97 protein-coding genes, 1 tRNA gene and 3 pseudogenes (2 of these 101 running past the window's edge) are annotated in these 115,343 nt (G+C 73.0%); 41 read left to right on the top strand and 60 right to left on the bottom strand.

Features of this window, described 5'->3' with window-relative positions:
- Both B124_RS07505 and B124_RS07510 read left to right on the top strand, forming a co-directional pair.
- Positions 1-301, top strand: partial view of a hypothetical protein gene (locus B124_RS07505; protein ID WP_496501885.1) — the 3' portion only. Its footprint begins 71 nt before the window's first position; the window shows 301 of its 372 coding nt (coding positions 72-372); its start codon lies beyond the left edge, outside the window; it ends in the stop codon at positions 299-301.
- 170 nt (positions 302-471) lie between these two features.
- The gene (locus B124_RS07510; RefSeq protein WP_496501886.1) at positions 472-1,797 is read left to right on the top strand and encodes an RNA-guided endonuclease InsQ/TnpB family protein; all 1,326 of its coding nucleotides are present in this window, start codon (positions 472-474) and stop codon (positions 1,795-1,797) included.
- A gap of 97 nt (positions 1,798-1,894) precedes the next feature.
- Here the strand turns inward: B124_RS07510 and B124_RS07515 are convergent, their stop codons facing one another.
- The 12 genes from B124_RS07515 to B124_RS07570 form a co-directional block, all read right to left on the bottom strand.
- Positions 1,895-2,707 (bottom strand): EI24 domain-containing protein, encoded by an 813-nt coding sequence (locus B124_RS07515; protein ID WP_496501887.1) that lies wholly within the window; start codon positions 2,705-2,707, stop codon positions 1,895-1,897.
- Between the two features lie 139 nt (positions 2,708-2,846).
- Positions 2,847-3,842, bottom strand: a complete 996-nt coding sequence (gene dapD, locus B124_RS07520; protein ID WP_496501888.1) for a 2,3,4,5-tetrahydropyridine-2,6-dicarboxylate N-succinyltransferase — start codon at positions 3,840-3,842, stop codon at positions 2,847-2,849.
- A gap of 210 nt (positions 3,843-4,052) precedes the next feature.
- The gene (locus B124_RS07525) at positions 4,053-5,048 is read right to left on the bottom strand and encodes a CU044_5270 family protein (RefSeq protein WP_496501889.1); all 996 of its coding nucleotides are present in this window, start codon (positions 5,046-5,048) and stop codon (positions 4,053-4,055) included.
- Positions 5,041-5,652, bottom strand: coding sequence for an RNA polymerase sigma factor (locus tag B124_RS07530; protein ID WP_496501890.1), 612 nt, complete (start codon positions 5,650-5,652; stop codon positions 5,041-5,043). Before B124_RS07530 ends, B124_RS07525 begins: the two co-directional genes overlap by 8 nt.
- Positions 5,653-5,833: 181 nt before the next feature.
- Positions 5,834-6,184, bottom strand: coding sequence for a metal-sulfur cluster assembly factor (locus B124_RS07535; protein WP_496501891.1), 351 nt, complete (start codon positions 6,182-6,184; stop codon positions 5,834-5,836).
- Positions 6,181-6,642: a Fe-S cluster assembly sulfur transfer protein SufU gene (gene sufU / locus B124_RS07540; protein ID WP_496501892.1), complete on the bottom strand. Its 462-nt coding sequence runs from the start codon at positions 6,640-6,642 to the stop codon at positions 6,181-6,183. The genes B124_RS07535 and sufU overlap by 4 nt, the downstream gene beginning before the upstream one ends.
- A 16-nt stretch (positions 6,643-6,658) precedes the next feature.
- On the bottom strand, positions 6,659-7,915 hold the full coding sequence (locus B124_RS07545; RefSeq protein ID WP_496501893.1) for a cysteine desulfurase: 1,257 nt from the start codon (positions 7,913-7,915) through the stop codon (positions 6,659-6,661).
- Positions 7,912-8,703: a Fe-S cluster assembly ATPase SufC gene (sufC, locus tag B124_RS07550; protein ID WP_496501894.1), complete on the bottom strand. Its 792-nt coding sequence runs from the start codon at positions 8,701-8,703 to the stop codon at positions 7,912-7,914. Before sufC ends, B124_RS07545 begins: the two co-directional genes overlap by 4 nt.
- A gap of 7 nt (positions 8,704-8,710) precedes the next feature.
- On the bottom strand, positions 8,711-9,058 hold the full coding sequence (locus B124_RS07555; RefSeq protein WP_496501895.1) for a non-heme iron oxygenase ferredoxin subunit: 348 nt from the start codon (positions 9,056-9,058) through the stop codon (positions 8,711-8,713).
- Positions 9,055-10,236 carry a Fe-S cluster assembly protein SufD gene (sufD, locus tag B124_RS07560; RefSeq protein ID WP_496502038.1) on the bottom strand — a complete coding sequence of 394 codons (1,182 nt, stop codon included), beginning with the start codon at positions 10,234-10,236 and terminating at the stop codon, positions 9,055-9,057. The genes B124_RS07555 and sufD overlap by 4 nt, the downstream gene beginning before the upstream one ends.
- Before the next feature lie 74 nt (positions 10,237-10,310).
- A complete protein-coding gene (gene sufB, locus B124_RS07565; protein ID WP_496501896.1) occupies positions 10,311-11,756 on the bottom strand; it encodes a Fe-S cluster assembly protein SufB in 1,446 nt (481 codons plus the stop codon).
- Entirely contained in the window at positions 11,753-12,514 is a 762-nt protein-coding gene (locus B124_RS07570) for a helix-turn-helix transcriptional regulator (RefSeq protein WP_496502039.1), read from the bottom strand. The genes sufB and B124_RS07570 overlap by 4 nt, the downstream gene beginning before the upstream one ends.
- A 180-nt stretch (positions 12,515-12,694) precedes the next feature.
- Here B124_RS07570 and B124_RS07575 point away from each other — a divergent pair, with 180 nt between their 5' ends.
- From B124_RS07575 to B124_RS07585, 3 genes are all read left to right on the top strand, one after another.
- Positions 12,695-13,630, top strand: a complete 936-nt coding sequence (locus B124_RS07575) for an ABC transporter ATP-binding protein (protein WP_496501897.1) — start codon at positions 12,695-12,697, stop codon at positions 13,628-13,630.
- A gap of 222 nt (positions 13,631-13,852) precedes the next feature.
- Positions 13,853-14,578, top strand: a complete 726-nt coding sequence (locus B124_RS07580) for an ABC transporter permease (protein WP_496502040.1) — start codon at positions 13,853-13,855, stop codon at positions 14,576-14,578.
- A 90-nt stretch (positions 14,579-14,668) separates the two neighbouring features.
- The gene (locus B124_RS07585) at positions 14,669-15,652 is read left to right on the top strand and encodes a COX15/CtaA family protein (protein WP_496501898.1); all 984 of its coding nucleotides are present in this window, start codon (positions 14,669-14,671) and stop codon (positions 15,650-15,652) included.
- Between the two features lie 233 nt (positions 15,653-15,885).
- Here B124_RS07585 and B124_RS07590 read toward each other — a convergent pair.
- Positions 15,886-16,191, bottom strand: a pseudogene (locus B124_RS07590) (hypothetical protein); the annotation flags it as partial.
- Between the two features lie 24 nt (positions 16,192-16,215).
- Positions 16,216-17,157, bottom strand: coding sequence for a heme o synthase (locus tag B124_RS07595; protein ID WP_496501899.1), 942 nt, complete (start codon positions 17,155-17,157; stop codon positions 16,216-16,218).
- 264 nt (positions 17,158-17,421) lie between these two features.
- Between B124_RS07595 and tkt the strand changes: the two genes are divergently transcribed.
- The 5 genes from tkt to pgl are packed head-to-tail and all read left to right on the top strand — an operon-like array spanning position 17,422 to position 24,168.
- Positions 17,422-19,521, top strand: coding sequence for a transketolase (gene tkt / locus B124_RS07600; RefSeq protein ID WP_496501900.1), 2,100 nt, complete (start codon positions 17,422-17,424; stop codon positions 19,519-19,521).
- Between the two features lie 47 nt (positions 19,522-19,568).
- A complete protein-coding gene (gene tal / locus B124_RS07605; RefSeq protein ID WP_496501901.1) occupies positions 19,569-20,687 on the top strand; it encodes a transaldolase in 1,119 nt (372 codons plus the stop codon).
- A 6-nt stretch (positions 20,688-20,693) separates the two neighbouring features.
- Positions 20,694-22,223 (top strand): glucose-6-phosphate dehydrogenase, encoded by a 1,530-nt coding sequence (zwf, locus tag B124_RS07610; RefSeq protein WP_496501902.1) that lies wholly within the window; start codon positions 20,694-20,696, stop codon positions 22,221-22,223.
- Entirely contained in the window at positions 22,220-23,374 is a 1,155-nt protein-coding gene (gene opcA / locus B124_RS07615) for a glucose-6-phosphate dehydrogenase assembly protein OpcA (protein ID WP_496501903.1), read from the top strand. Before zwf ends, opcA begins: the two co-directional genes overlap by 4 nt.
- Positions 23,375-23,385: 11 nt before the next feature.
- Positions 23,386-24,168, top strand: coding sequence for a 6-phosphogluconolactonase (gene pgl / locus B124_RS07620; RefSeq protein WP_496501904.1), 783 nt, complete (start codon positions 23,386-23,388; stop codon positions 24,166-24,168).
- Between the two features lie 180 nt (positions 24,169-24,348).
- Here the strand turns inward: pgl and B124_RS07625 are convergent, their stop codons facing one another.
- On the bottom strand, positions 24,349-25,551 hold the full coding sequence (locus B124_RS07625) for a BadF/BadG/BcrA/BcrD ATPase family protein (protein ID WP_496501905.1): 1,203 nt from the start codon (positions 25,549-25,551) through the stop codon (positions 24,349-24,351).
- Between the two features lie 110 nt (positions 25,552-25,661).
- Here B124_RS07625 and B124_RS07630 point away from each other — a divergent pair, with 110 nt between their 5' ends.
- Positions 25,662-26,423 (top strand): sugar isomerase domain-containing protein, encoded by a 762-nt coding sequence (locus tag B124_RS07630; RefSeq protein ID WP_496501906.1) that lies wholly within the window; start codon positions 25,662-25,664, stop codon positions 26,421-26,423.
- A gap of 128 nt (positions 26,424-26,551) precedes the next feature.
- Here B124_RS07630 and pgi read toward each other — a convergent pair whose 3' ends face one another.
- The 13 genes and pseudogenes from pgi to B124_RS07695 form a co-directional block, all read right to left on the bottom strand.
- Complete coding sequence (pgi, locus tag B124_RS07635; RefSeq protein WP_496501907.1) at positions 26,552-28,204, bottom strand: glucose-6-phosphate isomerase; 1,653 nt, start codon at positions 28,202-28,204, stop codon at positions 26,552-26,554.
- Positions 28,205-28,214: 10 nt separating this feature from the next.
- Complete coding sequence (locus B124_RS07640) at positions 28,215-29,441, bottom strand: MFS transporter (RefSeq protein ID WP_496501908.1); 1,227 nt, start codon at positions 29,439-29,441, stop codon at positions 28,215-28,217.
- A gap of 322 nt (positions 29,442-29,763) precedes the next feature.
- On the bottom strand, positions 29,764-30,099 hold the full coding sequence (locus B124_RS07645; protein ID WP_496501909.1) for an RNA polymerase-binding protein RbpA: 336 nt from the start codon (positions 30,097-30,099) through the stop codon (positions 29,764-29,766).
- A 92-nt stretch (positions 30,100-30,191) separates the two neighbouring features.
- On the bottom strand, positions 30,192-30,422 hold the full coding sequence (gene secG, locus B124_RS07650) for a preprotein translocase subunit SecG (RefSeq protein ID WP_037720488.1): 231 nt from the start codon (positions 30,420-30,422) through the stop codon (positions 30,192-30,194).
- 151 nt (positions 30,423-30,573) lie between these two features.
- A complete protein-coding gene (gene tpiA / locus B124_RS07655; RefSeq protein WP_496501910.1) occupies positions 30,574-31,359 on the bottom strand; it encodes a triose-phosphate isomerase in 786 nt (261 codons plus the stop codon).
- A gap of 9 nt (positions 31,360-31,368) precedes the next feature.
- Positions 31,369-32,589 carry a phosphoglycerate kinase gene (locus tag B124_RS07660; RefSeq protein WP_496501911.1) on the bottom strand — a complete coding sequence of 407 codons (1,221 nt, stop codon included), beginning with the start codon at positions 32,587-32,589 and terminating at the stop codon, positions 31,369-31,371.
- A 447-nt stretch (positions 32,590-33,036) separates the two neighbouring features.
- Positions 33,037-34,041, bottom strand: coding sequence for a type I glyceraldehyde-3-phosphate dehydrogenase (gap, locus tag B124_RS07665; RefSeq protein ID WP_496501912.1), 1,005 nt, complete (start codon positions 34,039-34,041; stop codon positions 33,037-33,039).
- Positions 34,042-34,347: 306 nt separating this feature from the next.
- Entirely contained in the window at positions 34,348-35,325 is a 978-nt protein-coding gene (gene whiA / locus B124_RS07670) for a DNA-binding protein WhiA (RefSeq protein ID WP_347575601.1), read from the bottom strand.
- Complete coding sequence (locus B124_RS07675; protein ID WP_496501913.1) at positions 35,316-36,350, bottom strand: gluconeogenesis factor YvcK family protein; 1,035 nt, start codon at positions 36,348-36,350, stop codon at positions 35,316-35,318. Before B124_RS07675 ends, whiA begins: the two co-directional genes overlap by 10 nt.
- Positions 36,347-37,303 (bottom strand): RNase adapter RapZ, encoded by a 957-nt coding sequence (rapZ, locus tag B124_RS07680; protein ID WP_496501914.1) that lies wholly within the window; start codon positions 37,301-37,303, stop codon positions 36,347-36,349. The genes B124_RS07675 and rapZ overlap by 4 nt, the downstream gene beginning before the upstream one ends.
- A gap of 18 nt (positions 37,304-37,321) precedes the next feature.
- Complete coding sequence (gene uvrC, locus B124_RS07685) at positions 37,322-39,331, bottom strand: excinuclease ABC subunit UvrC (protein WP_496501915.1); 2,010 nt, start codon at positions 39,329-39,331, stop codon at positions 37,322-37,324.
- A gap of 151 nt (positions 39,332-39,482) precedes the next feature.
- A complete protein-coding gene (locus B124_RS07690) occupies positions 39,483-39,995 on the bottom strand; it encodes a hypothetical protein (protein WP_496501916.1) in 513 nt (170 codons plus the stop codon).
- A gap of 302 nt (positions 39,996-40,297) precedes the next feature.
- A pseudogene (locus tag B124_RS07695) lies at positions 40,298-44,543 on the bottom strand (DUF6531 domain-containing protein); the annotation flags it as partial.
- A gap of 123 nt (positions 44,544-44,666) precedes the next feature.
- On the opposite strand from B124_RS07695, the gene B124_RS07700 reads away from it, so the two are divergent.
- Both B124_RS07700 and B124_RS07705 read left to right on the top strand, forming a co-directional pair.
- The gene (locus tag B124_RS07700) at positions 44,667-45,326 is read left to right on the top strand and encodes a hypothetical protein (protein ID WP_496501917.1); all 660 of its coding nucleotides are present in this window, start codon (positions 44,667-44,669) and stop codon (positions 45,324-45,326) included.
- Between the two features lie 115 nt (positions 45,327-45,441).
- Complete coding sequence (locus tag B124_RS07705; protein ID WP_496501918.1) at positions 45,442-46,386, top strand: carbohydrate kinase family protein; 945 nt, start codon at positions 45,442-45,444, stop codon at positions 46,384-46,386.
- A 51-nt stretch (positions 46,387-46,437) separates the two neighbouring features.
- Here B124_RS07705 and B124_RS07710 read toward each other — a convergent pair whose 3' ends face one another.
- Positions 46,438-49,701 carry a phosphodiester glycosidase family protein gene (locus B124_RS07710; protein ID WP_496502041.1) on the bottom strand — a complete coding sequence of 1,088 codons (3,264 nt, stop codon included), beginning with the start codon at positions 49,699-49,701 and terminating at the stop codon, positions 46,438-46,440.
- Positions 49,702-50,280: 579 nt separating this feature from the next.
- On the bottom strand, positions 50,281-53,283 hold the full coding sequence (gene uvrA, locus B124_RS07715) for an excinuclease ABC subunit UvrA (RefSeq protein ID WP_496501919.1): 3,003 nt from the start codon (positions 53,281-53,283) through the stop codon (positions 50,281-50,283).
- Between the two features lie 224 nt (positions 53,284-53,507).
- On the opposite strand from uvrA, the gene B124_RS07720 reads away from it, so the two are divergent.
- From B124_RS07720 to B124_RS07745, 6 genes are all read left to right on the top strand, one after another.
- Positions 53,508-54,188: a maleylpyruvate isomerase family mycothiol-dependent enzyme gene (locus B124_RS07720; protein ID WP_496502042.1), complete on the top strand. Its 681-nt coding sequence runs from the start codon at positions 53,508-53,510 to the stop codon at positions 54,186-54,188.
- A 12-nt stretch (positions 54,189-54,200) separates the two neighbouring features.
- The gene (locus tag B124_RS07725) at positions 54,201-54,857 is read left to right on the top strand and encodes an MBL fold metallo-hydrolase (RefSeq protein WP_496501920.1); all 657 of its coding nucleotides are present in this window, start codon (positions 54,201-54,203) and stop codon (positions 54,855-54,857) included.
- 218 nt (positions 54,858-55,075) lie between these two features.
- Positions 55,076-55,921 carry a PaaX family transcriptional regulator gene (locus B124_RS07730; protein WP_496501921.1) on the top strand — a complete coding sequence of 282 codons (846 nt, stop codon included), beginning with the start codon at positions 55,076-55,078 and terminating at the stop codon, positions 55,919-55,921.
- A gap of 66 nt (positions 55,922-55,987) precedes the next feature.
- Entirely contained in the window at positions 55,988-56,926 is a 939-nt protein-coding gene (locus tag B124_RS07735; RefSeq protein WP_496501922.1) for an extracellular catalytic domain type 1 short-chain-length polyhydroxyalkanoate depolymerase, read from the top strand.
- A 207-nt stretch (positions 56,927-57,133) separates the two neighbouring features.
- Positions 57,134-58,003: a helix-turn-helix domain-containing protein gene (locus tag B124_RS07740; RefSeq protein ID WP_496501923.1), complete on the top strand. Its 870-nt coding sequence runs from the start codon at positions 57,134-57,136 to the stop codon at positions 58,001-58,003.
- Complete coding sequence (locus B124_RS07745; protein WP_496501924.1) at positions 58,000-58,281, top strand: DUF397 domain-containing protein; 282 nt, start codon at positions 58,000-58,002, stop codon at positions 58,279-58,281. Before B124_RS07740 ends, B124_RS07745 begins: the two co-directional genes overlap by 4 nt.
- A 29-nt stretch (positions 58,282-58,310) precedes the next feature.
- On the opposite strand, the gene B124_RS07750 is transcribed toward B124_RS07745, so the two are convergent.
- Positions 58,311-59,201, bottom strand: coding sequence for a LysR family transcriptional regulator (locus B124_RS07750; RefSeq protein ID WP_496501925.1), 891 nt, complete (start codon positions 59,199-59,201; stop codon positions 58,311-58,313).
- Between the two features lie 109 nt (positions 59,202-59,310).
- On the opposite strand from B124_RS07750, the gene B124_RS07755 reads away from it, so the two are divergent.
- Positions 59,311-60,315, top strand: a complete 1,005-nt coding sequence (locus tag B124_RS07755) for an NADP-dependent oxidoreductase (protein ID WP_496501926.1) — start codon at positions 59,311-59,313, stop codon at positions 60,313-60,315.
- A 36-nt stretch (positions 60,316-60,351) separates the two neighbouring features.
- Here B124_RS07755 and B124_RS07760 read toward each other — a convergent pair whose 3' ends face one another.
- The 4 genes from B124_RS07760 to uvrB all read right to left on the bottom strand — a co-directional run bounded on the left by B124_RS07760 (position 60,352) and on the right by uvrB (position 66,585).
- Positions 60,352-61,350, bottom strand: coding sequence for a TerC family protein (locus B124_RS07760; protein ID WP_496501927.1), 999 nt, complete (start codon positions 61,348-61,350; stop codon positions 60,352-60,354).
- Positions 61,351-61,525: 175 nt separating this feature from the next.
- Positions 61,526-63,595, bottom strand: a complete 2,070-nt coding sequence (locus B124_RS07765; RefSeq protein WP_496501928.1) for a TerD family protein — start codon at positions 63,593-63,595, stop codon at positions 61,526-61,528.
- 71 nt (positions 63,596-63,666) lie between these two features.
- Positions 63,667-64,245: a TerD family protein gene (locus B124_RS07770; RefSeq protein ID WP_496501929.1), complete on the bottom strand. Its 579-nt coding sequence runs from the start codon at positions 64,243-64,245 to the stop codon at positions 63,667-63,669.
- A gap of 192 nt (positions 64,246-64,437) precedes the next feature.
- Positions 64,438-66,585 (bottom strand): excinuclease ABC subunit UvrB, encoded by a 2,148-nt coding sequence (gene uvrB, locus B124_RS07775; protein WP_496501930.1) that lies wholly within the window; start codon positions 66,583-66,585, stop codon positions 64,438-64,440.
- Between the two features lie 299 nt (positions 66,586-66,884).
- Here uvrB and B124_RS07780 point away from each other — a divergent pair, with 299 nt between their 5' ends.
- Positions 66,885-67,799 (top strand): glycerophosphodiester phosphodiesterase, encoded by a 915-nt coding sequence (locus tag B124_RS07780; protein WP_496501931.1) that lies wholly within the window; start codon positions 66,885-66,887, stop codon positions 67,797-67,799.
- A 32-nt stretch (positions 67,800-67,831) separates the two neighbouring features.
- On the opposite strand, the gene B124_RS07785 is transcribed toward B124_RS07780, so the two are convergent.
- The gene (locus B124_RS07785) at positions 67,832-68,689 is read right to left on the bottom strand and encodes an MHYT domain-containing protein (protein WP_496501932.1); all 858 of its coding nucleotides are present in this window, start codon (positions 68,687-68,689) and stop codon (positions 67,832-67,834) included.
- A 226-nt stretch (positions 68,690-68,915) separates the two neighbouring features.
- Between B124_RS07785 and B124_RS07790 the strand changes: the two genes are divergently transcribed.
- Both B124_RS07790 and B124_RS07795 read left to right on the top strand, forming a co-directional pair.
- Positions 68,916-69,443 (top strand): methylated-DNA--[protein]-cysteine S-methyltransferase, encoded by a 528-nt coding sequence (locus B124_RS07790; RefSeq protein ID WP_496501933.1) that lies wholly within the window; start codon positions 68,916-68,918, stop codon positions 69,441-69,443.
- 93 nt (positions 69,444-69,536) lie between these two features.
- The gene (locus tag B124_RS07795) at positions 69,537-70,079 is read left to right on the top strand and encodes a DUF1697 domain-containing protein (RefSeq protein WP_496501934.1); all 543 of its coding nucleotides are present in this window, start codon (positions 69,537-69,539) and stop codon (positions 70,077-70,079) included.
- Between the two features lie 34 nt (positions 70,080-70,113).
- Here B124_RS07795 and B124_RS07800 read toward each other — a convergent pair whose 3' ends face one another.
- A complete protein-coding gene (locus B124_RS07800; RefSeq protein WP_496501935.1) occupies positions 70,114-70,689 on the bottom strand; it encodes an HAD domain-containing protein in 576 nt (191 codons plus the stop codon).
- 127 nt (positions 70,690-70,816) lie between these two features.
- Between B124_RS07800 and B124_RS07805 the strand changes: the two genes are divergently transcribed.
- From B124_RS07805 to B124_RS07815, 3 genes are all read left to right on the top strand, one after another.
- The gene (locus B124_RS07805) at positions 70,817-71,299 is read left to right on the top strand and encodes a hypothetical protein (protein ID WP_496501936.1); all 483 of its coding nucleotides are present in this window, start codon (positions 70,817-70,819) and stop codon (positions 71,297-71,299) included.
- 40 nt (positions 71,300-71,339) lie between these two features.
- Positions 71,340-72,239 (top strand): pseudouridine-5'-phosphate glycosidase, encoded by a 900-nt coding sequence (locus B124_RS07810; RefSeq protein WP_496501937.1) that lies wholly within the window; start codon positions 71,340-71,342, stop codon positions 72,237-72,239.
- 134 nt (positions 72,240-72,373) lie between these two features.
- Entirely contained in the window at positions 72,374-73,261 is an 888-nt protein-coding gene (locus tag B124_RS07815; protein WP_496501938.1) for a carbohydrate kinase family protein, read from the top strand.
- Positions 73,262-73,304: 43 nt separating this feature from the next.
- On the opposite strand, the gene B124_RS07820 is transcribed toward B124_RS07815, so the two are convergent.
- The gene (locus tag B124_RS07820; protein ID WP_496501939.1) at positions 73,305-74,135 is read right to left on the bottom strand and encodes a hypothetical protein; all 831 of its coding nucleotides are present in this window, start codon (positions 74,133-74,135) and stop codon (positions 73,305-73,307) included.
- Between the two features lie 99 nt (positions 74,136-74,234).
- On the bottom strand, positions 74,235-74,519 hold the full coding sequence (locus tag B124_RS07825) for a helix-turn-helix domain-containing protein (protein WP_496501940.1): 285 nt from the start codon (positions 74,517-74,519) through the stop codon (positions 74,235-74,237).
- Positions 74,520-74,571: 52 nt separating this feature from the next.
- Here B124_RS07825 and map point away from each other — a divergent pair, with 52 nt between their 5' ends.
- On the top strand, positions 74,572-75,339 hold the full coding sequence (map, locus tag B124_RS07830) for a type I methionyl aminopeptidase (protein ID WP_496501941.1): 768 nt from the start codon (positions 74,572-74,574) through the stop codon (positions 75,337-75,339).
- 66 nt (positions 75,340-75,405) lie between these two features.
- On the opposite strand, the gene B124_RS07835 is transcribed toward map, so the two are convergent.
- Positions 75,406-75,864 carry a type II toxin-antitoxin system PemK/MazF family toxin gene (locus B124_RS07835; RefSeq protein ID WP_496501942.1) on the bottom strand — a complete coding sequence of 153 codons (459 nt, stop codon included), beginning with the start codon at positions 75,862-75,864 and terminating at the stop codon, positions 75,406-75,408.
- Positions 75,865-76,033: 169 nt separating this feature from the next.
- Here B124_RS07835 and B124_RS07840 point away from each other — a divergent pair, with 169 nt between their 5' ends.
- Both B124_RS07840 and B124_RS07845 read left to right on the top strand, forming a co-directional pair.
- On the top strand, positions 76,034-76,354 hold the full coding sequence (locus B124_RS07840) for a hypothetical protein (RefSeq protein WP_496501943.1): 321 nt from the start codon (positions 76,034-76,036) through the stop codon (positions 76,352-76,354).
- Between the two features lie 76 nt (positions 76,355-76,430).
- Positions 76,431-76,730 (top strand): DUF6343 family protein, encoded by a 300-nt coding sequence (locus B124_RS07845; protein WP_496501944.1) that lies wholly within the window; start codon positions 76,431-76,433, stop codon positions 76,728-76,730.
- A gap of 106 nt (positions 76,731-76,836) precedes the next feature.
- On the opposite strand, the gene B124_RS07850 is transcribed toward B124_RS07845, so the two are convergent.
- A complete protein-coding gene (locus B124_RS07850; protein ID WP_496501945.1) occupies positions 76,837-77,478 on the bottom strand; it encodes a nucleoside/nucleotide kinase family protein in 642 nt (213 codons plus the stop codon).
- A gap of 420 nt (positions 77,479-77,898) precedes the next feature.
- On the opposite strand from B124_RS07850, the gene B124_RS07855 reads away from it, so the two are divergent.
- Entirely contained in the window at positions 77,899-79,668 is a 1,770-nt protein-coding gene (locus B124_RS07855; RefSeq protein WP_496501946.1) for a hypothetical protein, read from the top strand.
- 289 nt (positions 79,669-79,957) lie between these two features.
- On the opposite strand, the gene B124_RS07860 is transcribed toward B124_RS07855, so the two are convergent.
- From B124_RS07860 to B124_RS07880, 5 genes and pseudogenes are all read right to left on the bottom strand, one after another.
- The gene (locus B124_RS07860; protein ID WP_496501947.1) at positions 79,958-80,824 is read right to left on the bottom strand and encodes a sugar phosphate isomerase/epimerase family protein; all 867 of its coding nucleotides are present in this window, start codon (positions 80,822-80,824) and stop codon (positions 79,958-79,960) included.
- Positions 80,825-81,103: 279 nt separating this feature from the next.
- Positions 81,104-81,232 (bottom strand): annotated as a pseudogene (locus B124_RS07865) (nitroreductase family protein); the annotation flags it as partial.
- Between the two features lie 22 nt (positions 81,233-81,254).
- The gene (locus B124_RS07870) at positions 81,255-81,620 is read right to left on the bottom strand and encodes a tetratricopeptide repeat protein (protein WP_027771297.1); all 366 of its coding nucleotides are present in this window, start codon (positions 81,618-81,620) and stop codon (positions 81,255-81,257) included.
- A 110-nt stretch (positions 81,621-81,730) separates the two neighbouring features.
- Positions 81,731-82,351 carry a dephospho-CoA kinase gene (gene coaE / locus B124_RS07875; protein WP_496501948.1) on the bottom strand — a complete coding sequence of 207 codons (621 nt, stop codon included), beginning with the start codon at positions 82,349-82,351 and terminating at the stop codon, positions 81,731-81,733.
- A gap of 38 nt (positions 82,352-82,389) precedes the next feature.
- Positions 82,390-83,310, bottom strand: a complete 921-nt coding sequence (locus B124_RS07880; RefSeq protein ID WP_496501949.1) for a PAC2 family protein — start codon at positions 83,308-83,310, stop codon at positions 82,390-82,392.
- 313 nt (positions 83,311-83,623) lie between these two features.
- Here B124_RS07880 and B124_RS07885 point away from each other — a divergent pair, with 313 nt between their 5' ends.
- Positions 83,624-84,859 carry a type 1 periplasmic-binding domain-containing protein gene (locus tag B124_RS07885; protein ID WP_496501950.1) on the top strand — a complete coding sequence of 412 codons (1,236 nt, stop codon included), beginning with the start codon at positions 83,624-83,626 and terminating at the stop codon, positions 84,857-84,859.
- Positions 84,860-84,950: 91 nt separating this feature from the next.
- On the opposite strand, the gene B124_RS07890 is transcribed toward B124_RS07885, so the two are convergent.
- The 4 genes from B124_RS07890 to rpsA form a co-directional block, all read right to left on the bottom strand.
- Positions 84,951-87,224, bottom strand: a complete 2,274-nt coding sequence (locus tag B124_RS07890) for an MMPL family transporter (protein WP_496501951.1) — start codon at positions 87,222-87,224, stop codon at positions 84,951-84,953.
- Between the two features lie 264 nt (positions 87,225-87,488).
- Entirely contained in the window at positions 87,489-88,157 is a 669-nt protein-coding gene (locus tag B124_RS07895) for a response regulator (RefSeq protein WP_496501952.1), read from the bottom strand.
- Entirely contained in the window at positions 88,154-89,329 is a 1,176-nt protein-coding gene (locus B124_RS07900; RefSeq protein WP_496501953.1) for a sensor histidine kinase, read from the bottom strand. The genes B124_RS07895 and B124_RS07900 overlap by 4 nt, the downstream gene beginning before the upstream one ends.
- A gap of 175 nt (positions 89,330-89,504) precedes the next feature.
- On the bottom strand, positions 89,505-90,998 hold the full coding sequence (gene rpsA, locus B124_RS07905) for a 30S ribosomal protein S1 (protein ID WP_496501954.1): 1,494 nt from the start codon (positions 90,996-90,998) through the stop codon (positions 89,505-89,507).
- A gap of 340 nt (positions 90,999-91,338) precedes the next feature.
- On the opposite strand from rpsA, the gene B124_RS07910 reads away from it, so the two are divergent.
- Positions 91,339-92,205 (top strand): class I SAM-dependent methyltransferase, encoded by an 867-nt coding sequence (locus tag B124_RS07910; RefSeq protein ID WP_496501955.1) that lies wholly within the window; start codon positions 91,339-91,341, stop codon positions 92,203-92,205.
- A gap of 69 nt (positions 92,206-92,274) precedes the next feature.
- Positions 92,275-94,848, top strand: coding sequence for an ATP-dependent helicase HrpB (hrpB, locus tag B124_RS07915; RefSeq protein ID WP_496501956.1), 2,574 nt, complete (start codon positions 92,275-92,277; stop codon positions 94,846-94,848).
- Between the two features lie 32 nt (positions 94,849-94,880).
- Here the strand turns inward: hrpB and B124_RS07920 are convergent, their stop codons facing one another.
- The 3 genes from B124_RS07920 to B124_RS07930 form a co-directional block, all read right to left on the bottom strand.
- Complete coding sequence (locus B124_RS07920) at positions 94,881-96,296, bottom strand: lytic transglycosylase domain-containing protein (RefSeq protein ID WP_496502043.1); 1,416 nt, start codon at positions 96,294-96,296, stop codon at positions 94,881-94,883.
- A gap of 395 nt (positions 96,297-96,691) precedes the next feature.
- Positions 96,692-97,471, bottom strand: coding sequence for a transcriptional regulator (locus tag B124_RS07925; RefSeq protein WP_496501957.1), 780 nt, complete (start codon positions 97,469-97,471; stop codon positions 96,692-96,694).
- Positions 97,472-97,547: 76 nt separating this feature from the next.
- Positions 97,548-97,620: transfer RNA gene (locus B124_RS07930), tRNA-Leu, on the bottom strand.
- An 89-nt stretch (positions 97,621-97,709) separates the two neighbouring features.
- Between B124_RS07930 and B124_RS07935 the strand changes: the two genes are divergently transcribed.
- Positions 97,710-98,384: an ANTAR domain-containing response regulator gene (locus B124_RS07935; protein WP_496501958.1), complete on the top strand. Its 675-nt coding sequence runs from the start codon at positions 97,710-97,712 to the stop codon at positions 98,382-98,384.
- 118 nt (positions 98,385-98,502) lie between these two features.
- Here the strand turns inward: B124_RS07935 and B124_RS07940 are convergent, their stop codons facing one another.
- Together B124_RS07940 and B124_RS07945 are read right to left on the bottom strand one after the other, a co-directional pair.
- A complete protein-coding gene (locus tag B124_RS07940; protein WP_496501959.1) occupies positions 98,503-99,570 on the bottom strand; it encodes an IS110 family RNA-guided transposase in 1,068 nt (355 codons plus the stop codon).
- Between the two features lie 246 nt (positions 99,571-99,816).
- The gene (locus tag B124_RS07945) at positions 99,817-101,754 is read right to left on the bottom strand and encodes a right-handed parallel beta-helix repeat-containing protein (RefSeq protein ID WP_496502044.1); all 1,938 of its coding nucleotides are present in this window, start codon (positions 101,752-101,754) and stop codon (positions 99,817-99,819) included.
- Positions 101,755-101,987: 233 nt separating this feature from the next.
- Between B124_RS07945 and yaaA the strand changes: the two genes are divergently transcribed.
- Both yaaA and eda read left to right on the top strand, forming a co-directional pair.
- Positions 101,988-102,785 carry a peroxide stress protein YaaA gene (gene yaaA, locus B124_RS07950; protein ID WP_496501960.1) on the top strand — a complete coding sequence of 266 codons (798 nt, stop codon included), beginning with the start codon at positions 101,988-101,990 and terminating at the stop codon, positions 102,783-102,785.
- A 228-nt stretch (positions 102,786-103,013) separates the two neighbouring features.
- Complete coding sequence (gene eda, locus B124_RS07955; RefSeq protein ID WP_496501961.1) at positions 103,014-103,736, top strand: bifunctional 4-hydroxy-2-oxoglutarate aldolase/2-dehydro-3-deoxy-phosphogluconate aldolase; 723 nt, start codon at positions 103,014-103,016, stop codon at positions 103,734-103,736.
- On the opposite strand, the gene B124_RS07960 is transcribed toward eda, so the two are convergent.
- The 3 genes from B124_RS07960 to B124_RS07970 are packed head-to-tail and all read right to left on the bottom strand — an operon-like array spanning position 103,681 to position 106,564.
- On the bottom strand, positions 103,681-104,889 hold the full coding sequence (locus tag B124_RS07960; RefSeq protein ID WP_496501962.1) for a bifunctional RNase H/acid phosphatase: 1,209 nt from the start codon (positions 104,887-104,889) through the stop codon (positions 103,681-103,683). The two genes, eda and B124_RS07960, sit on opposite strands and share 56 nt — an antisense overlap.
- A complete protein-coding gene (locus B124_RS07965) occupies positions 104,889-105,632 on the bottom strand; it encodes a zinc ribbon domain-containing protein (RefSeq protein ID WP_496501963.1) in 744 nt (247 codons plus the stop codon). The genes B124_RS07960 and B124_RS07965 overlap by 1 nt, the downstream gene beginning before the upstream one ends.
- On the bottom strand, positions 105,629-106,564 hold the full coding sequence (locus B124_RS07970; RefSeq protein ID WP_496501964.1) for a Nif3-like dinuclear metal center hexameric protein: 936 nt from the start codon (positions 106,562-106,564) through the stop codon (positions 105,629-105,631). Before B124_RS07970 ends, B124_RS07965 begins: the two co-directional genes overlap by 4 nt.
- 599 nt (positions 106,565-107,163) lie before the next feature.
- Between B124_RS07970 and B124_RS07975 the strand changes: the two genes are divergently transcribed.
- Positions 107,164-108,390 (top strand): hypothetical protein, encoded by a 1,227-nt coding sequence (locus B124_RS07975; RefSeq protein WP_496502045.1) that lies wholly within the window; start codon positions 107,164-107,166, stop codon positions 108,388-108,390.
- A gap of 95 nt (positions 108,391-108,485) precedes the next feature.
- Here the strand turns inward: B124_RS07975 and B124_RS07980 are convergent, their stop codons facing one another.
- Positions 108,486-109,367, bottom strand: coding sequence for a MaoC/PaaZ C-terminal domain-containing protein (locus B124_RS07980; protein WP_496501965.1), 882 nt, complete (start codon positions 109,365-109,367; stop codon positions 108,486-108,488).
- 412 nt (positions 109,368-109,779) lie between these two features.
- Here B124_RS07980 and B124_RS07985 point away from each other — a divergent pair, with 412 nt between their 5' ends.
- The gene (locus B124_RS07985; RefSeq protein WP_496501966.1) at positions 109,780-110,967 is read left to right on the top strand and encodes a CapA family protein; all 1,188 of its coding nucleotides are present in this window, start codon (positions 109,780-109,782) and stop codon (positions 110,965-110,967) included.
- Positions 110,968-111,065: 98 nt separating this feature from the next.
- Here the strand turns inward: B124_RS07985 and B124_RS07990 are convergent, their stop codons facing one another.
- Positions 111,066-112,520, bottom strand: coding sequence for an MFS transporter (locus tag B124_RS07990; protein WP_496501967.1), 1,455 nt, complete (start codon positions 112,518-112,520; stop codon positions 111,066-111,068).
- A gap of 311 nt (positions 112,521-112,831) precedes the next feature.
- On the opposite strand from B124_RS07990, the gene B124_RS07995 reads away from it, so the two are divergent.
- The 3 genes from B124_RS07995 to B124_RS08005 all read left to right on the top strand — a co-directional run.
- Positions 112,832-113,428 (top strand): class I SAM-dependent methyltransferase, encoded by a 597-nt coding sequence (locus B124_RS07995; RefSeq protein ID WP_496502046.1) that lies wholly within the window; start codon positions 112,832-112,834, stop codon positions 113,426-113,428.
- 30 nt (positions 113,429-113,458) lie between these two features.
- Positions 113,459-114,376, top strand: a complete 918-nt coding sequence (locus B124_RS08000) for an N-acetylmuramoyl-L-alanine amidase (RefSeq protein WP_496501968.1) — start codon at positions 113,459-113,461, stop codon at positions 114,374-114,376.
- Positions 114,377-114,587: 211 nt separating this feature from the next.
- A protein-coding gene (locus B124_RS08005) for a hypothetical protein (protein WP_496502047.1) crosses the window boundary here: on the top strand, positions 114,588-115,343 show its 5' portion. 168 nt of this gene lie beyond the right edge of the window; the window shows 756 of its 924 coding nt (coding positions 1-756); its start codon is at positions 114,588-114,590; its stop codon lies off the right edge, out of view.

A 115,343-nucleotide genomic window follows, 5' to 3' on the forward strand; every position in this document is an offset into this window, starting at 1 on the left:
CGCCGCCGGTGCCGCGGGCGCCGGGGCGGGCGACGGGCAGATACGCGTCCGCGACGTCCAGGGCGACACCCGGATATCCCCGCTCGCGGGCGAGCGGGTCACCGGCGTGCCCGGCACCGTCACCGCCGTCCGCGCCTTCGGCTCCGCCCGCGGCTTCTGGATCCAGGACCCCCGGCCCGACACGGACCCCGCCACCGGCGAGGGCCTCTTCGTCTTCACCGGCTCCACGACCCCCGGCGTCGAGCCCGGCGATGCGGTCGAGGTCTCCGGCTCCGTCACCGAGTCCAGGATCTGCACGTAGTGCTCCGACAATCACGCCTGGGCGAAGCGAATCCGGGGTGGTGGCGCGGAGCGGCTTGCGGGTACCCATTCCCGTGCGGAGTACGAGAAGGCCGCTGTCGTCGGGGACGATGACGGCGTGGACAGGTGTTCCCGTGGCCGGAGTGTGTTGCGTGTTCGTACGATCACCGCATGCATTTGCGGTACGCCTTCAGGTTGTACCCGGACCACCCCCAGCGCACGGCGCTGGCCAAGGCGTTCGGGTGCGCCCGCGTCGTGTTCAACGACGCCGTGCGCTCCCGCGCGAGTGCCCGGGCCGAGGGCAGGCCTTCCCCGAAAGCCGGCGAGCTATCGAAGAGGCTGATCACCGACGCGAAGCCGACCGTGGAGCGGTCCTGGCTAAGCGAAGTCTCCGCGGTCGTACTGCAGCAGTCCCTGCGCGATGCCGAGACCGCCTACAAGAACTTCGTCGCCTCCCTCAAAGGCGCCCGCAGGGGCGCCAGGATGGGCTCGCCGCGTTTTAAGTCCCGCAAGGACACCCGCCAGTCGATCCGGTTCACGGCCAACGCCCGCTGGTCTCTGGATCAAGCGGGCCGACTGAATCTGCCGAAGATCGGTGCGGTGAAGGTGAAGTGGTCACGCACGCTGCCCGCCAAGCCCTCCAGCGTGACCGTACTCAAGGATGCGGCCGGTCGGTACTTCGCCTCCTTTGTCATCGACACCGACCCCGAAGCCGACGCCGCCGCGATGCCCGAGGCCGACCAGAGGATGGGCATCGATCTCGGCCTCACTCATTTCGCCATCCTGTCCACCGGCGAGAAGATCGACAACCCGCGGTTCCTGCGGCGGGCAGAGAAGAAACTCAAGAAGGCCCAGCGGGCCCTGTCCCGCAAGGAGAAGGGATCGAAGAACCGGGAGAAAGCCCGGATCAAGGTCGCCCGCGCCCACGCGGCCGTCGCCGACGCACGCAAAGAGTTCCACCACCAGTTGTCCACAAGGCTGATCCGCGAGAACCAAGCGATCGGTGTGGAGAACCTGGCGGTCAAAGGACTGGCGCGCACCAGGCTGGCCAAGAGCGTGCACGACGCGGGCTGGGCCCGGTTCGTGAACATGCTGGAGTACAAAGCCGCCCGGTACGGGCGCCGGCTGGTCAAGATCGGCCGGTTCCTGCCCACCTCCCAGGCCTGCCACGTCTGCGACCGGATCGACGGACCCAAGCCACTCCACGTCCGCGTTTGGACATGTTCCGGCTGCGCAACCGTGCACGACCGGGATATCAACTCAGCGATCAACGTCAAGAAGGCCGCCGGACATGGTGGTTACAGCCTGTGGAGCGCAGGTAAGACCGGGACTTCGGTTCCGGCACAGCGCAGCGAAGCAGGAAGCCACGGATTCCCTGCCGAAGCCGGTGCCGCAGCGGCACGGGCTTCGGCAGGGAAGGCCAGAATCATCGAGCTCGCGCCCGATGAGCATGTCAAGTCTTCAACGGCAACTCCCAGGTGCTGGACCACATCCTGACCAGCCCGGCGCTCGCCGCGCGCCGACTACGACATCGTGCACCTCAACGCCGAGTACGCCGACCAGGCCAGCGACCACGACCCGTCGGTGGCCCGGCTCAGGCCCTGACCGGCGGCGGACCGGACGCCGGTCCCGGAGCGGGCGGGACCGGCGGGGCCGGCGGGGCCGGGACGTCGTCGCCGACGAGGTGGCGGGCGAGCAGCGTCGCACCCGCCACCGCGCCCGGCATCGCCACCACCGCGGCCAGCGGCACCAGGAACAGCAGCACGATCGGCACGCCGAAGCCGAGCGCGAGCATCTTGCGCCGGCGCAGCAGCGCCAGCCGCCCGCGCACGTCGATCCCCCGGCGCTGCAGGGCGAACGAGGTCAGCTCGACGGTGAGGAAGAAGCCGGCGACGGCGAAGCCGAGCGCGGGCACGACCGTCTGCCCGAGGAACGGGACGAAGCCGAGGAAGAACAGCGGCACGGTGAACATCAGCGCCCGCGACAGCACATGGACGCTCTCCTTCAGCGACCGCCACAGACCGGGCAGCAGCCGCTCGTCCGGGCTCGGCGGGCAGTGCCCCGCGTCCTCCTCGACGCGCCCGGACAGCGCCTCGTAGAAGGGGTCCCCGATCAGCAGCGCGACGGCCGTGAACGTGAGCAGCGTGAGCCCGATGCCGCCGAGCAGCAGCAGCGCCATGAACAGCCCGCGCAGCAGGCCCGGCCAGGGCGAGTCCCAGTCGTCGGCGAAGGGCGTGGCCCACACGGCGATGTCGTCGGCCCAGTACGCGAGGGCGGCGAGCGCGGCGGCGTAGAGGACGAGCGCGATGAGCGCGGGCACCAGGCCCAGCGCCCACGACCGCCCGTGCCCCGCGACCCAGCGCAGCCCCTTGCCGACGTAGCGGAATCCGGTGGTGAAGTCACGCATGCCGCAACCCTAGAGGGTCGCGGGCGCGCCTGACCGCCCGGCGGCGGGCGGGCTCAGGATCGGGGGCACGGGGCCGGGGGCACGGGGCCGGAGCGCGGCCTTCCTTGAGGGAGGGGAGGTACGAACCGGCCGTCCCCCGTCAGTCGTTGGCGTGCAGCGCGGCATTCAGCCCGCCCCACGAGCCGGAGCGCTGGCGCGCCTCGACCGCGCCGGTGGTGGAGTTGCGCAGGAACAGCAGGTTGCTCGCGCCGGACAGCTCGCGGGCCTTCACCACGGTGCCGTCCGGCAGCGCGACCTTCGTACCGGCGGTGACGTACAGACCGGCCTCGACAATGCAGTCGTCGCCGAGCGAGATGCCGACGCCGGCCTGGGCGCCCAGCAGGCAGCGCTCGCCGAGGGAGATGACGTCCTTGCCGCCGCCGGAGAGCGTGCCCATGATCGACGCGCCGCCGCCGACGTCCGTGCCGTCGCCGACGACGACGCCCGCGGAGATCCGGCCCTCGACCATCGACGTGCCGAGGGTGCCGGCGTTGAAGTTGACGAACCCCTCGTGCATGACCGTGGTGCCGGAGGCGAGGTGCGCGCCGAGGCGGACGCGGTCGGCGTCGCCGATGCGGACGCCGGAGGGGAGCACGTAGTCGACCATGCGCGGGAACTTGTCGAGGTGGCTGACCTGAAGGTGCTGCCCGGCGGCGCGGACCGCGAGCCGCACCTCCTCGATCCGGTCGGCGGGCACGGGGCCGTGGGAGGTCCAGGCGACGTTCGCCAGCAGGCCGAAGATGCCGTCGAGGTTCTGCCCGTGCGGGCGGACCAGGCGGTGGCTGAGCAGGTGCAGCCGCAGATAGACGTCGTGGGCGTCGGCCGGCTTCTCCTGCAGCGAGGAGATCACCGTGCGCACCGCGACGACCTCCACTCCGCGCCGCGGGTCGGGGCCCAGCGCCGCCCGCGCGGGCTCCCCGAGGAGCTCCGCCGCGCGCTCGGCGGTCAGCCGCTCGGTGCCCGCGGGGCCGGGGTCGTCGGCGAGGGCGGGGGCGGGGAACCAGGTGTCGAGGACGGTGCCGTCGGGGGTGACGGTGGCCAGGCCGGTGGCCGCGGCGCCGCTGAGGTGGGTGGTGGAGGTCGCTGCGTCGGTCATACCCGAACGCTAACCGCCGCCCGGCGCGGGAGGCGAACCGGTCCGCATGGCGGCACGCGTGCCGCCGGGGCGGCGGGGGCGGCCAGGCCGGCGAACCGGCGGCAGAGCGGACCGGTGATCCCGGACCGCCCTGCCGTCTCCGTGTCGCGTACGCGAGTCCGGTGCGCCGGACGTGCCGTTCGCCCGCGTCTGTACGCCGCCAGGCGCCCTTCAGGGCCGTACGCCGTCGCCGTCCACCAGGGCCGTGTCGAGGATCGCGGACGACATGACGACGTCTCCCTTCTGCCAGCCGTCCGGGTTGGTGTCGTCCTCGACGGCCACGTACCGCTTGCCCAGGTAGGCGTACGTCACGGGGTCGAGCAGCACCTCGCCGCGCAACGTGTCATTCTCGGGGCGGCGGTCGAGGTAGAAGGAAAGAGCCTGGCGGCCCGCCGCGTCCTCGACGGTGTGGTCCCGCACCCGCACATCCGGAATCGTGGCCATCGCGTCGTAGACCCGGGCCTGGCCACCGGGGTGCATCGGCGCCGAGGCGAGCAGCGAACTCAGCGACCGGAAGTCCCAGTCGGCCCGTTCCTCCGGGCTCTGCCCGGCACCGGGGTTCTCGGTGTCGGGGCGGCCACCGTCGTCGGGGTAGAACCAGCGCGCCTTCTGCAGCACCTGCTCGGGCTCCGCCGGCAGCTCGGCGAGGTACTCGAAGCGCTCCCGCGGGGAGTGGTCGTCGCCCTCGTTCCAGTTCTCGAACTCCGGATCCGCGTACTTCTCCCAGGAGTCCTCGGTACGCCGGGAGTCCTCCGGGTCCGTCGTGTTCACCTCCACGCTCCGCGTGTACACCCAGTCCCCCGCCTCCGGCTGCGGCACCTTGTCATCCGCCACCGCATCGGCGGCCTGCGCCAACAGCTCCGGCACGTCCTGCGGCACCAGTGTCTCCGGCGTCGCCGTCACCGTCGCCGGACCGTCGCCCCCCGCCGCCGGCGTGCCCTCGCCGCCGCCCGGGCCGCCGCCCAGGGTCGTCGCCAGCAGGGCCACCGCCGTGACGCCCGCGGCCACCGCGCCTGCCGCCACCCGCCAGTCGCCCAGCACTGGCAGCCGCCGGCGCTTGCGGGCGCCCGCGGCGTCGAGCAGCCGGCGGCGGCCCGGGGCCAGCCAGGCGCGGTCGGGGGTCGGCGCGTCCTCGCGCCACTCGCGCAGCTTCGACATCTCATCCATGGGTTGCCGCCTCAGGTGCGTCGTGCGTGGAGTAGGGATCGGGCCCGAGGGCCGCGCGGACCTTGCGCCGGGCCCGGCTCAGCCGGGAGCGCACGGTGCCGACGGGGATGTCCAGCGCCTCGGCCACCTCCGCGTAGCTGAGGTCGGCCCAGGCCACGAGCAGCAGCACGTGCCGGTCGCCGGCCGCCAGCCCCGCGAGCGCGCCCGCGAGGGGGGCGTGCACGGCCTGTGCGGCGAGCCGCTCGTCGGCCTCGTCCACCCAGGAGTGGGCCACGGGGTCGACGCCGGTACGGGCCAGGGCGCGCAGGGCCCGCACCTCGGCGCGGCGGTGCCGGCCGATGAGGTTGGCGGCGATGCCGTAGAGCCAGGGCCGGGCGCTGGTGCGGGCGGGGTCGAAGCGCGCCCGGGTGCGGAAGGCCGCCAGGAAGGTGTCGGCGGTGATGTCGTCCGCCGCACCCGTGCCGAGCCGGCGGGCCGCGTAGCGGTGGATGGCCGGGGCGTACCGGTCGTACAGCTCCGCGAACGCCTCGGGCCGGTCCAGCGAGTCCTCGACGACGGCGGCGTCTCCGTCGACGAGGGGGGAGACGTCGTGCGGTGGCTCCACTCGTCTCTCCGTGAGGTCGTGCGGCGGGTCGGTCACTGGGCGATCCCCGTTCGAAGAGGTGGTGGCGGAGCCTTGTCACCTCTTGTTGCCCGATGTCCCCGAACGGGTTCTCGCCCCGCACCGCGGACGCGAAGAAGCCCGCCCCGGGCGGACCGGGGCGGGCCTGACGGGACGGGCGGGCTCAGACGTTGAACCCCAGCGCGCGCAGTTGCTCGCGGCCCTCGTCGGTGATCTTGTCGGGGCCCCACGGGGGCATCCAGACCCAGTTGATCTTCAGGTCGTTGACGATGCCTTCGGTGGCGGCCTTGGCCTGGTCCTCGATCACGTCGGTCAGCGGACACGCCGCCGAGGTCAGCGTCATGTCCAGGGTGGCGACGTTGCCGTCGTCCACGTGGATGCCGTAGATCAGGCCGAGGTTGACGACGTCGATGCCCAGTTCGGGGTCGACCACGTCGTACAGCGCCTCGCGGATCTCGTCCTCCTCGGCCGGCTTGGTGCCGACGGCGGTGGTCTCGGCGGGGGTGTCGGTCATGCTGCGGCCTCCTTCAGCGCCTGGGCCGTGGCGTCTTTCCACGCCATCCAGGACAGCAGGGCGCACTTCACGCGCGCCGGGTACTTCGAGACGCCGGCGAACGCGACCGCGTCCTCCAGCACCTCCTCCATGGCTGCCATGTCTTCCTCCCGCTCGATCCTCCCACGCGACTGCATCAGCTCCAGGAACCTCTCCTGGATCCGCTGCGCCTCGGTGAGCTCCTTGCCGACCAGCAGTTCGTTGAGCACGGAGGCACTGGCCTGGCTGATGGAGCAGCCCTGGCCCTCGTACGAGACGTCCTCGATGGTCTGGCCGTCGAGCTTCACGCGCAGGGTGATCTCGTCACCGCACGTCGGGTTGGTGTGGTGCACCTCGGCGTCACCGTCCCGCAAGCCCCGCCCGTGCGGGTGCTTGTAGTGGTCCAGGATGACGTCCTGGTACATCGAATCGAGCTTCACGCTGTTCCCACGCCCTTCAGCCGAAGAAGTTCCGGACGTACTCCAGGCCGTCTATCAGCGCGTCGACCTCGCCCGGTGTGGAGTACAGATAGAACGACGCCCTCGTGGTCGCGGGAATTCCGTACCGCAGGCAGACGGGGCGGGCGCAGTGGTGGCCGACCCGGACCGCGATGCCCTGCTCGTCGAGCACCTGGCCGACGTCGTGCGGGTGGATGTCGCCGAGGGTGAAGGAGATCGCGGCGCCGCGCTCCTCGGCCTCGGTCGGGCCGATGATCTTCAGGTCCTGCACCTCCTGGAGCCGCCCGAGCGCGTACGCGGTGATGGCGCGCTCGTGCGCCTCGATGCGCTCCATGCCGATGCCGCTGAGGTAGTCCACCGCGGCGCCGAGGCCGACGGCCTGGGCGATCGGCGGCGTGCCGGCCTCGAACTTGTGCGGCGCCGGGGCGTACGTCGAGGAGTGCATGGAGACGGTCTCGATCATCTCGCCGCCGCCGAGGAACGGCGGCAGGTCGTCCAGCAGCCCCTTGCGGCCCCAGAGCACCCCGATGCCGGTGGGTCCGGCCATCTTGTGCCCCGTGAAGGCGACGAAGTCGGCCTGCAGCGCCTGCACGTCCAGCGGCATGTGCGGGGCGGCCTGGGAGGCGTCCACGACGACGAGCGCGCCGACCTCCTGGGCACGGCGGACGATGGCCTCGACGGGGTTGTGCGTGCCGAGGATGTTGGAGACCAGCACGAAGGAGACGACCTTCGTCTTCTCCGTGATGACCTCGTCCAGGTCGCTCAGGTCGAGGCGGCCGTCGTCGGTGAGGCCGAACCACTTCAGCTTCGCGCCGGTGCGCTGGGCGAGCAGTTGCCACGGGACGATGTTGGAGTGGTGCTCCATCTCCGTGATGACGATCTCGGTGTCGCGGTCCACGCGGTACGGCTCGTCGGCGAAGCCGAGCATGTTGGCCACGAGGTTGAGCGACTCGGAGGCGTTCTTGGTGAAGACGACCTCGTCCCGGCTGGGCGCGTTGACGAAGGCGGCGACCTTGTCGCGGGCGCCCTCGTACAGCGCCGTGGCCTCCTCGGCGAGGACGTGCACGCCGCGGTGCACGTTGGCGTTGTGCCGCTCGTAGTACGTGTTCAGCGCGTCGAGCACCTGGCGCGGCTTCTGCGAGGTCGCCGCGTTGTCCAGGTACACGATCTTCTTCCCGTCGTGGACGGCGCGGTCCAGGATCGGGAAGTCCTTGCGGATCGCCTCGGTGTCGAGGAGGCCCGGCAGTGAGGTCACTCGGCCCCCTCCTTCTGGTTCGCTCCGCTCACGGGGCCGCCCTTGACATACGCCGCGTAGCCCTCTTCCTCCAGCTTGTCCGCCAGCTCCGGGCCGCCGGACTCGGCGATCCGGCCGGCCGCGAAGACGTGCACGTGGTCGGGCTTGATGTAGCGCAGGATGCGGGTGTAGTGGGTGATCAGCAGGGTGCCGACCTGGCCGGTCTCGCGGACCCGGTTGACGCCCTCGGAGACGACGCGCAGCGCGTCGACGTCCAGGCCCGAGTCGGTCTCGTCGAGGATCGCGATCTTCGGCTTGAGGAGTTCGAGCTGCAGGATCTCGTGGCGCTTCTTCTCACCGCCGGAGAAGCCCTCGTTGACGTTGCGCTCGGCGAAGGCGGGGTCGATGCTCAGCCGCTCCATCGCCTCCTTGACCTCCTTGACCCAGGTGCGGAGCTTGGGGGCCTCGCCGCGGACGGCGGTGGCGGCGGTGCGCAGGAAGTTGGAGACGGTGACGCCGGGGACCTCGACCGGGTACTGCATGGCGAGGAAGAGGCCGGCGCGGGCGCGCTCGTCGACGCTCATCTCCAGCAGGTCCTCGCCGTCGATGGTGACGGTCCCGGAGGTGATCTGGTACTTGGGGTGACCGGCGATGGAGTACGCCAGGGTGGACTTGCCGGAGCCGTTGGGGCCCATGATGGCGTGGGTCTCGCCCTGCTTCACGGTCAGGTCGACGCCCTTGAGGATCTCCTTCGTGGCGTTGTCGGCCTCGACGGAGACGTGCAGGTCGCGGATTTCAAGCGTTGCCATGGTGCCTTCAGGACTCCTGGGTGACGGAGACGAACACTGTTGCATCAGGGCCGTCTCCTTCGATCTTGACGGGGTACACGGGGACGGGGCGCGTCGCGGGCATCCCGGAGGGCTTGCCGGTACGCAGGTCGAAGGTGGAGCCGTGCAGCCAGCACTCGATCTGGCAGTCCTCCACCTCGCCTTCGGAGAGCGAGACGTTCGCGTGCGAGCAGATGTCGTAGATCGCGAACACCTCGCCCCCGGTGAGCACGACCGACACCGGCGTGCCGTCGAGTTCCACCCGCTTGGGGAGGTCCTCTTCGAGCTCGCTCAGCGCGCAGGCGCGGACGTACGTCGCGTGGGTCGTGTCGGTCATGCCACGGACGCCTCCAGCTCGGCCTCGATCTTCTCGATCAGGCGCCGTTCGACGTCTTCGACGCCGATCTGCTGCACCAGCTCGGCGAAGAAGCCGCGGACGACCAGCCGGCGGGCCTCGTCGGCCGGGATGCCGCGGGCCATCAGGTAGAAGAGCTGCTCGTCCTCGAAGCGGCCGGTGGCCGACGCGTGGCCCGCGCCGATGATCTCGCCGGTCTCGATCTCCAGGTTGGGCACCGAGTCGACGCGGGCGCCGTCGGTGAGCACCAGGTTGCGGTTCAGCTCGTAGGTGTCGGTGCCCTCGGCGCGCTTGCGGATCAGCACGTCGCCGATCCACACGGCGTGCGCGTCGGCGCCCTGGAGCGCGCCCTTGTACGCCACGTTGCTGCGGCAGTGGGGGGCGTCGTGGTCGACGAACAGGCGGTGCTCCTGGTGCTGCCCGGCGTCGGTGAAGTACAGCCCGTACAGCTCGGCCTCGGCGCCGGGGCCCGCGTAGTGCGCCCGGGGGTGCAGCCGGACCAGGTCGCCGCCGAAGGTGACGATCACGGACTTGAAGCTGGCGTCCCGGCCGATGAGCGCGGACTGCTGCGCGACGTGCACGGCCTCGTCGGCCCAGTCCTGCACGGAGACTACGGTGAGCTTGGCGCCGTCGCCGAGCACGTACTCGGTGTTCTCCGCGAGCACCGCGTCGCCGGTGTGGTCGATGACGACGACGGCCTCGGCGAAGGCGCCCAGCTCGATGAGCTGGTGCCCGTACGAGACGTTGCCCTCGCCGTGCACCGAGACCCGGATGGGCTCGGTGAGCTGCGTGTCCTTCGGCACGGTCACGACCGTGGCCTTCTCGAACGAGGAGTACGCCTGGGCGGCGATCCGGTCCACCGGGGTGCCGGCCCGGCCCAGCCGCGCGTCGTCACGGCCGACGGTCTCGACAGTGACGCCGTCGGGCGCGGTGATGGCCACCTTGGGCTCGCCGGTGGCGGCGGCGCTGCCGTCGTGCAGTCCGCGGGTCCGCTCCAGCGGGGTGAAGCGCCACTCCTCCTCCCGGCCGTGCGGGACCGGGAAGTCGGCCACGTCGAAGGACGGCGGGGCGCTCATCCTGGTGGCCACGGTGGACTCGGCGGCCACCGCGATGCTTCCGGCGGCGGTGGAGCCGGCCGGGATCTTCTGGGCGTCGGCCATGACTGTTCTCGTGCTCGCTTTCTCGGTCATCGTCTCGAAGGCTGATCCGGGCTGTTCCGGCGTGGTGCGGCTGGTCAGCCCACCGCGCCTTCCATCTGCAGCTCGATCAGCCGGTTGAGCTCCAGCGCGTACTCCATCGGCAGCTCCTTGGCGATCGGCTCGACGAAGCCGCGGACGATCATCGCCATCGCCTCGTCCTCGGACAGGCCCCGCTGCATCAGGTAGAAGATCTGGTCGTCGCTGACCTTGGAGACGGTCGCCTCGTGGCCCATCGTCACGTCGTCCTCGCGGACGTCGACGTACGGGTAGGTGTCCGAGCGGGAGATCGTGTCGACCAGGAGGGCGTCGCAGAGCACGTTGGACTTCGAGTTCTCCGCGCCCTCGCCGATCTCGATCAGGCCGCGGTACGAGGTCCGCCCGCCGCCCCGCGCCACCGACTTCGAGACGATGTTGGACGACGTGTGGGGCGCCATGTGCACCATCTTGGCGCCGGCGTCCTGGTGCTGGCCCTCGCCGGCGAAGGCGACGGACAGCGTCTCGCCCTTGGCGTGCTCGCCCATCAGGTAGATCGCCGGGTACTTCATGGTGACCTTGGAGCCGATGTTGCCGTCGACCCACTCCATGGTCGCGCCCTCGTAGGCCACCGCGCGCTTGGTGACCAGGTTGTACACGTTGTTCGACCAGTTCTGGATCGTGGTGTACCGGCAGCGGGCGTTCTTCTTCACGATGATCTCGACGACCGCGGAGTGCAGCGAGTCCGACTGGTAGATCGGCGCGGTGCAGCCCTCGACGTAGTGCACGTACGCGCCCTCGTCGACGATGATCAGCGTCCGCTCGAACTGGCCCATGTTCTCGGTGTTGATCCGGAAGTACGCCTGGAGCGGGATCTCGACGTGCACGCCCTTCGGGACGTAGATGAACGAGCCGCCGGACCACACCGCGGTGTTGAGAGAGGCGAACTTGTTGTCACCGGGGGGGATGACCGTGCCGTAGTACTCCTTGAACAGCTCCGGGTGCTCCTTGAGCGCGGTGTCGGTGTCCAGGAAGATGACGCCCTGCTCCTCCAGGTCCTCGCGGATCTGGTGGTAGACGACCTCCGACTCGTACTGCGCGGCGACGCCGGCGACCAGGCGCTGCTTCTCCGCCTCGGGGATGCCGAGCTTGTCGTAGGTGTTCTTGATGTCCTCCGGCAGGTCCTCCCAGGACTGGGCCTGCTTCTCGGTGGACCGCACGAAGTACTTGATGTTGTCGAAGTCGATGCCGGAGAGGTCGGAGCCCCAGGTGGGCATGGGCTTCTTGCCGAACAGCCGCAGGCCCTTCAGCCGGGTCTTCAGCATCCAGTCGGGCTCGGACTTCTTGTCGGAGATGTCCCGGACGACGTCCTCGGACAGGCCGCGCTTCGCGGCGGCGCCGGCCGCGTCGGAGTCGGCCCAGCCGTACTCGTAGCGTCCCAGCCCGTCGAGCTCGGGGTGCTCCGAGGCAGCAGTGGTCTCGGTGGGCGTCTCGGTGGGCGCAGTCATGCGGGGGTCCTCCCGGATGTCGGTGGCTGCCTGCGGGCGCCGGGCCCGCGGATTTCGGGGACGAACGTCGTGCACACCCCGTCGCCGTGGGCGATGGTGGCCAGACGCTGCACATGGGTGCCGAGCAAGCGGGAGAAGACCTCGGTCTCCGCCTCGCAGAGCTGCGGGTATTGCTCGGCGGTGTGCGCCACCGGGCAGTGGTGCTGGCAGAGCTGCTCGCCGGGGGCTCCGGGCGCGCTGCGCGCTGTGGCAGCGTACCCGTCCGCGGAGAGCAGCCGGGCGAGAGCCTCGACCCGGCTCTCGGGGGGCATGCCGGCCAGCTCCGCGGCGTACCGCTCGGCCTGCTCGGCGACCCGGTCGCGGGCGAAGGCGGCGATGGCCGCTTCCCCCCGCTCGCCGCCGCCCGCGCTCTGGGCGATCCAGCGCAGGGCGTCGGCGGCAAGCTGGTCGTACGCCTGGTCGAAGGCGTCCCGGCCGCAGTCGGTCAGGGCGAAGACCTTGGCCGGCCGGCCGCGCCCGCGGGTTCCGTAGACCCGCTGGTCACGCGGCTCCACGATGGCCTCGGCGACGAGCGCGTCGAGGTGCCGCCGGACGGCGGCGGGGGTGAGTTCGAGCCGCTGGGCCAGGTCGGCGGCGGTCGACGGGCCGTGGTCGAGGATGGAGCGGGCCACGCGGTTGCGCGTCCCGTCCCCGGACACGGCGGCACCGGCGGCCGGCCCGGCCGCCCGGTCCTTCGCGGTGCTCGCACCCGGGTCCACGTTTTTCACAACGTCATTGTTGCTTAATTCGCCGCGACGCGACAAGCCAGGTCGTGATCACGGTGCGGTGGAATGCATCACTTAGGGTCACCTAAGTTCCGTACGGGCTCCGCCCGCCCCTGGCGTGAACCCTTCCGGGGCGGCGCCGGGCGGGCCCGCGGGCTCTTTAGACTCACACTCATGCAACAGCCCTCCACCGACGCGGCCGTCGAGGTGACCGGCCTCGTCAAGCGCTACGGCGAGAAGACCGCCGTGGCCGGGCTCGGCCTCACCGCCGCCCGCGGCGACGTCACCGCCGTCCTCGGCCCCAACGGCGCGGGCAAGACGACCACCGTCGAGATCTGCGAGGGCTACCGCCGCCCGGATGCCGGCACCGTCCGCGTCCTCGGCCGCGACCCCCTCGCCGACGCCGCCGAGCTGCGGCCCCGCGTCGGCGTGATGCTCCAGGCCGGCGGCGTCTACCCCGCCGCCCGGGCCGAGGAGATGCTGCGGCACATCGCGCGGCTGCACGCCCACCCCCTCGATGTCGTCGCGCTGATCGAGCGGCTGGGCCTCGGCTCCTGCGGCCGCACCCCCTACCGCCGGCTCTCCGGCGGCCAGCAGCAGCGGCTCGCGCTGGCCATGGCCGTCGTCGGCCGCCCCGAGCTGGTCTTCCTCGACGAGCCGACCGCCGGCCTGGACCCGCAGGCCCGCCGCGCCACCTGGGAGCTGATCCGCGAGCTGCGCGCCGACGGCGTCTCCGTGGTGCTCACCACGCACCACATGGACGAGGCGGAGCAGCTCGCCGACCGGGTCGCGATCATCGACGGCGGCCGGCTGCTGGTCGACGGCACGCCGGAGGAGCTGTGCCGCGGGGGCGCGGAGAACACCATGCGCTTCACGGGCCGGCCGGGGCTCGACCTCGGCTCGCTGCTGAAGGCGCTGCCGCCGGAGACCGCGGCGCTGGAGCTGGCCCCGGGCTCGTACCGGATAAGCGGCGAGATCAACCCGGAGCTGCTGGCGACGGTCACGACGTGGTGCGCCCAGAACGGGGTGCTGCCGGAGCAGATGACGGTGGAGCGGCGCACGCTGGAGGACGTCTTCTTGGAGCTGACGGGGAAGGAACTGCGCTCGTGAACCGGACCACCCGGGGGTACGGGGGTCGCCCCCCGGAAGACCGCAGCTTGGAGCTGACGGGGAAGGAACTGCGCTCATGAGCCGGACCGCCCGGGGGTACGGGGGTCGCCCCCCGGAAGACCGCAGCCTGGAGCTGACGGGGAAGGAACTGCGCTCGTGAGCGTTCGGGAGGCGGGGACCGGCGTCTACGCGCCGCGTCCCGGGGCGGCGCCGCTGTCCCGCATGGTCACCGCGCAGGCCGGTCTGGAGACCCGGCTGCTCCTGCGCAACGGCGAGCAACTGCTCCTCACCATGATCATCCCGGCGGTGCTGCTGCTGCTCTTCAGCACGGTGGACGTCGTCGACACCGGCCCCGGCGAGCGCGTCGACTTCCTCGCCCCCGGCGCCATGGCGCTCGCCGTCATGGCCACCGCCTTCACCGGCCAGGCCATCGGCACCGGCTTCGACCGCCGCTACGGCGTGCTGAAGCGGCTCGGCGCCTCGCCGCTGCCGCGCGCCGGGCTGATGACGGCGAAGGCGGCGGCGGTGCTGGCCACGATCGCGCTGCAACTGGTGCTGCTGACCGCCATCGCAGTGGCGCTCGGCTGGTCGCCGCGCGGCGGGGCCGGCGGTGCGCTCGCTGTGGTGCTGCTCGTCGCCCTGGGCACGGCCGCGTTCACGGGCCTGGGGCTGCTGATGGCGGGCACGCTGCGCGCCGAGGCGACGCTCGCGGCGGCGAACCTGGTCTTCGTGCTGCTGCTGGTGGCGGGCGGCGTGATCGTGCCGCTGGAGAAGTTCCCCGACGGCGCCCGGGCCGTTCTCGAGGTGCTGCCGGTCGCGGCGCTGTCGGACGGGCTGCGGGACGTCCTGCGGGACGGCGCCGGCATGCCGTGGGCCGACCTGGGCCTGCTGGCCGGCTGGGCGGTGCTGGGGCTCGCCGCCGCCGCGCGGTTCTTCCGCTGGGAGTGACCCGGCGCCGGGCGGGGGGCAGGGGCGTACGGGAACGTCCGCCTCACCCCTCGTGAAAACACGCACAAGGGGCGGCATACGATAGGCGCCGTGCAGAACCCCCTCGCCCTCATCGCCGAGCGCTGGACCCCGACGCAGAAGACGGTCCAGCGCGCGACGCTCTCCGCACTGCTGATGAGCATCGTCATCGTCGTCACCGGGGGCGCGGTCCGGCTGACGGGCTCCGGTCTCGGCTGCGACACCTGGCCCAAGTGCTCCGACGACAGCCTGCTGGCGACGTCCGAGATGGGCGTGCACGGCGCCATCGAGTTCGGCAACCGGCTGCTCACGTACGTGCTGTGCGCGGCGGTCGGCTGGGCCATCGTCGCCGCCCGCGCCACCAAGCCGTGGCGCCGGGAGCTGACGCGGCTCGGCTGGGTGCAGTTCTGGGTGGTCATGGGCAACGCCGTCCTCGGCGGCGCCGCGGTGCTCACCGAGCTGAACCCGTACACCGTCGCCGCCCACTTCCTGCTCGCCACCGGGCTCATCACCGTCGCGTACCTCACCTGGCACCGCGCCCGCGAGGGCGACGGCGGCCCCGACCCGCTCGTCGGCACCGTGGTGCGCCGGCTGACCCGGGCCCTGGTGGCGGTGTCCGTCGTGCTGCTGGCCGCCGGCACCGTCGTGACCGGCACGGGGGAGCACGCGGGCGACTCCAGCGAGGTTCCCCGGATGGAGTGGATCAGCTGGGAGCACGCGGCGCGGCTGCACTCGTTCACCGCCTGGGCGGTGGTCGCGCTGACCGCCGCGATCTGGGTGACGCTGAAGCTCGTCGACGGCCCGCCCGGGCCGCTGTCCCGGACCCGGGACCTGTTCCTGGTGCTGATGTCGCAGGCCGTCATCGGCTACGCGCAGTACCTGACGGACGTGCCGGAAGTCCTGGTCATGATCCACTTGTTCGGCTCGACGCTGGTGTGGATCGCCGTGCTGCGGGTGGCGGTCTCGCTGCGGCACCGGCCTGGGGCAGCCCCCGCGGAGATCCCGCTGCCGGCGGTGCCGGCAGCGGCGCGGCCGGTGGGGTCTTCGGCCCCGTAGAGCCCAGCCGTCCGCGGGGCGGTCGGCCCCGCGGCGGTGCTGCGCGGTCAGCCGGTCTTCTCGTCCGTCCAGGACTTCCCGGGCTCCGCGTCCGCCTCCGTGCCGTCGCGGTCCGCGGCGGCGGCACCGTTCTTCTCAGCGGACTCGGCGGACTCAGCGGACTCGGCGGCGACGTCCTCGCCGGCGCCGGGCGCTTCGGCCTCCGGCTCCGGCTCCGGCCGCGCAATGCCCGGGTTCACCTGCCCGCCCACCTGGATTCCGGCCATCCGCGTCCACTCGTACGGCCCGGTCCGTACCCCCGCCGCCAGTTCGCCGTCGAAGTTCTCCTGCAGCGCCACCCCCGCGGCCTGAGCCGCCGCCGTCGCGCTCTGCGTGCTCGGCGCCACCAGGTCGCCCCACGTCCCGTCCGCCCCCACCAGCACCAGCCGGGCGCCCGGTTCGCCGAGGTACGAAACCTGCCCCCGCGCGCCGCCGTGGCGGCCGGCGAAGGTCTCGATCTGCCGGGTGAGCTTGCGGGTCCTGCGGTCGTCGTCGCTCATGCCGGAGATGCTACCCGGCGGTAATCAGCGCAGGAAGGGATCCACGGCCACCGCGATGAACAGCAGCGACACGTAGGTGATGGACCAGTGGAAGAGCCGCATCTCCTTGAGCTTCGCGCCCACGGCCCCGCTCTTCGCCCGGCGCAGCAGCGCGTGCGCCTCACGCAGCCACACGGCGCCGAGCACCGCGGCCACCGCCGGGTAGAACCAGCCGGTGTAGCCCAGGGGCCACAGCAGCAGCGAGACGGCGACCATCACCCAGCTGTAGATGACGATCTGCCGCGCCACGACCTTGTTCGACGCCACCACCGGCAGCATCGGCACCTTGACCCGCGCGTAGTCGTCCTTGACCTTCATCGACAGGGGCCAGTAGTGCGGCGGCGTCCAGAAGAACATCACCAGGAAGAGGATCAGCGAGGCCCAGGAGACGGTGTTCGTCACCGCGGTCCAGCCGATGGCGACCGGCATACAGCCGGCGATGCCGCCCCAGACGATGTTCTGCGCGGTGCGCCGCTTGAGCACCATCGTGTAGACGACGACGTAGAAGAGGTTCGCGCCCAGCGCGAGCGCCGCGGAGAGCGGGTTGACGAGTGTGGCGAACCACACCGTGGACACCACCGTCAGCGCCAGGCCGAAGGCCAGCCCCTCGGCCGGCCGGATTATCCCGGTCACCAGGGGCCGCTGCTCCGTGCGGTGCATCAGCGCGTCGATGTCCCGGTCCAGGTACATGTTCAGCGCGTTGGCGCCGCCGGCGGAGAGGTACCCGCCGATGCAGGTGGCGACCACCAGCCACAGGTCGGGCACGCCCTCGGCGGCCAGGAACATCACCGGAACGGTGGTGATGAGCAGCAGCTCGATGATGCGCGGCTTGGTCAGCGCCACGAACGCCCTGACCCGGGCACCGGCCGGCCGGTGCGCAGTGCCCTGCCCGAGTACCCCTGCGGGTCGGGATTCGACGGCCGTCACGGACACCTCTGCATCGCGCTCTTGGGATTCTGTACGTCGTCACTGTAGACGCTGCGTATCGGCCCCCCGCGCGGGGGGTGCCCCGTGTTGGTGAGTACGGAAAGGGAGTGCGGAAACGGCTTCCGCCGGGACGTCCGGACGCCCTCCGCCAGGCGCGAACGGCCCGGCAGCGGCAGTCTGGATTTCCGCGGGATAGGCTCGAAGGCGCCCGGTGCTTTCGGTCGCCGGAGTTCCCGTGTGTGGAGAGAGGAGCCCTGAACAAGGGTGAGCACGCAGCCGACCACCGATCTCGAGTGGAACGAACTGGACGACCGGGCGGTGGATACCGCCCGCGTCCTGGCCATGGACGCCGTACAGAAGGTCGGCAACGGCCACCCCGGCACGGCGATGAGCCTGGCCCCCGCCGCGTACACCCTCTTCCAGAAGGTGATGCGGCACGACCCCGCCGACCCGCAGTGGACCGGCCGGGACCGCTTCGTCCTCTCCGCCGGCCACTCCAGCCTGACCCTCTACACCCAGCTCTACCTGGGCGGGTTCGGCCTGGAACTGGACGATCTCCAGGCGTTCCGCACCTGGGGCTCCAAGACCCCGGGCCACCCGGAGTACGGGCACACCGCCGGCGTCGAGACGACGACGGGGCCGCTCGGCCAGGGCGTCGCCAACGCCGTCGGCATGGCGATGTCCGCCCGCTACGAGCGCGGCCTGTTCGACCCGGACGCGGCCCCCGGCACCTCCCCCTTCGACCACCACATCTGGGTGATCGCGGGCGACGGCTGCCTGCAGGAGGGCATCTCGCACGAGGCGTCCTCGCTGGCCGGGCACCAGAAGCTGGGCAACCTCATACTGCTCTGGGACGACAACCACATCTCCATCGAGGGCGACACCGCCGCCGCTGTCTCCGAGGACACCGTCGCGCGCTACGAGGCGTACGGCTGGCATGTCCAGCGCGTCGCGCAGAAGCCGAACGGCGACCTCGACCCCGAGGCGCTGTTCCGGGCGTTCCAGGAGGCCAAGGCCGTCACCGACCGGCCGTCGTTCATCGCGGCCCGCTCGGTCATCGCCTGGCCGGCCCCGAACGCGCAGAACACCGAGGCGGCGCACGGCTCGGCGCTGGGCGCGGAGGAGGTCGCCGCGACCAAGCGGGTCCTCGGCTTCGACCCCGAGCGGCACTTCGAGGTCGACGAGAACGTGCTCGCGCACGCCCGCGCGCTCGGTGACCGCGGCGCGGAGGCGCACGCCGCGTGGGACAAGCAGTTCGCCGTCTGGCGGCAGGACAACCCTGTGCGCGCCGTCGAGTTCGACCGGATCCGCGCCGGCGAGCTGCCCGCGGGCTGGGCGGACGCGCTGCCGTCGTTCCCGGCGGGCAAGGCCGTGGCCACCCGCAAGGCGTCGGGCGAGGTGCTGAAGGCCCTCGGCCCGGTGGTGCCCGAGCTGTGGGGCGGCTCCGCCGACCTCGCGGGGTCCAACAACACCACGATCCCCGGCTCGACCTCGTTCCTGCCCGCCGACAACCCGCTGACCGACGCGGACCCGTACGGCCGGACCGTCCACAACGGCATCCGCGAGCACGCCATGGCCGCCGCCATGAACGGGATCACGCTGCACGGCAACACCCGTGTCTACGGCGGCACGTTCCTGGTCTTCTCCGACTACATGCGCAACGCGGTGCGGCTCTCGGCGCTGATGCACCTGCCGGTGACGTACGTGTGGACGCACGACTCCATCGGCCTCGGCGAGGACGGCCCGACCCACCAGCCGGTCGAGCACCTGGCGAGCCTGCGCGCGATCCCCGGGCTGAACGTGGTCCGCCCGGCGGACGCCAACGAGACGGTCGTTGCCTGGCGCGAGATCCTGCGCCGCTACACCAAGGAGTACGGGGTCGGCGCGCCGCACGGCCTCGCGCTGACGCGGCAGGGCGTGCCGACGTACGAGACGGACGGTGCCGTCGAGAACGCCGCGAAGGGCGGCTACGTGCTGTTCGAGGCCGAGGGCGCCGGCGGCGCGCAGGCCGAGCCGCAGGTGATACTCATCGGCACCGGCTCCGAGGTGCAGCTCGCGGTCGCCGCCCGGGAGCAGTTGCAGGCCGAGGGCGTGCCGACGCGGGTGGTCTCGATGCCGTGCGTGGAGTGGTTCGACGAGCAGCCGCGGGAGTACCGCGACGCCGTGCTGCCGCCCGCGGTCAAGGCCCGGGTGGCGGTCGAGGCGGGCGTCGGGCTGACGTGGCAGCGCTTCGTCGGGGACGCCGGGCACGTGGTCTCCCTGGAGCACTTCGGCGCCTCCGCCGACTACAAGGTCCTGTTCCGCGAGTACGGGCTCACCGCCGACGCCGTCGCCGGTGCGGCGCGGGAATCCCTGCGGGCCTGAAGTCGCTGAAGCCTACAGACGAAACGATGTCAGGAGATGCAATACCGATGACCGACGCACTCGAGCGCCTCTCCGGTGAAGGCGTCGCGATCTGGCTCGACGACCTGTCCCGCAAGCGCATCACGTCCGGCAACCTCGCCGAACTGATCGACGAGAGCCACGTCGTGGGTGTCACCACCAACCCCACGATCTTCCAGAAGGCCATCTCGGCAGGCGACGGCTACGACGGCCAGCTCACGGACCTCGCCGTCCGCGGCGTCACCGTCGAGGAGGCCGTACGCATGATCACGACGGCCGACGTACGCGACGCCGCCGACGTGCTCCGCCCGGTGCACGACGCCACCGAGGGGCAGGACGGCCGGGTCTCGATCGAGGTCGACCCGCGGCTGGCCCACGAGACGGCCGCCACGATCGCCGAGGCCAAGCAGTTGGCCTGGCTGGTCGACCGGCCCAACCTGTTCGTGAAGATCCCCGCCACCCGCGCGGGGCTGCCCGCCATCACCGCGGTGCTCGCCAAGGGCATCAGCGTCAATGTCACGCTGATCTTCTCCCTGGAGCGCTACCGCGAGGTGATGGACGCCTTCCTCGCCGGCCTGGAGCAGGCGAAGGCCGCCGGCCTGGACCTGGCGGAGATCCGCTCGGTCGCCTCGTTCTTCGTCTCCCGCGTGGACACCGAGGTCGACAAGCGGCTCGACGCCCTGGGCACCCCCGAGGCGAAGGAGCTGCGCGGCAGGGCCGCCGTCGCCAACGCCCGGCTGGCGTACGAGGCGTACGAGGAGGTCTTCTCCTCGGACCGCTGGCTGGCGCTGGAGAAGGCCGGCGCCCGCAAGCAGCGCCCCCTGTGGGCGTCGACGGGCGTGAAGGACCCCGCGTACAAGGACACGCTCTACGTGGACGACCTGGTCGCCCCGGGGACGGTCAACACCATGCCGGAGGCCACGCTGCACGCCGTCGCCGACCACGGCGGGATCAACGGCGACGCCGTGCGCGGCACGTACGACGGGGCGCGCGCCGACCTGGACGCCCTGGAGAAGCTGGGCATCTCCTACGACGAGGTGGTCGCCGTGCTGGAGGACGAAGGTGTGGAGAAGTTCGCGAAGTCCTGGAACGACCTGCTCGACTCCACCCGGACTGAGCTTGAGCGCCGTGCACCGAAGGGGGCGTAGTCGACGGTGACCGGCTCTGGCACCAATCCGCTGCGGGGCCCGCAGGACCGGCGGCTGCCGCGGGTCGCGGGTCCCTCGGGTCTCGTGATCTTCGGCGTCACGGGTGACCTGTCGCGCAAGAAGCTGATGCCCGCCGTGTACGACCTGGCGAACCGGGGGCTGCTGCCCCCGGGCTTCTCCCTCGTCGGCTTCGCCCGCCGCGACTGGGAGGACGAGGACTTCGCCCAGGTCGTGCACGATGCGGTCAAGGAGCACGCCCGCACGCCCTTCCGCGAGGAGGTGTGGCAGCAGCTCTCCGAGGGCTTCCGGTTCGTCCAGGGCGACTTCGACGACGACGACGCGTTCGTGCGGCTGCGCACCACCATCGAGGACCTGGACAAGGCCCGCGGCACGGGCGGGAACTTCGCGTTCTATCTCTCCGTGCCGCCGAAGTTCTTCCCGCTGGTCGTCCAGCAGCTCAAGAAGCACCGCCTGGCGGACCCGGCCGGGGACTCCTGGCGGCGCGCGGTCATCGAGAAGCCGTTCGGGCACGACCTGAAGAGCGCCGAGGAGCTCAACCGGATCGTGCACGAGGTCTTCGAGCCCGACCAGGTCTTCCGCATCGACCACTACCTCGGCAAGGAGACCGTCCAGAACATCCTGGCGCTGCGCTTCGCCAACACGATGTTCGAACCGCTGTGGAACCGGTCGTACGTGGACCACGTGCAGATCACCATGGCCGAGGACATCGGCATCGGCGGGCGCGCCGGCTACTACGACGGCATCGGCGCCGCCCGCGACGTCATCCAGAACCACCTGCTGCAACTGCTGGCGCTGACCGCGATGGAGGAGCCGACGGCCTTCGACGCGCAGGCGCTGGTGGCGGAGAAGATCAAGGTGCTGGAGTCGGTGAACCTCCCCGCCGACCTGGGCCGGCACTCGGTCCGCGCGCAGTACGCGGCGGGCTGGCAGGGCGGCGAGAAGGTGCGCGGCTATCTGGAGGAGGACGGCATCGATCCGCACTCCGGGACCGACACCTACGCCGCGATCAAGCTGGAGATCGACAACCGCCGCTGGGCGGGCGTGCCGTTCTATCTGCGCACCGGCAAGCGGCTCGGCCGCCGGGTCACGGAGATCGCCGTGGTCTTCCAGCGGGCGCCGCACCTGCCGTTCGACACCACCGACACGATGGAGCTGGGCCAGAACGCCCTGGTGATCCGCGTCCAGCCGGACGAGGGCGTCACCGTGCGGTTCGGCTCCAAGGTGCCGGGCACGTCGATGGAGGTGCGGGACGTGACGATGGACTTCGCCTACGGCGAGTCCTTCACCGAGTCCAGCCCCGAGGCGTACGAACGGCTGCTGCTGGACGTACTCCTCGGCGACGCGAACCTCTTCCCGCGGCACCAGGAGGTCGAGCTGTCCTGGAAGATCCTCGACCCGATCGAGGAGCACTGGGCCGGCCACGGGAAACCCGAGTCGTACGTCGCGGGCACCTGGGGGCCGAAGGCGGCGGACGAGATGCTGGCACGAGACGGACGGAGCTGGCGGCGGCCATGAACATCGACCTCACCGAGACCACCTCGGCCCAGATCAACTCCGCGCTCGTGGGCGCCCGTCGGGCCACCGGCACGCCGGCGGTCGGGATGGTGCTCACACTGGTGATCGTCACCGACGAGGGCAACCACTACGACGCGCTCAAGGCCGCCAGCCAGGCGTCCAAGGAGCACCCGTCGCGGATCCTGGTCGTCATCAAGCGCCCCGGCCGCTCCCCGCGCGAGCGCGCGCTGGCGCGGCTGGACGCGGAGGTGCGCGTCGGCAACGAGACGGACACCGGCGAGACGGTGCTGCTGCGGCTGCACGGCGAGCTGGCGGGGCACGCGGCGAGCGTCGTGCTGCCGCTGCTGCTGCCGGACGCGCCGGTGGTGGTGTGGTGGCCGGAGGACGCGCCGGAGAACCCCTCGGCGGACCTGCTGGGCCAGCTCGCCACCCGCCGGATCACGGACGCGGCGGCCTGCGAGGACCCGGTCGAAGCGCTGCGGCAGCGGGCCACGGCGTACGCGCCCGGGGACACGGACCTGGCGTGGACGCGGATCACGCCGTGGCGCAGCATGCTCGCGGCGGCGCTGGACCAGCAGCACGCGGACATCGAGTCGGCGGTGGTGGAGGGCGAGGAGTACAACCCCTCCACGGAGCTGCTGGCACTGTGGCTGGCGGACCGGCTGCGGGTGCCGGTGGAGCGCACGGGCTCGCCGGGTCCGGGGCTGACCGCGGTGCGGCTGCTGACGACGGACGGCGTGATCTGCCTCGACCGGCCGAACGGCGCGCTGGCGGAGCTGGCGGTGCCGGGGCAGCCGGAGCGGCACGTGGCGCTCAAGCGGCGCACGACGGCGGAGCTGATCGCGGAGGAGTTGCGGCGGCTGGACCCGGACGAGGCGTACGCGTCCGCGGTGGCGTTCGGCGTGGAGCGGCTGGCGCCGGCTGGGGCGGTGGCGGCGGACGTGAAGGAAGCGGAGGCCGGGGCCGCGCAGACCGAGGAGGCGCAGGCCGAGGCGGCGCAGGCCGAGGAGGCGCAGGCCGAGGCGGCGCAGGCCGAGGAGGCGCAGGCCGAGGCGGCGCAGGCCGGTGCCGGGAAGAAGGCGCCGGCGAAGAAGCAGTCCGCGAAGAAGGCCGCGCCGAAGTCGTCGTCCTCCTCGGCCAAGACGTCGTGAGCGGTGGCGCCGTGAGCACGCCGCAGATCGTCGTCCACCGCGACAAGGAGCTGATGGCCGAGGCGGCTGCCGCCCGGCTGATCACGAAGGTCGTGGACGCGCAGGCGGCGCGGGGCACGGCCTCGGTCGTGCTCACCGGCGGCCGCAACGGCAACGGCCTGCTGGCCGCGCTCGCCGCCGCGCCCGCCCGGGACGCGGTCGACTGGTCGCGGCTGGACCTCTGGTGGGGCGACGAGCGCTTCCTGCCGCCCGGCGACCCCGACCGCAACGCGACCCAGGCGCGCGCGGCGCTCCTGGACGCGGTGCCGCTCGACCCGGCGCGGGTGCACGAGATGCCGGCCGCGCAGGCGGAGTTCGGCCTGGACGCGGACGCGGCGGCGGCGGCGTACGCGCGGGACCTGGCCGCCGCGGCGCGGCCGGAGGACCACGGGCCGGTCCCGGAGTTCGACGTGCTGCTGCTGGGAGTCGGCCCGGACACGCACGTCGCCTCGCTCTTCCCGGAGCTGCCGGGGGTACGGGAGACGGAGCGCACGGTCGTCGGCGTCCACGGCGCGCCGAAGCCGCCGCCGACGCGGCTCTCGCTGACGCTGCCGGCGATCAGGGCGGCGCGGGAGGTGTGGCTGCTGGCGGCGGGCGAGGACAAGGCGCGGGCGGCGGCGATGGCCCTGTCGGGCGCGGGTGAGATCCAGGCCCCGGCGGCGGGCGCGCAGGGCCGCCAGCGGACCCTGTGGCTCCTGGACCGCCCGGCAGCGGCCCTGCTCCCCCCGACGCTGTACCCGCCGGCGTCGCCGTAGCGGACGGCCGGGGCGGTGCGGAGCCGCCGGGGGTCCTGGCGGGGCGGAACACCGCGGTGCGGCCGACCGGACCGGTCCCGGACCTTCAACACGAAGCCGGCGTCTCAGGCTCGGGACAGCCGCGCTGGGGGCGCGCGCCGCCTCCACCGCGCCGTGGGGCACGACCCCGCACCCCTCGCGTCAGAGCATCGCGCGCGCCAGCGCCACCGCCCCCGCCAGTCCGTCGGGGACCGGGGCAGGCGTCACGCCGTACGGGCGCATACGGGCCGTGAAGCGGGGCCCGAGGGGGCCCGCAGGGGCCAGCAGGCCGCCGGTGGTGACCAGGGGCTCTCCGGGCGCCGGGGCGAGCGCGGCGACGGTCTCCGCGAGGTGGTCCGCCGCCTCGTCCAGGATCGCCCCGGCCACCGCGTCGCCGGCCTCCGCCGCCCGTACGGCCACGGGGCACAGCCGCGCGATCTCCACCGGCGCCCCCGCGAACCCGGCGTCCACGAGCGCGATCCGCGCCGCCGGATACCCCGGCCCGCCACCCGCCGCCCGCTCCCCCGTCCCGCCCCCGTCCGGTCCCGTGCCGGCTTCCCCTTCCCGAACGGACCCCGCTCCCCCGCCGGCTGCGGGCGCCGCTGCGTCCCCGGTGTCTCCCGCGCCTCCTCCGGCACCGTCCGCAGCACCCGCCGTCCCGGCCGCCTCGGCAGCTCCTCGCTGTCCCCCCTGTCCCCCGGAGCCATCGCCCCGCCCGGCGACCTGCGCATCCCCCGCCCTCGCGGCAGCAGCCGCGCCCCCCGTCGCCGCCGTCAGCAGCGGGGCCAGTGCCGTCGCCGGGCCCCGGCCGTCGAGGGCGCGCAGCGCCGCCCGCAGCGCCCGGCGGGCGATCCAGAAGGCGCTGCCCTCGTCGCCCAGGAGCCAGCCGTGGCCGTCGCTCGACGCCGTCTGCCGCCGGTCCGTGACCCGCGCCGCACACGCCCCCGTGCCGGCGATCAGCACCACCCCCGACGACGGCGCGCCCGGGCCCGCCGCGAAGGCGATCTCCGTGTCGCCGCGCACCTGGACCGGCAGCGGCCCGAGCCCGCTTCGGCGCAGCGCGGCGTGCAGAGCCCCGTACGCCCGGCGCAGGCCGGGGTCGTCCGGGTTGCGGGGCTCCGCGCCGGCGACGCCCGCGACCACCGCCGCCACCCGCCCTGGCGCCGGGCCCGGCCCCGGCCCCGCCGCGTCCGTCAGCGCCGCCACACACGCCACCAGCCGGGAGGTCAGCACCCGCGCCGGTACCGTACGCGGGTTGCCCGCCCCCGCCGAGGCCGTGCGCAGCGCCGCGCCCCCCGCCGCAGGCGCGAGGGCGGCGCGGATGTGCGTACCGCCCGCGTCGATGCCGATGACCAGTTTCTCCACTGCCCGCTCCCGGTGGCCGGCGCCGCGTCGCGCCCTTGACGTGCCGGGTGCGACTGCCTGAGATTGACCCCGCGTACGGCATGTTGTCCAGACCACTTCCGGGAGCACCGATGACCGTCAAGCCGATCAGCGCAGCCGCCTTCACCGCCGCGGCCCTGGCCTCGCTGAGGCGGGTGGCCGAGGGGCAGCGCACCGAGGTCGGCGCCGCCGCGCGGGTGTTCGCGGACGCGCTGGACGGCGACGGCGTGATCCAGGCGTTCGGCACCGGGCACTCCGAGTCGCTGGCGACCGAGATCGCCGGCCGCGCCGGCGGCTTCGTACCGACGAACAAGATCGCCCTGCGCGATCTCGTGATCTACGGCGGCGAGCCCCCCGCACTGCTCTCCGACGGCAAGCTGGAACGCGACCCCGGCACCGCGCGCCGGCTGTACGAGCTGGCCGCGCCGCACCCCCGGGACGCCTTCGTCATCGCCTCGAACTCCGGCATCAACGGCTGCGTCGTGGAGATGGCCGCCGTCGTCAAGGGGCACGGGCACCCGCTGGTGGCGATCACCTCGCTCTCCCACGGCACCCGCGCCGCGTCCCGGCATCCCTCCGGCAAGCGGCTGGCCGACCACGCCGACGTGGTGCTCGACAACGGCGCCCCCTTCGGCGACTCCGTGCTGGCGCTGCCCGGCGGCGGCACGGCCTGCGCGGTGTCGTCGATCACCGGCGCGCTGCTCGTGCAGCAGGTCGTCGCCGAGGCGATCCGGCTGCTGCTGGAGCGCGGCGCGACGCCGCCGGTGTACCTGTCGGCGAACATCCCCGAGGGCGACGAGCACAACGCTGCGCTGGAGGCCCGCTACGCGGGCCGGATCCGCCGCGGGGCGTAGCCCGGCCCGCCGGCCGGGCGCCGGGGACTGAGGGCTGAGGCTGAGGGCTGAGGCTGAGGGCTGAGGCTGAGGGCTGGGAGCTGTGGGCCGGAGACCGGGGCCGCCCGCCGGCCCCCGGCCGCACCAGGTCAGCGGCTCCGCAGCGCCCGGTAGGCGTCGACCAGCGCAAGCGTCGAGCCGTCAAGACCGGCCACCTCCGCGCCCTCGGTGAGCGCCGGCTCCAGCCGCTTGGCCAGCACCTTGCCCAGCTCCACGCCCCACTGGTCGAAGGAGTCGACGTCCCACACCGCGCCCTGCACGAACACCTTGTGCTCGTACAGCGCGACCAACTGCCCCAGCACCGAGGGCGTGAGGCCGTCGGCCAGGATCGTCGTCGTCGGGTGGTTGCCCGGGAACGTGCGGTGCGGCACCTGCGCCGCGGGCACGCCCTCGGCGGCCACCTCCTCCGCCGTCCGGCCGAAGGCGAGCGCCTGGCCCTGGGCGAAGAGGTTGGCCATCAGCAGGTCGTGCTGCCCGGCCAGCTCACCCAGCTCGGCGACCGGCCGGGCGAAGCCGATCAGGTCGGCGGGGATCATCTTGGTGCCCTGGTGCAGCAGTTGGTAGTACGCGTGCTGGCCGTTGGTGCCGGGCGTGCCCCAGACCACAGGACCGGTCTGCCAGCCGACCCGCTCGCCGCCGCGGTCGGTGGCCTTGCCGTTGGACTCCATGTCGAGCTGCTGCAGATAGGCGGTGAACTTCGACAGGTAGTGGCTGTACGGGAGCACGGCGTGCGACTGCGCGTCGAAGAAGTTGCCGTACCAGACGCCGAGGAGCCCCAGCAGCAGCGGCGCGTTCTCCTCCGGCGGCGCGGTACGGAAGTGCTCGTCGACGAGCCGGAAGCCGGCGAGCATCTCGCGGAAGGCGACCGGGCCGATGGCCACCATCAGGGACAGGCCGATGGCCGAGTCGTACGAGTAGCGCCCGCCGACCCAGTCCCAGAACTCGAACATGTTGTCCGTGTCGATGCCGAACTCGGCGACCTTCGCGGCGTTGGTCGACAAAGCGACGAAGTGCTTGGCGACCGCCTCGTCGCCGGCACCGAGGCCCGCCAGCAGCCAGCGCTTCGCGGCGGTGGCGTTGGTGATCGTCTCGATGGTGGTGAAGGTCTTGGAGGCGACGACGAACAGCGTGGTCTCGGGGTCGAGGTCGCGCACGGCCTCGTGCAGGTCGGCGCCGTCGACGTTGGAGACGAAGCGGAGGGTCAGATCCCGCTGGGTGTACGCGCGCAGTGCCTCGTACGCCATGGCCGGGCCCAGGTCGGAGCCGCCGATGCCGATGTTGACGACGGCGCGGACCGGCTTGCCGGTGTGGCCGTGCCAGTCGCCGGAGCGGACCCGGTCGGCGAAGGTGGTCATCCGGGTCAGCACGTGCTGCACGCCGGGGACCACGTCCACGCCGTCCACCTCGACCGACGCGGCGCTGGGCGCGCGCAGCGCGGTGTGCAGCACCGCGCGGTCCTCGGTGATGTTGATCTTCTCGCCGCGGAACATGGCGTCGCGCAGCCCGGCGACCCCGGTCGCGGCGGCCAGTTCGCGCAGCAGGCGCAGCGTCTCGTCGGTGACGAGGTGTTTGGAGTAGTCCAGGTAGAGATCGCCGACGCGGAGCGTGTACCGCCGGCCGCGCTCGGGGTCGGCGTCGAACAGCTCGCGCAGGTGCGTGGCGCCGAACTCCTCGCGGTGCTTGGCGAGTGCGTGCCACTCGGGGGTCCGGTCGAGCCTGGTGCGTGACGTGGTGTCGGCCATGCCGTCCAACCTAATTGATCGCGGAGCGCGCCGCGGGTCCGAGAGCGGCCACCCCCAGGCCGGTCAGGACGGCGGCGGCCAGGGCCGGCGTGTTCTGCCCGAGCGAGTCGGCGAGCACCCCGCCGAGGACGGCCCCCAGCGGCACCGCGGAGACCGACAGGGTCCGGAACGCGGCGCTGACCCGGCCGACGGCGCCCGCGGGGCTGCGCCGCTGCAGGACGGTGACCTCGGTGGCGGTCCAGAGCATCCCGGCGAAGCCGAACACGGCGAGCGCGGCGCCGGCCGCCGGGAGGCTGCGTACGGTGCCGAACACCGTCAGGCACGCCGCCTGGGCGAGGCCCGCGCAGACCAGGGTGCGCGGGGCGCCGAGGGCGGCGGCGACGCGGCCGGCGCCCATCCCGCCGGCGACGCTCCCGATGCCGTACGCGGTGAGCGCGAGGGCGTAGCCGGTGGTGCCCGCGCCGAGCCAGCCCGTCAGGTGCAGCACGAGGGTGGCGATGAGCGCGCCGATGCCGGTGTTGGCGATGACGGTCGACGCGCACACGCCCCGGAGCACCGGGTCGCGCCACAGGGTGCGCAGCCCCCCGGTGACGTCCCGGCGCAGCGGCTCCCGGGGCGGCCCGCCGGCCGGGCGGGGGCGGTGCGGCACGCCGGCGACGAGGGCGGCGGCCAGCAGGTACGTAACGGCGTCCACGGCGTACGGCACGGCCGCCCCCGCGCCGACGAGCACCGGCACCAGCGGGGTGCCGGCGAAGCGGTGCACGGCCTCCTGCCCGGCCAGCAGCCGCCCGTTCGCGGTGCCGAGCGCGGCGGCGGGCACGACGGCGGGCAGCAGGGCGGTGGCGGCATTGTCGAAGACGGTCTGCAGGGCGGTAAGCGCGAAGGCGAGGGCGAGGAGCAGGGCGATGCCCGCCCGGTCCAGCCACACCGCCAGCGCGAACGCGGTCATGAGCAGCCCGCGCAGCACGTCCACGACGCACATCGCGCGCCGCTGGTCGACCCGGTCGGCGATCGCGCCGCCGACGAGCCCGAAGAGCAGCCAGGGCAGGAAGCCGCAGGCGGTGACGAGGGCGACGAGCAGCGCGGAGTCGGTCAGCTCGACGGCGAGCAGCGGCAGCGCGGCGCCCCGCAGGGCGTCGCCGAAGCGGGAGACGGCGGCGGCGGACCACAGCCGCCCGAACCCTCCGCGCCAGGATGGTGCCGCGGGCTGCCGCGGGTGGGTGGCCTCGGATCGCATGCCGGGACCGTAGGGGCGCGGGAACGCGGGGCACCTCGGGCGATTGCCCTATCCGCCGCCTCAGATCCACGGCCTCGGATCCGCTGCCTCGGATCCGGTGCCTCAAGACCTGGCGGCCCGGACCCGGCGCCTCAGAGCTGGCGTCTCAGAGCTGGCGTCTCAAGATCCGCCGGCCGGTCCCGCGGCGGGTGCGGCCCGGCGCGCACGGCGGCGCGCTGCCCGTACCGGGAAGGCGGGAGGAATTGCTGCCGCTGCCGCGGCGGGGCCGCGGCTCGGGCGGCTCGGCGCGGTGCCGGGCGCCGCCCGCGAGCACGGCCGGGGGTCAGATCTCGCCGCGGAGCTTGGCCAGGGCCTCGGCGAGGATCGCCTCGCCGTCGGCGTCGCTGCGCCGCTCGCGGACGTACGCGAGGTGCGTCTTGTACGGCTCGGTGCGCGGCGGGTCCGGCGGATTGTCCTGGTCCTGGCCCGCCGGGAAACCACAGCGGGGGCAGTCCCAACTGTCCGGGATCTGCGCGTCGGTGGCGAAGCTGGGTCGGGTCTCGTGCCCGTTGGAGCACCAGAAGGACACGCGCAGACGCGGCGCTGACTCGCCCCGCTCCGCCTCCCCCATCGGCCCGGCGCCGACCCGGCTTCCACGGATCGCGTTGCCACTTGCCACGGTCGTAACTCCCTGCGTGAAATGCGGCGAGGCATCGTCGGCGACCCCGCCGCGGGCGCCCCAGTCTACGTACCGTCAGGCGCCGTGGTGGCCTAGCTGTCGAACTTCATCAGCAGGCCGAGCACGACGATGATGGCGAACCAGATCAGGCCGACGACCACGGTGATCCGGTCGAGGTTGCGCTCGGCGACGGAGGAGCCGCCGACGGAGGACTGCATGCCGCCGCCGAACATGTCGGACAGGCCGCCGCCCTTGCCCTTGTGCATGAGGACGAGCATCATCAGCAGCCCGCTGAAGATGATCAGGGCGATGGAGAAGGCCACGGTCACGGCTTTTCCAACTCTCTCGGTGACGGACGGATACGTAAGGGGGCCGGTGCAGTCATCCTGCGTGACCGGCCCCCGACAGCCTACGACGAACAGGCGGCCCGGGCCTACTCCCCGGCTGGCGGGAAGCGGCCCGGGGCCGCGGACCTCACTGGTCGCGGAAGCGGACGATCTTGACGAACTCGTCCGCGTCCAGCGAAGCGCCGCCGATCAGCGCGCCGTCCACGTCGGGCTGCGCCATGATCGCCGCGACGTTGCCGCTCTTGACGGAGCCGCCGTACTGGATGCGCACCCCGTCGGCCACCTCGTCGCTGTACAGCTCCGCCAGCCGCTGCCGGATCGCGCCGCAGACCTCCTGCGCGTCGTCCGGGATGGCGACCTCGCCGGTGCCGATGGCCCACACCGGCTCGTACGCGACGACGATGCTCTCCACGTCCGTCGCGCTGACGCCCTTCAGGGCCCCGTCGAGCTGCGCCAGGGTGTACGCGACCTGCTCGCCGGCCTTGCGCACCTCCAGGCCCTCGCCGATGCACAGGATCGGCGTGATGCCGTACCGGTAGGCGGCCTTGACCTTGGCGTTGACGAGCGCGTCGTCCTCGCCGTGGTACTGCCGCCGCTCGGAGTGGCCGACGACGACGTACGTGCAGTGGAGCTTGGCCAGCATCGCGCCCGAGACATCGCCCGTGTACGCGCCGGCGTCGTGCGGGGAGATGTCCTGGGCGCCGTACTTGATCTTCAGTTTGTCGCCGTCTACGAGCGTCTGCACCGAGCGCAGATCGGTGTACGGCGGCAGGACGGCGACCTCGACGGCCTCGTAGTCCTTGTCGTGGAGCGCGAAGGCGAGCTTCTGGACGTGCGCGATGCCCTCAAGGTGGTTGAGGTTCATCTTCCAGTTGCCCGCCATGAACGGGATACGGGTCGGCTTGTCGTTCATCGTTACGGGTCAGTCCTCCAGTGCGGCGAGGCCGGGGAGCGTCTTGCCCTCAAGGTATTCGAGGCTGGCGCCGCCACCGGTCGAGATGTGGCCGAAAGCCTTCTCGTCGAAGCCGAGAATCCGGACCGCGGCGGCGCTGTCGCCGCCGCCGACGACGGTGAAGGCCGTGCTGTCCACCAGGGCCTGCGCGACCGCGCGGGTGCCCGCGGCGTAGTCGGGGTGCTCGAACACGCCCATCGGCCCGTTCCAGAAGACCGTGGCGGCGTCGGCGATCTTCGAGGCGAAGAGCCGGCCGGACTCCGGGCCGATGTCGAGACCCATCATCTCGGCGGGGATGGCGTCGGCCGGTACGGTCGCGGGATCGGCCGGCGCCTGCGCCTTGACGTCCGGGAACTCCCGGGCGGCGACCACGTCGACGGGGAGCACGAACTCCACGCCGAGCCGTTCGGCCCGCGCCAGGTACTCGCGGACCGCGGGCACCTGCTCCTCCTGCAGCAGGCTGGATCCGACCTCGTACCCCTTGGCCTTGAGGAAGGTGAAGACCATGCCGCCGCCGATGAGGATGCGGTCGGCCTTCTCCAGCAGGTGGTCGATGACCCCGAGCTTGTCGGAGACCTTGGCGCCGCCGAGCACGACCGCGTACGGGCGCGCGACGTCCTCGGTGAGCTTGCGCAGGACGCCCACTTCCGCGGCGATGAGGTAGCCGACGTAGTGCGGCAGCCGGGCCGGCAGATCGTACACCGAGGCGTGCTTGCGGTGGACGGCGCCGAAGCCGTCGCCCACGTACACGTCGGCCAGCCCGGCCAGTTCGTCCGCGAACGCGCCGCGCTCGGCGTCGTCCTTCGCGGTCTCGCCGGGGTTGAACCGCAGGTTCTCGAGCAGCGTGACCTCGCCGTCGCCGAGCCCGGCGACGGTGGCCTTCGCGCTCTCACCCACGGTGTCCGTGGCGAACTCCGTCTTCTTCGCGGAGTCCCCGAGCAGTTCACCCAGCCGGCGCGCCACCGGCGCGAGCGAGAAGGCCGGGTCCGCCGCCCCCTTGGGGCGGCCGAGGTGGGAGGCGACGACCACCCGCGCGCCGGCCTCGGCCAGCTTGGCGATCGTCGGGACGACGGCGCGGATGCGGCCGTCGTCGGTGATGGTGGTGCCGTCCAGCGGCACGTTGAGGTCGGCGCGGACGAAGACCCGCTTGCCGGCGATGCCTTCGCCGAGGAGGTCGTCGAGCGTCTTCATCGAATGCCTCCGTGGATACCCCGGCCTTCAGCTTCAGGCCGGGGAGGAATCGGACTCCTGCGGAGCAGGGCAGGAGTAGCCGATACGCCCCCGGGGCGGATCGGCGCCTGGTAGCGTCCCGAACGTGGGTTGCGAGAACCAAGCCTCCCGCGCGTGCTGATCGAGAACCAAGACAGCACATGCACCTCCCAGAGCATTGCCGTATCAAACCGGGCTGGTTTCAACCCGGCTGGTGTTGATCGTGGAAGACCTGTCGGGTCGCTGACACCCGCAGGCAGCGTGAGCCAGGAATCCCCCTGCGCCTCAGCCGGGGGAGGATTCAAGCAGACTCCTGCGTCACTGCTGACACCGCCCGCACGCCGCCGCGAAGCGGCGCGCGCGGCGGCCTGGTCGTCGGAACGAGCGGGGCCCCGCCGCCCGGCGTTGGCCGGCACGGCGGGTGCTCGCCTAGAGGCGCTCGCCGACGAAGGTGGTGATGTCGACCAGGCGGTTGGAGTAGCCCCACTCGTTGTCGTACCAGCCGACGATCTTGACCTGCTTGCCCTGCGCCATCGTCAGCAGGGAGTCGAAGGTGCAGGACGGCGCGGTGTTGACGATGTCCGAGGAGACGATCGGGTCCTCGGTGTACTCCAGGACGCCCTTGAGCTGGCCCGCGGCGGCCTTCTGGAACGCGGCGTTGACCTCGTCCTTGGTGACCTCGCGGCTCACCTCGACGACCAGGTCGGTGACGGAGCCGGTGGGCACCGGCACGCGCATGGCGATGCCGTCGAGCTTGCCCTTGAGCTGCGGCAGGACGAGCGCGGTGGCCTTCGCGGCGCCGGTGGTGGTCGGGATGATGTTCACGGCGGCGGCACGGGCCCGGCGCAGGTCCTTGTGCGGGAAGTCCAGGATGCGCTGGTCGTTGGTGTAGGCGTGGACCGTGGTCATCATGCCCTGCACGATGCCGAAGCTCTCGTCCAGCACCTTGGCCATCGGCGCGACGCAGTTCGTCGTGCACGAGGCGTTGGAGATGATGTGCTGGCCGGCCGGGTCGTAGGAGTCCTCGTTGACCCCCATCACGATGGTGATGTCCTCGCCCTTGGCGGGCGCCGAGATGATGACCTTCCTGGCCCCGGCGTCCAGGTGCTTCTGCGCGTCCTCGCGCTTGGTGAAGATGCCGGTGGACTCGATGACCACGTCCACGCCCAGGTCGCCCCAGGGCAGGTTCGCCGGGTCGCGCTCGGCGAGCATCTTGATGGGGCGGCCATCGACCGTGATGGCGTCGTCGGTGTGGCTCACCTCGGCGTTGAGCCTGCCGAGCAGGGTGTCGTACTTCAGCAGGTGCGCGGTGGTCGCGGCGTCACCCAGGTCGTTGAACGCCACGACCTCGATGTCCGCACCCTGCTCCAGAATGGCGCGGAAGTAGTTGCGGCCGATGCGGCCGAAGCCGTTGATGCCTACGCGGATCGTCACGAACCGATCTCCTCGTTGGTACGCCGGTCCTTCATCGACCGGTGCTCTGACTGGGAATCCCCGACCACTGCCGACCCTACCGCTTCCGCCACCCCGCGGCGGCCCGGACCCCGCCGGTGAGGCGGCCCTCGGCCCGTACCCCCTGGTAGGGCTGCGGGCCGCCGCCTCCATTCGGCGTCGCCGCCGGTCAGCGGGCCTGTATCGGCGCCTCAGATGGGCCGGCACGAGGCTCAGAAGAGCGGCGCACGGAGCGTTGCCGCGCGCCCTGCGCGGGGCCGGGCAGGGCGGGTGCGGCAGGGGCGGGCGTCAGCCCACCATCTCCTCGGTCAGGTTCGCCTCCGTGCCCGGGATGCCCAGGTCGCCGGCGCGCTTGTCGGCCATGGCGAGCAGCCGGCGGATACGCCCCGCGACCGCGTCCTTCGTCAGCGGCGGGTCGGCCAGGGCGCCCAACTCCTCCAGCGACGCCTGCTTGTGCTCCATGCGCAGCCGGCCGGCCGCCGCCAGGTGCTCCGGCACCTCGTCGCCGAGGATCTCCAGCGCCCGCTGCACCCGCGCGCCGGCCGCGACCGCCGCGCGCGCGGAGCGGCGCAGGTTGGCGTCGTCGAAGTTGGCCAGCCGGTTGGCCGTGGCGCGCACCTCGCGGCGCATCCGGCGCTCCTCCCAGGCGAGCACCGACTCGTGCGCGCCGAGCCGGGTGAGCAGGGCGCCGATGGCGTCACCGTCCCGTACGACGACGCGGTCCACGCCGCGCACCTCGCGGGCCTTGGCCGGGATGCTGAGCCGGCGGGCGGCGCCGACCAGGGCGAGGGCCGCCTCCGGCCCCGGGCAGGTGACCTCCAGCGAGGAGGAGCGGCCGGGCTCGGTCAGCGAGCCGTGGGCGAGGAAGGCGCCGCGCCAGGCGGCCTCGGCGTCGCAGGTGGCGCCGGAGACGACCTGCGGGGGCAGCCCGCGGATGGGCCGGCCGCGGCCGTCGACCAGGCCCGTCTGCCGGGCCAGTTGCTCACCGCCGGCGACCACGCGGACCACGTACCGGCTGCTGCGGCGCAGCCCGCCGGGGGCCATGACGATCATCTCGGAGCCGTGCCCGAAGATCTCCAGGATGTCCTTCTTCAGCCGCCGCGCGGCGATCCCGGTGTCCAGCTCGGCCTCGATCACGATCCGGCCGCTGACGAGGTGCAGCCCGCCGGCGAAGCGCAGCGTGGCCGAGACCTCCGCCTTGCGGCAGCACGTCCGGGTCACGGGGAGCCGAGAGATCTCGTCCTTCACCGCTGCCGTCATCGCCATGGCCCGATCCTTCCATGCATCCGAAAAATACGGTCGTACGCGGCGGCCAGCAGCTCCGGATCGTGCCGGGGAGTCCCGTCGGTCCGCGCCACCGGCGCCAGCTCGACCGAGCCCTCAAGCTCTTTCGCGGCCTCGCGCAACCCGTCGCGCTCTGCCGCACCGGGCACTGCATCCTTGTCGGCCAGCACCACGTCGAGGGCGAGTTTAGGGGCGTGTCGGCGCAAAACCTCCAAATGACGCCGCGGGGAAAATCCGTCCGTTTCCCCCGGCTGAGGGGCGAGGTTGAGGGAGAGGACCTTGCGGGCCTTGGTCTCCGCCAGGGCCTCGCGCAGGTCGGGCACCAGCAGGTGCGGGATGACGGACGAGAACCAGGAGCCCGGGCCGAGCACCACCCAGTCCGCCTCGCGGACGGCCTCGACGGCGGCGGGGACGGCCGGCGGGTCGGCGGGCACCAGGTTGACCTGCTGCACCTCGCCGGGGGTGAGGGCCACGGTGGCCTGGCCGGCCACGGTGGTGACCTCGTCGGGCAGCTCCGGCGCGTGGCCGCGTACGTCGGCGCGCAGCTCCAGGGGCACCGCGGACATCGGCAGCACCCGGCCGTGCGCGCCCAGGAGCTTGCCGACCAGGTCGAGGGCCTGGACGTGGTCGCCGAGCTGCTCCCAGAGCGCGACGATCAGCAGATTGCCCACGGCGTGGTCGTGCAGCTCGCCCTGGCTGGTGAAGCGGTGCTGGATGACGCGGGACCAGGTCTGGCCCCAGTCGTCGTCGCCGCAGAGCGCCGCCAGCGCCTTGCGCAGGTCGCCCGGCGGCAGCACGCCCAGCTCGGCGCGGAGCCGGCCGGACGAGCCGCCGTCGTCGGCGACGGTGACGACGGCGGTGAGATCGCCGGTGATCCGGCGCAGCGCGGCGAGGGAGGCCGACAGGCCCATCCCCCCGCCGAGTGCGACCACCTTCGGCTGCGAACCGGGCCTGCGGGCGACCCGGCGGCGCAGCCGGAGGTTCCGGCCGCCGGCGATCCGGCTCACTCGCGCCCCATGTCCCGGTGGACGACGACGGTCTCGATGCCGTTCGAGGCGAGCCGGCGGGCGAGCCGCTCGGACATCGCGACGGAGCGGTGCTTGCCGCCGGTGCAGCCGACGGCGATGGTCACGTACCGCTTGCCTTCGCGCCGGTAACCCTCGGTGACCAGGTGCATCAGCTCGGCGTAGCCGTTGAGGAACTCCTTGGCGCCGGGCTGGTTGAAGACGTACTGCGCGACGTCCTCGTTCAGCCCGGTGAACTGGCGCAGCTCGGGGACCCAGTGCGGGTTCGGCAGGAAGCGGCAGTCCACCACCAGGTCGGCGTCCACGGGCAGGCCGTACTTGTAGCCGAAGGACATCACCGTGGCGCGCAGCTCGGGCTCTTCGCCCCCGGCGAACTGGGCGTCCATCTTCGCGCGCAGCTCGTGCACGTTCAGGCTGGAGGTGTCGATCACCAGGTCGGCGTCGCCGCGCAGCTCGCGCAGCAGGTCGCGCTCGGCGGTGATGCCGTCGAGGATCGTGCCGTCGCCCTGCAACGGGTGCGGGCGGCGTACGGACTCGAAGCGGGCCACCAGCGAGTTGTCCGACGCCTCCAGGAAGACGATCCGCCGGGAGACGTGCTTCTCCTTCAGGTCGGCCAGGGACTCCTTCAGATTGTCGAAGAAGCGCCGGCCGCGGACGTCCACGACGACCGCGATCCGCGCCACGTTCCCCTGCGAGCGGGCGCCCAGCTCCACCATGGTGGGGATGAGGGCGGGCGGCAGGTTGTCCACGACGAACCAGCCGAGGTCCTCCAGGCACTTCGCGGCCGTGCTCCGGCCGGCACCCGACATCCCGGAGATGATCACCAACTCGGGGATGCCCGCCTGCGTGGAGTCACCGGTCCCGGCCGGCCCGGCGGCCAGATCACCCGTGGTCACGGCGGTCTCGTCAGTCTCGTCTGTCCCGTTGTCGTTCATCGTTCTGTCCCCCGGTCCTCACTCGTCCATGATCTCTCCGGTGGCGGTGTTCACCGCCGGCGCGGCCGGTGCCGCTTGCGCGAGGGTCGCGGCGATGTTTTCTGCCGTCTTGCGGCCGATGCCGGGAACCTCACAGATCTGATCAATAGTCGCAGCTCTGAGCCGTTTCACCGAACCGAAGTGCTGCAGCAGCGCCCGGCGGCGGCTCTCCCCCAGTCCTGGCACGTCGTCCAGCGGCCCGGCCTTCATGCTCGCGGCCCGCTTCTTGCGCTGGTACGCGAGGGCGAAGCGGTGCGCCTCGTCCCGTACACGCTGCAGCATGTACAGGCCCTCGCTGCTGCGCGGCAGGATGACGGGGTCGTCGCTGTCCGGCAGCCAGACCTCTTCAAGGCGCTTGGCCAGGCCGACGACGGCCACATCGTCTATGCCCAGCTCGCCGAGGGCCTTCCGGGCGGCGGCGACCTGCGGCTGCCCGCCGTCCACGACCACGAGCTGGGGCGGGTACGCGAACTTCTTCGGCCGCCCGGTGTCCGGATCCCGCCCGGCGGGCCCGTCCGCCGCCGTGTCCTCACGCTGGCCGCGCGCGGCGGCGGCCTCGGCCTCCGGATCGCCCCACTCCCCCGTCTTCTGCTTCTCCTGCACATACCGCCGGAACCTGCGGGTGACCACCTCGTGCATCGCGCGCACGTCGTCCTGGCCGGTGAAGCCCTTGATCTCGAAGCGGCGGTACTCGCTCTTGCGGGCGAGCCCGTCCTCGAAGACGACCATGGAGCCGACGACGTCGTCGCCCTGCAGATGGGAGATGTCGTAGCACTCGATGCGCAGCGGCGCGGAGTCCAGCTCCAGCGCCTCGGCGATCTCCTCCAGCGCCCTGGAGCGGGTGGTCAGGTCGGAGGCGCGCTTGGTCTTGTGCAGGGCGAGGGCCTGCTGCGCGTTCCGCGCGACCGTGGCGAGCAGGTCCTTCTTGTCCCCGCGCTGCGGCACCCGCAGGTCCACCCGGGACCCGCGGCGCTCGGTCAGCCACTCCCGTACGGGCTCCGTCGGCTCCGGCAGCGCCGGGACCAGCACCTCGCGCGGAATGGCCTCGGCCTGCTCGTCACCGTAGAGCTGCTGCAGGGCGTGCTCCACGAGGCCGGCGGTGTCGACGGCCTCCACCCGGTCGGTGACCCAGCCCCGCTGGCCGCGGACCCGGCCGCCGCGGACGTGGAAGATCTGCACCGCCGCTTCCAGCTCGTCCTCGGCCAGGGCGATCAGATCGGCGTCGGTGGCGTCGGCCAGGACGACCGCGTTCTTCTCCATGGCGCTCTTCAGCGCCCCCATGTCGTCCCGCAGCCGCGCGGCCCTCTCGTACTCCATCTCCTCGGCGGCCTCGTGCATCTGCCGCTCCAGCCGCTTGAGGTACGCGCCCGTACGGCCCGCCATGAAGTCGCAGAACTCCTCGGCCAGCTCCCGGTGCTCCGCGGCCGTGACCCGGCCGACGCAGGGCGCGGAGCACTTGCCGATGTACCCCAGCAGGCAGGGCCGGCCGATCTGGGCGCTGCGCTTGAACACCCCGGCGGAGCACGTCCGCACGGGGAAGGCGCGCAGCATCAGGTCGACGGTCTCGCGGATGGCCCACGCGTGCGCGTACGGCCCGAAGTAGCGCACGCCCTTGCGCTTGGGTCCGCGCATGACCTGCACCCGCGGATACTCCTCGTTGAGGGTCACGGCGAGGGAGGGGTAGCTCTTGTCGTCGCGGTACTTGACGTTGAACCGCGGGTCGTACTGCTTGATCCAGGTGTACTCCAACTGGAGCGCCTCGACCTCCGTGGCCACCACGGTCCACTCCACCGAGGCGGCGGTGGTGACCATCGTGCGCGTGCGCTGATGGAGTCCGGCGAGATCCTGGAAGTAGGACGAGAGGCGCTGGCGCAGGCTCTTGGCCTTGCCGACGTAGATGACCCGGCCGTGCTCGTCCCGGAACCTGTAGACCCCCGGGGAGTCGGGAATCTGCCCGGGCTTGGGACGGTAACTGGACGGATCGGCCATGCTTCCCACCCTACTGTCGACCACTGACGCCGGGCCGTTTGTCCACAGCCGTGTACCGAGCCCGCGACAGTCCGGTGACATCCGGCGCCGCGCCGGGCCACCGGGCGACCGCGCGCCGCCCGTCCCGCCGTGTTCTACGGTGCCGGGGCCCTCACCAGTTCCGTACGAAACGGAATCCGTCCGCGTCGGCCGACTCCGCGTAGTCCATGGCCGCCGGCGAGACGTCCGCGGGCGAGCGCCGCGGGACGGCGGTGAGCAGGTCGCGCACCTCCGGCGTGACGGCGTCCGCCGCGTCCGCGAACAGCTCCGCCGGGTCCGCGCCGATCAGCACGCAGGCCCGGTGCAGCAGCACCAGCGCCGGCAGCACCTCCCGCATGTCCGGTGCCTGTACCGCGGCCAGCGCGCACGCGAGCAGGCCGCTGCGGACCGCGCCGGGGTCCCGGCGGCGTACGGCCAGGGAGGCCATGCGCTCCCCGTAGGCGCCCAGCACCTGCCCCGCGCCCCGGTCGAGGACACCCGCCAACTGCCCGAAGTCCTCCGGTCCCGCCACCTGCGCCAGCAGCTCCGCGATCTCCTCGTCCCGCGGGCACGGAATCGGCAGCGGACCGTAGCCGGCCGCGGACCCGGGGTCCACGGCATCGACCTGGGCGGCACTCAGTTCCATCCTCGGACCTCTCGTGGCTCAGGGTGAGGGCGGGATCAGATAGTCGCCCACCTGTACGTAGCCTGCGTCGCGGAACATCCTAAGTTCGCGGGCGAAGACCGTTTCCCGCGCGTTGACGGCATCCCAGAGGTTCGCCCGCGTCATCGGCGACGCGATGTAGACGTGCTCCCGGGCGGCAATGACGTCCCGCACCCACTGGTCGTTGCGCGCGATCGTCCAGTCGGGGATGTTCAGCACGTTGTGGCCCGGCCACGTCCGGGCGACGGCGGTGTCCTCGAGGCGGCCGATGACCGCGATGTCGCCGCAGCCGGGCGCCAGCCCGAGCGGGTCGCTCCAGGTGTGCGGATTGTGGACGTACGTCGTCGGGTTGGGGGCCGGCGCGAGGCCGAGCGGGTCGGGGGCGGTGTAGCGGGCGGTCTCCGGGTCGTAGTAGCGGAACAGGTTGTAGTGGAGGCCCGTCTCCGGGTCGAAGTACTGGCCCGGGAACCGCAGGGGCGTGTAGGCGGTGGAGTCCGCCGACCACGCCGTGCCGCCCCAGAGGGTGCTGCGGGCCCGCCAGGCGATGTCGCCGTCCGGCGAGACGAGTTCGCGCGGCGTGCCGATGAGGTCGGTGACGATGGCGAAGAAACGGCTGTCGATCTCCTCCTGGGTGGCCTCGTCGGTGAGCCGCTCCCACTGCGCGACGGGGGTGTGCCCGTCGTGCTCCCAGGTGAGCGTGGTGTGGTGGGGCAGGTCGGGCGCGCGCGTGGTCTGCTCGGCCAGGACCGCGCCGTCCCAGACGAAGTCGGTCTGCTCGACCACGTCTGCGGCTGCGGCGGCGTCTCCGGTTGCGCCACCGGCGGCGACGCTGGAGAGGCGCTGCTTGCAGGTCCGGCGGCCGAGGGGGTCGTAGCGGTAGCGCCAGCGGGTGCCGTCAGGGGTGACGGCCTCGGTGAGCCGGTTCTCCTCGTCGTAGCCGAAGCGCCAGGTGTCCGGCTTCTTCGACAGGCGGCCCCGCTGCCGCAGGGTGAGGCAGCCGGCGGCGTCGTACGCGTAGCGGTACCGCCCGGCGCGGGTGAGGCGGGTGCCGTCGTAGCCGCGCTCGCCGGCCGCGTCGGCACCCGCGCGCTCCTCCGGGCCGGCGACGCTGCCGTGCGCGGCGGGCCAGAGGGCCAGCGTCTGGTTCCCGGCGTCGTCATAGGCGTACCGCTCCGACCAGCCGTGGGCGTCCACGGTGGTGATCCGGCCGACGGCGTCGAGGCCGTAGGCGGTGCGGCCGGCCAGCAGGTCGTCGACCAGCGTCAGGCAGCCGTCGGAGCGCCGGTCGTAGGCGCGGCGGCTCAGCACCTCGGCGCCGGGACCGGTGAGCGTCTGGCCGGTCAGCCGCCCGGCCGGATCCCAGGTCCGGGTCAGGGCGAGGCCGCCGTCGACACCGCGCCGCACCTCGTACCCGGCCGCGTCGTGGTCGAAGCTCAGCAGGTGGCCCGCCGCCGTCACCCCGGTGCGGCGGCCGGCCGCGTCGTGGGCGTACGCCGTCTGCACGCCGCCCGGCGTGGTGCGGCCCGTACGGCGGCCCAGCGCGTCGTAGGTGAAGGAGAGCACCCGGCCGTCCACCGACTCGGCCGTGATCCGGCCGAGCGCGTCCCGCTCGTACGCGACCTCCGACTCGGGGTCGCGGACGCTCAGCAGCCGCCCGGCGGCGTCGTAGGCGTAGGCGGTGACCCGGTCGCCGATGCGCTTGGCGACCGCGCGGCCGAGCGGATCCCGCTCGTAGTCGATCACGGTGCCGCCCGGCGTCGTGCGCTGGACGAGCCGGCCGGGGGCGTCGTAGCCGTAGCGGTGCACCCGGCCGTCGAAGTCCGTCTCCTCCGCCAGGCGGCCCGCCGGGTCGTAGCGATAGCGCCAGGCGAGGCCGTGCGGGTTCACGACCTCGGTGAGCCGCAGCCCGCTGTCGTAGCCGAACTCGTACCGCGCGCCGTCCGGCTCTGTGCGCGCGGCGAGCAGGTCGAAGTGGGTGTACTCGAGGCGCGTCACGTGGCCCGCGGCGTTGGTGTGGGTGAGGCAGTTGCCCTCGCCGTCGTACGTCCAGTCCTCGGCGGACCCGTCCGGCGCCACCTGGGCGGCGAGCCTGCCCTCCGTCGTCCACCCGAACCGCGTCTCGCCGCCGAGCGGGTTCGTCACCACGACGGGGCGCCCGAACGGATCGCGGCGGTAGCGGGTCACCGCGCCCAGCGGGTCGGTGACCGCGACCGGCAGCCCGGTCGCGTCGCAGCGCACCGTGGTGACGTGCCCGAGGGCGTCGGTGACCGCGGCGAGGTGGCCGGCGTCGTCGTACGCGAAGCGCGTGACGGCTCCGCCGGGGTCGACGACGGCGGTGCGGTTGCCGCGCTCGTCGAACTCCTGCCGCCAGACGGCGCCGTCGGGGGCGGTGAGTTCCGTGGGCCGGCTCAGCGCGTCGTACGCGGCGGTGGTCGCGCGGCCGTCGGGGCGGGTGACGGAGGTCAGCGCGCCGTCGTCGGCGTAGGCGTAGGACGTGGTGCTGCCGTCGGGGGCGGTCTCGGTGCGGAGGCGGTGGTGCTCGTCCCAGGTGCGGTGGGTGGTGTGGCCGAGGGGATCGGTCTCGGCGACGACCTGCATGCGGTCGTTGACCTGGTAGCGCCAGCTGTGGCCGCGGTCGTCGGTCGCGGTGGTGAAGCGGTGGCCGGTGTCCGGGTCGGGGCCGGCGTAGTCGAGGGTGAGGCGGAGGTGGCCGGCCTCGCCGCCTTCGGAGACGCAGCGGTCCTGCTCGTCGTAGGCGTAGTCGTAGCTGCGGTCGTTGCGGTCGGTCCAGGAGGTGATGCGGCGGCGGTCGTCGTAGGCGAAGCGCAGGGGGCGGCCGGAGGAGTTGACGTCCTCGGTGAGGTTGCCGCGGACGTCGTAGCCGAAGCGCTTGACGACCGTGTCCTGGACGTCGTCGTCGGCCGCGCCGGCGAGGGTCAGGGCGGTGACGCGGCCGGCGGCTGTGGTGAGTTCGAGGTGGTAGCCGCCGGAGTGGCGGATGCCGACGGGGGCGCCCTGCTCGTCGTACGTGAACGTGATCGTGTGGCCGTTGCGGTCGGATATCTGCTCGATCAGCGCCAGCCCCGCGGGGTCGGGCGGGGCGAAGCGGCGGGTGTGGCCGGTCGCGGGGTCGGTGACGGCGTAGCCGCCGGCCGTCGTCGGGCGCAGGGGCCAGCGCGGGCCGGAGTCGGGCAGGGCGAAGGCGTCCTGGGCGTCGGGGCGGGGGTGGGGGTAGGCCAGCAGCAGGCCGTCCTCGGTGACGAAGACGATGCGCTCGTCGTCGCACTCCAGGTGCTGGTCGACGGTGGAGGACCAGGACGGCCCGAACCAGCGGCCCGCGTAGTAACCGGACTCCGCCCGGCGGGAGAAGACCAGCGGCAGCGCCCCGGGCAGGACGATGTCGGTCTGGGGCAGGAACATCTTCCCCGACGCCATGTCGACGGGGTCGCTGATGCCCTTGCTGACGATGTTCTTGAGCCGGCTGTACGCGCCCTTGGCACCGTCGGCGAGCATGTCGCCGCCGCGCCTGGCGAGGCCCAGCACCGCGGACTTCATGCCCTTCAGCCCGGCCAGCCCGCCCTTGAGTCCCTTCAGGCCCTTGGCGAGGCCGCCGAGGGTGGTCAGGCCCTTCATGCCGGGGATGCAGTCCAGGGCGGCGAAGGCGACGTCCCACAGGGAGGCTTCGCCGTTCATGTACTTCATCAGGGTGTCGGCAAGGACGACCAGCGCGGCGGCCAGGACCACCCATGCAAGGGGCCCGCCGATGATCAGGACGACGATGCCCAGGACCGCGACGATGACCTTGCAGACGTTGACGATGGTGTCCCAGTTGTCCTTGACCCAGTCGACCGCCTTCTCCCACCACTTACGGTTCTGAATCCCGGCGTCGGAGGCGTCCTCCAGCTTGTCCTTGGCTTCGTCGGCGGCATCCTCACGCATCTTCTTCGCGTCGGCGGCCATCTTCTTGGCCGCTTCAAGACCCGACTCGGCATTGTCGACGGCCGTCTGGGCAGAGGCGCGCGCAGACTTGGCATCGGTGGCGTTGCGGGCCGCGGCCCGCACCTCCGACTCGTCGGGCTTCTCCTTGCCCTCCTTCTCGTCATACTCCTCAGTCTTGGCGGTGGCCCGGTCCACCCAGGAGTCCGCCGAGTCCANNCGGCCGGTGGCGGCGGTCAGATCNCTCTGCGCCTCCCGNCCCNTGGCCAGNGCCTTGTCGGCGAGGGACTGCGCCCGCTCCAGCTTCGGCCAGTACGCNGCCAGNGCNTCCCCNGCNAGGTCNTACGACCGCTGNAGNTTCTTCAGNTTCNTGGGNACTTCCTCGAACTCNTCCTGGAANGCNTTCGCGGTCTTCCCCGCCCACCGCAGCAGCGCATCCTCACCCGCCATGCCCTTGATCTGCCGCAGCGCATCCGCCACATCGTCCGCGAAGTCGTGCAGCTCACGGGCGAGTTGCTTCACCCGGTCCGGGTCGCCGGGCGTCGGATCGTCATCCAGGTCCAGGACATGCCAGTCCGTCGGCCGGTTCCCCACTCAAACCTCCCCCGTCCTTTCCGCGCACCATCGCATCTCGCCGTAGGAAGCTATCGAAAGCGGGTCCGGTTCCGCTGCCCCTGTGCACAGGCCGGGCGGGTGTTCGATATCGAGGAGGCTCGGGTGGCGGTGCGGCGGGAACTCACCTCTCTCCTTCGCAGCGCGCGGCAGGGCAGGCCGACACATCACCTGCGCAGCCCGTGGGTCAGGCCCCGCAGGCTGGCGGCCTTCGTCTACGTCGCCGAGCAGCACGGCTACCGATACGACGGCGTCGTCTCCCACCCCGCAGCCTCCGCCCCGACCCTCGTCTTCCGGCGGCTGCCGGACGCCGCCGACCGGCTGGAGCGCACCGTACAGCTCCATCCGGACGCAGAGCGCGGCGGGCGGCTCCCGGGCATGCGCCCCGGCCGCCGGCGGCTGGTCCCCCTTCCGGAGGTCAAGCCCGAAGTCGACGTGCTGTTCGCGCCGTTCCTGCTGGACGTGACAGAGTCGTCCTTCGTCAGGAAGCGCAGGCGCCACTTCGTGGTCACCCTGCTTCTGTGGATAGTGCTCGTCGCGGTGACCGGCGCCTTCTATGCGGACTCCGTCCGTGGCTACCTGCAGACGGTCCCGGTCATCGACGGCGTCCTCGCCGCGCTCCTGGTCACCGCGTACTCGCTGAGCAAGGTCACCACGCGGCGTACGCGCAAGAGGGCGAGCCGGCTGCTGGCGGAGGCGGGCATCGTCTGGCCGCCGGAGCGCCCCGCCGACCGGCGCCGGCGGAGGCGGAGGCGGAGGCGCTGAGAGCGTGCCCTTCCGCGAGCCGCTGCCGCCGGGTGACCGTGCGGGCAGGAAGCGGGCCGCGGACCGCGGTGATACGGGCAGCCGGTGTGGGCCGGGGTGCGGCCATACTTGGCGCATGATCGTGGTTGGCGGAGAGGCTCTGATCGATCTCGTACCGGGCGGAGGCGGGGGCGTGCTGCCCCAGTTGCAGCCGGTGCGCGGCGGCGGGCCGTACAACACGGCGGTGGCCCTGGGGCGGCTCGGGGCGGACGTGGCGTTCGCCTCGCGGGTCTCCACGGACGCCTTCGGGGCGGCGCTCATGGCCGGTCTTGAGGCGGCGGGGGTGGACACCGGCCTCGTACAGCGGGGGGCGGAGCCCACGACGCTGGCCGTCGCCGACGTCAGCCCGGACGGCTCCGCGGGCTTCCGCTTCTACGCCGAGGGCACGGCCGACCGGCTGTTCCAGGCGCCGGACGCGCTGACCGCCGGCGTGCGGGCGCTGGCGGTGGGGACCTGCTCGCTGGTGCTGGAGCCGGGGGCGACCGCGTACGAGACGCTGCTGAAGCGGGCCGCCGCGGACGGGGTGTTCACCCTTCTCGACCCGAACATCAGGGCCGGGCTCATCGCGGACGCCGACGCCTACCGCGCCCGCTTCCGCTCCTGGCTGCCGCACGTGGCGCTGCTGAAGCTGTCGGTGGAGGACGCGCAGTGGCTCGCCGGCGGGCGGCCGTGGACCGAGGCGCTGCCGGAGTGGCTGAGGTCGGGCCCGCGGGCGGCGGTGCTGACCCGCGGTGGCGAGGGGCTGACGGGGGTGGTGACGCAAGGTCTTGAGCGGTACGACGTGGCCGCGCCGCCGGTCGACGTCGTCGACACCATCGGCGCCGGCGACACCGTCAACGCCGCGCTGCTGCACTGGCTCGACGCCCACGACGCCCTCGCCCCCGGTGCCCTGGCGGGCCTCGACCCCGCCGGCTGGCGCGCCGCCCTCGGCCACGCCGCCCGGGCGGCGGCGATCACCTGCTCGCGCGCGGGCGCCGAGCCGCCGTACGCGGCGGAGCTGGCGGAGTTCGCGGACGGCTGACGGCTCCGGTGCGGTCGCGGGGCCCCGCAGGACCCCGCGACCGCCCGCCCGCTACCGGGTGACCGTCACCTGGTCCCCCTGCGTGACGCCGTTGACCGTCACCGTCAGCGTGACCGTCCCCGGCCGCAGCCCCGTCACCTCGCCGGTGGCCGGGTCGTACGCCGCGATGTCACTCCGGTCCGCCTCCCGCGGCGGGCCGATGTGCAGCCGGTCCGTACCGGACCAGTCCGCGCTGACCGGCCAGGCCACCGGCACCTGCCGCGCGCCCTGCGTGACCGACGCCGTCGCCGCCGCCGAGCCGCCCACGCGGACCTCGGGCGCGGCCAGGGCCAGCCCGTCCACGTGCGGCCGGGTCTGCACGGAGACCCAGTCGGGCAGCCCGCGGTGCGGCGCGGTCCGCGCCTGCTGCTGCTCGTCGCCCGACACCTCGTCGACGCCGATCAGCGACCAGCCGGAGAAGCCGCCCTCGCCGGGCGGGGTGGCCGGGGCCTTCCCGGAGTTGCCGTTGATCAGGTACGGCACGCCGTCGACGTGCTCGGCGTGGAAGGTGCCGACGTGCCCGCCGACGAACGCCGCGCCCTTGCCCGTACGGGCCCGGAAGTCCGCGAGCCAGTCCTCCAGCACCCGCGCCTCCTTGCGGTCGCTGAGCTGGCTGGCGCGCTGCGCGGTCGGGTCGCGCGGCGGCACGTGCTGGACGACGGTCACGGAGCGCACTGACGGGTCCTTAGCCGCCGCCTCCAACTGCCGCTTCAGCTCCGCGATCTGCGCGTAGCCGCCGCCGCGGAGCGTCAGCGACGAGGTGTCGAGGGTGAGGAAGCGGGTTCCCTTGTGGTCGAACGTCCGCTGCGCGGGGCCGAACTCGGCGACGAAGTTCTCGACGGAGCCGCCCATCACCTCGTGGTTGCCGGGCACGTAGTACCAGGGCACGGCGTCGCCGAGTTCCTCTTCCAGTATTCCGCGGGCGAACGTCAGGTCCTCGGGCGAGCCCTCGTCGACCAGGTCGCCGCCCACGATGAGGAAGTCCGGCCGGGCCGCCCTGATCTCCCGCAGCGTGCGCCGGGTCTGCCGGACGATGGCGCTGTCCGGTTCGCGGGCGACGAACTGCGCGTCGGACATCACCGCGTACTGCCAGTCCCGGCCCGCCGTCTCGGCAGCGGAGTCGATCAGCGGGTCGCGGTGCGCCGCCGTGCGGGGCAGGTCGACCCCGGGCGGGCTCTGCGCGGTCAGCTCGTCTATGACGAGCTCGCTGCTGTACTGGCTGGCGGGCTTGGTCTCCGCCACGTAGAAGCGGAAGACGGACAGCGGGTACTGGGTGCCCTCCGGGACCTGGAAGACGACCTGCTTCCAGCCCTGCCAGGTGATGTAGTCGCCGCGGAGCACGAGGTCGGCGCCGGCACCGTCCTTCAGGTGCAGCGACGGCCAGGCGCCCTTGCCGTCGCCCTTGATCCACAGCCCGAAGCTCAGCGGCTGGCCGGGGATGTCGATGCGCTGCGGCGGCGTGGCGTAGGCGGCGCGGGTGGCGGTGGACTGGGAGAAGTCGTACGCGATCTTCATCCCGGCGCCCGTGTGCCCCTCGGGCTCCAGTGCGAGCGAGCCGGTGGCGCGGGCCGTGGAGAACTTCCAGTCGGCCGCGTCCTCGAAGTCCGCCAGCTGCGTCTCGGTGAGCCCGACGGTCAGGGCGACGTGCGTGACCTTGCCCTGCACCGTCGCTTTGAGCACGCCGGACGCCGTCGGCTCGGTGGTGCGGGCGCGGACGGTGAAGCCGCCGGTGCGGGCGTCCGGGGCGACGTCGAACAGGGCGCGGTCGTAGTCGAGGCGTACGTCGGCGGGGTCGACGGGTGCGCTGGCGCCGTGGGCGTCGCGGCCGACGATGCCGAAGGCCGCCTCGTCCTCGGGGCCGGCGAGGCCGACGCGCTCGCCGGTGGGCGTGATCCGCTCCAGCCGGTCGAGGACGGTCAGCCGGATGCTCCCCGCCGCTTCGCCGCGGCGGGCGGTGACCTCCGCGGTGCCGCCGCTGCGGGCGGTGAACGTACCGTCGCCGTCGACGCCTCCGACGCCTTCGCGGTCGCTGGACCACGACGGGCGGCCGGCGGCGGGGCCGTACGTCTCGTCGTAGCCGGCGGCGTCGAGGTCGCGGGTCAGGCCCGGGAACACCCGGTCGGGGTGGCCGCCGGGCACCGGGTCGAGGCCGGGCGCGAGCGCGGGGTCCGCGGCGGTGGTGACGCGGAAGTCCTTGAGCGTGCCGCTGCCGCCGGGGGCGGTGAACGCCAGGCCGTTGGGGACCTCCCGCTCGGCGCCGTCGGACGGCGAGTTCTCCACGAACCGCTCGTCGGAGCCGGGCGCGCGGGCGACGAGGGTGGAGGAGCCGCCGCCGTCGAGGTTCAGCGCGTCGTACGCGCCGAGGGCATCCATCATCCGGGCCAGTTGCGTGAGCGTGACGCCGCCGGCGTCCGCCTGGCGGCCGTCCACGGTCAGCACGTGCATGGTGCCGCCGTCCTTGGAGAAGCCGACCGCGGTGCGGGGGGCGGCGGTGTTGTTCGGCCGGCCCTCCCAGTCCTGCGGCACGCCGTCCTCGACGAGGACGCCGCGACCGCCGACGGCGGTACGGGGCACGGGGCTGCCGTCGTCTGTGCGGACGTCGTACTCGACCTGCGCCGCGTCGCCCGGCTGGAGTTGGGCGAGGACCTTGGCACCGGTGTCGCGGCCGACCAGCACCGTGGTGCCTTCGGCTATCGCGCCCTTCCCGGGCCCGGCGGTCACCTCGGTGACCTTGCCGTCCCGCACGGCGACCTCGGTGACCTCGGTGGCCCCGTCGACCGTCAGGGCGCGGTCGGCCTCGCCCCACTGGGCGTTGTACGCGCCGATGCCGTCCGCGGGGACGTTGGCCGCGTTGTGGCCGCCGAGGGGGTGCTCGCCGTCGGGGAGGGTCAGGGTGCCGTCGAAGTAGAGGTCGAGCACGCGGCCCGCCTGGTCGGGGCCGACGCCGACCGCCTCGGAGACGCCGGGCGCGGGCGAGTGCGTGGCGCGGCCCTCCTCGACGCCGGGGCCGAGGGGGGCGCCGGTCTCGTTGATGTCGAAGAAGTCGGCGTTGATGGCCGCGACGGTGGTGCGGCCGGGGCCGGGGTCGTGCTCGGCGGCCAGTTCGGAGACCGGCGCGCGGTCGGAGACCGCACCGCCGAGGTAGTCGACGCGGGTGCCGGCCCCCAGGTCGACGCTGAGGGCGTCGGCCTTGAGCCACTTGTCGGTCTCCAGCCGCTCGAAGGACGTCAGCTCCATGCCGGGGGCGACGGGCCGCGATGTGGAGGCGATGTCCATGCCCTCGCCGGCCGGTACGGAGACGGCCCCGGCGGCGCCGGCCGGCTGCTCCTGGCCGACGGCCGCGGGGGCCCCGAGGAGCAACAAGGAAGCCGCCGCTGCCGCGACGGCCCTGGGTCGGAAGGGTTTACTGCGTACTCCCGCTCTGAGCACGGTTTCTCCTTGGAACGACACGGGAACGCACGCTTCTTGCGCACGGCGGGCCACAGCCTGGCAGTGGAAAGTGGTCTACACCAGAGGGCGCGCGCAAACTCCGCCCGAACAATTCCCGCCGTCGGTCCGTCATTTGAGATCGAGTCAGGCGGGCCCGTACCAGGTGGAACGCGGCGGGCGTGTCGCCGTGACACGGCGGCGCGCGGGCACCGCGCAGGGCTGCGGCGCCCAGCAGAACTGCGCGGGGTGACGCGGCAGCGATAGTGAGCGGTCCGGCGTGCGGCCGGCCGCACGCCGGACCGGCGCGTCAGCCGCGCCCCTTGGCCGCCCGCGGCAGGCGGACCGGCGTGGCGCGGCCCGCGAGGCGACGCGGCTACGCCGCCTGCACACGGCAGCACGGCTGGGGTAGCGCGCCGGGCCTGACCCTCAGCCGCGCCCCTTCGCCGCCGCCTTCTTCGTGGCCGCCTTCTTCGTCGCCGTCTTCTTGGCCGCCGCCTTCTTGGCGGGGGCCTTGGCCGCCGTCGACTTCGCGCCCGCCGCCGCCTTTTTGGCGGTCGCACGCTTACGGGCCGGCGGCGAGTCGCTCACCCGGTCGCCCAGGATCTCCCGCAGGAACTTCCCGGTGTGGCTGGCCGGCATCGCCGCCACCTCCTCCGGTGCGCCCTCCGCCACCACCAGGCCGCCACCGCTGCCGCCCTCCGGGCCGAGGTCGACGACCCAGTCGGCGGTCTTGATGACGTCCAGGTTGTGCTCGATGACGATCACCGTGTTGCCCTTGTCGACCAGCCCGGTCAGCACTCCTATCAGCTTCTTGATGTCCTCGAAGTGCAGCCCCGTCGTGGGCTCGTCCAGCACGTACACCGTGCGGCCCGTCGAGCGCTTCTGCAGCTCGCTCGACAGCTTCACCCGCTGCGCCTCGCCGCCCGACAGCGTCGGCGCCGGCTGGCCCAGCCGCACGTACCCGAGGCCCACCTCGTTGAGCGTCTTGAGGTGGCGGGCGATGGCCGGCACCGCCTCGAAGAAGGACAGCGCCTCCTCGATCGGCATGTCCAGCACCTCGGCGATGGACCTGCCCTTGTAGTGCACGTCCAGGGTCTCGCGGTTGTACCGCGCCCCGTGGCAGACCTCGCACGGCACGTACACGTCCGGGAGGAAGTTCATCTCGATCTTGATCGTGCCGTCGCCGGAGCAGTTCTCGCAGCGACCGCCCTTGACGTTGAAGGAGAACCGGCCCGGCTGATAGCCGCGGACCTTCGCCTCCGTCGTCTCCGCGAACAGCTTGCGGACGTGGTCGAAGACGCCCGTGTACGTCGCGGGGTTGGACCGCGGCGTACGGCCGATGGGCGACTGGTCGACGTGCACCACCTTGTCCACCAGGTCGTCCCCGTCGACCCGGGTGTGCCGCCCGGGCACGCTCCGCGCGCCGTTCAGCTCACGCGCGAGATGCGTGTACAGGATGTCGTTGACCAGCGTCGACTTCCCCGACCCGGAGACGCCCGTGACCGCCGTGAGCACCCCGAGCGGGAAGGCCACGTCGATGTCCTGCAGATTGTTCTCCCGCGCCCCGCGGACCACGAGTTCCCGATTGCCGTCGACCGGCCGCCGGATCTCCGGCGTCGGGATCTCCTTCTTCCCCGACAGGTACTGCCCGGTGAGCGAGGCGTCGTTGTCCAGCAGTTCCTTGAGCGAACCGCTGTGGACCACCGTGCCGCCGTGCTCGCCGGCGCCGGGGCCGATGTCGACGACCCAGTCGGCGGTCTTGATGGTGTCCTCGTCGTGCTCGACGACGATCAGCGTGTTCCCCAGGTTGCGCAGCCGGACCAGGGTCTCGATCAGCCGGTGGTTGTCCCGCTGGTGCAGCCCGATGGACGGCTCGTCCAGCACGTACAGCACGCCGACGAGGCCGGAGCCGATCTGTGTGGCGAGCCGGATGCGCTGGGCCTCACCGCCGGAGAGGGTGCCGGCGGCGCGGTTGAGCGAGAGGTAGTCCAGGCCCACGTCGACCAGGAAGCGCAGCCGCTCGTTGACCTCCTTCAGCACCCGCTCGGCGATGGTCTTCTCCCGGTCGGTCAGCTCCATCGCGCCGAGGAAGTCGGCGCAGTCGCTGATCGACATCGCCGAGATGTCGGCGATCGACCTGTCCTGCACCGTGACCGCGAGGACCACCGGCTTCAGCCGCGTCCCGTTGCAGGTCGGGCAGGGGACCTCCCTCATGTACCCCTCGAAGCGCTCGCGGCTGGAGTCGCTCTCCGCCTCCGCGTGCCGCCGCTTGACGAACGGCACGGCGCCCTCGAAGGCCGTGGTGTACGACCTCTCGCGCCCGTACCGGTTGCGGTAGCGCACCTCGATCTTCGTCCGGTGCCCCTGGAGCAGCGCCTTCTGCGCCCGCTGCGGCAGCCCCGCCCACGGGATGTCCGTACGGAAGCCGAGGTCGTCGGCGAGCGCCCCGACGATCCGGGCGAAGTAATCCTTGGTGTGCCCGTGCGACCACGGGTGGATGGCGCCCTCGTCCAGCGACTTGTCCGGGTCGGGGACGATCAGCTCCGGGTCGACCTCCATCCGGCTGCCGATACCCGTGCAGTCGGGGCAGGCGCCGAACGGCGAGTTGAAGGAGAAGGAACGCGGCTCCAGCTCCTCGAACGACAGGTCGTCGTACGGGCAGTAGAGATGCTCGGAGTACATCCGCTCGCGGTCCGGGTCGTCCGCGTCCAGGTCGACGAAGTCGAGGATGACCATGCCGCCGGAGAGCCCGAGGGCCGTCTCGACGGAGTCGGTCAGCCGCCGCTTGGCGCTCTCCTTGACCGTGAGGCGGTCGACGACCACCTCGATCGTGTGCTTCTCCTGCTTCTTCAGCTTGGGCGGGTCGGTCAGCGAGGACGTCTGCCCGTCGACCCGCGCCCGGCTGTACCCCTTCGACTGCAGGTCGGAGAAGAGGTCCGCGAACTCGCCCTTGCGCTCGCGCACCAGCGGCGACAGCACCTGGAAGCGGCTGCCCTCGGGCAGCGCGAGCACCTTGTCCACGATGGCCTGCGGCGACTGCCGGGTGATCGGCCGGCCGCACTGGGGGCAGTGCGGCTTGCCGATACGGGCGAAGAGCAGCCGCAGGTAGTCGTAGACCTCGGTGATCGTGCCGACCGTGGACCGCGGGTTGCGCGACGTGGACTTCTGGTCGATCGAGACGGCCGGCGAGAGGCCCTCGATGAAGTCGACGTCCGGCTTGTCCATCTGGCCGAGGAACTGCCGGGCGTAGCTGGACAGCGACTCGACGTAGCGGCGCTGGCCCTCGGCGAAGATCGTGTCGAACGCCAGGGATGACTTGCCGGACCCCGAGAGTCCCGTGAAGACGATGAGGGAGTCGCGGGGCAGGTCGATGGAGACGTTCTTCAGATTGTGCTCGCGAGCGCCACGGACGAGGAGACGGTCGGCCACGCCGGTCGGACCTTTCTTGATAAGCGGCGGGGACCGTCCGGGCGGGCGGCACCCCTTGTCAAGCGTATGGGGGTTGCCGCGGAGCTGTCCGCGGCTTTCTCCCATCGGGCCACACGCTAACGTCTGGGTCTGACAACGACGTCCTGCCCAGCATTCCCACCCGCTCGTCCCCAGGGGATCCGATGACAGAAACCGCAGGTCGCACGCACGACCCCGTACGCGACATGGCCATCCTCAAAGCTGCCACCGACAGCCTCCTCGACCGCGCCGCCCGCCTGGACGACGCCGCGCTCCGCGCGCCCAGCGCGCTCCCCGGCTGGACCCGCGGCCACGTGCTCGCCCACCTCGCCCGCAACGCGGACGCCCTGGTCAACGTGCTCTCCGGCCGCCCCATGTACGCCACCGCCGAGATCCGCGACGCCGACATCGAGGCCGGCGCCCCCCGCCCGCTCGCCGAGCAGCTCGACGACGTACGGGCGACGGCGGCCCGGCTGGAGCAGACGGCGGCGGACATCCCGGCGGACGGCTGGTCGGCCCGCTGCGAGCTGCGGGGCGGCGTGACGGACGTCATGGCGCGGATCCCGTTCCGGCGGCTGGTGGAGGTGGAGCTGCACCACGTGGACCTCGACGCGGGCTACACGCTGGACCAGCTCCCGGCGGACTTCGTGGGCCGGGAGATCGACTTCCTCACCGCCCGCTTCGCGGGCAACGAGGAGGTCCCGCCCCTGACCCTCTCGGCCCCCGGCGGACAGACCTGGACCACCGGCGCCCCGCCGTCCACCGGCACTCCGGTGCAGGTCACCGGCGCCCCGTACGCCCTGATGGGCTGGCTCGCCGGCCGCACCACGGGCACGGGCCTGCGCACCGAGAGCGGCGCCGTGCTGCCGACCCTGCCCCCGCTCTGAGATGCTGACCCCATGTCGTACACGGGCAAGGTCACCGTCGGCGGCGCCGCCGACGTGCACGAGCTGACGGACCTGATGATCTCCAAGGTCGCCGTCGGGCCGATGAACAACAACGCCTATCTGCTGCGCTGCCGCGCGACGGACGAGCAGTTGCTGATCGACGCCGCGAACGAGCCCCACACGCTGCTCACCCTCATCGGCCCCGACGGCATCACCTCCGCCGTCACCACCCACGGCCACGGCGACCACTGGCAGGCCCTGGCCCCGGTCGTCGCGGCCACGGGCGCCCGCACCTACGCGGGCCGCGCGGACGCCGCCGACATCGACGTCCCCACGGACGTCCTCGTGGACGACGGCGACACGATCACGGTGGGCCGCATCACCCTCACCGCCCGCCACCTCGTCGGCCACACCCCGGGCTCCATCGCCCTGGTCTACGACGACCCCCACGGCCACCCGCACATCTTCACCGGAGACTGTCTTTTTCCGGGTGGCGTGGGCAACACCTGGGGCGACTCGGAGCGCTTCACGTCCCTGCTGCACGACGTGGAGACCAAGATCTTCGGCGACCTCCCGGACGAGACCTGGGTCTACCCGGGCCACGGCGACGACACCACCCTGGGCGCGGAGCGCCCGCACCTGGCGGAGTGGCGCGAACGCGGCTGGTGAGGGCGAAGATCTGAGCGGCCGGCGCCCACGGCGAAGGCAACCTGCGATGGCGTCCGGCCGAGTGGTGCAGCGGGCCCGGCGCCATGCGCCCGGGGGCGTCCCCCCCCATGCGCCTCGCCGCGACAAACTCGCGGTAACCCACCCGCAAAACTAGGGCAAACCGCCCACCGGGGCCGACTTTCGTCCACCTACACGCACTCGACGCCTGGAGGGAGCCGGTGGAGACCCCGGACGACATCGGGCGGGTCGTGCGACCCCAAACGCTTCTGCTTGCCCTCTTCGGCGACCAGGTGCTCGGCCGCGGCGTGGCCGTCTCCGCGGGCAGCGTCATCGCGGCGCTGGACCGACTGGGGATCGGGGAGCATGCCACGCGCGCCACCCTGGCCCGGATGGCGCGGCGCGACCTCCTGCGGCCCATACGCCGCGGCCGTCAGGTCTACTTCGGGCTCGCACCGCGCGGGGTCGCGGTGCTGCGCGACGGCCAGCGCAAGCTGGCGGCCGAGATCGTGGACCGGGAATGGGACGGCCGCTGGACTCTGCTGGCGTTCTCCGTGCCGGAGACGCGGCGTGCCGACCGTCACGCCCTCCGGACCCGGCTGGGGTGGGCCGGGTTCGCTCCCCTGCGCAGTGGGCTATGGGTCTCGCCGGGTACGGCGGACGTCTCGCAGGTGCTGTCCGAACTGGACCTGCTCGACCATGCGTCGGCCTTCCGGGGCGAGGCGGCGATGTGGAGCGACCCGGCGAAGATCGCCCGGGAGGCGTGGGACCTGCGGGCGCTCGCCACGAGCTACCGGGGCTTCCTCGACCGCTGGTCGAGCGGTGCCTTCGGCGAGCTGGACGCGCTGTCGCAGCGTACGCGGATGACGGCGGAGTGGTTGCTGCTGATCCGCCAGGACCCGCGGCTGCCACCCGCACTGCTGCCGCCGGAGTGGCCGGGGGTGCGGGCACAGGAGATGTTCCGGACCCTGCAGGCCGAGCTGATCGGCCCCTCGGACGAACTCGCCGCGGCGTGGCTCGCGACCATCGCAGACGCAGGGGAACAGCACGCTTCGGCCAATATTTGACACATCATTGACGGTCGTTACAGAGCTGCCTAACTTGATGCGAGCGGGGCCAGAACAGGAGGCAGCATGACTCGCATCAGAGCCGCTCTCGCCACCCTGGCCAGCGGCCTGCTGATCACCCTCGCCGGAATCGCCGCCCCAGCGCCGGCAACCGCGGCCGAACTCGTCGAGGTCACCGACTTCGGCGACAATCCCGGCAATCTACGTATGCACATCTACGTCCCGGATACCACTTCCGCCAGCCCGGCGATCGTTGTCGCCATGCACGGATGCGGCGGATCGGGCCCCGGCTTCGCCGGGTCCAGCGAGTTCAGCTCGCTGGCCGATCAGTACGGGTTCGTCGTCATCTACCCGACCGCGACGAAGCAGACGGCGATGGGCAACTGCTTCGACGTGTGGTCACCGGAGTCCAAGACGCACGGCGGCGGCAGCGATCCCGCGTCGATCGTCTCCATGGTCGGCTACGCGGAACGGCAGTACGGCGGCGATCCCGCACGGGTCTTCGCCACCGGCAGCTCGTCCGGCGGAATGGAGACGCAAGCCCTCCTCGCCGTCTATCCGGACGTGTTCAAGGCCGGGGCGTCGTTCATGGGCGTTCCCTTCACCTGCTTCGCCAACGAGGCCGATTTCCCGCCCTGGACGAGCCAGTGCGTCAACGGCAGCATGGACAGGACCTCGCAGGAGTGGGGTGACGCGGTCCGCGCGGCGTACCCGGGCTATGCCGGTGACCGCCCCCGGGTGCAGCTCTGGCACGGAACCGCAGACCCCCTCGTGCCGTACCAGCTTCAGGGGGAAGCGGTCGATCAATGGACCGACGTCTTCGGGCTGAGCCGGACCCCGACCTCGACGGACCAGCCGCAGCCCGGCTGGACGCGGGACCGCTTCGCCGACTCGGGCGGAACGGTGCGGGTCGAGGCCGTCAGCGTCCAAGGCGCCGGCCACAGCCTGCCCATGAGCGGCATGGCGGGCGCGGCCGTGTCGTTCTTCGGCATCGCCGGCACCTGACCGCTTGCGGCGGGATGTGACGGAGGGGAGCCGCCGCGCGGTCACGCGCTGACGGCTTCCCCCCGGGCATCCGGCGGAAACGCGGCTGGTGGCAGCCGAAGTCCCCCTGGAGGGTGGCTCGGGGGTGGCGAATTCCAACTTCGCAGGGTAGTCACTCGATTACGTCAACAGCCTGACGGCGTCGGCATCTCACAGGGAGTGACGCGTATGGCCACGGGCGGCAGCGAGCAGGCACGGCACCAGCGGAAGGCGGACAGGCGGGCCAAGAAGGAGAAGGACGCACCACCGGCTATCTGGGTCGGATACGGCAAGCTGGTCAAACTCCACCGCACGCGGGCGGGCATGACGCAGGCCCAACTCGCCGACGCGGTGGGGTACTCCTGCGAAACAGTCGGCGGCATCGAGCAGGCCAGGCGGCCGGCGAAGATCGCCTTCACCCGGGGCGCGGAGCGGGAACTCGACGCGCAGGGCACGCTGATGGCGCTCCAGGAGGAGGTGGACCGGGCGAAGCTGCCGGAGTTCTTCCAGGATGTCGCGCTGCTGGAGGAGGAGGCGCTGAGCCGGTACGGCTGGGACCCGCTGCTGGTGCCGGGGCTGTTGCAGACGGAGGACTACGCGCGGGCGTTGTTCTCGGCGCACTGTCCGCCGCTGTCCGAGGAGGAGATCGAGCAGAGCGTGGAGGCCCGGCTGGCGCGGCAGCGGCTTCTCACGCGGAAGAAGCCGGTGGAGCTGTGCTTCATCATCGGCGAGGCGGCGCTGCGCAACCTGGTGGGCGGGAAGCGGGTGCAGCGCGAGCAGTTGAAGGCGCTGCTCAAGCACGGGGAACTGCCGCATGTGGAGATCCTGGTGATGCCCTGGACCCGCGGCTTCCATCCCGGGCTCAACGGGCCCATGGTCATCATGGAGACGGCCGAGCACGAGGTGGTGGGGTACGTGGAGTCGCAGGAGGCCGGGTTCGTCGTCTCCGACGCTGACCGTGTCAGCGCGTTTACGCACCGGTATGGAAAGATGCGCTCACTGGCACTGAGCCCCGATGAATCGGCACAGTTCATCGACCGCCTGGCAGGGGAGCTATGAGCGTGAAGCAGGCAGCAGACACCGGCAGTTCGCGTGAGTTGGCTTGGGTGAAGAGCAGCTACAGCGGATCCGACGGCGGCGAATGCGTAGAGGTGGCCGTCGCGTGGACGAAGAGCAGCTACAGCGGATCCGGCGGCGGTGACTGCGTAGAGGTGGCCGTCGCGCCCGAGCGAGTGCACGTGCGCGACTCCAAAGATCCCTCAGGCCCCATACTCACCGTCTCGCCCGAGGCATGGACCTCGTTCCTCGCCTTCGCGGCCACCCAGGAGCCCCGCTGACACGGTGATCCCGGGCCGCCGCTTCCCGGTCACACGGCGGAGCCGGCGGCCCGCAGCTCCCGTACCAGAGCACGCACGACGGCGGAGCCGGCGAGTTCCGGGGTGGTCACATAGCCGACACGGCGTGTCGGGCGCTCCGGACCGAGATCGGTGATCTCGATCGAGTCCGGTGCTCCGGCCAGGGAGAGCGCGGGCATGATCGCCATTCCGTGCCCCCGGCTCACGAGTGAGAGCACCGCTCCGTCGTCCTCGGCCTCGATCGTGGCCTTCGGGATCCAGTCCTGCGCTCCCCACCAGGCGCGCGTGTACGAGCCGCAGTTCTCCATCCAGTCGACCAGCGGCAGCGAGCGCGGGGCCGGATGTCCGGCCGGATGCACAAGGGAGTAGCTCTCTTCGAAGAGCCCGCTCGCCACCAGCCCCGCCGGCAGTTGCGCTCCGTCCAAGGTGGCGATGGCGAGATCCGACCGTCCGTCGGCCACCTCGCCCGCCGTGCCGCGCCCGCGCTCACGGACGATCCGCACCTGCGGCTCGATCCCGGGATACCGCGCGCGCAGCCGCTCCAGGACCGGCGGCAGCAGGTGCAGCGCGGTGCTGCGGAAGGCCGCGATCCGCAGCGGCCCCTCCGGGCCCTGCGCCGCCTCGGACCGGGCGGCTCCCCGCGCCTCGGCGACGAGCACGTCCTGCAGCCGCAGGATACGGCGCGCGTGTGCCACCGCCTTCTCCCCCGCCGGAGTGGGTCTCGCACCGCCGCGCCCGCGTTCGAAGAGAACGGCGCCGATCTTGCGCTCGCTGCCGCGCACCGAGTGGGAGACCGCGGACTGGGTGAGGCCGAGCGCCTCGGCCCCGGCCGAGAAGCCGCCGGCGTGCGCAACCGCGACCAGGATGCGCAGTTCGTGCGGAGCGAGATCGGTGTCGGTCATACGGGCCACGGGGCGCTCACCTCGGGGTATGAGAACGGCTCATGGAACGGGGCGTCACATGAATCCAACCGCCTGCCCGAGGGTTCCATTCCGGTCCTACGGTCCGGTCATGACCGAGAGCGCGATCACCGTCCAGCAGACCGCCCGCCCCCACGGCTTTCCCACCACCCAAGATTTCGTCTTCGTCGAGTCCGCGATTCCCGGCCCTGCGGTCGGCACCGCGCTCGTGGAGAACCTCTACTGGTCCGTCGACCCGTACCACCGCGAGATGATGGACGACGTACCCGGCGGCTTCGCGCTCCACACCCCGCTTGAGGGCCGGACGCTCGGGCGCGTCGCCGCCTCGCGGACGCCGGAACTCACCGAGGGCGAGATCGTGTTCCACCGGCGGGGCTGGCGCACGCACTCCGTGGTCCGGCCTGAGGAGATCCGCAAACTCCCCCGCCTCGACGGTATCCCCCTGACGGCCCACCTGAGCGTGCTCGGCGGCACCGGACTGACCGCCTACGTGGGTCTCACGCGCATCGCCCGGCTCCGCGAGGGCGACGACCTCTTCGTCTCCGCCGCAGCCGGCGGCGTCGGCACGGCCACCGGCCGGTTCGCCCGGCTGCTGGGCGCCGGCCGGCTTGTGGGCAGCGCGGGCTCGGGGGCCAAGGTCGACCACCTGACCCGGGAGGTGGGCTACGACGCGGCATTCGACTACCACGACGGCCCCGCCGCTGAACTGCTCGCCAAGGCTGCGCCGGACGGCATCGACGTCTTCGTCGACAACGTCGGCGGCGAACAACTGGCCGCCGCGGTGGGCGCACTGCGCGAGTTCGGGCGCATCGTCCGAATCGGCACCATCAGCCGCTACAACACCCCGGACGCGCCCCCGCCGCACTTCAACTACTCGGACATCGTGGAGAAGAGCCTCCGCATGGAGGGCTTCCTGGTCAGCAACTACCGCGACCTGCAGAACGAGCTGTACGAGTTCGCGGTCCCCCATCTGCAGAGCGGCCGGCTGGCGCTGGACCAGACGGTGGTGAACGGATTCGAGCACATCGTGGACGCATTCCTCGGCATGCTGCGCGGCAAGAACACCGGAAAGATCATCGTGCAGGACCACGCATAGGCATGGCCCGGCCGGCCCACGCGCACCGTGGGCCCGTCAGTCGTTCCCCGCGCCCGGGTGGGGGGCCTCCGCGGGCTCCTTCTGCTGCTGCGCCTCCAGGCGGCGGGAGGCCCGCAGGGAGGTGATCGTCGTGACGACCAGGACGGCGCCGATGACGCTCAGGGAGACGGCCGTGCTGATCTCGGGGACGTGGACCCCCGACTCGTGCAGGGCGTGGAGCACCAGCTTCACGCCGATGAAGCCGAGGATGACCGACAGCCCGTACGAGAGGTGGACCAGCTTCCTGAGCAGGCCGCCGATCAGGAAGTAGAGCTGCCGCAGGCCCATCAGCGCGAAGGCGTTGGCGGTGAAGACGATGTACGGGTCCTGGGTGAGGCCGAAGATCGCGGGGATGGAGTCCAGCGCGAAGAGCAGGTCCGTCGTGCCGATCGCCAGCATGACGATCAGCATCGGCGTCATCAGCCGCTTGCCGTTCTCGGTGATGAACAGCTTCGTGCCGTGGTACTTGTCCGTGGCCGCGAAGCGCCGCTCGACCGCCTTGAGCAGCCGGTTCTCCTCCCACTCGCCCTCCTCTTCCCCGGCCCTGGCCTCCTCGACGAGCTTCCAGGCGGTGTAGATGAGGAACGCGCCGAAGATGTAGAACACCCAGGAGAAGGACGCGATCAGCGCGGCGCCCGCGGCGATGAAGGCGGCGCGCATCACCAGCGCGATGAGGACGCCGACCATGAGCACCCGGGCCTGGTACTTCGGCGGCACCGCGAACTTGCCCATGATGATCACGAAGACGAAGAGGTTGTCGACGCTCAGCGACTTCTCGGTGACGTAGCCGGCGAAGAACTCACCGGACGCCTGGCCGCCGCCCCAGATCAACAGCCCGACGCCGAAGAGCCCGGCGAGGGCGACCCAGACGACCGTCCAGACGCCGGCCTCCTTGAGCGACACCTCGTGGGGCTTGCGGCCGATGAAGAAGTCGGTGCCGATCAGGGCGCACAGGCCCACGATCGTGAACACCCACAGGGTCAGCGATACGTCCACTCGTCCTCCGCGGCAGGTCTGGCGGTCGACTGTATAGAATGAGCCAAGACATGGCAAAGGTCGAATCAAATATCCAGGTCACAGAGGTCCCCGGCCGGCCACGGACACGCGAACGGCCCGCGGGCGCGAGGCCTGCGGGCCGGTTCGGAGTGGGCGGGTCGGCCGCCCGGGGCGGTCAGCGGCGCAGGGCGCGGCGGGCCGCCGCCACCTGGGCCAGCACCTGTTCCAGCACCCGGCTGCCCACCGGCGCGCGGGCCGGCTCGTACGTCCAGGCGTGGCCGATCCAGGGGTCGGCCAGGTGGTCGTCCGGGGTGGGGGTGAGCCGCAGCATGCCGCGCCAGAACGGGTCCAGCAGCGGGCCGTAGCCCTTCGCGTCCTCGCGGTCGGCGACGACCATCAGATGCACGCCGACCGACGGGCCCTCGTCCGCGAGATACCGCAGCTGGTTGATGGCGCGGTCGTCGAAGCCGTGCGGGAAGTCGTTGACGACGAGGAGCTGCTGCGCCGGGTCCAGGTCCGGCGGCAGCGCGTCGGCCGCGCCGCTGCGCAGCGCCATCTGGACGAGGTCGATGCGCTGGGTCAGCCGGGTGAGGGTGTCGGTGACACCCGCCGCGCCCTTCGGCGGCGGCTCGGCGAGGACGCCGGAGTGGAGCAGCGGGGTGAGCGCCGTGGTGGCCGTGCCGCCCGGGTCGATGAAGTGGACGTTGAACTCGCCCGCCGGGTGCACCGAGAGCAGCCGTGCGGCATGCGCCACGGCGGTGTCGAGCGCCAGCGCGCGCCGCTCCGCGGAGTCCGGGAAGCCGTGCTCCGGATCGCCTTCGAGCGCCCCGGGGCCGAGCGAGGACGTGCCGCTGTCCACCCACAGGCCGCGCTCCAGCGGCAGCCGTACGAGCAGCGGGATGCGCAGCTCCGTGTGCTCGGGGAGGTGGAGGTCGCCGAGGCGCAGGGCCATCGGGGAGTCCTCTGGCACCTCGTACTCGTGCCACACCGGGCTGGCCCAGGAGGCGAACGCGGGCGGCAGCGCGGGATCGACGACGCCGGCCTCGGCGGCGAGCTGACCGAGGTCGCGGTCGAGGACCTCGCGCGCCCGGTCGACCAGGGTGGAGTGGCGGGCGAGCACCTCCGCGCGCGCCGAGTCGGCGATGGAGCCCATGCGGGCGCGCGGGTCGGCCAGGAGCTGGTCGAGTTCGCGGTCCATCCGGGAGTCGGCAAAGTCGACGGCACTGCGGTACGCCGCGACCGTACGGGCCAGGTCCTCGAACATGCCCCAGACCTGGTTGTACAGCCGCTCCTCCATGCTCCAGCCGGGGGCGTCGCCCGCGACCGGTTCCGCGGGGCCCGACGCGCCGCGACCGGCCTGCGGCGGTACGCCGCCCGCGGGGGCGCCGGCCGCGCCCGCCGGGGTGCCCGGCCGCGCTCCCGCTCCGGCACCGCCGCCTGCCCCGGCCCCGGCCCCCGGGGACGGGGGCGCAGCGGCGGACGCGGAGGCGCGCGGCGCGCCGGCCGCGCCCGGTCCGCCGCCTGAGGCGCCGGACGCGCCCGCGGCACCGGCCGCCTTGGCGCGGCGCGGGTGGCGGTAGTCGACGGGCCCGGCCTGCGCCTGCCGCTCCTCGGCCGCCGGCTGCGGACGCCGGGCGCCCGCTCCCGTCGGCTGGCCCGCGGCCGGCGACGGCGCCGGGGCGACGGCGCGCGCCAGTCCCTCGGCCACGGCCCGTTCGATGTCCGCGGCGAGCTGCTGCGCCTCCGGCAGGCCCTGGTCCGCGAGCATGGCGGCGAGGCCGCCCGCGTACCCCTGGCCCACGGCCCGGATCTTCCACGCGTCACCCCGCCGGTACAGCTCCACGGCGGTCACCGCCGACTCGCTGTCCAGACCGGTGATGACGAACCGTGCGATCGCCGTGCCGTCCAGGCCGGTGACCGCCACCGACGGAGGTGCGATGGCGCCGAAGCTCCGCGGCCCCGGCACGCCCGCGGGCAGCGCCAGCAGCACGTGCACGCGCTCCACGTCCGCGGGGACCGCGTCCAGGTCCACCGCCAGCCGGTGTTCCGCCGCGGCCTGGCCGGGCACTTCCAGGCCCGGCAACTGCGGCGCGCCGGGGTGCGCGATCCGGCCCGGGTCGCTGACCCTGCCGTCCTCTCCCCCCAGCGTGGCGCCCGGCGTCACCGGGCTCCCCGCCGAAATCCTGATCTCCACCCGGGTCTGCGGCAGCGGATGATTCTGCCCGCGGACCAACTCGGCCGTCATGCGGCCCTCCCCTGCACTCGCTGCGGCCGTCGACGTCGTGTCATGCCTGAAGAAACCGGTCGTTCCCGCCCTCAGAGAAGCGGCTGGATCGCGGGCATGAGGTCCTGGAACGTACGGCCGTTGGCCGGCGTGCCGAGGGCGGTCATGCCCCAGCCGGACCCCGTCCGGTGCACCTTCGCCATGATCTGGGCGGTGTACGTGCCGCCGCCGGTGAGCGTGTAGCGCGCCAGCTCCTGGCCGTTGCTCTCGTCCAGGAGCCGGCAGAAGGCGTTCTGCACCTCTTCGAAGGTCTGGCCGGTGAACGAGTTCACGGTGAAGACGATCTGGTCGATGTGCACCGGCACGCGCTGGAGGTCGACCAGGATGGACTCGTCGTCGCCGCCCTGGCCGGCGCCGCCGACGAGGTTGTCGCCGGTGTGCCGCACCGAGCCGTCGTCGCTCACGAGGTGGCGGAAGAAGACCACGTCGACGGGTTCCTTGTCGGCGAAGAGCACGGCGGAGGCATCGAGGTCGATCTCGCGCGTGCGCTTCCCGAAGAGACCGCGCCGTTCGGCAGCCTGCCAGCCCAGCCCCATACGGACCGCGCTGAGCGTTCCGCCGTCGGACTTCTGCAGGCTGATGGCCTGACCCTTGGTCAAGTTGATCGACACGCTTACGTTCCCCTCCTGCTCCGAACGCGCCATGACCGGCGCGCTGCCACGCACATTACGCAGGACAGCGGCCCTGTGCTCCCCCCGGCGGGGGAATTGTGGCGCTCCTGCTACACAGCACCGGTTGTGCGCTCCCGGACGGCCACGCTCCGCGTACGCCCCGGGCGCTCCCGCGCCGCATCCGACCCGGTGCTACGACAGCCCCGCCTCCTTCATCTGCCGCAGTTCCTTCTTCATCTCCGCGATCTCGTCGCGCAGCCGCGCCGCCACCTCGAACTGCAGGTCCGCGGCGGCGGCCCGCATCCGGGCCGTCATGTCCTCGATCTGCGCCGCGAGGTCGGCGGCGGGCGTCTCGGTGGGCGCCGCGGCGGCCTCGGTGCCGCGGCCGGCGGGCTGTGTCTTCTGCGTCCTCTGCGTCTTCTGCCGCAGCTCCGGCACCGGCGCCTTCACCGGGGTGTCGGGCTTCGTGGACCGGTATCCCGAGCCGAGCAGCGCCTCGGTGTCGATCTCCTCGCGGGCGATCTGCGCGACGATGTCGTTGATCTTCTTGCGCAGCGGCTGCGGGTCGATCCCGTGTTCCTTGTTGTACGCGATCTGCTTGGCGCGGCGGCGGTTGGTCTCGTCGATCGCCTTCGCCATGCCCGGCGTGATCTTGTCCGCATACATGTGCACCTGGCCGGAGACGTTGCGCGCGGCACGGCCGATGGTCTGGATGAGCGACGTGCCCGACCGGAGGAAGCCCTCCTTGTCGGCGTCGAGGATGGCGACAAGGGAGACCTCGGGCAGGTCGAGGCCCTCACGCAGCAGGTTGATGCCCACCAGGACGTCGTACTCCCCGGCGCGCAGCTCGCGCAGCAGCTCGACGCGGCGCAGCGTGTCGACGTCGCTGTGCAGATAGCGCACCTGGATGCCCAGCTCCAGGAAGTAGTCCGTGAGGTCCTCGGCCATCTTCTTCGTCAGCGTGGTGACGAGGACGCGCTCGTCCTTCTCCGCGCGCGTGCGGATCTCGTGCACCAGGTCGTCGATCTGGCCCTCGGTGGGCTTGACGACGACCTCGGGGTCGACGAGCCCGGTGGGCCGGATGATCTGCTCCACCACACCGTCGCCGCGGGACAGCTCATACGGCCCGGGGGTGGCGGAGAGGTAGACCGTCTGGCCGATGCGCTCCAGGAACTCCTCCCACTTCAGCGGGCGGTTGTCCAGCGCGGACGGCAGCCGGAAGCCGTGGTCGACGAGGGTGCGCTTGCGGGAGGCGTCGCCCTCGTACATGGCGCCGACCTGCGGGACGGTGACGTGCGACTCGTCGATGACGAGGAGGAAGTCCTCCGGGAAGTAGTCCAGCAGGGTGTGCGGCGGGGAGCCGGTCTCGCGGCCGTCCATGTGCAGCGAATAGTTCTCGACGCCGGAGCAGGTGCCGATCTGCTGGAGCATCTCCAGGTCGTACGTCGTCCGCATGCGCAGCCGCTGCGCCTCCAGCAGCTTGCCCTGCTTCTCCAGCGCACCGAGCTGCGCGGCCAGCTCGTCCTCGATGCCGGCGACGGCCTTGGCCATGCGCTCGGGGCCGGCGATGTAGTGCGAGGCGGGGAAGACGTACAGCGCGTCGTCCTCGCTCATGACCTCGCCGGTCAGCGGGTGGAGCGTGGACAGGGCCTCGATCTCGTCCCCGAACATCTCGATGCGGACGGCCAGCTCCTCGTACACCGGGAAGATCTCGACGGTGTCGCCGCGGACCCGGAACGTGCCGCGCGTGAACGCCTGGTCGTTGCGGGTGTACTGGATGTCGACGAAGCGGCGCAGCAACTGGTCCCGGTCGGTCTCCTCGCCGACCTTCAGCGGCACCATCCGGTCGACGTACTCCTGCGGGGTGCCCAGGCCGTAGATGCAGGAGACGGAGGCGACCACGATGACGTCGCGCCGGGTGAGCAGCGAGTTCGTCGCGGAGTGGCGCAGGCGCTCCACCTCCTCGTTGATCGAGGAGTCCTTCTCGATGTACGTGTCCGTCTGGGGGACGTACGCCTCGGGCTGGTAGTAGTCGTAGTACGAGACGAAGTACTCCACGGCGTTGTTCGGCAGGAGCTCGCGGAACTCGTTCGCCAACTGGGCGGCCAGCGTCTTGTTGGGCGCGAGGACCAGCGTGGGGCGCTGGAGGCGCTCCACCATCCAGGCCGTCGTCGCCGACTTGCCCGTGCCCGTCGCGCCGAGCAGCACGACGTCCCGCTCGCCCGCCCTGATCCGCCGTTCGAGCTCGTCGATGGCGGCGGGCTGGTCGCCGTTGGGCTGGTACGGGCTGACTACCTCGAAGGGTGCCATGGTGCGTTCGATGTCTGTGACGGGCCGCATGCCCCCACCGTACGACCCGCCACTGACAACGCGCCCCTGATCGCCCCGGCGGCCTCGCCGGGCCAGCCCAATACCGAATGCCCCGATGATCCGGCCAGGCTAATTCCAGCCAGATCAGGAAGGGCCGAAACAGGGCAGCAAGCGCTTCCACAAGCCTGTCACCTGCACCGACCGGAATCGGCCCGCGTTCACCGCGCCGATATCGGCGTTCAATCTCTGGCCATCCCCGGCCTCGTACTCTGTCGCCTGCCACTGGGACCCTGCGGCGACAAGTGATCACCTCTAGTCGAGGAGACTGCATGCCCTCCCGCACGCTTACGCGCGCGTCCGGCGCCCTGACGGCCCTGGCCGGCCTCGTGCTCACCGCAGCCGCCACGTCCGCCACCGCGACCGCTGCCGACTCCGCCTCCGCCTCCCCCGTCGTGACCGTCGCGCACCGCGGCGCTTCCGCGTACGCCCCCGAGAACACCCTGGCAGCCGTCGACACCGCCCGTGAGATGGGCATCGACTGGGTCGAGAACGACGTGCAGCGCAGCAAGGACGGCGAGCTGGTCGTCATGCACGACACCACGCTCGCGCGCACCACCAACGCGGAGGAGGTCTTCCCCGACCGAGCCCCCTGGAACGTCTCCGACTTCACCTGGAAGGAGATCAGCACGCTCGACGCCGGCAGTTGGAAGGGCGCGGAGTGGGCAGGCGAGCGGGTGCCGAACCTGGAGCAGTACCTGAAGCGGATGACGAAGAACCAGCAGAAGCTGGTGCTGGAGATCAAGGCGCCGCAGCTGTACCCGGGGATCGAGCAGGAGATCCTCACCGAGCTGCGCAAGATGGGCTGGCTGAGCCGCGCGGCCGTTGCGGACAGGCTGGTCGTGCAGAGCTTCGGCGCGGACTCCATCAGGACCGTGCACGAGCTGCGGCCGGACGTGAAGACCGGCTTCCTCGGTGCCCCCGCGGTGGCGGACCTGCCCGAGTACGCCGCCTTCTCGGACCAGATCAACTCCAACCACGGCACCATGTCCGCGGACTACTACGCGGCCGTGCACGCCCTTGAAGGACCGCACGGCAGGCAGTTGGAGAGCTACACATGGACGGTCGACGACCCGGCGCGGGCCGTCGAGCTGGCCCAGTGGGGTGCGGACGGCATCATCACCAACAAGCCGGACGTGATCGCCGAGGCCCTGGAGAACGCGGGATTCGGGGTCGTCGAGGAGTAAGTCGAGGAGTCGAGGAGTAAGAGGAGCAGCGGTCAGAAGCCGCCCGGCCGGCCGCTGCCCCGTTCGAAGTACGACGTCGCTCCCGAGCCCGCGGGCTCGGGGGCGGCGGCGTCCCCGCCGGCGATGCCCTCGTCCCCCGCGGACACCCGCCACTCGTCCTCCAGCGGGTCCATGCCGACGAACAGCCCGACGAACACCAGGAGCAGCACGGGGCCGATGAGGATCGGTGCCAGGATCTCCGCCGGGCTCTTGCCCTCCGCCGCCGCGTTGGTGGCGTGCGCCTGCACCTCCAGCGCCGCCATCCCCGTGTAGTGCATGCCGGAGACCGCCAGGCCCATGATCAGCGCGGCGCCCACCGCGACGCCGAACCGCTTCACGGTCATCGACAGCCACAGCGCGGCGGTGGCGGCGACCACGGCGATGAGCACGGACAGCGCCACCGTCGTGCCGTCGTAGACCAGGCGCCCCCGGTCCATCTTCATGCCCGCCATGCCCAGGTAGTGCATGGCCGCGACGCCGAGCCCGGTGACGACGCCGCCGGAGGTGAGGGCGAACGCGGTGCGGTCGAGGTAGCCCACGATGAAGACGCCGATGCCGACGACGACGATGGCGACGCCGAGGCTCGCCAGCGTGATCGGCACGTTGTAGTTGATGTGGACGGAGTCGGCGGTGAAGCCCATCATCGCGATGAAGTGCATGGTGAAGATGCCCGTGCCGATGGCGACCGCGCCGAGGAGCAGCCAGCCCGCCCGCCGCGCGGGCTCGACGGACAGCGCGCGCATGGTGCAGCGCAGTCCCAGGGCACTGCCGACCGCGGCCATGACGAACGCGGTGGCAGGGGTGAGCAGGCCGTACGTGAACCCGTCGACGGGCACGGGGGCAGCGAGCACGAAGTGACTCCCGGATCTACTGAGGTGTGTCGGCGGCTCTGTCGACAGATGTACAGGACAACAGGGGAATCGTAGGTCTGTGCGAGTCACGGCCGAAATGTTTCGACCTCCCTCCGCGCAGCCGATACGCAATCGGTACCCGGGCGATGTGCCAGGTGGGGGCCGGACGCGGGCGGACGGCCGGCGGCGGCGGTCGATGTCAGTGCCGTGTCCTACGCTCGCGGGCATGGATGCCACCGATGCCCTCGCGCCCCGGCAGGCCCGCCGGGTGGTCGACTCGCCGATCGGCCCGCTGCTGCTCGCCGCCACGGACCGCGGGCTGGTCAAGGTCGGGTTCCACGCCCGGCCGGACGCCGCGGGCGCGGCCGGGCGCGAGGAGCCGGCGGGTCCCGCGGAGCACATAGCGGTGGCCGAGCGGCAGTTGCGGGCGTATTTCGCGGGCGAACTGAAGGAGTTCCGGCTGGAGCTGGACTGGTCGCTGTCCGACGGCTTCAACCGCCGGGTGCTGGAGGAGCTTGCGGCCCAGGTGGCGTACGGCTCGGTGGTCAGCTATCAGTTCCTCGCCGACCGCGTCGGCGAGCCGGGCGCCGCGCAGGCGGTCGGCCGGGCCATGGCGTCGAACCCGCTGCCGGTCGTCGTGCCCTGCCACCGCGTGATCGAGAGCGACGGCGGCCTGGGCGGCTTCGGCGGCGGGGTCGAGACGAAGCGGAGCCTGCTGGGGCTGGAGGGCGTGCTGCCGGAGCCGCTGTTCTGAGGGGGCGAAGGGGGCTGTGGAGGCGGAAGGGATGCCCCCGCCCGGCCACGGGGCACGGACGGACAGGGTGAACGGACAAGGGAGGCGCCGGGCGTGAGCAAGCAGATCGCCCTGCTGCGCGGCATCAACGTCGGCGGCAAGAACAAGGTCCCCATGGCCGGGCTGCGCCGGGCGCTGGCCGACCACGGCTTCAGCGGCGTCGCCACGTACGTCGCCAGCGGGAACGTCGTCTTCGACGACCCCGGCACACCGCCGGAGAAGACCGCGGCGGCCGTCGAGGCGGTCGTGGCCGAGGAGTTCGGCCTGCGGATACCGGTCGTCGCGCGCACCCGGGACGAGCTCGCGGCCGTGATCGCCGGCAACCCGCTGCCGGAGGGCGCCGCGGAACCGGCCCGCTTCCTGGCGGTGTTCCTGTCCGGGCCGGCGCCGGAGGACGCGTGGTTCCGTACCGCCGACCCCGCCTCGTACGCCCCCGACCGGTACGAGATCGGCGACCGCGTGGTCTATGTCTGGTGCCCCGGCGGGCTCGGGCGGTCGAAGCTCGCGGCCGACTTCTCCAGCCGCAGGCTGGCGGTGACGGCGACCGCGCGCAATTGGAACACGGTCCTCAAGCTGCTGGAGCTGGCGGACAGCTGACGCGGGCCGCGGCGGTCCGCCCGGCTCCGCGGGCTCATCCCGGCCGGTGCCCTTCCAGCTCCCGGGCCCACGCCTCCAGCGCCTCGAAGTCCTCCTCCACCAGCCCGCGCGCGGGGTCGATCCGCCGCAGCAGCGCCGCGCCCGCGTGGTGCTCGGCGATCCACGCCGTGTCGGCCGCGGTGATCTCGTCGTCCACCCAGGCGAACGTACGGCCGGCCGCCCAGGCGACGATGTGCCGCGTCTTCCAGTACAGCCCGTCCGGATCGTCGGTGGTGAACATCGACGGCCACTCGATGACCGGCAGCGGCGGCAGCCCCAGCACCCGGTCTCCGATGACGGTGTTGGCCTCGTGCATCCACGTCGTCGCCCACACCAGTTCGTACGGGAGCGACAGCAGCCGCTGCCCGTGCGCCGGCTTCAGCCACAGCCGAAGCGGCCCGGCGGGCATGCCGGTGACCACGTATTCGCCGTACCCGGGCGGCTGTTCGCGCGCGGCGTACGGGTTGAGGGGGCCGTCGACGTCGAGCAGGAGGAGCGGGCGGACGGGCGCGTCGCCGGCGGTGGGGGACGGGGCGGCGTCAGGGTCGGTGGCGCGGTCGGCGTCGTCCATCCTCCGACGGTAGGCGCTGACGCCGCCGGCGTATCCCCCCGCGCGTCCGCGCGATCCCCCGCCCCGCCCGGCGCATCGGGCGGGACCCGGATGCCGGCTCCCGCGGCCACCCCTTAAGGTCTGGGCCATGGCGATCCCTGAGGTCATCCCGATACGTCACGAGCCCGGCTACCGCACCGAGAACATCGGCCGTTACGACCACGGGCAGTTCCTCGCCTCGATCACCGCCGCGTACCCGCCCGACTACCGCATGGGCCCCGACTGGCTGGAGCACCGCCGCTGGTACGCCGTCATGCACCGCTTCGACGCCGAAGGCCGCCACACCGGCTCCGACATCTGGACCCCGGGCCCCGGCGTGCCCGCGGACGGGCGGCTGGACGCGAAGCTGGAGGGCTGGCTAGACGAGCTGCCGGGGCTGGTGTTCGGCTCCATCGCGATCAGGCCGTTCGAGGTCCCGGCCGACGGGATCCGCTTCGGACTCGTCGCGGAGCGGCACGCGGAGCGGGCGCCCGGCGGCGCGGACGCCGGCGAAGACGAGCCGGACTGGGCGGAGCTGTACCCGGACCGGCTCGGGTTCCACGAGCCGTGGGACGGCCTGTACGACACCTGAGGGCTGATCACCGGGGCCGCCCAGCACGTACCGTGGGCGCATGCACCTGACAGACGAGGTCCGCGCCGCGCTCGCGGACCGGCGGCCGGTCGTCGCCCTGGAGTCGACGATCATCGCCCACGGCCTGCCCCGCCCCCGCAACCTGCACGTGGCGGCCGAACTGGAAGACGTCGTCCGCTCCGCCGGCGCCGTGCCCGCCACCATCGCCGTCCTCGACGGCACGCCCCATGTCGGGCTCGACAGGGCGCAGTTGGAGCGGATCGCGTCCGACGGCACCGTACGCAAGCTGACCGTGCGCGACCTCGCGCCGGCCGCCGCCCTCGGCGCGAGCGGCGCCACGACCGTCGCGGCCACGGCGTTCCTCGCGGCCCGCGCCGGCATCGGGGTCTTCGCCACCGGCGGGCTCGGCGGGGTGCACCGGGAGTGGACCCGCTCTCAGGACGAGTCGGCGGACCTGCGGCTGCTGGCGACGACGCGGATCGCGGTGGTGTGCGCGGGGGTGAAGTCCATCCTGGACGTGCCGGCGACGCTGCAGCGGCTGGAGACGCTGGGCGTCACGGTGCTCGGCTACGGCACGGCGGAGTTCCCGGGGTTCTATCTCCGCACGTCCGGGGAGCCGGTGGAGTGGACGGTCCGTACGCCCGCGGAGGCCGCGGCGGTGCTGCGCGCCCAACGGGACCTGGACGTGCCGCCGTCGGCGGTGATCGTGGCCAACCCGGTGCCGGCGGCCGAGCAGTTGGACCCGGCGCTGCACGACGCGGTGCTGGCGGACGCGCTGCGCGAGGCGGGGCGGCGGGGCGTGAGCGGGCAGGCGATCACGCCGTTCCTGCTGGCGTACCTCACGGAGCACACGCACGGTGCGTCGCTGGAGGCGAACCTCGCGGCGGTGCGGGGGAACGTACGGCTGGCGGCCGAGATCGCGGTGGCGGAAGGGGCGTGAGGACGCGGGCGTGAGGACGCGGGCGTGAGCGGAGGTACGGGCAGCGTGCGGCCGGCGATGCGGGACCTCGGGTGAACCAGGAGACGGAACCGGAGGGTCGTACGGGGCCGCGCACGGACGGTGCCCGTCGCCCGGTGCTGCTCGTGATAGGTGACGTCGTCACCGACGTCGTCGCCCGCCACACCGCCCCGCTCGCCCGCGGTACGGACACACCGGCCGAGATCGCGATCCTGCCCGGCGGCGCCGGCGCGAACGTGGCGTCGTGGGCGGCGCATTGCGGCGCACGGGTGCGTCTGCTGGCGCGCGCGGGCCGGGACGCCGCCGACTGGCATCGCGCCGAGCTGGTACGCGCCGGGGTCGACGCCCGCGTCCGCGTCGACCCTGAGGCGCCCACGGGCAAGGTCGTCGCCCTGGTCGACGGCGGCGGCGAGCGGTCGTTCCTGACGGACAGCGGGGCGGCGTTCCGGCTGGGCCCCGACGACTGGGAGCCGGGGCTGCTGGCCGGCGTCACGCACGTCCACCTCTCCGGTTACCTGTTCTTCACCGCCCCCGGCCGGGCCCTCGCCGCCCTCGCCGCCGCCGAGGCGCACGCGCGCGGGGCGGCGGTCAGCGTGGATCCGGCGTCGGCCGGCTTCCTCGCCGCCTACGGGGTACGGCCCTTCCTCACCGCGATCGCCGACGCCGACACCGTGTTCCCCAACTCCGCGGAGGCCGCGCTGCTCACCGGGCTGCCCTCCCCCGCCGCCGCGGCCGCGGCCCTGGCCACCGCGCTGGACGCCACCGCCGTGGTCACCGCCGCCGGTGACGGCGCGCACCTCGCCGCCCCCGGCACTCCCGCGGTGCACGTCCCCGCGACCCCGGTCACCCCTCTCGACACCGTCGGCGCGGGCGACGCCTTCACGGGCGCCTATCTGGCGGCCGTGCAGTCCGGCAGCCCGCCGCGCGCAGCCGCGGCGGCAGGGTGCGCCACGGCGGCAACGGCGGTCAGTATTCCGGGCGGACGGCCGGGGCAAGGGGCGTAGCGACGGGTCGGGGAGCGCGCGGTGGCGCCCGGGAGCGTGCCTCTCACCAGACGCGCCTGCGGCGCGGGCGCGCGCGCAGCCGGCCCGGGTCCGGGCCGTGGGGGGCCGCGGCGAGGGCGTCGCGGACGGCGGCGGTGAAGGCCTCCGGTTCGCGGAACAACTGACGCGGTGTGGTGTGGACGAGGTGCAGGCCCAGGGATTCGAGGGCGTTGTGGTGCTCGACGGTGCCGTCGTCGGTGCGGAACGGCGGCTCGGTGAGGTGCAGGAGGACGCCGGTGCGGGGCCAGTGGGCGTGCGGGGTGGTGAGCCAGTAGCCGTCGAGGTGCAGCGGGATGTGCCAGAGCGGAGGCCGCAGGCCGGAGGAGCGCAGCAGGGTGCGGGCGCGGATCTCGGCGGGTGGGCGGGCGGCGGGGCCGAGGGCGGCGAGTACGGCGGCGACGTCGGGGCGGGTGTGCAGGCCGGCGGCGCGGAGCGCGGCGGCGGCGGCGGGCGGGGTGGCGCGGGCGTCGAGCAGTTCGCGCAGCAGGGCGGCCGTCCGGTCGTGGTCGAGCACGTCGCGCAGTGCGTCGGTGGCGGCGCGGACCGGCGGGGCGGCGGGGAGGCCGGGTGGCAGGCGGACGGGCGGGGGCAGGCGGCGCAGGGCGTGGTGGATGCGGATCCCGGGCGGCGGGGTCAGGCGGCGGCGGGGCGGTACGAGCACGTCGACCACGCGCACGTCCGCGGCGTCGGGCACGCCGTGGAACCCGTACAAGGCCAGCGCCGCCACCCCCGTCAGCAGCGCCTCCCCGCGGCCGGCGCCCCGTTCCAGGGCCGCGCGGTAGCGCCTCTCCCAGCCGTCGTCGGGGGTTTTCCGGGTGCCGTTCGCGTATGTCATGGGTGCGCCATGCCCGCCGCCGTGCCCCGCTACAGCGCTGCGGCGGCCGACTCACCGGGTCGAGTGGCGGCCGGGGGTACGGGAGTTGACCCGTACCCGCTACGCGGCGTGGACGGCGCGGTCCGCGGCGGCTTCCGGCTCGGGTGCGGTGCAGGTCTCGGCCAGCGTGTCGAGGGAGACGCCCAGGGCGGTGGCCAGGGCGGCGACCGTGAAGAAGGCCGGGGTGGGGGCGCGGCCGGTCTCGATCTTGCGGAGGGTCTCGGCGGAGATGCCGGCGGCGGCGGCGACATCGGTCATGCTGCGCTCGCCCCGCGCGGCGCGCAGCAGCGCGCCGAAGCGCTCGCCGCGGCGGCGCTCCTCGGGGGTCAGTGGAGTACGAACCATGAGCGTGATACTAATACCGGTATAGTAATTGGGAGGCAGGGAGAGTCACCTCATGGTCGAGATCAAGAACGACGCCGCGCTGGACGCCATGCGGGAGGCCGGCCGCATCGTCGCCCAGGCCCTCACCGCCGCGCGGGACGCGGCTGGCATCGGCGTCAGCCTGCAGGAACTGGACGAAGCCGCGCGGGAGGTGCTGGACAAGGCGGGAGCCGGCTCGCCGTTCCTCGGCTACCGGCCGTCGTTCGCCGCCACGCCCTTCCCCGCGGTCCTCTGCACCTCCGTCAACGACGCGATCGTGCACGGCATCCCCACCTCCTACCGGCTGCGCGACGGCGACCTCGTGTCCCTGGACTGCGGCGCGGAGCTGGACGGCTGGACGGGCGACGCGGCGATCAGCTTCACCGTGGGCACGCCGCGGCCCGAGGACACCGCGCTGATCGCCGCCACGCAGCGCGCGATCGACGCCGGGATCGCCGCCGCGGTCGCGGGCGGGCGGCTGGGCGACATCTCGTCCGCCGTGGGGCGCGTGGCCGCGGAGGCGGGCTGCGGGATGCCGGCGGACTTCGGCGGGCACGGCATCGGGCGGCGGATGCACGAGGACCCGCACGTGCCCAACCGCGGGCGCGCGGGGCGGGGTTACCCGCTGCGGCACGGGCTGACTCTGGCGATCGAGCCGATGCTGCTGTCGGGCGGCTCGGACGACTACGGGGTCGACGGCGACGGGTGGACGCTGCGTACGACGGACGGCAGCAGGGCGGCGCACATCGAGCACACGATCGCGGTGACGAAGGACGGACCGCGGGTGCTGACGGCCCTGTAGGGGCTGGGACGGCTACGTCGTCCGGGTCGTCCGGGGCGTCCGGGGCGTCTGGGCTGCGGGGCGGGGTCAGCGCCAGCCGTAGCGCAGGCGCAGCCGGTGCTCGACGAGGTGGAACCGCTGGCGGTCCAGCGAGCACGCCTCGCGGCGCATGCCGTCGTCGTGGACGCGCAGCACGCGGTCCAGGTCGACCCACGACTCGCGGCCCGCGCGGTCCCAGGGGCCGGCGCCGATGCGCACCCAGTCGTGGTCGTCGTCGCGGCGCCTGCTGGACAGTTGGACGGCGAGGACCGTGCCCGCCGGCTCGCGGGCGACGACGAGGACCGGGCGGTCCTTGCCGCGGCCGTCGTTCTCCTCGTACGGGACCCAGGTCCAGACGATCTCGCCGGGGTCCGGGTCGCCGTCGGGGTCGGGCGCGTACGAGGTGCGGACGGCGCCGGCGGCGCGCGGGTCTATCTCGGTGGTGGCGGACGGGCCGTGCTGGCCGGGCAGGCTCACATGGCCGTTCTCATCGGTCGGCGTGGTCACGCCAGGCACCGTAGCAACCGCGGGCGGGAGGCGGTGCGGTGGCCGCCCGGGGTCTGCGCGAGGACGGCGCAGCGGGGCGTCTGCGGCAGGGTGCCATATGCCGGGGGAAAAGGGGCGCTGAGGGCGGGCGGGGCGGGCGGTGTCAGTGGGGGGTTGTAGCTTCCAGGGCATGGACTACCACGACGTTGTCGACGAGCTCGAATCAGCGGAGCAGGAGCTCGGCCTGGCCGCGTGCGACGTGGACGAGACCGAGGGTGCCGGGCTGGACCTGGCGAGCATGGCCGCTGAGCTGGCGGAGCGTACGGAACCGACGGGCGCGGGCCGGCCCGGCGCGCCGGCGGAGGCGCGGGACGGGGCAGACGGGACGGAAGCGGCGGTGCGGTCCGCCCGCAGGGCCGACGGGCTCGCGGACGCCCAGCGCGCGGAGGGACTGCCGGAAGCCCAGTGGCCGCAGGACCGGCAGATATCCCTGGCGCGCTGCGTGCGGTAGGCGGCCGTACGCGCAGTGTGCCTGGTTGGACCTCCGCCCCGGACAGCCGGATGCTGGAAGGCGGGAGGTGCTTCGTATGTGGCTGATCCGCTCCGGCGACGAGCCCGTGCACGCCCGCTCGCCGCTGCGCATGCGCTTCTGGCTGGCCCTGTGGGGGACGCTGTGGATGATCGCGGCCACGGTGTTCTTCATCGTCGTCGACCAGCCGGTCTGGGCCGCGGTCACCGCGGCTCTCGCCGCGATCACGGTTGTCGACATGGTGGTGGTGGTCCGGCACATCAGACAGGGTCCGCATTTCCAGCCGGGCCGGGACGTGCCGCCGTACGAGCCGGTACGCGAGGACGAGGAACCCGAGAAGCCGAAGCGGCTGCCCTGACGCGCGGGCCTGCGCTGGCGGAGGAGAGCCCGCTTGGTTGCCGGAGCGAGCCGCCGGGTCCTTCTGAGCCGCGGCAGCGGGCCGGTCGTGGTCCCGGGTACGTCTCTTACGGCCGCTCGGGGCGCCAGGCCGGGCGGCGCGGGTCGTCGAGGCGTACGAGCACGTCGGCGACCGCTTCCGGGTCGGCTTCGTCCTCGTAGCGGGCGAAGGCGGGCAGCGTCCAGCGGTCTTGTGGCGGAGTGCGCCGGGCGAGTGCGGATGGGGAGAGACGGAGGTGAACGGCCAGGTCGAAGGGGAACCAGCGGCCGAGCAGCAGCGGCCCGTGCAGCAGCACGACGGCGCCGGGCGGGAGTTGGGTGTACGGGCTGCGCGTGGCGCGGTCGGTGACGGGGTCCCAGAGGTCGGGCAGGACGCGGCCGTCGCCGCCGGGCTCCAGCGGGCCGAAGACCTCGCGCCAGAGGGCGCCCGTGTCGAGCCAGGTGTCGTAGTACGCGTCGGGGTCCTCGCGCCCGAACTCGTAGCGCAGGGAGGCGGGCCGGAGGAACCCGTGGGCGGCGAGGACGAGGGCCTCGCGCCCACGCAGCCGCAGGGCGTCGCCGACCCGGGCGGCGAGCAGCCCCGGCTCCGCCGCGGGAGCGCCGTCCACGGCGACGCGCAGCCACGGGCTGCCGTCGGCCGCCTTCGTCCCGGCGACGCGCTCGGCCAGCGCCTCGGTAAGCCGTTCCCAGGAGATCGCCTGCAACCGCACGGCTCCATGATGCCGCGCGGCCGGAGGGGATGCCGGGGCGGGACGGCGCCCGTGACGGCCCTGACCCGCAGGGACTGCGCCCGGACGGTGCGCCCTCGCGGCCGTTCGGCGTGAGCCCGGGAGGCTCGGCGTGCGCCCGGGATGCCCGGCGTGAGCCCGGGATGCCCGGCGTGAGCCTGGGATGCCCGGCGTGAGCCCGGAGGCGTCCCGGGTGCCGCGGGCGGCTGCGCCGCCGGAAGCACCGTCGGCGGCGCCGGCGCCCCCGACGGTCTCCGTCGCGGCGCCCGCCCCCTCCGTACCCCTCGGGGTCGGCCAGGGGTCCGGCGGGTGCCCAACCGGGCGGTCCACGGAGGTGGTTGAGTACGGGCTGCGGATGTGAGTGCGCATACCGCGGTCGATGCCGAAGGCGAGGGGGAACCCGTGGGACCCGACGAGCTGAGCCCGCCCGAGCGGCGGCTGTGGGATGCCTTTCCCACCGCCGAGCGCATCGACCTGCGCGCCGGCGACCCCGCCGTGGACGACCCGGTCGGGGGCGCCGGCTGGGGCCCGGAGCGCGTGGTGCGCGCCGAGGTCGTCGCCGCGCTGCTGCTCGGCGCGCGCGAGGCCGAGTCCGGGCACACCGCCGCGGTGCAGCTCACCGGCGCCCGGATCACGGGTCGGCTGGCGCTCGACCATGCGGATATACAGCACCATCTGCGGCTCACGGACTGCTCGTTCGAAGAGTCCGTCGACCTGTACGGCGCGCGTACCCGTCAGCTCAGCTTCAACGGCTCACACCTGCCGGGCATGCTCGCCTCCCACCTCTGGGCCGAGGGGAGCCTCCGCCTGACCGCCTGCACGACCAGCGGGAAGATCCGGCTCGTCGCCACCCGTATCGCCGGCGCCCTCATCCTCAACGGCGCCCGGCTCCACGGCCCCGAAGGGGAGGCGCTCAACGCCACTCGCCTGCAGGTCGACAACGACATCCTCATGGGCGACGGCTTCTCCGCCCGGGGCACGGTCGTGCTGCGCACCGCCCGCGTCGGCGGCAGCCTCGACCTGCGCGGCGCCCGGCTCGACGCCGCCACCGGAGAAGCCGCGCTCGACGCCGCCCGCGTACAGATCGACGGCGACTTCTCCGCGTACCGGCTGTCCGCCACCGGCCGGCTCGGGCTCCGGAACGCCTCGGTGGCCGGCACGGCGTTCCTGCGCGCCGCCGCACTCGACAACCCCGCCGGGCGCACCCTGGACGCCCCCGGCGCCCACGTCGGCTCCGACGTCGTGCTCGACAACGGCTTCCGCTCGCACGGTCAGATACGGCTCGCGGACGCGACCGTCGGCGGCCGACTGGTGATGAACCGCGCAGACCTGCGTGCGGAGGCGGACGACGTCTCATTCGACGCGTACGGGATCCAGATAGGCGCCGACGCCGTGCTGACCGGTCTGACCGCCACCGGCCTGGTCCGGATGTCCGGCGCCCACGTCACCGGCCGCATCGAGGCAGGCGGCAGCCGCATCGGCGGACACGGCCCCGGCGCCACCGCGCTCAGCCTGCGCCGCACCACCGCCCGCGAGGCCGACTTGCGCACCACCCGCTTCGACGGCGCCCTCGACCTGCGCTACTCGGCCATCGGCGTACTGCACGACGCGCCCACCGCCTGGCCGGCCCTGCTCCGCCTCGACGGCGCAGTGTACGAACAGCTCCGCTACCCGCTCTCCGCCGCCGAGCGCCTGCCCTGGCTGAACCGGGGCGAGGCCGCGTACGTCCCGCAGCCGTACGAGCAGCTCGCCGCGGTGTACCGCCGCCTCGGGCACGAGGACGACGCCCGCCGCGTCCTGCTCGCCAAACAGCGCGCCCGCCGCGCCCAACTGCCCTGGTACGCCCGCGCCTGGGGCGGCGTCCAGGACGTCCTCGTCGGCTACGGCTACCGCCCCGAGCGCGCCGTCGTCTGGCTGGCCGGGCTGCTGGCGCTGGGCTCGCTGCTCTTCCACGCCGACCGGCCGCAGCGGGTGGAGCCCGACAAGCGCATCGAGTTCAACCCGTTCGTCTACACCCTCGACACCCTGCTGCCGGTCGTCGACTTCGGCCAGGGCAACGCGTTCGCGCCCGACGACGGCTCGCAGTGGGTGGCGTATCTGCTCGCCGCCGCCGGGTGGATCCTCGCCACCGCCGTGGCCGCCGGCGCCGCCCGGGCGCTGAACCGGCCGTAGCGGGGCGGTTCCTGCCGGGGCCGGTCGTGCCGGGCCCGGTGCCCGGCCCGCCCCCGCCGGGATGCGGCCCGAGCGGCAGCGGCCGTCGGCGAGGGCCCGAAGAGCCCGCCGAGAAGGCCGCTGCCGCCGCGCCGGGACCCGCGACACCCGCCCGGGTGCGGGCCCGCCCGGTGCGTCTCCCGCCCGGGTACGCACCGGAGACACCGGAAGCACTGGAAGCACCGTCAGCGCCACAAGCACCCGGTACGCCGCCCGCGTCGCGGCGGCGCCGCAGGGCCGGCCGCGCGTCTCAGTAGCGCAGCGCCGCGAGGTACTCGTAGCTGTTGCGCGCCGTCGCGAACGGGTCCGCCGGGTTGTCGTGCTCGACGAGCCACTGCATGACCCCGCCGCTCTTCGCCCCCTGGAACATCCCCGGGAAGTCCAGCACGCCGGAGCCGACGTCGGCGAAGTCGCCGTTCTCCGCCATGTCCTTGACGTGCAGCGCGGGGAAGCGGCCCGGGTACCGGCGGAAGTACGTGAGCGGGTCGGCGCCGCCGCGCGTTGCCCAGTACACGTCGAACTCGAAGGCGACCAGCTGGGGGTCGGTCTCGTTGACGAGGATGTCGAAGAGCACCTCACCGTCGACCGTGGCGTGGTCGCTGCCGTGGTTGTGGAAGAGCACCTGCTGCAGGCCGGCGTCCCGGCAGGCGCGGCCCGCCTCGTTCAGGACCCGCGCGGCCTCGCGGAAGCCGTCCGGCGTGTGCATGGCGCCGGGCAGGCTGGGGACGACGACCCACTTGCCGCCCAGGGTGTGGACGTCCTCGATCGCCTGCGGCAGCCCGCTGCCGGAGACGATGCTGTACGCGACGTGCTCCAGCACGGCCTCCAGGCCGGCGTCGTCGATCATGTCGCGGATCTGCTGGGCGGTGTGGCCGTGCCGCCCGCTGACGCCGACGGTGGCGTAGCCGATGTCGGACAACTGCCCCAGCGTGCCGGCGAAGTCCGTGGCCAGGGGCCCGCGCATGGTGTAGAGGTGCATACCGAGGCCCCCCGGCGGAATACGCCGGTCGCCGCAGCGGCCCGCCGTGCCGGCCGCCGCAGCGGACCCGGCCGTGCCGCCGAGGGCGGCGGCGGTGCCGGCGCCGAGCGCCGCGGTGAGCAGCGCGCGCCGTCCCATCCCGCTGTTCGCCGGCCTCCGGGACCCTCTGGCTCCGTCGGCTCCCTGGTCCCTCTCGTGCCTGCCGTTCATGCGCACAACCGCCTCTCCCGCGTCTGACGAGTCCGCCCAGAAAGCGCTTACTGGCATGCGCGCATCAGCGTAAGCGGCCTGCGTCACGCGGTCAACGGTTCGGCATCCACGGCAACTTCTGCGGCACACAGAGTCCAACCAGGCGCACGAAAGCGCAGCCCAGCGCACGCCGCATCCCGCGCGCGCCCCAAACAGCGCGCCGACGCCTCAGAGCCGGACCAGCACGTCGTCCAGGTCCTTGCGCCGGATGTCGGGCACCCGCGCCCCGTGGGCCGGATAGCCGACCGGGATCACGTACGCCACCCGCTCCTCCGGCGGTCGCTCGCACACCTCGCTGTGCCGCGCCGCCGCCGCTCCTCTACTCCTCGAAGCCCGCCGCGTCCACGAAGTCCGGCCGCGGGTCGAGCGCCGCCGCCAGCCGGAAGTGCCGCCGCACCTCGTCCGGGTCGCCCCCGGCCCGCTCCAGCGTGCGGGCCAGCGCGAAGTGCGCGTAGGCGTTGTCCGGTTCCCGGTCGATGACCGTGCGGAAGTCGGCCTCCGCCGCGCGGAGACGGGCGCTCATGAAGTACGCGCGGGCGCGCAGCAGCCGCGGCGAGACCTTCTCGGGATGGGCCTCGACCAGCGGGTCGAGCAGTTGGACCGCGCCGCGCGGATCGCGGGCGGCGAGCAACTGCTCGGCCGCCCGGTAGTCGACGACGTCGGTCTCCGGGCTGCGCTCGGCCACGGCGGACTCCCTCCTCGTCTTCCCCGTCTTGCGTATGGCGTCTTGCCTTGTGCGTTCCGTCTTCTGTTTCCCCGGGGCAACCGGGAGGCACCTCGCCTCCCAATACGGGATCATGCCCCGCTGTTCCGCCCCCTGATCCCCTTGCGTGCCACCAGTTCCTCCCAGACCTTCCGTACCCGCTCCGCCAGCTCCTCCGGCGTCCCGTCGTTGTCCACGACGATGTCGGCGATCGCCAGCCGCTGTTCGCGCGTGGCCTGCGCCGCCATCCGGGCGCGCGCCTCGTGCTCCGTCATGCCGCGCAGCCGCACCAGCCGGTCGAGCTGGGTGGCGGGCGCGGCGTCGACGACTACGACGACGTCGTACAGCCCGGCAAGGTTGTTCTCGGCCAGCAGCGGCACGTCGTGCACGACGATCGCGTCCGCGCCCGCCGCCTCCTGCAACGCGGCGGAGCGGGCCCGGACCAGGGGGTGGACGATCGCGTTGAGGGCCTGGCGCCGCCCGGCGTCGGCGAAGACGATGCCGCCGAGCTTCGCCCGGTCCAGGCTGCCGTCCGCGGCGAGCACCTCCGCCCCGAACTCCGCGACGACCGCGGCCAGCCCCTCGGTGCCCGGCGCCACCACCTCGCGGGCGATCGTGTCCGAGTCGACGAGCACCGCTCCGTACGAGGCCAGCAACTGCGCCACCGCACTCTTGCCGGCGCCGATCCCGCCGGTCAGTCCCACCGTCAGCATGGGTCCAGCGTAGGCCGCGTACGCGCGCGCTCCGCCCGTCAGTCCCCTTCCTCGCGCTCCGCGAGGAACTGCTCGAAGGCGTTGCCCAGCTCGTCCGCGGAGGGCAGCTCCGCGGGCTCGGCCATCAGGTTCTCCCGGTCGTCGCCGCCGGCCAGCGCGTCGTACTGGTGCTCAAGCCCGCGGACCATGCCGACCAGTTCCTCGTCGCCCTCGTCGACCTGGCGCTCGATCTCGTTCTGCACCTTCAGCGCCTCGGAGCGCAGCGCGTGCGCCACGCCCGGCAGGACGAGGCCCGTCGCGGAGGTGATCGCCTCCAGGACCGTCAGCGCCGCGTCCGGGTACGGGGTGCGGGCCAGGTAGTGCGGCACGTGCGCGGCGACGCCGAGGACGTCGTGCCCGGCCTCGCCGAGCCGGAACTCCAGCAGCGCGTCGGCGCTGCCGGGGACCTGGGCCTCGTCGAAGACGCTGCGGTGGCCCGGCACCAGGTCGGTGCGGTTGCCGTGCGGCGTGAGGCCCACCGGGCGGGTGTGCGGCACGCCCATGGGGACGCCGTGGAAGTTGACGGCCAGGCGCACGTTCAGCCGCTCCACGATCTCGCGGACGGCCTCGGCGAAGCGCTCCCACTCCACGTCCGGCTCCGGGCCCGACAGCAGCAGGAACGGGCTGGCGGTCGCGTCGCGCACGAGGTGCAGTTCGAGGTGGGGGACATCGTACGCGGCCCAGTGGTCGCGGCGGAACGTCATGAGGGGCCGGCGCGCGCGGTAGTCCACGAGCCGGTCGTGGTCGAAACGGGCGACGACCTCGTGCGGCAGGTCGTCGAGCAGCCGCTCGCTGATCTGGGTGCCGGTCTCGCCGGCGTCGATGAAGCCTTCGAGGTGGTAGAGCAGGGTCAGCCCCGCCGAGTCGTGCTCCAGCACCGCGTCGACGGCCGCGAGCCCGCTGGGGTCCCATTCGTACATGCTCATGAGCGTGTAACGCCCCGCGTGCCCGCGGTGATTCCCGGTGACGCGGACGGATTCTGCCCACGGCCGCCACGGCCACCCGTACACCAGGTCAGCGCGGCTGCCCGCCGTCGGAACCCGCCGCGGAAAGCGGCCGGATCAACTGGCTGGATCATGCCGTACGGCGGCGGAACCTCGCCGCGGCGGATAGCGTCCTTCTCGGCGGAAGGAGGGGGTCGTCGTGCCTGAGGAGGGGCCGGGAGGAGAAGTCCCGGACGGGCGCGGCGGGTTGCGGGAGCCGCTGCGGCCCCGCCGAGGGGGACGGCGCCAGGTGTCGCGCTCCCTCACGCTCGCCGCCATCGGTGCCAGCGTCCTCGTGATCGCGAGCATCGTCGTGTCCGCCTGGCCGGGCGGCACCGGACTGAGACGGGCGGGGGATCCGTCGCCCGACGCCACCACGGCCGCCGCGTTCACCGGCGTGTACCGCATCGGCGCCCTCGGGGACGCCGGCACGGGCCGCGGCCGGGACGCCGTCCTTGCCGGGAGCGTGGCCCGGGCGCTCGCCGACCACGGCGGCGGCGCCGGCGGCAGCGGCGGCGTGGCGACACCCCCGCTGGGCGTCGCGGACCTCACCGCCCACAAGGAGTCCACCGAGCCCCAGAACGGCCGGCTGATAGCCCACTGGCTGGAGCTGGAACCGGGCCTGACCGGAGTCGTCGGCGGCGACCCCGCCCTCAACCTGCCGGAGAGCGGCCTGACGTCCTTCCGCCTCCCCGTCGTACGCGCCTGCCGCCACGACGGGGCCGGCCAGAGCCCCGAGCCGCGCTACGCCGACACGGGCGAGCTGCGCTCCTCCGCCTCCACCGCCGACATGGGCGTCGTCATGGCCCGCTACCTCGCCGCCGCACCCGGGGTCCGCAAGGTCTACGTCCGCGGCGACACCGCCGCCGGCCCCACCCGGGCGCTGGTCGACCGGCTGCTCGCGGACGGCGTCGAGGTGCACGCCGACGACGCGGGGCAGCCCGCCGACGGCATCGACAGGTTCCAGCCGGACGCGGTGTTCCTTCAGGGCGGGGCGCAGAGCCTGGACACGTGGCTGGAGCAGGTGGAGGACAGCGGCTTCGACGGCGTGAAGGCCATGTGGGACCCGACCGCGCCGACGTGCACCGGCCGCAACGCTGCCGCCGACGGGGACTTCTCCGTACCGGACGGCTGGCTGACCGTCCGCGGCCACTACGACGTCCGCCTGGACCCCGACGCAGACCGCCGCGCCGCCGTCCGCCAGGCCCTCGGCGACGACCTGGCCACCCGCCCGTACGCCGTCGAGACCTACGACGCGGCCCGCGCCATGCTCTCCGCCTGGGACACCGTCTCGGCGGCCGAGCGCAACAGCAACGAGCCGGACATGGCGCGCGCGGCGCTGGCCGAGGCGCTGCCGACGGTGCCGGTACGGGGGACGCTGGGCGGCTGGTGGACGCAGTTGTCGCAGGCCGAGGCGCATCCGGTGGTGTGGCTCGACCGCCGGGAGGGCGGCCGGTGGCACCAGGAGGCGCAGCAGCGCCGCTGAGGGCGTACGGCCGCCACCCCGCGCCTGCGGTACGAACAAATGTGCGGTCCGCCCCCGCGGGCGGACCGCACGCTCGCCGGCAGCCGGTGGCCTACGGGACCCCGGCCCCCTGCTGCTCGGACCACTCCGGCCCGTCGTGCCCCACGGCCCTCTCAGCCCTCTCAGCCCCCACAGACCCGTCGGGCCCCTCGGGACGCTCCAGCGCCACCTTCGGCAGCATCCTGGCCAGCGGAGCCGGCAGCCACCAGGCGTACCGGCCGAGCAACTGCATCACCGCAGGCACCACCAGGCAGCGGATGAGCAGGGCGTCCAGCAGGATCGCCGTCGCAAGTCCCAGGCCGAACTGCTGGAGCATCCGGTCCGGGCTGAGGATGAACGCCGCGAACACCACGATCATGATCAGCGCCGCGGCCGTGATCACCTGCCCGGTGACGGCGAGCCCCTCGCGCACCGCGTGCGAGGCGTTCTTCGTACGCTCCCACTCCTCGTGCATCCGGGAGACGAGGAAGACCTCGTAGTCCATGGAGAGCCCGAAGACGATCGCGAAGATCATCACGGGGATGAACGCCTCGATGGGCCCCTGCTGCACGCCGAACCAGCCCTCCTGGAACACCAGCGTGATCACGCCGAGCGCGGCCCCGATGGACAGCAGGTTCAGCACCGCCGCCTTGAGGGGGATCCACAGGGAGCGGAACACCATCATCAGCAGCAGCGTCGACAGCCCGACGACGAGGGCGACGAACAGCGGCATCCGGTCGGCGACCTTGTCGGAGAAGTCCTGGGCGGCGGCGGTGGCGCCGCCCACCAGGTACTCCGTGCCCGTCTCCGCCTCCAGCGACGGCAGCACGTCGTCGCGCAGGTCGTGCACGAGGTCCGCGGTCTGGGCGTCCTGCGGCGCCGAGGCGGGGAAGACCATGACGGTGGCGGCCTCGCCGTCCCCGGACGGCAGCGGCGGGGTGGTCGCGGCGACGCCGTCGACCTGCTCGATCCTGGCCTGCGCCTGCTCCCCCGCCTCGGCCGCACCGGTGCCGCCGCCGCCCTGCGCGACGACGAAGAGCGGACCGTTGAAGCCGGGGCCGAAGCCCTCGGCGAGCAGGTCGTACGCCTTCCTGCTGGTGGTGGAGGTCTGGTCGTTGCCGGCGTCGGCGAAGCCGAGCCGGATGCCGAGCGCGGGCGCCGACAGGGCCAGCAGGGCGACCAGGGCGGCGACCAGCGCGGGCAGCGGACGGCGCTGCACGGCAGCCGCCAGGGCGCGCCAGCGGCGGCCCTCGGTCCTGCCCTTGGCCGCCGCCTTCTCGGCGTGCGCCCGCACATTTCGCTGGATGCGCCGGCCGAGCACGGCGAGCAGCGCGGGCAGCAGCACCAGCGACGCGGCCATGGTGACCAGGACGGTCAGCGCCACCGCGAGGGCCACGCCCTGCAGCGCGCCGAGGCCGAGGGCGACCAGGCCGAGGAGGGCGATGATGACCGTGCAGCCGGCGAAGAAGACGGTGCGCCCGGCGACGTCGAGCGCGATCCGCGCGGCGCTGTCCCGGTCGGCGCCGCGGACCAGCTCGTGCCGGTACCGGTAGAAGATGAGCAGCGCGTAGTCGACGCCGACGCCGAGGCCGACGAGCATCATGACCGGCGGCGTGAAGTCGGCGACGGAGAAGACGTGCCCGGCCAGCGTGATCAGGCCGATCGCGGTGCCGACCGCGAACAGCGCGGTGACCAGCGGCACGGCGGCGGCCACCAGCGAGCCGAAGAGCAGCACGAGGATGATCAGCGCGGCGAACACGCCCGCGCCCTCGGCGGGGCCGCCGCCCGCCTCCTCGGCGCCGCGGACGGCGTCGCCGCCCAACTCGACCTGCAGCGCGTCGCTCCCGGCCGCCTGCGCGGTGTCGATGATCCTCTTGACGTCCGCCTTCGGTACGAGGTCCGCCTTGTCGTCCAGGGTGACGGTGGCGTACGCGATGTCGCCGTTCCCGGAGACCGCCGCCTGGCCGTCGGCGTACGGGCTGCGCACGTCCACGACGCTCGGCAGCCCGCGCACCTGCTCCAGCATGCGCTCGACGTCCCGCTCGGTGCCCGCCGCGGCCATCCCGCGCTCGCTCCTGAACACGATCTCCACGCTGTCGCCCGCCTGCGCGGAACCGTGCCGCTCCAGCAGGTCGGTGGCGGCCTGGGAGTCGGTGCCGGGCAGGGCGAAGTCGTTGCGCCAGTTGCCTCCGACGGCCTGGGAGGCGCCGGTCACACCGAGGAGGACGACGACCCAGAGCAGGATCGAGAGCCGGCGGCGCCGGCCCGACCAGCCGGCGACACGCGCGAAGAGACCGGGGCGTGCGCCGGTGGCTGCGGAGGGCGGATCAGTGCTGTGTGCGGACATGCCGCCAGCGTGCCGGGCCGCCCGGGGTGCCCACATCGGCCCGGTGAAGGCAACTGCTCTACCCCACCGGTTGCGGCCCCGCCCGCCCCGTACTCCCCAGGTTGCGTCCGCGCCCCGAACCCGCCTCCCCCCGCATTCCCGCCCAAGGGTAGGCCGCCCCACCGACATCGACGTGCCCGGTCACCGACGGCCCGCTACGGCACGGCCGCCCCGCAACGGCGGCTCCCCGCACGACCCGGGGACACGGTCCCGGACCGCAACGCGTCAGGGCGCCAGCCACCCGGGCCGGACCATCCCCGACTCGTACGCCAGCACCACCAACTGCGCCCGGTCCCGCACCCCCAGCTTCGTCATGATCCGGCTCACGTGCGTCTTGGCCGTCGCCGGGCTGAGCACCAGCCGCGCCGCGATCTCGTCGTTCGAAAGCCCCGCCGCGACCAGGTGCATCACCTCGGTCTCCCGCTCCGTCAGCGCGTTCAGCCGCGGGCCCGGCTCGGGCGCCCGCACCCGCCCGGCGAACTCGGCGATCAGCCGCCGCGTCACCGACGGGCTGATCAGCGCGTCGCCGCGCGCCGCCACCCGTACCGCGTGGACCAGCTCCTCCGGCTCGGTGTCCTTGACCAGGAACCCCGCGGCGCCGGCCCGCAGCGCCGCGTAGACGTAGTCGTCGAGGTCGAACGTCGTCAGGATGACGACCCGCACGTCCGCCAGCCGCTCGTCCGCGGCGATCTGCCGGGCGGCCTCCAGGCCGTCGGTGCCCGGCATCCGGATGTCCATCAGGACGACGTCGGGGCGCAGTTCGCGGCACGCGGCCACCGCCTCGGCACCGTCGCCCGCCTCCCCGACCACGTCGAGGTCGTCCTCGTCCTCCAGCATCGAGCGGAAGCCGGCGCGCACCAGCTTCTGGTCGTCCGCGAGCAGAATCCTGATCATGCCTGGGCGTGCTCCGTTCCGTAGGGCAGCCGGGCGGTGACGACGAAGCCGGCGCCGTCCGGCCGCGGCCCCGCGGCCAGCTCCCCGCCGACCGCCCGCGCCCGCTCCCGCATCCCGCCGATGCCGCTGCCGCCGGCCGCTGCACTCCCGGAGGCGGCGGCACCGGCCTCGGCGCCCCGCCCGTCGTCCGCCACCGTCAGCCGCAGCTCGCACTCACCGTAGTCCAGGCGTACGGTCACGGACGTGGCCCCCCGCGCATGCCGCGCGACGTTCGTCAGCGACTCCTGTACGACGCGGTACGCGGTCAGGTCCAGCTCCGCCGGCAGCGCCCGCTCCGCGCCCGCCACCTCCGTCCGGACCCGCAGCCCCGCCGTGTCCGCGGCCCGCTCCGTCAGCTCGCCCAGGCGCGCCAGCCCGGGCGCGGGCGCCGTGGGCGCCTCGTCGTCGACCTGCCGCAGCACCCCCAGCGTGGTGCGCAGCTCGCGCAGCGTCTCGCGGCTGGTCTCCTTGATGGTGGCCAGCGCGTCGGCGGCGGCCGGGTCCGGGGCGTCGCTCTTCTTCAGCCGGTGCAGGGCGGCGCCCGACTGGACGTTGATGAGCGAGATGTTGTGCCCGATGACATCGTGCAACTCGCGTGCGATGCGCAGCCGTTCCTCGGTCGCGCGCCGGCGCGCTTCCCCCTCGACGTGCGCGCGCCGCCCGTGCCACATCGCGCCCAGCGCCACCACGGCGACCACCCAGCCGGTGAGCATGAACAGCGCGACGCCGTTGACGTTGTCATTCCCCGACAGCGTGCCCGCGGCGGTGCCGGCGACGACGAGTGCGCCCAGCACCGCCGCCGCGCGCAGCCGCCCCGCGGCGGCCACGCAGTACAGCGCGACGACGAGCACGACGAACAGCGGGCCGTCGTACGCGCTGCTCACGTAGTAGACGCCGACGGCCAGGACGACGAACGCCGCCACGGCGACCGGACGGCGGCGGACTGCGTACAGCGACCCGCAGGCGAGCGCGATCAGCGCCCAGCCCAGCGCGGTCGTCGCCCAGGGCTCCCGGCGCTGGCCGACGAACGCCTGCATCGTGCCCAGCGCCACCAGCACGCCCATCCCGGCCGCGAGGGCGGCATCCGCCGCACGGCCCTGCGGCAGGCGGAGCTGACGTACGGGCACGGGCATGGTCCCAGCGTACGTGCCCGGGGCGCACGCCCTGGAGCGCAGGCACAGAGCCCCACGCCGCCCGCCGTACGCCCCGGGCGGGGCGCACGGGCGCACACAGCGGAAGCCCGCCGCCCCCGAAGGGACGACGGGCTTCCGTCTGTCGTGCTGTGTCCTGGCTGCGGTCAGCCTGCGGTCAGCTCTGGCCGCCGGCCAGCTTCTCGCGGAGCGCCGCCAGCGCCTCGTCCGAGGCCAGCGCGCCGGAGTCGTCGGCACCCTCGGAGGAGTACGAACCGCCGCCGGACGGGGCAGGCGCCGAGTCGCCCGCCTCGGCCGCCGCCTGGGCGTCGGCCTCGCGGGACTTGACGACCTGCGCCTGGTGCTGCTCGAAGCGGGTGTGGGCCTCGGCGTACTGGCCCTCCCACTCCTCGCGCTGCTTCTCGTACCCGTCGAGCCACTCGTTGGTCTCCGGGTCGAAGCCCTCGGGGTAGATGTAGTTGCCCTGGTCGTCGTACGAGGCGGCCATGCCGTAGAGCGTCGGGTCGAACTCGACGGCCATCGGGTCGGGCCCGAAGGTCTCGTTCGCCTGCTTCAGCGAGAGGCTGATGCGGCGGCGCTCCAGGTCGATGTCGATGACCTTGACGAAGATCTCATCGCCGACCTGGACGACCTGCTCCGGGATCTCCACGTGGCGCTCGGCCAGCTCGGAGATGTGGACCAGGCCCTCGATGCCCTCATCCACGCGGACGAACGCACCGAACGGCACCAGCTTCGTGACCTTGCCGGGCACGACCTGACCGATCTGGTGCGTGCGTGCGAACTGCTGCCACGGGTCTTCCTGGGTCGCCTTCAGGGACAGCGAGACCCGCTCGCGGTCCATGTCGACGTCCAGGACCTCGACCGTGACCTCCTGGCCGACCTCGACGACCTCGGAGGGGTGGTCGATGTGCTTCCAGGACAGCTCGGACACGTGCACCAGGCCGTCCACGCCACCCAGGTCCACGAAGGCGCCGAAGTTGACGATCGAGGAGACCACACCCGACCGCACCTGGCCCTTCTGCAGGGTGGTGAGGAAGGTCTGGCGGACCTCCGACTGGGTCTGCTCGAGCCAGGCACGGCGGGACAGAACCACGTTGTTCCGGTTCTTGTCCAGCTCGATGATCTTGGCTTCGAGCTCCTTGCCGACATAGGGCTGCAGGTCGCGCACGCGGCGCATCTCGACCAGCGATGCGGGCAGGAAGCCCCGCAGGCCGATGTCGAGAATGAGACCGCCCTTGACGACCTCGATGACGGTACCGGTGACGATGCCGTCCTCTTCCTTGATCTTCTCGATGGTGCCCCAGGCGCGTTCGTACTGCGCGCGCTTCTTCGAGAGGATCAGCCGGCCTTCCTTGTCCTCCTTCTGGAGCACAAGGGCCTCGATCTCGTCACCGACGGCGACGACCTCGTTCGGGTCGACGTCGTGCTTGATCGAGAGCTCCCGGGAAGGGATGACACCCTCGGTCTTGTAGCCGATGTCGAGCAGGACCTCGTCCCGGTCGACCTTCACGATGACGCCGTCGACGATGTCGCCGTCGTTGAAGTACTTGATCGTCTCGTCGATCGCGGCGAGGAAGGCTTCCTCGGAACCGATGTCGTTGACCGCGACCTGAGTCGTGGCGGCCGCGGTGTTCTCGGTGCTGCTCGTCATGTGGGATTGGGCTCCGGTACGGGCAAGTTGAGTCGTCGTCACTCCACGCCGAGAGCCCTGTGATCGCACCGCCGAAGCCGGACAGCCTGAGAGGCGCTCTCCCAGCCCCACAGGTGGGGCCCGGCAGCGCCTCGTGAACCGAGGGGACATACAACAGATGCGAGCGCAGCCTGCTCCGTCCGAGGCACGCAGGCCCGCAGCGCAACTTGTAGCATACGGGGGCAGCCGGGCATGGTCAATGCGCGAAGAGTGCACCTGGGGCATGCCGCCCCATACCCGGCAGCAGTGGCGCTCCGTCACTCTCGCGCGTGGCAGGAAGGTACTACGACGGGTCCGGCCCATGGTCCATAAGTACGAAAATGAGGCCGGCGGTGCCTCTGATGCGGATGCTCCGGCAGAGGCTACCCGACGGCCCGTCCCCGCGCGGGAAACCCGGCAGGCAAGCCGCGGCTGGTGGGACCGCAACGCCGACGACTACCAGCGCGAGCACGGCGGCTTCCTCGGCGGCGCCGACGGCGCGCGCTTCATCTGGGGCCCGGAAGGACTCGACGAGGCCGAAGCGCGGCTGCTCGGCCCGGCGGACTCGCTCCCGGGACGCACAGTGCTGGAAGTGGGCGCCGGCGCGGCGCAGTGCTCCCGCTGGCTCGCCGCGCAGGGGGCACGGCCCGTAGCGCTGGACCTCTCGCACCGCCAGCTCCAGCACGCACGCCTGACAGACCTCGAAACGGACGGAGCCTCGCCGTTTCCGCTGCTGCAGGCCGACGCGACCGCGCTGCCGTTCCGCGACCACACGTTCGACCTGGCGTGCTCCGCGTACGGCGCGGTGCCGTTCGTCGCCGCACCGGTGACGGTGATGCGGGAAGTCAGGCGCGTGCTGCGGCCCGGCGGCCGGTGGGTCTTCTCCGTCACCCACCCCGTGCGCTGGGCCTTCCCCGACGAACCCGGCCCCGAAGGACTGTCCGTCGCCGCCTCGTACTTCGACCGCACCCCCTACGTCGAGCAGGACGAGGACGGGCGCGCACTCTACGTCGAACACCACCGGACGCTCGGCGACCGGGTCCGCGACGTCGTGCAGGGCGGCTTCCGGCTGCTCGACCTCATCGAGCCGGAGTGGCCGCAGTGGCACGACCAGGAATGGGGCGGCTGGTCACCGCTGCGCGGACACCTCATTCCCGGCACAGCGGTCTTCGTCTGCGAAGCGGCCTGAGGAGCGGCCTGAGGAGCAGCCTGAGAGGCCGGCGGCAGACCGGGCGCACTCCGTAGCACACTGGCGTCCGTGGCCATCCGCTCCGACGCACTCGACGCCCTGCCCGTACGCCACGCGCTGCCCGCCCTGCGCACCGCCCTCGACAGCCCCGGCGTCGCCGTACTCGCCGCCCCGCCCGGCACCGGCAAGACCACCCTCGTGCCCCTGGCCCTCGCCGGACTCGCCCCCGGCACCCCCGCCCCGCCCCGCCGGGTACTCGTCGCCGAACCCCGCCGCATGGCCGCACGGGCCGCCGCCCGCCGCATGGCGTGGCTCCTCGGCGAGGAAACCGGCCAGCGGATCGGGTTCACCGTCCGCGGCGAACGCCGCGCCGGCCCCCGCACCCGGGTCGAGGTCGTCACCACCGGAGTCCTCCTCCAACGCCTCCAGCGCGACCCCGAGCTGCCCGGCGTGGACACCGTCCTGCTCGACGAATGCCACGAACGTCACCTCGACGCCGACACCGCACTCGCCTTCCTCGTCGACATACGCGCCGCCCTCCGCCCCGAACTCCAGCTCGTCGCCGCCTCCGCCACCTCCGACACCGACGCCTGGGCACGGCTCCTCACCGCCACCGATGGCCCCGGCGGCACCGCCCCCGCCCCCGTCGTACGCGGCGAAGGCACCATGCACGCCGTCACCGTCGGCTACCGCCCCCCACCCGCCGGCGTACGCCCCCCGCACGGCACCCGGGTCGACCCCGCGCTGCTGGCCCACATCGCCGACGTCGTACGCGAAGCACTCCGCCAGCCCGACGGCGACGTCCTGTGCTTCCTGCCCGGCGTCGGCGAGATCGCCCGCGTCGCCGGCCTCCTCACCGGCACCACCGCAGAAGTGCTCCAACTCCACGGCCAGGCGCCCGCAGAAGTGCAGAACGCCGTCCTGCGCGGAAGCACCCCCGGCCAGCGGCGCACCATCCTGACCACCGCCGTCGCCGAAACCAGCCTCACCGTGCCCGGCGTACGGACCGTCGTCGACGGCGGCCTCGCCCGCGAACCCCGCATGGACCACGCCCGCGGACTCGGCGCACTCACGACCGTGCGCGTCTCCGCCGCCACCGCCGCACAACGGCTCGGCCGAGCCGGCCGCGAAGCCCCAGGACTCGCCCTGCGCTGCTGGTCACAAGCAGAAAACGACCGGCTCCCGCGCCACCCGGCACCCGAGATCGCCCACGCCGACCTGACCGGCTTCGCCCTCCAGGCCGCCTGCTGGGGCGACCCCGACGCCACCGGACTCGCCCTCCTCGACCCCCCGCCGCCGGGCGCCATGGCCGCCGCCCGCGACGTACTGCAAGCAGTCGGCGCCGTAGACACCGCCGGCCGCCCCACCCCCCGCGGCACCCGCCTCGCCGGCCTCGGCCTGCACCCCCGGCTCGGCCGCGCCCTCCTCGACGCCGCCGCCGAAGCCGGCCCCCGCGCGGCAGCCGAAGCCGTCGCGCTGCTCAGCGAACAGCCGCCCCGCACCTACGGCGACGACCTCGCCGCCGCCTGGCGCCGCGCCCGCCGCGGCGGCGACAGCTACGCCCCCCGCTGGCGCCGCGAAGCCCAGCGCCTGCGGCGCGCCCTCGGCACCCCCGCAGCCGACCCGGCACCCCCGCACGCGCACCGCGCCCCCCGCACCGACACCCCACCGCCCGGCGACGACGCCGTCGCCGGACTCGTCGCCGCCCTCGCCTTCCCCGAACGCGTCGCACGCCGACGCGGCCAGGGGTCCTACCTCATGGCATCCGGAACACGCGCAGAAACCAGCGCCGAATCCCCCCTGCGCGGCCAGCCGTGGCTCGCCGTCGCCGTCGCCGACCGGCCCGTCGGCGCCCCCGGAGCCCGGCTGCAGCTCGCCGCCCCCATCGACGAGAACACCGCCCTCCAAGCAGCGGAAACCCTGCTCAGCACCGAAGACGAAGTCACCTGGTCCCCCGAACGCCGCGAAACCCTCGCCCGCCGCGTCACCCGCCTCGGCGCCATCGAACTCCGCACCCGCCCCCTCCCCCGCCCCGACCCCGCCCTGCTCCACACCGCCCGCCTCGACGGACTGCACCGCGAAGGCACCGCCCTGCTGCACTGGTCCGACGGCTCCCGCGCGCTACGGCGCCGGCTGGCCTTCCTGCACCGCGCACTCGGCGCCCCCTGGCCCGACGTCTCCGACGACGCGCTCCTCGCCCGCGCCGACGACTGGCTCGACGACGAACCACGCCGCACCGACGCCGGCCGCGTACTGAGAGGACTCCTCCCCTGGACCCACGGCGAAGCCGCCCGCCTCGACGAACTCGCCCCCGAACGCATCGAGGTGCCCAGCGGCTCCCGCATCCGTATCGACTACGACGACCCGCAGCAGCCCGTACTCGCCGTCAAGCTCCAAGAACTCTTCGGCCTCGACCGCACGCCGCGGATCGCGGACGGCCACGTACCGCTCCTGGTGCACCTGCTGTCACCCGCGGGCCGCCCCGCCGCCGTCACCGCCGACCTGGGTTCCTTCTGGCGGCACGGCTACCCCGCGGTCCGCGCCGAACTGCGCGGCCGGTATCCGAAGCACCCCTGGCCCGAGGACCCGGCCACCGCCACGCCCACCCGGCACACCACGCGCCGCACGAACGCCGGCCGCTGAAGCCCTGACGGGCGTTCGTACGGCCAGGGCCGCTACTCGACGGTCAGCTCCAGCGTCAGCGTCACACCCTCGCTCGTGGTCAGCAGCATCAGGAACTTCCCGGCCCCATCACCGGCGAAGACCGTCGGCAGCTTCACCGTGCCGTCCCCGGCCGTCGTCAGGTTCAGCTTGCGGACCGGATTGCCCTCCGCATCCTTGAAGAACGGGCCCTTGTCGTTCGGCTCGCCCTCCTCCGTGACCATCGCCGCCGTCACCGGGGCCTCCACGGCAGGACCGCCCCGATACGTCACCTTCGCCTCGACGGTGCCGAACTCGCCGCCCGCAGCCGCCGTCAACGCCGCATCACCCACGCGCACCAGACCGTACGACGCCTCCACCTCGGCGGCGAAGTCCACCGGGCTCACCCCGCTGCCCGCCGACGCACGGATCGTGAAGCCGCCCGCCAACTGGCCCGCCTTGACCACCGGCGCCGTCGCATAACCGGAGCTGTTGGTCGTGACGGACGCGGTCTTCCCACCCCCGGCGAAGACCGCACCGGTCTGGCCGCTGATGGTGAACGTGATCGTCCTCGCCGAAACACCGACACCGTCCGAGGTCACGCCCCGCACCTTCGGCCGCTCCGCGAAGTCCGCACCCGTGTACGCGGTGGAAGACTGCGGGCTCGCCACCCGCAGGTCCGATATCACCGGCGCCGGCTGGCCGGGATCGTCGTCGTCATCGGGCGGCGAGGTGTCACCGGGATCCGGGCTGCTGTCGCCACCGCCCCCCTGCTCACCGTCGCCCTTCCCATCCCCCTTGCCGTCGCCGCCGCCCGTACCGGACTTGTCCCCGTCCGAGGGGCTCGGCGACGGGGACGGCGTGTTGATGCCGTCACTGCGGTCGCCCGGGTCGGCGCCGCTGCCGTCGGGCACCGGCTCGGCGCCGCCCTCCTTGTAGAAGTCGTACCAGGTCAGGACCGTACGGAGATACGAATTCGAGTGGTTGTACCCGAGAATGGCGGCTTCCAGATCGTCCTGCGAGGACAGATCACGCCCACCCGCACACAGATACCGCCCGGCGGCCAGCGCCGCGTCATAGACATTGTCCGGATTCCGCACACCGTCGTCGTTGCCGTCGCTGCCCCACGTCGCCCACGTCGACGGAATGAACTGCATCGGACCGACCGCACGGTCGTGACTCTCGTCCCCGTCGTACTCGCCGCCGTCGGTGTCCGTGATGTTGGCAAAGCCATTGCCGTTCAGCACCGGGCCGAGGATGGGATTCCGCGTCGTACCGTCCGCGGTCACATCCCCGCCGCGGGCGTGCCCCGACTCCACCCGGCCTATCGCCGCCAGCAACTCCCACTCCAGGTTGCACCCGGGATTGCTGCGCGCGAGCCGGCTCTCGGCCTGCTTGTACGCGTCGAGAACCGTCGCCGGAATACCGGACTCGTCGGCCTCGTCCTCCAACTCGTCGTCCGGCGACGGGTTGGCGCTCTCCAGCGGCGGCAGGTCGGTGTAGTAAGGAGAACCACCCGTGATCGAGTCCTCCCCGCCCCCCGGCGCCTGGTCGGGAGCGCTCCTCCCGGGAGCCTCCGGCTCCGCGGAGAGCCCCGGCGCCTGGGAGGCCGTGAGCGCCGCCATCGCGGCAGCGGCCACCGCCGCGGTCATCGCACCCTTGCGCAGTCGTCGTCGCGTCGGCGCAGACATGCCTCGCCGTCCCCTCCCGTAGGTCTGCAGGCTCCCCCGCACAGCAATGCTCGCGACCATACGTCAAGTTGATGCCGCGTTCTACCGCCTGTGGATGAACGGTGACGGCACTCGGACACCCCTCGGATACCAGAGGTCGGAGGAGGGACGGGGGGTCAGTACTTCGGCCCGACGTGCGCGTCCATGAGCGCGACGGACGCGCGCCTGGCGACGGAGATGTTGAACGGATCGCACCCGCGGGCCAGGGTCGACCACTCGACGCCGACCCGGTCGAGGGTGTCGGTGAACAGCTTGCGGATGTCGTCGGACTTGTTGCTGAAGAAGTAACGCGGGTACTCGTAGCGCTTGCGCCGGCCCGCGACGAGACGAGTGGTCCAGTTCGTGATCCGGCAACCGTCGGAGTGGATGAGGCCGCGGATGAAGGGCCAGGGATGCCGGTCCAGGATCTCCTGCTGCCACGGCTCGGCGGCGATCCGGCGCTCGTGCTTCTTGCCCGGACCGTGCTGGGGGAGGAGGCACGGCCAGTGGACGCTCCAGCTAGTCACGGCAACACATCCCTCCCGCTGCACACGGCCGACCTTGTTCTCTGGCCGCACTGCACGGATGGCGCCGGCGCAGGCATCGATGAGCCCCGGCCACGCGTCCGCGCAGGCGATGCGTAGGGAGTAGTTGCTACGGTGCTGGCGGCTGACGCATCCGTCACCCAGGTATAACCCGAGCAAGTAGGCGTACGACTCCGGAACGGCAGGCGGGCTCGGCCGCGGCTGACAGCGCACACACTGTGCTCGCCTCACCACGGAGGGGAGCGGTTCCAGCCGCACGAGCCAACTGCGGATCGACGACCGGGACACTCCCATCTGCTTGCTCACGGAGTTCAGGCTTCGCCCCTGGGCGACCAGGGCCAGTGCGCGCTTGCGAGTATCAAGATCATACATGCGCACGAGCGTGCTCTAGCTGGCGGGCTGGACGAGGGGAAATCGCAGCCGATCACCGGATCGTATGAAGATCAAGTGCCCCGGGTGGGATTCGAACCCACGCTGTCGGTGGTTTGAGCACCGTGTCTCTTCCGCTGGACTACCGGGGCATCCGCCAGAGGCGGCGACGCTCAGCTTACAAGAGGTAGGTACCCTCGTGTGTGCCCCTATCGCAGCCAGGCAATACCCGAGGAGCACCGTGAGCGCCCCCGAGACCCCCGAGACCCCGGAGGACGTCGCCGCCGCCTCCGCCGACGGCGACGAGCACGTGCCGCCGCAGACCACCCGGGTGGTCATCGCCGAGGACGAGGCCCTTATCCGGCTTGATCTCAAGGAGATGCTGGAGGAGGAGGGGTACACCGTCGTCGGGGAGGCGGGGGACGGGGAGACCGCGGTGCGGCTGGCGCGGGAGCATCAGCCGGATCTGGTGATTCTGGATGTGAAGATGCCCGTGCTCGACGGGATCTCCGCCGCCGAGCAGATCGCCGCCGACTCGATCGCCCCGGTGCTGATGCTCACCGCCTTCTCCCAGCGGGAGCTGGTGGAGCGGGCGCGAGACGCGGGGGCCATGGCGTATCTGGTGAAGCCGTTCAGCAAGGGTGACGTGGTGCCGGCGATCGAGATGGCGGTGTCGCGGTATACGGAGCTGAAGACGCTGGAGAAGGAGGTCGTCGACCTCACGCAGCGGCTGGAGACGCGGAAGCTGGTGGACCGGGCCAAGAGCATTCTGCAGACCGAGTACGGGCTGTCGGAGCCGGCGGCGTTCCGGTGGATTCAGAAGACGTCGATGGACCGCCGGTTGTCGATGCAGCAGGTGGCGGAGGCGGTCATCGAGGACGACACGGAGAAGAAGGCGAAGAAGAAGCAGGGTTAGCGGGCGGGGCCGGTAGGGATAGCCCCGTGCCGGCGCCCCGGATGCGTGCAGGCGGCCCGTGCCCCCCTCCCCGGGGCACGGGCCGCTGGTGTGCGCTGGCTGAAGCTCCTATAGATCGTCAAGCGGCTTGTGTGAGCTGTTCAGTGGTGATCTGAGGGCAGGGCAGGTGGTGGTAGACCTCGCGGGCGACGAACCGTTTCAGGCAGCGGACGATGTCCTTCTTCGTCATGCCTTCGGCGGTGCGTCTGGCGACGTAGTCGCGGGTGCGCTGGTCGTAGCGCATGCGGACCAGCACGATGGTGTGCAGAGCGCGGTTGGCCTGCCGGTCGCCTCCCCGGTTGAGCCGGTGGCGGTGTGTGCGGCCCGATGACGCCGGGATCGGGGCGGCGGCGCACAGGTGCGCGAAGGAAGCCTCCGAGCGCAGGCGGTCGGGGTTGTCGCCGGCAGTGGTCAGCAACTGTCCCGCGGTCTCGGGGCCGACGCCGGGCAGGGCAATCAGCCGAGGTGCGCCCTGGGTGACCAGCGGGCCCAGATCGGCGTCAGCTTCGGTGATCTCCTCGCAGAGCCGCTGATAGCGGCGGGCGAGCCTGCGCAGCGTGATCCTGGCCGCGTGCTGCGGATCGGTGAGGTCGCCGGCCGGACGGGACCGGGCCAGGGTGTCGATCAGCTCGCCGGTGGCCAGACCTCGCAGTCTCTCGCGGACCGCCGCGGGCGCCGTCACGATGAGATTGCGGATCTGGTTGATGGTCTGGGTGCGAGCTTTGACCGCCGAGCTGCGGGCCACCCGCAGGGTGCGGATGGCCTCTACGATCCCGTTGCGGGTCTTCGGCGTGCCCGAGGCCCGGCCGGAGAGCACGGCGGTGGCAGCGGCGTAGGCGTCGACCGGGTCGGACTTGCCGTTGTCCCGGCGGGCCTTGCGGTCGGGGCGGTCGACCTCGACGACGGTGACGCCGTTGGTGGTCAAGAAGCGGGCGGCCTCGGCACCGTAGGCGCCGGTGCCCTCCAGGCCCACCGCCAGCAGTTCGCCGTGCGATCGGAGCCAGTCCAGCAACTGCTGGTAGCCGTCCGGGGTGGTGGGAAACGCCTTGGTGGCCAGGTGCCGGCCGACCGTGTCGATCACCGCGGCCTGGTGGACGTCGGTNTGGGTGTCGATGCCGCCGATGACCGCTGTCTCGTCTGCTGCCATGCTGGAGCCTGATGTCCTTCCGAACGACGCGTACAGGAGGGCACGCGCCGGTCGGGCAGACGGACAAGACAGTGATGGGACCTTTGGCCGGGCTCCTATGAAGTCACAGATGCCCGACCGGCCACGCGCGCAATGGCTCCGCCCAGACGGCCGACGAATCCGCCCAAGGACAGCCGAAGCGCCAGTCAGTCCTGGAGTCAGACCCTCGGACGGAGCCACAGCAATCATCACTGTCAGTCCTTCCGGCTACGGGCCGAGGTGCCGCTCCGCCCCCGGCCAGCCGTTGATCACGAACTGCGACCCCGGCTCGATGACCACGTCACCCTCCGCCGAGTCGCTGATGGTGACGCCCGTGAGGTTCGCGCTGCCGCGGGCGCCGCCCATGGCGAGGATGCCGGCGCCGTTGTTGGACTTCTCGATCGAGACGTTCGAGATGGTCACGTCCGGCATCTCCCCGCCGCCCGTCTTGAACTGGATCCCGTCGTACGTCGAGTCGTGGATGTCGGTGTCCTTGATCGTCACGCCCGGGATCGGCTGGCCCGCCGGGAAGAGCGTGATCGCACCGAACTCCTGCGCCTCGCCCCAGAACGCGCCGCCGCAGCGGTGCAGGGAGTTGCCCGAGATCACCGTCTCGCCGGTGAACGGCACCGGGTCGTGGTCGGTGGCGAGCATGATGCCCGGGTAGTTCGCCGTGTCGGAGATCAGGTTGTTCTCGACGGTGTTGCCGTAGCCGCCGTAGATCGCGACCCCGTTCGCGCGCCAGGGGAGCTGGATGGTGTTGTCGCGGAAGTGGTTGTCGTGGCCGATGTCGGTGGCCGGGTCCTTCACGTACTTGCTGGCCCAGACCGCCAGCGAGTCGTCGCCCGTGGTGCGGAAGGACGAGTTGACGACCTCGGAGTTGCGGGTGCCGTTGGTGAAGTTGATGCCGTCGGCGTACGTGTTGCGGATCCGCATCCCGCTGAACTTCAGCCCGTCGGCGGGGCCCCACAGCTCCGGCCTGTTGGAGTAGTCGCGGCCGACCCAGACCCCGACGTTGGCGTGCTCGATCCACACGTGGGAGATCTCCGTGCCGACGCCGAACCGGCCGTTGAGACCGACGCCGCCCTCCTGGCCGCCGTCGCCGCCGCGGATGGTGCCGGAGCCGAAGATGGCCAGGTCGGAGATCTTGGTGTTCTTGTCGATGTCGAAGCCGAAGTTTCCCTCGTGCGGGTGGTTGATGCCGCCGGCCTCGTGCGGCGGGGTCAGGGTGGAGAGCTGCGAGTGCCACATGCCGGCGCCGCGGATGTCGACGTTGCTGATGCCGACCTGGTTGTACTGGCCGCCGGCGAGGTCCTCGGTGAGGATCTTCTGCTCCTGCCGCCACTGGCCCGGCGGGACCCAGACGCACTCGATCTCGCCGTTCTGGTCGGCGGTGACGGCCGCCTGCAGGGCCTCGGTGTCGTCGCCGCCGTCGTCGGGCACGGCACCGTACTCGGTGATCGACGTGCACGCGGCCGGCTTCTCGGCGGGCGGCGCGACCTGCTCCAGGTCGATCAGGTCGATGACGTAGAACGCGGCGCTGTCGTCGGCGTCGCGCTGGAGGCGGAAGGTGGTGCCCTCCGGGTAGCTCTGCTCCAGCAGCGCGTGGGACTCGTCGAAGAGCCGGCGGGCGTCGGTCTGCGGGTTGTTGGTCAGGCCCTCCGGGTCGTCGGTGCTGCCGTAGAGCCAACTGTGCTTGGACGACAGGTCCAGCTTCTGCACGAACTCGCCGTTGGCGTACAGGCTGATGGTGGCCTCCTGGCCGCCGCCGCCCGGTGCGTCGGGGATGGAGTTGCGGACGACGATGGAGTTGGTCGGGGCGGTCGAGGTGAACTCGACGTACTGGCCGGTGTTCTCCAGCCGCACCGACTGGCGGCCCGAGGACTCGGACGCGAAGTTCGTGTGCCCGAAGGTCCGCTTCGCGTCGGCCTCCAGCAGGGTGCCGTCGTACGTGCCGGCCTCTGCCTCGTACTCGGCGTAGGGCAGTTCCGCGCCGGCCGCGGCGGCAGCGCCGGCCGCGGCTCCCGTACCGGCGGCGCCGGTGGCGCCGGACCCGGGGGCGGCGCCGGCCAGGGCCGGGCCGGAGAGGGGCAGGACCCCGATCGCGGCCAGGCCGAGCGCCGGTATCCCGACGGCCACACGCCGTCTGAGCTGCTTCCACTTCATGGTGTCCTCTGTTCCGTGGGGGACTGACAGAGTGTGCATGCTGCTTCTTTGCAAGAAAGCAACGTAAGTTTGCGTAACAGAGTCGATGTCTTGCTGAGTGGCAGTCAGAGTTTTGAGGCAGGTCACGGGTTTGTCAATGGTCCGCGCACGCCGCCCGGTCCGGACCGCCGGCGCCGCGCGGGTAGGCTGCCGGAGGGCGGAGGGGAACCGGAAACGTCACCGCGGGAGGATTCGTGCTCGTACTGCTGCCACCGTCCGAGGGCAAGGCCGAGGGCAGGCGCGGAGCCCCGCTGAAGCTCGGCACGCTCTCCCTGCCCGGCCTCACCGCCGCCCGCGAAGCCGTCCTCGACGAACTGGTCGCACTCTGCGCCGCCGACGAGGAGAAGGCCGCCGACGTGCTGGGCCTCACCGAAGGACTGCGCGGCGAAGTGGCGCGCAACGCCCGGCTGCGGACCGCGCCCACCCGGCCCGCGGGGCAGATCTACACCGGTGTGCTCTACGACGCGCTCGGCCTCGCCACGCTCGACGCCGCGGCGAAGCGGCGCGCGTCGGCGTCGCTGCTGGTGTTCTCCGGCCTGTGGGGCGCCGTCCGCATCGGCGACCGCATCCCCGCGTACCGCTGCTCCATGGGCGTACGCCTCCCGGCCGCCGGCCCGCTCGGCGCGTACTGGCGCGGCCCGCTGGACGCCGCCCTGCCGGCGGCTGCGGGGCGCGGGCTCGTCCTCGACCTGCGCTCGTCGGCGTACGCGACGGCCTGGCGGCCCCGCGGCGAACTGGCGGCGCGCACGGCGGCGGTGCGGGTGCTGCACGCGACGGTGGTGGACGGGGTGGAGAAGCGGTCGGTGGTCAGCCACTTCAACAAGGCGACGAAGGGCCGGCTCCTCCGCGACCTGCTGACCTCCGGCGCGAAGCCCCGCGCTCCCGAGCAATTGGTCACGACGCTGCGCGACCTGGGGTACCGGGTGGAGGGAGAGCCGCCGCGGCGGGCGGGGCAGCCGTGGGAGCTGGACGTGGTGGTGACGGAGCTGTAGCCGCAGACCCAGCCGCCCGTCACCGGCCGCCTCTGCCCGCACCGGCCTCGTCCGTCACCGGCCTGTCCGTGTCCCTGTCCGAATCCGTCACCCGTCCCCCCGCACACCCGCCCCAGGGTAGGCCGCCCCACTGACAACGCAGCCCCGCGGACACCGGGTGGGACCCACCCGATTGCACGGTACGCAACGTGCGTTGCGCCGGTATCGCCGCGGGGGGACGATGACGGCGTGACCAGTGATTCCGCCCCCGTGCCCGCCTCCGTCCTCGGCCTCGCGCCCGTCATCCCCGTCGTGGTCCTCGACGACGCCGCCGATGCCGTGCCGCTGGCGCGCGCGCTGGTCGCCGGAGGGCTGCCCGCGGTCGAGGTGACCCTGCGCACGCCGGCCGCGCTCGACGCGATCCGGGCCATCGCCGCCGAGGTGCCGGACGCGGTCGTCGGCGCCGGCACGGTGCTGAACGCCGAGGCCGTGGCCGCCTCCGCCGCCGCGGGCGCCCGCTTCCTCGTCAGCCCCGGCACCACGGACGGGCTGCTGACCGCGATGGCCGCCTCGGGGCTGCCGTATCTGCCCGGGGTGTCGACGGTCTCGGAGGCGATGGGCCTGCTGGAGCGCGGGGTGACGGAGATGAAGTTCTTCCCGGCGGAGGCGTCGGGCGGCACCGCGTACCTGAAGTCCCTCGCCTCCCCGCTGCCGCGCGCCCGGTTCTGCCCGACGGGGGGCATCACGGCGGAGTCGGCGACGCGCTATCTCGCGCTGCCGAACGTCGGCTGCGTAGGCGGTACGTGGATGCTGCCGAAGGCGGCGCTGGCGGCGCAGGACTGGGCGACGGTGACGAAGCTCGCCGCCGGGGCCGCAGCGCTGGGTCAGGGGTCCGGGGCAGCCGCCGCGTACGGGCTCAGCGCAGGTGCGACGTGTCGTTCAGCAGGCGTACGCTCGCGTGCCCGTCCGTGAAGTACGCGACCTCCGACAGCGCCGCCGCCGACAGCTCCATCCGGTACAGCGACTCCGGCGGCGCGCCCAGCGCCAGCCGGACCAGCGTCTTGATCGGCGTCACGTGCGTGACGAGCAGCACCGTGCAGCCGGCGTAGCGCGCGAGGATCTTGTCCCGCGCGACCGCGACGCGGCGGCTGACCTCGGCGAAGGACTCCCCGCCGCCGCTCGGTGCCGCCTTCGTCGAGCGCAGCCAGGCGGCGAGGTCACCGGGGTGGCGCTCCTGCACCTCCGCGAAGGTCAGCCCCTCCCAGGCGCCGAAGTCCGCCTCGCGCAGGCCGTCTTCGACCCGGATGTCGAGCCCGAGCCGCCCCGCGACCGCCTCCGCGGTCTCGCGGCAGCGGCGCAGCGGGGAGCTGACGACGGCCTGGACGGTGCCGCGGGCGGCGAGGAGCCCGGCGGCGGCAGCGGCCTGGCCGCGGCCGACGGCGGAGAGCACGGGGTCCGTGCCGCCGGCGCCGGAGAAGCGCTTCTGGGGGGTGAGGTCCGTCTCACCGTGGCGGAGCAGGAGGAACGTGGTGGGCGTGCCGAGGTCGGAGCCCCAGCCCACGGCGGGTGTCCCGGCCGTGCCGGCGCCCTCGGCCCGTACCCCGGCACCGCCCCGGACCGCGGTATCGCCCCGGACCGCGGAAGAGTCCGCCCCCGCCCCCGCGTCCAGTTCCGCGCGCGACGCCGCCGCGCTCCACCGCTCGCCCCGCTTGCCCGCGTCCATCGCCTCGTTCGCGAGCCGGTCCGCGTGCTTGTTCTTCTCCCGCGGAATCCACTCGTACGACACCCGCCCCGGCGGAAAGATCTCCCGTGCCTCGGCGGCCAGTTCACGCATCCCGGGGTGCTTGATCTTCCAGCGCCCCGACATCTGCTCGACGACGAGCTTGGAGTCCATCCGCACCCGGACCTCCGCGTCCGGGTCGAGCGCCCGCGCCGCCCGCAGCCCGGCGATCAGCCCCCGGTACTCCGCGACGTTGTTGCTCGCCACCCCCACGTGCGCGGCTTCCTCGGCCAGCACCGCGCCGCCCGCGTCGCGCACCACGGCGCCGTACCCCGCGGGCCCGGGGTTCCCCCGCGAGCCGCCGTCCGCCTCGACGGTGAACACGCGCCGGGCCGGTCCGGGCATCAGAGGCCGGATTCGGGTGTACGGACCAGGATCCGGCGGCAGTTCTCGCACCGTACGACGGTGTCGGGGGCCGCGGCCCGTACGTCGTTGATCTCGGTGATGTTCAACTCCAGCCGGCAGCCCTCGCAGCGCCGCTGGTACAGCCGGGCGGCACCCACGCCGCCCTGCTGCTCGCGCAGCTTGTCGTACAGCTTCAGCAGGTCGGCGGGGATCTCGCCGGCGGCGTCCGCGCGTTCCTTGGTGACCGTGCCGGCCTCGGCGTCGATCTCGCCCACGGCCGCGTCCCGCCGGGCCGCGGCATCCGTGATCTTGGCCTGAACCGACTCGACCCGGCCGGTCAGCTCCGCCACCCGCTCCTGCACGGCCTCGCGGCGCTCCATGACCTCCAGGACCACGTCCTCCAGGTCGCTCTGCCGCCGGGCGAGCGAGGCGATCTCGCTCTGCAGGTTCGCGAGGTCCTTGGGCGAGGTCACCGCGCCGGAGTCCAGCCGCTGCTGGTCCCGCGCGGCGCGCTGGCGCACCTGGTCGACGTCCTTCTCGGCCTTGGCCTGCTCGCGTTCGGTGTCGCTCTCCTCGGTCTGCGCGGCGACGAGCAGGTCGCGGTGCTGCGCGAGGTCGGCCTCCAGGCCGGCGACCTCCTCGTGTTCCGGGAGGGTGCGGCGGCGGTGCTGGAGCTGGGTGAGGCGGACGTCGAGGGCCTGGACGTCCAGCAGGCGGATCTGGTCGGCGGGCGCGGCGTTCAAGCTGGCTGCTCCGGGCTCGTAGGGGCAAGGCTGGCGTGGGGGGTCTGCGACCCGGTGGGGGGCGCGGTCGGGGCGGTGGGGGGCGCGGTCGGGGCGGTGGAGTGAGTGGTCCAGGGGTCGGTCACGATACGCGACACATGGGTGCGCAGACCCCATCCGTTCCGGTCCGAGATCGCGTCCAACTGCGCGGCGGCCTGCTCGCACCAGGGCCACTCCGTGGCCCAGTGGCCCGCGTCGATCAGGTACGGGCGGCCCCCGCCGGCGAGCGCAGCGTGCTGCTGCGCCTCGGAGACCGGGTGGTGGCGCAGGTCGGCGGTGACGTAGACGTCGACGCCGGCGGCCCGTACGGCGTCGAAGAGCCCGTCGCCGGAGCCGCCGCAGACGGCGGCGGTACGGACCTCGCCGGCCGGGTCGCCGGCGACGCGGAGTCCGGTGGCGGTACGGGGCAGGGACGCGGCGGCGCGGTCGGCGAACTCCCGTAGCGGCACGGGGGCGTCCAGCTCGCCGAGGCGGCCGAGGCCGCGACGCCCTGCGGGGTCGTCGGCGTCGGGCACGAGCGGGCCGGTGACACGCAGGCCCAGCGCGCCGGCGAGGGCGTCGGAGACGCCGGGGTCTGCGCGGTCGGCGTTGGTGTGGGCGACGTGCAGCGCGATGTCGTTCTTGATGAGGGTGTGCACGACGCGGCCCTTGACCGTGCCGGCCGAGACCGTGGACGTGCCGCGCAGGTAGAGCGGGTGGTGCGTGACGATCAGGTCGGCGCCCGACGCGACGGCCTCCTCGACGACCTCCCGGACGGGGTCGACGGCGAACAGCACGCGCTCCACGGGGGCGTCGGGGTCGCCGCACACCGTGCCGACCGCGTCCCACGGCTCGGCGCGGCCGGCGGGCCAGAGGGCTTCGAGCGCGGCGACGACGTCGGCAAGTGCAGGCACGGGGCAAGGCTACCTCCGCCGGCACGGCCCGGGCGCGGCGCCCGCCCGGAAGCACAGCGGGGCGGCGCGGCGAAGCGGAACGGGGCATTCGCCACCCGTATGTGTGAAGTGCCCGGCGCCGCGCCGATTGCCTTGACGTGCGAAAACTACCTTCGGTGCGGAGGTGAGCGGACCGGATGAGGCCGAGTGCAGAATCGATTCCGTCAGCGGCGGAGGGGACGGCGGCGGCGACCGTCCCGGCGACCGCGGCGGGGGACGCGACGACGACGGCGGATGCGGTAGCAGTCCCGGGGACGGCGGACCGGGACTCCGACGCGGGTGCGAGTACGGGTACGGGGGCGGAGGCGGCGGGTGCGCCGACACCGGCGGACGCGGGGCCGCCGGCCGCCGCGGGAGGGCCGACTGCCGCCGGCCCGGCGCCCTTTGCCGGCCCGCCACACCAGGCGGCGGCGTCCCAGGCAGGACCGGCGCCCCAGGCGGGGGCAGCACTCCACGCAGGGGCAGCGTCCCAGGCAGGACCGGCGCCCCAGCCGGGTGCGGCGTCCGTCATGGAGGCCCGTACCGCCGCGGCGGACGCGACGAGACGGGCGGCAGCCGCGATGGTCGCGGTCTCCGGGACGGCCCCCGCGCCCCCCGCCGCCCGGGCACGCCCCCGCCCCCATGTCCCCGGCCCCCCGGGCTCCGCCGCCCCCGGCCGCGCCGTCGGCCGGGCCGGGTTCACCCTCACCGCCGACGGCACGTACGGCGCCTGCCTCGCCACCGACGCCGACGGCAACTGGTTCCCCGAACGCTGGACCCTCCACGGCCCCGAGGCGTACACCGTCCCGCTCCCCTGCGCGCAGCCGGAGGAGCCCGGGACCACGGTCCTGCCCCTGGCCGACGGCCGCGTGCTGATCCGCCGGCTCGTCGCCGGCACCGAGCACGCCTTCTCCCTGTTGCACCCCTCCGGGCCCGACACCACCGAGCAGCCCCTCGGCTCGGTGGCCACGCCCCGGCTCGCGCTCGTGCCGCCCGCGCCGGAGAGCGTCGAGGTGTACGCGCTGGCGCCCCCGGGCCCGGGCGGCGAGACCACCGCCGTGTGGCGGGTGTACGGCGGCGGCTTCGCTGGCGCCGGCACGGCGCACCCCGAGCGGGTCGGCGAACTGCCGGGGCGGTGCGCGGGCCGCGGCTGGCTGGACCGTACGGGCCGGACGCTCGCCGTCGACCAGGAACGGGACGGCCGGACGAAGGCGGTGGCGGTCGGGCTGCACGGCGGGGTGGAGGTCAGCCCGCTGCTGGAGCTGACCGCGCGGAGCAACGACCGCCTGCTGCTCGCCGATCCCGACAGCGGTCTGCTCCTCCTGCGCTCCGACGCCCCTGGGCGCGACCGGCTGGGGTGGGGGGTGCTGGGCAGCGGGCGGCCGGCGCGGTTCCCCGACGCGCTGTGCCCGCGGGACACGGCGGTGACGCCGTTCGCGGTGCAGCCGGGGCAGGTGCTGACGCCGGAGCAGTGCGGGGTGGCGCTGCGGCTCGACGGTCCCGGCGGCTGCCGGCTCGGGGTGTGGCGGCCCGTGGCGCGGCGGCTCGTCCAACTGCCGCCGCTGCCGGGGTGGATCGCCGGCAGCGGGCTGTGGACGCAGCGGGGCGAGCTGCGGCTGCCGTACGCGACGCCGGCCCACCCCTGCGGCCTGGCCCGCCTGGCGGTCCCCGACCCGGCGGCGGACCCCGCGGAAGCGGCGGCGGTACGGGAGGGGGCGTGCCCGGCACCGGACCCCGCCCCGGACGGGGCCGCCGGCGAGGAGGACACCCCCACGCGCCCCGTACCGCTGCGCCAGGCCCCGCTCTGAACCCTCAACGCACCGCGCCACGGCCGCACTCGGCGGCACTCGGCGGCACTCGGCGGCACAGCTCCCGGCCGCCCGCTCTCATATCCGGACCGGGCTCAGGCGTGCTCGACCACCGTGTCCGCCAGCACCGGCGCCTCGTCCCGCTCCACCGCGCTCGCGGTCAGCCGGATCCGCCCGCTCCCCGCCGGTCCCCCCGGCTCCGGCCACATCCGGATCCGCAGCGTCTCCCCCGGGTACGCCACCCCCGCGAACCGCGTCGCGTACGCCCGCACCCGCGCGGCGTCCCCGTCCAGGACCGTGTCCACGGCCGCCTTCAGTGCCATCCCGTACGAGCACAGCCCGTGCAGGATCGGCCGGTCGAACCCGGCCCGCGCGGCGAACTCCGGGTCCGCGTGCAGCGGGTTCCAGTCGCCGGACAGCCGGTAGAGCAGCGCCTGGTCCTCGCGGATGCCGCGGTCGACGACGTGCACCGGCTGCCCCCCGGGGGCGGGCAGGCGCGGCGCCTGGCCGCGCTCGCCGCCGAAGCCGCCTTCGCCGCGCACGTAGAGCTGGGTGTCGGACGTCCATAGCGGGCCGTCTTCGTCGGCCGCCTCGGTGCGCAGCACGAGCACGGCGGCCTTGCCCTTGTCGTACACGGCGGCGACGCGCGACGCGCGGACCGCCTCGCCGGCGGGCGGCAGCGGGCGGTGCAGGGCGATGCGCTGGGCGCCGTGGAGTACGGCGGTGAGGTCGACGTCCACGCCGGGGGCGTCGAGCCCCGCGCTCTCGCCGGCCACGCCGCCGGTGCCGCCGGCGACGGTGGCGAAGCTGGGCAGCACCTGCAGCCGGTCTTCGAGGACGTAGCGCAGCTCGGCGGGGTCGGCGGCGGGGCGGCCGGCGCCGATGCCCAGGTGGTAGAGGAGGACGTCCTTGCGGGTCCAGGCGAGCAGGGTCTTACGGGGCGCGGCGGCGAGGGCCCGGGCGGCGTCGATGGGCATGGTGGCGGTGGCTCCTTCGCCGGCCGGGGCACGCCCGCGGCCCGGGGGCCGGGAGGCCGAGGGGGCGGGGGCCGCGGGGCCGGGACGACCGTGGGGACGGGGGTGCGTGGTGCATGGACGCCGCGGCCGAGTGCGTGACAAGACCCCGGCGTGCCGTCCGCACCAGTCGGCACGCCGGGGTCGCTCTCGGGGCGCGGCCGGAACGTGCGACAAGAACACGTTCTCACCGCCGGATATATGTATAACGCAGTCCTCCGCGGTTGGGAAGACCGTAAAGCACCTTTACTGACACTCCGTCAGCATTCCACCCATGGACAGTCGGCGGTGCATACGCGCGATCCCGCGCCGCCGTTCAGGGGACAGCCCGGCCAGGCTTCTTGTATGCCTTATCCCGTTCCTGTGCATTCAGCACATGCGCGGATATAAACCGACTAGTACTACCATCGCGGCGCTGGCACTCACCGCCGCCCTGCTCACCGCCGTCACCGCCTGCGCCCACGGGCCGGACGGCACCACCACCGACGAGGGCAAGGCCCCCGGCAGCCAGGGGCGGTCGCCCTTCACCCTCGTCGCCACCGGCGACATCCTCCCGCACGACTCGATCATCGAGCAGGCCAACCGGGACGCCGGCGGCGAAGGCCACGACTTCCGGCCCATGCTGGCCGGCGTCGAGCCCGTCATCTCCGCCGCCGACCTGGCGATCTGCCACATGGAGACGGTCTACGGGCCGGAGGGCGGCCCGTACACCGGCTACCCCTCCTTCGTCTCCCCGCCGCAGCTCGCCACCGCGGCCAAGGCCACCGGCTACGACTCCTGCTCCACCGCCTCCAACCACACCCTCGACGCCGGCTTCCCCGGCGTCACGCGCACCCTCGACGCCCTCGACGCCGCCGGCGTCGCCCACGCCGGCTCCGCCCGCACCCCCGCCGAGGCGCTGCGGCCGGCAATGCTGGAGGCGGGCGGCGCGACGGTCGCGCAACTCGCGTACACCTACGGCACGAACGGCCCTCAGTTGCGGGACCAGCCGTGGGCGGTGAACATCACCGACCCCGAGCGGATCATCTCGGACGCGCGCCGCGCCCGCCGGGCGGGCGCCGACATCGTCGTGGTCAGCCTGCACTGGGGCACGGAGTGGCAGGACGCGCCGGACGCCACCCAGCAGCGGCTCGCCCGCCAGTTGACCGGCTCGCGCTCGGCCGGGGCGCCGGACGTCGACCTGATCCTCGGCACGCACGCTCACGTCCCGCAGGCGTACGAGAAGGTCAGCGGCACCTGGGTCGTCTACGGCATGGGCGACCAGATCGCCGGCCGCATGATCAACAACGCGGGCGACCGGGACCCGCGCGGCAACCAGGGCGCCATCGGCCGCTTCACCTTCTCCCCGCCGGCACCGGACAGCGCGCGCTGGCGGGTGACGAAGGCCGAGTTCCTGCCGCAGTTGATGGACCACGAGAGCGCGGGCCCGCCGCGGGTCGTCGACCTGAACGCCGAACTGGCCGACGGCGACGCCCCGGAACACTACGCGCGCGTACGCGACCGCATCAGCGACGTCGTCCTCAGCCGCGGCGCGGGCGCGGACGGGCTGACCACGCCCCGCTGACACCCGGCACCCGGCGCGGAGCACCTGCCGCGCCCCGCACCCCCGCCCGGAACCGCCACCCGGGAACCCTCGGCTGCCCCTCGGCTGCCCTGCCCGGCTCACGCCTTCGCCGGCACCGGCGCGGCGGCCGGGCGGGGCAGGGCTATGAGCATCAGCGCCGCGCAGCCCAGCAGGATCCCGACTCCCGTCTGGAACGCCAGCGAGTACCCCGAGGCCAGCGTCTCGGGACCGGACTCGGCGCCGATGCGGGTGGCGGCCACCGTGGACAGCACCGCGAGACCCAGCGAACCGCCCATCGTCCGCGACGTGTTCATCACCCCGGACACCACGCCCGCGTCGTCCGCGGGCACCCCCGAGGTCGCCAGGTGCGCCAGCGGTGTGGCCATGAAGCCCACGCCGGCCATCATCAGGACCCCGGGCCCGGCGATGTCGGTGAGGTACTCGCCACCCGCGCCGGCCGTGCTCTGCCACAGATAGCCGCCGGCCGCCATCGCCACGCCCGCGATCGCCAGCGCCTTCGCGCCCGTACGGGCCAGCACCCGCGGCGCCAGCTTCGAGGCCGCCACGATCGTCAGCGAGTGCGGCACGAAGCCGGCGCCGGCCTCAAGAGGCGTGTAGTCGAGGACGTTCTGCATGTAGAGCGACAGGAAGTACCAGGACGAGAACATCGCCGCGCCGGTGACGAACATCGCCGCGTTGGCCGCCGACACCGCGCGCAGCCGGAACAGCCCCAGCGGCATCAGCGGCGCCCGGGTCCTGGCCTCCACTGCCAGGAACACCCCGACCAGCGCCAGCCCGCCGAAGAGCGGCAGCAGCGCCGCGGCCGACGTCCACCCGCGGCTCTCGGTCTGCACGATCCCGTACGACACGGCGCCTATCCCGGCGGTGACCAGGACCGCGCCCGGGACGTCGAGCCGCCGCCGGACCCCGCCCCGGCTCTCCGTCAGCCACAGGGCCGCGCAGATGAGGACCGCGGCGCCGACCGGCACGTTGATCAGCAGCACCCAGCGCCACGACAGCGCGTCCGTCAGCACCCCGCCGACGAGCGCACCGGCCGCGCCGCCGCCCGCGCCGACCGCCGTCCACGTCCCGATCGCGCGCACCCGCGCCGGGCCCTCGGGCACGGAGGAGGTGACCAGCGTCAGCGTCGAGGGCGCCAGCACCGCGGCACCGACGCCCTGCGCCGCCCGCGCGGCGAGCAGTTGCCACGACTCCTGCGCCAGGCCCCCGGCGAGGCTGGCGGCGGTGAACAGCGCGAGGCCGACGAGGAAGACGCGCTTGCGGCCGAAGATGTCCCCCGCCCGGCCGCCGAGCATCATGAGGCCGGCGAAGGCCAGCGTGTACAGGTTCACCACCCACTGGAGCCCCGACGCGCTCATCCCCAGATCCGCGCGCATGGACGGCAGCGCGACGTTGACGACGGAGACATCGAGCACGACGAGGAACTGACCCGCGCACGCCGTGGCCACGATGATCCACAGCGGTGCGCCGGCACGGCGCCCGGCCGCCGCGGGCGGCCGGGTGACGGGGGGCGACTGGTGCATGGTGCCCATGCTCCCACCTGGGTCCGACACCCGCACGGGCATATGGGTGTACGGGCCATCCGACCCGGGTCGTAGGCCGATGGGGCAGGATCGTGCGCGTACCCGGCACCGGCGGCGCCGCCCCGGCCAACACGCGCACCGACCGAAGGAAGGCACCGCCGATGGCACTCGAACGCGAGCGGCAGCACGAAAGCGGACCCGCCCCCGCACCCCGCCCCGCCCCCGCCGGCACCTCCCCCGCCGGTCCTTCTCCCGCGGGTCCTTCTCCCGCCGGTCCTCCGCCCGCCGTCCTCGCCGCCTTCGAGGCCGCCCCCGGTTTCATGCCCCGTGACGAGGGCCTCGCCCTCCACGCCGCCGCGGCCGAGGCCGCCGGCCTCGGGCTCCCCCTGCTGGAGGTCGGCACGTACTGCGGCCGTTCCACGATCCTGCTCGCCGAAGCCGCCCGCGCCGCCGCCCGCCCCGGCGTCGTCGCCGTCACCGTCGACCACCACCGCGGCAGCGAGGAGCAGCAGCCCGGCTGGGAGTACCACGACCCCGCGCTCGTCGACCCCGCGACGGGCCGGATGGACACGCTGCCGACGTTCCGCCGCACCCTGTACGCGGCCGGCCTCGAGGACCACGTCATCGCCGTCGTCGGCCGTTCGCCGCAGGCCGCCGCGGTGTGGAACCGGCCGCTCGGGCTGGTCTTCGTCGACGGCGGCCACACCGACGAGCACGCCGCCGCCGACTACGAGGGCTGGGCCCCGCACATCGCGCTCGGCGGTCTGCTGGCCGTGCACGACGTCTTTCCCGACCCGGCGGACGGCGGGCAGGCACCGTACCGTATCTACCGGCGCGCGCTGGAATCCGGGGCGTTCACGCAGACCGCCGCGCTCCGCAGCCTGCGGGTGCTGCGCCGTACCGGCGAGGGAATCTGAGGCTCCGATACTTCTGCTACGGTCGCACGGATGTCCAGCCAGAACCGGCGGCCTCTCCGCACCTCTCTTCTGCTCGCCCCCGTGGCACCGCTGGCCTTCGCCGGCGTACTCGTGTGGCAGTCGGTGGACGGTGACGGCTCCGCGACAAGCGGGCGGGAACCCGGCGGGGCCCCGTCGGCGTCCTCCTCTCCGACCCGGCCCACCGCCGGGGATTCCTCGGATCCGAGCGACGCGACGGACGCGAACGATGCGACGGACGCGGAGGTGGGCAAGAAGCCGCTGGCCGGAAAGGTGATCGTGCTGGACCCCGGGCACAACCCGAACAACCGCGACCACGCTGCCGAGATCAACCGCCAGGTCGACATCGGCACCGTGCGCAAGGAGTGCGACACCACGGGCACGGCCACCAACGGCGGTTACGCCGAGGCCGACTTCACCCTGGACGTGGCCCGGCGCGCCCGCACCCTGCTGCGCGCACAGGGCGCGGAGGTGCGGCTCACGCAGGACGGCAAGCGCCCGTTCGGGCCGTGCATCGACGAGCGCGCCGAGGCCGGCAACAAGGCCGGGGCCGACGCGGTCGTCTCCATCCACGCCGACGGCAGCGGGCCGGGCGCCCGCGGGTTCCACGTGATCCTGCCGGGCCGGGTGCACGAGGGGAAAGCGGACACCACCGCCATCGTGGAGCCGTCGCGAAAGCTGGGCAAAGAGGTGAAGTCTCACTTCGCGCGGGAAACCGGAAGCAAGCCCTCCAACTATGTGGGCAACGACACAGGCTTCACGGTGCGCACCGATCTGGGCGGGCTGAACCTCTCAACTGTGCCCAAAGTCTTCATCGAATGCGGCAACATGCGGGACGCTAAGGACGCCGGCCGGCTGACGGACGCCACATGGCGGCAGCGGGCGGCGCACGGAATCACGAACGGCATCGGGGCTTTCCTGGCAGGGTAGGCGCAAGCCGTCGACAGACCGGGAAATGCACACCGGGGGAACAAGGGGGACTCGTGGCCAGGGGGCCCGATGTGGCCGATCCGCGGACCCGTACGATGGGGCGGCATTTCACGCTCCGCGGCGTGGGGATCTGCACCAGCAACAGCGACAACGACCATAAGGTAAGGGACATTTCGTGAACATCCGCTCACTCACTCGGGGCGACGGCGTAGTGATCGGAGCAGCGCTGCTGCTGATTATCGCCTCGTTCCTCGGCAGCATCTCGGTGGACTGCCCCGGAGGCGGCGACTGCGGCGGGGACGTGCCCACCGGCTGGGACGCCGACCAGTTCCCCCTGCTGCCCGCGGTATTCCTGAACGGCATCTTCGCCGCCGTGCTCATCATCCTCGGCCGGGCGAAGACCGGTGACCGCGAGTTCGCCGGGCTCCGGCTCGACCAGTGGGGCGCCGGGCTGTCGGTCGGCGCGGCCTTCAGCTCCCTGTTCACGCTCTTCGGCGGCGCGCGCAACATCGCCAACGACGCGATTTCGGAACTGGCCGGCGGCGAAGACATCTTCGGCCTCGGCATCGGCCTGATCCTGGCGCTCATCGCGAACCTTGCGATGGCCGCCGGAGCGATCTTCGGCAACACCGTCCCGGCGCTCAAGGCGAACCTGCTGGGCTCCGGCGCTCCGGCGCCCGCCGCCCCGTACGGCGGCGGCCAGCCGCAGGCCGGTTACGGCTACCCCGGCGGCGGCCAGCCCGGCCCGGGTGCCCCGCAGCCCGGCGGCCCGCAGCCCGGCGGCCCGCAGCCCGGCGGCCCGCAGGGCGGCGCTCCGTTCGGCGGTCAGCAGCAGCAGCAGTTCGGCGGCCAGCCCGGCGCCGGTGCGCCGCAGCCCGGCGGCCCGCAGGGCGCCCGGCCGCAGCAGGCACAGGCCGCGCCGCAGGCGGGCGGCGGCTCGTTCGCGCCGTTCTGGTTCGCGGTGCCG

The organism is Streptomyces sp. CNP082 (genome assembly GCF_059570535.1).

What these genes read in the sequence shown, in the direction of transcription:
- B124_RS07525 (WP_496501889.1), bottom strand. Translation starts at nt 5,048, where the DNA reads ATGGATGAGATGTCGAAGCTGCGCGAGTGGCGCGAGGACGCGCCGACC.
- B124_RS07720 (WP_496502042.1), top strand. Translation starts at nt 53,508, where the DNA reads ATGGCCATCCTCAAAGCTGCCACCGACAGCCTCCTCGACCGCGCCGCC.
- B124_RS07790 (WP_496501933.1), top strand. Translation starts at nt 68,916, where the DNA reads ATGGATGCCACCGATGCCCTCGCGCCCCGGCAGGCCCGCCGGGTGGTC.
- B124_RS07800 (WP_496501935.1), bottom strand. Translation starts at nt 70,689, where the DNA reads ATGGACGACGCCGACCGCGCCACCGACCCTGACGCCGCCCCGTCCCCC.
- B124_RS07910 (WP_496501955.1), top strand. Translation starts at nt 91,339, where the DNA reads ATGGTCCATAAGTACGAAAATGAGGCCGGCGGTGCCTCTGATGCGGAT.
- opcA (WP_496501903.1), top strand. Translation starts at nt 22,220, where the DNA reads ATGAACATCGACCTCACCGAGACCACCTCGGCCCAGATCAACTCCGCG.
- B124_RS07725 (WP_496501920.1), top strand. Translation starts at nt 54,201, where the DNA reads ATGTCGTACACGGGCAAGGTCACCGTCGGCGGCGCCGCCGACGTGCAC.
- B124_RS07980 (WP_496501965.1), bottom strand. Translation starts at nt 109,367, where the DNA reads ATGCCCATCGACGCCGCCCGGGCCCTCGCCGCCGCGCCCCGTAAGACC.
- B124_RS07745 (WP_496501924.1), top strand. Translation starts at nt 58,000, where the DNA reads ATGAGCGTGAAGCAGGCAGCAGACACCGGCAGTTCGCGTGAGTTGGCT.
- B124_RS07765 (WP_496501928.1), bottom strand. Translation starts at nt 63,595, where the DNA reads ATGACGGCCGAGTTGGTCCGCGGGCAGAATCATCCGCTGCCGCAGACC.
- B124_RS07515 (WP_496501887.1), bottom strand. Translation starts at nt 2,707, where the DNA reads ATGCGTGACTTCACCACCGGATTCCGCTACGTCGGCAAGGGGCTGCGC.
- rapZ (WP_496501914.1), bottom strand. Translation starts at nt 37,303, where the DNA reads ATGAACGACAACGGGACAGACGAGACTGACGAGACCGCCGTGACCACG.
- B124_RS07750 (WP_496501925.1), bottom strand. Translation starts at nt 59,201, where the DNA reads ATGACCGACACCGATCTCGCTCCGCACGAACTGCGCATCCTGGTCGCG.
- B124_RS07510 (WP_496501886.1), top strand. Translation starts at nt 472, where the DNA reads ATGCATTTGCGGTACGCCTTCAGGTTGTACCCGGACCACCCCCAGCGC.
- B124_RS07535 (WP_496501891.1), bottom strand. Translation starts at nt 6,184, where the DNA reads ATGACCGACACCCCCGCCGAGACCACCGCCGTCGGCACCAAGCCGGCC.
- sufD (WP_496502038.1), bottom strand. Translation starts at nt 10,236, where the DNA reads ATGGCCGACGCCCAGAAGATCCCGGCCGGCTCCACCGCCGCCGGAAGC.
- tpiA (WP_496501910.1), bottom strand. Translation starts at nt 31,359, where the DNA reads ATGAACGACAAGCCGACCCGTATCCCGTTCATGGCGGGCAACTGGAAG.
- B124_RS07925 (WP_496501957.1), bottom strand. Translation starts at nt 97,471, where the DNA reads ATGTATGATCTTGATACTCGCAAGCGCGCACTGGCCCTGGTCGCCCAG.
- B124_RS07690 (WP_496501916.1), bottom strand. Translation starts at nt 39,995, where the DNA reads ATGGAACTGAGTGCCGCCCAGGTCGATGCCGTGGACCCCGGGTCCGCG.
- whiA (WP_347575601.1), bottom strand. Translation starts at nt 35,325, where the DNA reads ATGGCGATGACGGCAGCGGTGAAGGACGAGATCTCTCGGCTCCCCGTG.
- B124_RS07580 (WP_496502040.1), top strand. Translation starts at nt 13,853, where the DNA reads ATGGTCACCGCGCAGGCCGGTCTGGAGACCCGGCTGCTCCTGCGCAAC.
- B124_RS07990 (WP_496501967.1), bottom strand. Translation starts at nt 112,520, where the DNA reads ATGGGCACCATGCACCAGTCGCCCCCCGTCACCCGGCCGCCCGCGGCG.
- B124_RS07810 (WP_496501937.1), top strand. Translation starts at nt 71,340, where the DNA reads ATGCACCTGACAGACGAGGTCCGCGCCGCGCTCGCGGACCGGCGGCCG.
- sufC (WP_496501894.1), bottom strand. Translation starts at nt 8,703, where the DNA reads ATGGCAACGCTTGAAATCCGCGACCTGCACGTCTCCGTCGAGGCCGAC.
- B124_RS07780 (WP_496501931.1), top strand. Translation starts at nt 66,885, where the DNA reads ATGCCCTCCCGCACGCTTACGCGCGCGTCCGGCGCCCTGACGGCCCTG.
- B124_RS07575 (WP_496501897.1), top strand. Translation starts at nt 12,695, where the DNA reads ATGCAACAGCCCTCCACCGACGCGGCCGTCGAGGTGACCGGCCTCGTC.
- pgi (WP_496501907.1), bottom strand. Translation starts at nt 28,204, where the DNA reads ATGGCCGACACCACGTCACGCACCAGGCTCGACCGGACCCCCGAGTGG.
- B124_RS07840 (WP_496501943.1), top strand. Translation starts at nt 76,034, where the DNA reads ATGGACTACCACGACGTTGTCGACGAGCTCGAATCAGCGGAGCAGGAG.
- B124_RS07845 (WP_496501944.1), top strand. Translation starts at nt 76,431, where the DNA reads ATGTGGCTGATCCGCTCCGGCGACGAGCCCGTGCACGCCCGCTCGCCG.
- B124_RS08000 (WP_496501968.1), top strand. Translation starts at nt 113,459, where the DNA reads ATGTCCAGCCAGAACCGGCGGCCTCTCCGCACCTCTCTTCTGCTCGCC.
- B124_RS07740 (WP_496501923.1), top strand. Translation starts at nt 57,134, where the DNA reads ATGGCCACGGGCGGCAGCGAGCAGGCACGGCACCAGCGGAAGGCGGAC.
- B124_RS07705 (WP_496501918.1), top strand. Translation starts at nt 45,442, where the DNA reads ATGATCGTGGTTGGCGGAGAGGCTCTGATCGATCTCGTACCGGGCGGA.
- B124_RS07630 (WP_496501906.1), top strand. Translation starts at nt 25,662, where the DNA reads ATGACCGTCAAGCCGATCAGCGCAGCCGCCTTCACCGCCGCGGCCCTG.
- uvrC (WP_496501915.1), bottom strand. Translation starts at nt 39,331, where the DNA reads ATGGCCGATCCGTCCAGTTACCGTCCCAAGCCCGGGCAGATTCCCGAC.
- B124_RS07820 (WP_496501939.1), bottom strand. Translation starts at nt 74,135, where the DNA reads ATGACATACGCGAACGGCACCCGGAAAACCCCCGACGACGGCTGGGAG.
- coaE (WP_496501948.1), bottom strand. Translation starts at nt 82,351, where the DNA reads ATGCTGACGGTGGGACTGACCGGCGGGATCGGCGCCGGCAAGAGTGCG.
- B124_RS07975 (WP_496502045.1), top strand. Translation starts at nt 107,164, where the DNA reads ATGGTCGCGGTCTCCGGGACGGCCCCCGCGCCCCCCGCCGCCCGGGCA.
- map (WP_496501941.1), top strand. Translation starts at nt 74,572, where the DNA reads ATGGTCGAGATCAAGAACGACGCCGCGCTGGACGCCATGCGGGAGGCC.
- uvrB (WP_496501930.1), bottom strand. Translation starts at nt 66,585, where the DNA reads ATGCGGCCCGTCACAGACATCGAACGCACCATGGCACCCTTCGAGGTA.
- B124_RS07555 (WP_496501895.1), bottom strand. Translation starts at nt 9,058, where the DNA reads ATGACCGACACGACCCACGCGACGTACGTCCGCGCCTGCGCGCTGAGC.
- B124_RS07900 (WP_496501953.1), bottom strand. Translation starts at nt 89,329, where the DNA reads ATGCCCGTGCCCGTACGTCAGCTCCGCCTGCCGCAGGGCCGTGCGGCG.
- B124_RS07805 (WP_496501936.1), top strand. Translation starts at nt 70,817, where the DNA reads ATGGCGATCCCTGAGGTCATCCCGATACGTCACGAGCCCGGCTACCGC.
- B124_RS07880 (WP_496501949.1), bottom strand. Translation starts at nt 83,310, where the DNA reads ATGTACGAATGGGACCCCAGCGGGCTCGCGGCCGTCGACGCGGTGCTG.
- B124_RS07985 (WP_496501966.1), top strand. Translation starts at nt 109,780, where the DNA reads ATGCGCGGATATAAACCGACTAGTACTACCATCGCGGCGCTGGCACTC.
- B124_RS07660 (WP_496501911.1), bottom strand. Translation starts at nt 32,589, where the DNA reads ATGAAGACGCTCGACGACCTCCTCGGCGAAGGCATCGCCGGCAAGCGG.
- B124_RS07710 (WP_496502041.1), bottom strand. Translation starts at nt 49,701, where the DNA reads ATGGACATCGCCTCCACATCGCGGCCCGTCGCCCCCGGCATGGAGCTG.
- tal (WP_496501901.1), top strand. Translation starts at nt 19,569, where the DNA reads ATGACCGACGCACTCGAGCGCCTCTCCGGTGAAGGCGTCGCGATCTGG.
- rpsA (WP_496501954.1), bottom strand. Translation starts at nt 90,998, where the DNA reads ATGACGAGCAGCACCGAGAACACCGCGGCCGCCACGACTCAGGTCGCG.
- B124_RS07755 (WP_496501926.1), top strand. Translation starts at nt 59,311, where the DNA reads ATGACCGAGAGCGCGATCACCGTCCAGCAGACCGCCCGCCCCCACGGC.
- sufB (WP_496501896.1), bottom strand. Translation starts at nt 11,756, where the DNA reads ATGACTGCGCCCACCGAGACGCCCACCGAGACCACTGCTGCCTCGGAG.
- B124_RS07640 (WP_496501908.1), bottom strand. Translation starts at nt 29,441, where the DNA reads ATGCGATCCGAGGCCACCCACCCGCGGCAGCCCGCGGCACCATCCTGG.
- B124_RS07735 (WP_496501922.1), top strand. Translation starts at nt 55,988, where the DNA reads ATGACTCGCATCAGAGCCGCTCTCGCCACCCTGGCCAGCGGCCTGCTG.
- B124_RS07890 (WP_496501951.1), bottom strand. Translation starts at nt 87,224, where the DNA reads ATGTCCGCACACAGCACTGATCCGCCCTCCGCAGCCACCGGCGCACGC.
- B124_RS07945 (WP_496502044.1), bottom strand. Translation starts at nt 101,754, where the DNA reads ATGAAGTGGAAGCAGCTCAGACGGCGTGTGGCCGTCGGGATACCGGCG.
- B124_RS07895 (WP_496501952.1), bottom strand. Translation starts at nt 88,157, where the DNA reads ATGATCAGGATTCTGCTCGCGGACGACCAGAAGCTGGTGCGCGCCGGC.
- B124_RS07995 (WP_496502046.1), top strand. Translation starts at nt 112,832, where the DNA reads ATGCCCCGTGACGAGGGCCTCGCCCTCCACGCCGCCGCGGCCGAGGCC.
- B124_RS07860 (WP_496501947.1), bottom strand. Translation starts at nt 80,824, where the DNA reads ATGGGACGGCGCGCGCTGCTCACCGCGGCGCTCGGCGCCGGCACCGCC.
- B124_RS07825 (WP_496501940.1), bottom strand. Translation starts at nt 74,519, where the DNA reads ATGGTTCGTACTCCACTGACCCCCGAGGAGCGCCGCCGCGGCGAGCGC.
- B124_RS07960 (WP_496501962.1), bottom strand. Translation starts at nt 104,889, where the DNA reads ATGCCCGGACCGGCCCGGCGCGTGTTCACCGTCGAGGCGGACGGCGGC.
- dapD (WP_496501888.1), bottom strand. Translation starts at nt 3,842, where the DNA reads ATGACCGACGCAGCGACCTCCACCACCCACCTCAGCGGCGCCGCGGCC.